This window comes from Sporosarcina luteola, assembly GCF_007991495.1.
GTDB classification, from domain to species: Bacteria; Bacillota; Bacilli; order Bacillales_A; family Planococcaceae; genus Sporosarcina; species Sporosarcina luteola.
This window is the reverse complement of the sequence record NZ_BJYL01000023.1, coordinates 1-100,526: the sequence shown is the minus strand read 5'-3', so window position 1 is coordinate 100,526 and position 100,526 is coordinate 1. Positions and strand designations below refer to the sequence as shown.

The 100,526-nt window shown below is 45.6% G+C and carries 115 protein-coding genes, 1 tRNA gene, 2 riboswitches and 2 other annotated features; of the genes, 97 read left to right on the top strand and 19 right to left on the bottom strand.

Features of this window, described 5'->3' with window-relative positions; translation table 11 throughout:
- Window positions 1-329: 329 nt before the first annotated feature.
- The 4 genes from SLU01_RS18460 to SLU01_RS09385 all read left to right on the top strand — a co-directional run bounded on the left by SLU01_RS18460 (window position 330) and on the right by SLU01_RS09385 (window position 2,392).
- Window positions 330-422 carry a putative holin-like toxin gene (locus SLU01_RS18460; protein ID WP_373866405.1) on the top strand — a complete coding sequence of 31 codons (93 nt, stop codon included), beginning with the start codon at window positions 330-332 and terminating at the stop codon, window positions 420-422.
- A 270-nt stretch (window positions 423-692) separates the two neighbouring features.
- Entirely contained in the window at window positions 693-1,454 is a 762-nt protein-coding gene (locus SLU01_RS09390; protein ID WP_147057609.1) for a glucose 1-dehydrogenase, read from the top strand.
- Window positions 1,455-1,678: 224 nt separating this feature from the next.
- Window positions 1,679-1,762, top strand: coding sequence for a putative holin-like toxin (locus SLU01_RS18455; RefSeq protein WP_373866407.1), 84 nt, complete (start codon window positions 1,679-1,681; stop codon window positions 1,760-1,762).
- 333 nt (window positions 1,763-2,095) lie between these two features.
- Window positions 2,096-2,392, top strand: a complete 297-nt coding sequence (locus tag SLU01_RS09385) for a HesB/YadR/YfhF family protein (RefSeq protein WP_147057607.1) — start codon at window positions 2,096-2,098, stop codon at window positions 2,390-2,392.
- A 54-nt stretch (window positions 2,393-2,446) separates the two neighbouring features.
- On the opposite strand, the gene dapA is transcribed toward SLU01_RS09385, so the two are convergent.
- The 3 genes from dapA to SLU01_RS09370 form a co-directional block, all read right to left on the bottom strand.
- Window positions 2,447-3,331, bottom strand: a complete 885-nt coding sequence (gene dapA, locus SLU01_RS09380; RefSeq protein WP_147057606.1) for a 4-hydroxy-tetrahydrodipicolinate synthase — start codon at window positions 3,329-3,331, stop codon at window positions 2,447-2,449.
- 124 nt (window positions 3,332-3,455) lie between these two features.
- Window positions 3,456-3,633, bottom strand: a riboswitch (Lysine riboswitch).
- A 100-nt stretch (window positions 3,634-3,733) separates the two neighbouring features.
- Window positions 3,734-4,171, bottom strand: a complete 438-nt coding sequence (locus tag SLU01_RS09375; protein ID WP_147057604.1) for a DUF3888 domain-containing protein — start codon at window positions 4,169-4,171, stop codon at window positions 3,734-3,736.
- A 95-nt stretch (window positions 4,172-4,266) separates the two neighbouring features.
- On the bottom strand, window positions 4,267-4,989 hold the full coding sequence (locus SLU01_RS09370) for a toast rack family protein (RefSeq protein WP_147057602.1): 723 nt from the start codon (window positions 4,987-4,989) through the stop codon (window positions 4,267-4,269).
- A gap of 471 nt (window positions 4,990-5,460) precedes the next feature.
- Here SLU01_RS09370 and SLU01_RS09365 point away from each other — a divergent pair, with 471 nt between their 5' ends.
- The gene (locus SLU01_RS09365) at window positions 5,461-6,921 is read left to right on the top strand and encodes a protein adenylyltransferase SelO (protein WP_147057600.1); all 1,461 of its coding nucleotides are present in this window, start codon (window positions 5,461-5,463) and stop codon (window positions 6,919-6,921) included.
- Between the two features lie 40 nt (window positions 6,922-6,961).
- Here the strand turns inward: SLU01_RS09365 and SLU01_RS09360 are convergent, their stop codons facing one another.
- Entirely contained in the window at window positions 6,962-7,201 is a 240-nt protein-coding gene (locus SLU01_RS09360; RefSeq protein WP_147057598.1) for a YkuS family protein, read from the bottom strand.
- A 267-nt stretch (window positions 7,202-7,468) separates the two neighbouring features.
- On the opposite strand from SLU01_RS09360, the gene SLU01_RS09355 reads away from it, so the two are divergent.
- The 3 genes from SLU01_RS09355 (at window position 7,469) to SLU01_RS09345 (ending at window position 10,291) form a co-directional block, all read left to right on the top strand.
- Window positions 7,469-7,987: a sigma-70 family RNA polymerase sigma factor gene (locus tag SLU01_RS09355; RefSeq protein ID WP_147057596.1), complete on the top strand. Its 519-nt coding sequence runs from the start codon at window positions 7,469-7,471 to the stop codon at window positions 7,985-7,987.
- Window positions 7,980-9,293 carry a DUF4179 domain-containing protein gene (locus SLU01_RS09350; RefSeq protein WP_147057595.1) on the top strand — a complete coding sequence of 438 codons (1,314 nt, stop codon included), beginning with the start codon at window positions 7,980-7,982 and terminating at the stop codon, window positions 9,291-9,293. The genes SLU01_RS09355 and SLU01_RS09350 overlap by 8 nt, the downstream gene beginning before the upstream one ends.
- 197 nt (window positions 9,294-9,490) lie before the next feature.
- Window positions 9,491-10,291, top strand: coding sequence for an N-acetylmuramoyl-L-alanine amidase (locus SLU01_RS09345; RefSeq protein ID WP_147057592.1), 801 nt, complete (start codon window positions 9,491-9,493; stop codon window positions 10,289-10,291).
- A 49-nt stretch (window positions 10,292-10,340) separates the two neighbouring features.
- On the opposite strand, the gene SLU01_RS09340 is transcribed toward SLU01_RS09345, so the two are convergent.
- Entirely contained in the window at window positions 10,341-11,243 is a 903-nt protein-coding gene (locus SLU01_RS09340) for an NAD(P)/FAD-dependent oxidoreductase (RefSeq protein WP_147057590.1), read from the bottom strand.
- A gap of 130 nt (window positions 11,244-11,373) precedes the next feature.
- Here SLU01_RS09340 and SLU01_RS17955 point away from each other — a divergent pair, with 130 nt between their 5' ends.
- The 3 genes from SLU01_RS17955 to SLU01_RS17950 all read left to right on the top strand — a co-directional run bounded on the left by SLU01_RS17955 (window position 11,374) and on the right by SLU01_RS17950 (window position 12,671).
- Window positions 11,374-11,523, top strand: a complete 150-nt coding sequence (locus SLU01_RS17955; RefSeq protein WP_170232645.1) for a hypothetical protein — start codon at window positions 11,374-11,376, stop codon at window positions 11,521-11,523.
- Window positions 11,524-11,558: 35 nt separating this feature from the next.
- On the top strand, window positions 11,559-12,386 hold the full coding sequence (locus SLU01_RS09335) for an alpha/beta fold hydrolase (RefSeq protein ID WP_147057588.1): 828 nt from the start codon (window positions 11,559-11,561) through the stop codon (window positions 12,384-12,386).
- Window positions 12,387-12,515: 129 nt separating this feature from the next.
- Entirely contained in the window at window positions 12,516-12,671 is a 156-nt protein-coding gene (locus SLU01_RS17950; RefSeq protein WP_170232648.1) for a hypothetical protein, read from the top strand.
- A 48-nt stretch (window positions 12,672-12,719) separates the two neighbouring features.
- Here SLU01_RS17950 and pgeF read toward each other — a convergent pair whose 3' ends face one another.
- Window positions 12,720-13,481 (bottom strand): peptidoglycan editing factor PgeF, encoded by a 762-nt coding sequence (gene pgeF / locus SLU01_RS09330; protein WP_147057586.1) that lies wholly within the window; start codon window positions 13,479-13,481, stop codon window positions 12,720-12,722.
- A gap of 163 nt (window positions 13,482-13,644) precedes the next feature.
- Here pgeF and SLU01_RS09325 point away from each other — a divergent pair.
- The 4 genes from SLU01_RS09325 (at window position 13,645) to SLU01_RS09310 (ending at window position 17,374) form a co-directional block, all read left to right on the top strand.
- Window positions 13,645-13,716 (top strand) — tRNA-Asn (locus SLU01_RS09325).
- Between the two features lie 58 nt (window positions 13,717-13,774).
- Window positions 13,775-15,454 (top strand): ribonuclease J, encoded by a 1,680-nt coding sequence (locus tag SLU01_RS09320; protein ID WP_147057584.1) that lies wholly within the window; start codon window positions 13,775-13,777, stop codon window positions 15,452-15,454.
- Between the two features lie 177 nt (window positions 15,455-15,631).
- Window positions 15,632-15,781, top strand: a complete 150-nt coding sequence (locus SLU01_RS09315; RefSeq protein WP_147057582.1) for a YfhE family protein — start codon at window positions 15,632-15,634, stop codon at window positions 15,779-15,781.
- A 174-nt stretch (window positions 15,782-15,955) separates the two neighbouring features.
- Window positions 15,956-17,374: a vWA domain-containing protein gene (locus tag SLU01_RS09310; protein WP_170232647.1), complete on the top strand. Its 1,419-nt coding sequence runs from the start codon at window positions 15,956-15,958 to the stop codon at window positions 17,372-17,374.
- Window positions 17,375-17,438: 64 nt separating this feature from the next.
- On the opposite strand, the gene SLU01_RS09305 is transcribed toward SLU01_RS09310, so the two are convergent.
- Entirely contained in the window at window positions 17,439-18,020 is a 582-nt protein-coding gene (locus SLU01_RS09305) for a DUF421 domain-containing protein (protein WP_246110941.1), read from the bottom strand.
- A 160-nt stretch (window positions 18,021-18,180) separates the two neighbouring features.
- Here SLU01_RS09305 and SLU01_RS09300 point away from each other — a divergent pair, with 160 nt between their 5' ends.
- Window positions 18,181-19,173: an alpha/beta hydrolase gene (locus tag SLU01_RS09300; protein ID WP_246110940.1), complete on the top strand. Its 993-nt coding sequence runs from the start codon at window positions 18,181-18,183 to the stop codon at window positions 19,171-19,173.
- A 177-nt stretch (window positions 19,174-19,350) separates the two neighbouring features.
- Here SLU01_RS09300 and SLU01_RS09295 read toward each other — a convergent pair whose 3' ends face one another.
- A complete protein-coding gene (locus tag SLU01_RS09295; RefSeq protein WP_147057574.1) occupies window positions 19,351-19,542 on the bottom strand; it encodes a gamma-type small acid-soluble spore protein in 192 nt (63 codons plus the stop codon).
- 122 nt (window positions 19,543-19,664) lie between these two features.
- Here SLU01_RS09295 and SLU01_RS09290 point away from each other — a divergent pair, with 122 nt between their 5' ends.
- The 5 genes from SLU01_RS09290 (at window position 19,665) to SLU01_RS09270 (ending at window position 24,475) form a co-directional block, all read left to right on the top strand.
- A complete protein-coding gene (locus SLU01_RS09290; RefSeq protein ID WP_147057572.1) occupies window positions 19,665-20,225 on the top strand; it encodes a histidine phosphatase family protein in 561 nt (186 codons plus the stop codon).
- A gap of 1 nt (window position 20,226) precedes the next feature.
- Complete coding sequence (locus SLU01_RS09285) at window positions 20,227-20,451, top strand: hypothetical protein (protein WP_147057570.1); 225 nt, start codon at window positions 20,227-20,229, stop codon at window positions 20,449-20,451.
- Window positions 20,452-20,716: 265 nt separating this feature from the next.
- Window positions 20,717-22,375, top strand: coding sequence for a ribosomal protection-like ABC-F family protein (abc-f, locus tag SLU01_RS09280; RefSeq protein WP_147057568.1), 1,659 nt, complete (start codon window positions 20,717-20,719; stop codon window positions 22,373-22,375).
- A gap of 148 nt (window positions 22,376-22,523) precedes the next feature.
- Complete coding sequence (locus SLU01_RS09275) at window positions 22,524-23,753, top strand: DUF3238 domain-containing protein (RefSeq protein WP_147057566.1); 1,230 nt, start codon at window positions 22,524-22,526, stop codon at window positions 23,751-23,753.
- 110 nt (window positions 23,754-23,863) lie between these two features.
- On the top strand, window positions 23,864-24,475 hold the full coding sequence (locus SLU01_RS09270; RefSeq protein WP_147057564.1) for an alpha/beta hydrolase: 612 nt from the start codon (window positions 23,864-23,866) through the stop codon (window positions 24,473-24,475).
- A gap of 197 nt (window positions 24,476-24,672) precedes the next feature.
- Here SLU01_RS09270 and SLU01_RS09265 read toward each other — a convergent pair whose 3' ends face one another.
- The 4 genes from SLU01_RS09265 to SLU01_RS09250 form a co-directional block, all read right to left on the bottom strand.
- A complete protein-coding gene (locus SLU01_RS09265; RefSeq protein WP_147057562.1) occupies window positions 24,673-25,215 on the bottom strand; it encodes a hypothetical protein in 543 nt (180 codons plus the stop codon).
- A gap of 114 nt (window positions 25,216-25,329) precedes the next feature.
- Complete coding sequence (locus tag SLU01_RS09260; RefSeq protein ID WP_147057560.1) at window positions 25,330-26,739, bottom strand: sensor histidine kinase; 1,410 nt, start codon at window positions 26,737-26,739, stop codon at window positions 25,330-25,332.
- The gene (locus SLU01_RS09255) at window positions 26,736-27,437 is read right to left on the bottom strand and encodes a response regulator transcription factor (RefSeq protein ID WP_147057558.1); all 702 of its coding nucleotides are present in this window, start codon (window positions 27,435-27,437) and stop codon (window positions 26,736-26,738) included. Before SLU01_RS09255 ends, SLU01_RS09260 begins: the two co-directional genes overlap by 4 nt.
- 113 nt (window positions 27,438-27,550) lie before the next feature.
- Window positions 27,551-28,477, bottom strand: coding sequence for a dipeptidase (locus SLU01_RS09250; RefSeq protein WP_147057556.1), 927 nt, complete (start codon window positions 28,475-28,477; stop codon window positions 27,551-27,553).
- Window positions 28,478-28,655: 178 nt separating this feature from the next.
- Here SLU01_RS09250 and SLU01_RS09245 point away from each other — a divergent pair, with 178 nt between their 5' ends.
- A complete protein-coding gene (locus SLU01_RS09245) occupies window positions 28,656-29,672 on the top strand; it encodes an asparaginase (RefSeq protein WP_147057554.1) in 1,017 nt (338 codons plus the stop codon).
- 42 nt (window positions 29,673-29,714) lie between these two features.
- Here SLU01_RS09245 and SLU01_RS09240 read toward each other — a convergent pair whose 3' ends face one another.
- A complete protein-coding gene (locus tag SLU01_RS09240) occupies window positions 29,715-30,878 on the bottom strand; it encodes a S1C family serine protease (RefSeq protein ID WP_147057552.1) in 1,164 nt (387 codons plus the stop codon).
- A 283-nt stretch (window positions 30,879-31,161) separates the two neighbouring features.
- Between SLU01_RS09240 and adh the strand changes: the two genes are divergently transcribed.
- Window positions 31,162-32,703 (top strand): aldehyde dehydrogenase, encoded by a 1,542-nt coding sequence (adh, locus tag SLU01_RS09235; RefSeq protein ID WP_147057550.1) that lies wholly within the window; start codon window positions 31,162-31,164, stop codon window positions 32,701-32,703.
- Window positions 32,704-32,753: 50 nt separating this feature from the next.
- Window positions 32,754-33,116, top strand: a complete 363-nt coding sequence (locus tag SLU01_RS09230; RefSeq protein ID WP_147057548.1) for a DUF779 domain-containing protein — start codon at window positions 32,754-32,756, stop codon at window positions 33,114-33,116.
- A gap of 202 nt (window positions 33,117-33,318) precedes the next feature.
- Here SLU01_RS09230 and SLU01_RS09225 read toward each other — a convergent pair whose 3' ends face one another.
- On the bottom strand, window positions 33,319-34,968 hold the full coding sequence (locus tag SLU01_RS09225) for an S-layer homology domain-containing protein (RefSeq protein ID WP_147057546.1): 1,650 nt from the start codon (window positions 34,966-34,968) through the stop codon (window positions 33,319-33,321).
- A gap of 191 nt (window positions 34,969-35,159) precedes the next feature.
- Window positions 35,160-35,552 (bottom strand): thiol-disulfide oxidoreductase DCC family protein, encoded by a 393-nt coding sequence (locus tag SLU01_RS09220; protein WP_147057544.1) that lies wholly within the window; start codon window positions 35,550-35,552, stop codon window positions 35,160-35,162.
- Window positions 35,553-35,745: 193 nt separating this feature from the next.
- On the opposite strand from SLU01_RS09220, the gene SLU01_RS09215 reads away from it, so the two are divergent.
- Together SLU01_RS09215 and SLU01_RS09210 are read left to right on the top strand one after the other, a co-directional pair.
- On the top strand, window positions 35,746-35,925 hold the full coding sequence (locus SLU01_RS09215; protein ID WP_147057542.1) for a hypothetical protein: 180 nt from the start codon (window positions 35,746-35,748) through the stop codon (window positions 35,923-35,925).
- Between the two features lie 217 nt (window positions 35,926-36,142).
- A complete protein-coding gene (locus tag SLU01_RS09210; protein ID WP_174842638.1) occupies window positions 36,143-36,418 on the top strand; it encodes a hypothetical protein in 276 nt (91 codons plus the stop codon).
- Between the two features lie 60 nt (window positions 36,419-36,478).
- Here the strand turns inward: SLU01_RS09210 and metH are convergent, their stop codons facing one another.
- Both metH and SLU01_RS09200 read right to left on the bottom strand, forming a co-directional pair.
- On the bottom strand, window positions 36,479-39,916 hold the full coding sequence (gene metH, locus SLU01_RS09205; protein ID WP_147057540.1) for a methionine synthase: 3,438 nt from the start codon (window positions 39,914-39,916) through the stop codon (window positions 36,479-36,481).
- Window positions 39,909-41,756 (bottom strand): bifunctional homocysteine S-methyltransferase/methylenetetrahydrofolate reductase, encoded by a 1,848-nt coding sequence (locus SLU01_RS09200; RefSeq protein WP_147057538.1) that lies wholly within the window; start codon window positions 41,754-41,756, stop codon window positions 39,909-39,911. Before SLU01_RS09200 ends, metH begins: the two co-directional genes overlap by 8 nt.
- A gap of 82 nt (window positions 41,757-41,838) precedes the next feature.
- Window positions 41,839-41,948, bottom strand: a riboswitch (SAM riboswitch).
- A gap of 113 nt (window positions 41,949-42,061) precedes the next feature.
- On the opposite strand from SLU01_RS09200, the gene SLU01_RS09195 reads away from it, so the two are divergent.
- The 3 genes from SLU01_RS09195 (at window position 42,062) to bioB (ending at window position 44,044) form a co-directional block, all read left to right on the top strand.
- Complete coding sequence (locus SLU01_RS09195; protein ID WP_147057536.1) at window positions 42,062-42,247, top strand: hypothetical protein; 186 nt, start codon at window positions 42,062-42,064, stop codon at window positions 42,245-42,247.
- Between the two features lie 199 nt (window positions 42,248-42,446).
- On the top strand, window positions 42,447-43,043 hold the full coding sequence (locus SLU01_RS09190) for a biotin transporter BioY (RefSeq protein ID WP_147057533.1): 597 nt from the start codon (window positions 42,447-42,449) through the stop codon (window positions 43,041-43,043).
- Window positions 43,040-44,044, top strand: a complete 1,005-nt coding sequence (gene bioB / locus SLU01_RS09185) for a biotin synthase BioB (RefSeq protein WP_147057531.1) — start codon at window positions 43,040-43,042, stop codon at window positions 44,042-44,044. Before SLU01_RS09190 ends, bioB begins: the two co-directional genes overlap by 4 nt.
- Window positions 44,045-44,084: 40 nt before the next feature.
- Here bioB and SLU01_RS09180 read toward each other — a convergent pair whose 3' ends face one another.
- Complete coding sequence (locus SLU01_RS09180; RefSeq protein ID WP_147057528.1) at window positions 44,085-44,789, bottom strand: hypothetical protein; 705 nt, start codon at window positions 44,787-44,789, stop codon at window positions 44,085-44,087.
- Window positions 44,790-44,922: 133 nt separating this feature from the next.
- Between SLU01_RS09180 and SLU01_RS09175 the strand changes: the two genes are divergently transcribed.
- Window positions 44,923-46,602, top strand: coding sequence for a hypothetical protein (locus SLU01_RS09175; RefSeq protein ID WP_147057526.1), 1,680 nt, complete (start codon window positions 44,923-44,925; stop codon window positions 46,600-46,602).
- 59 nt (window positions 46,603-46,661) lie between these two features.
- On the opposite strand, the gene SLU01_RS09170 is transcribed toward SLU01_RS09175, so the two are convergent.
- Window positions 46,662-48,188 (bottom strand): AbgT family transporter, encoded by a 1,527-nt coding sequence (locus SLU01_RS09170; protein WP_147057524.1) that lies wholly within the window; start codon window positions 48,186-48,188, stop codon window positions 46,662-46,664.
- A 514-nt stretch (window positions 48,189-48,702) separates the two neighbouring features.
- Between SLU01_RS09170 and SLU01_RS09165 the strand changes: the two genes are divergently transcribed.
- From SLU01_RS09165 to rpsI, 67 genes are all read left to right on the top strand, one after another.
- The gene (locus tag SLU01_RS09165; protein WP_147057522.1) at window positions 48,703-49,173 is read left to right on the top strand and encodes a CtsR family transcriptional regulator; all 471 of its coding nucleotides are present in this window, start codon (window positions 48,703-48,705) and stop codon (window positions 49,171-49,173) included.
- A gap of 26 nt (window positions 49,174-49,199) precedes the next feature.
- The gene (locus SLU01_RS09160; RefSeq protein ID WP_147057520.1) at window positions 49,200-49,763 is read left to right on the top strand and encodes a UvrB/UvrC motif-containing protein; all 564 of its coding nucleotides are present in this window, start codon (window positions 49,200-49,202) and stop codon (window positions 49,761-49,763) included.
- Entirely contained in the window at window positions 49,753-50,835 is a 1,083-nt protein-coding gene (gene mcsB, locus SLU01_RS09155; protein ID WP_147057518.1) for a protein-arginine kinase McsB, read from the top strand. Before SLU01_RS09160 ends, mcsB begins: the two co-directional genes overlap by 11 nt.
- A 174-nt stretch (window positions 50,836-51,009) precedes the next feature.
- Window positions 51,010-53,454, top strand: coding sequence for an ATP-dependent protease ATP-binding subunit ClpC (gene clpC / locus SLU01_RS09150; protein ID WP_147057516.1), 2,445 nt, complete (start codon window positions 51,010-51,012; stop codon window positions 53,452-53,454).
- Between the two features lie 72 nt (window positions 53,455-53,526).
- Window positions 53,527-54,897, top strand: a complete 1,371-nt coding sequence (gene radA, locus SLU01_RS09145; protein ID WP_147057513.1) for a DNA repair protein RadA — start codon at window positions 53,527-53,529, stop codon at window positions 54,895-54,897.
- Window positions 54,898-55,079: 182 nt separating this feature from the next.
- The gene (locus tag SLU01_RS09140) at window positions 55,080-56,183 is read left to right on the top strand and encodes a PIN/TRAM domain-containing protein (protein ID WP_147057511.1); all 1,104 of its coding nucleotides are present in this window, start codon (window positions 55,080-55,082) and stop codon (window positions 56,181-56,183) included.
- A 19-nt stretch (window positions 56,184-56,202) separates the two neighbouring features.
- A complete protein-coding gene (ispD, locus tag SLU01_RS09135; RefSeq protein ID WP_147057509.1) occupies window positions 56,203-56,886 on the top strand; it encodes a 2-C-methyl-D-erythritol 4-phosphate cytidylyltransferase in 684 nt (227 codons plus the stop codon).
- A gap of 11 nt (window positions 56,887-56,897) precedes the next feature.
- Window positions 56,898-57,374 carry a 2-C-methyl-D-erythritol 2,4-cyclodiphosphate synthase gene (gene ispF / locus SLU01_RS09130; protein ID WP_147057508.1) on the top strand — a complete coding sequence of 159 codons (477 nt, stop codon included), beginning with the start codon at window positions 56,898-56,900 and terminating at the stop codon, window positions 57,372-57,374.
- Window positions 57,375-57,443: 69 nt separating this feature from the next.
- Window positions 57,444-58,907: a glutamate--tRNA ligase gene (gene gltX / locus SLU01_RS09125; RefSeq protein WP_147057506.1), complete on the top strand. Its 1,464-nt coding sequence runs from the start codon at window positions 57,444-57,446 to the stop codon at window positions 58,905-58,907.
- Between the two features lie 139 nt (window positions 58,908-59,046).
- Window positions 59,047-59,270: a binding site (T-box leader), on the top strand.
- 63 nt (window positions 59,271-59,333) lie between these two features.
- Window positions 59,334-60,002, top strand: a complete 669-nt coding sequence (gene cysE, locus SLU01_RS09120; protein ID WP_147057504.1) for a serine O-acetyltransferase — start codon at window positions 59,334-59,336, stop codon at window positions 60,000-60,002.
- On the top strand, window positions 59,983-61,380 hold the full coding sequence (gene cysS / locus SLU01_RS09115; protein WP_147057502.1) for a cysteine--tRNA ligase: 1,398 nt from the start codon (window positions 59,983-59,985) through the stop codon (window positions 61,378-61,380). Before cysE ends, cysS begins: the two co-directional genes overlap by 20 nt.
- Complete coding sequence (locus SLU01_RS09110) at window positions 61,377-61,808, top strand: Mini-ribonuclease 3 (RefSeq protein ID WP_147057500.1); 432 nt, start codon at window positions 61,377-61,379, stop codon at window positions 61,806-61,808. The genes cysS and SLU01_RS09110 overlap by 4 nt, the downstream gene beginning before the upstream one ends.
- Entirely contained in the window at window positions 61,805-62,563 is a 759-nt protein-coding gene (gene rlmB / locus SLU01_RS09105) for a 23S rRNA (guanosine(2251)-2'-O)-methyltransferase RlmB (RefSeq protein WP_147057498.1), read from the top strand. Before SLU01_RS09110 ends, rlmB begins: the two co-directional genes overlap by 4 nt.
- The gene (locus SLU01_RS09100) at window positions 62,560-63,075 is read left to right on the top strand and encodes an NYN domain-containing protein (RefSeq protein ID WP_147057495.1); all 516 of its coding nucleotides are present in this window, start codon (window positions 62,560-62,562) and stop codon (window positions 63,073-63,075) included. Before rlmB ends, SLU01_RS09100 begins: the two co-directional genes overlap by 4 nt.
- Before the next feature lie 71 nt (window positions 63,076-63,146).
- Entirely contained in the window at window positions 63,147-63,794 is a 648-nt protein-coding gene (sigH, locus tag SLU01_RS09095) for an RNA polymerase sporulation sigma factor SigH (protein ID WP_373866406.1), read from the top strand.
- A 152-nt stretch (window positions 63,795-63,946) separates the two neighbouring features.
- A complete protein-coding gene (gene rpmG, locus SLU01_RS09090; protein ID WP_308507722.1) occupies window positions 63,947-64,084 on the top strand; it encodes a 50S ribosomal protein L33 in 138 nt (45 codons plus the stop codon).
- Window positions 64,085-64,128: 44 nt separating this feature from the next.
- Window positions 64,129-64,314, top strand: coding sequence for a preprotein translocase subunit SecE (gene secE, locus SLU01_RS09085; protein WP_147057488.1), 186 nt, complete (start codon window positions 64,129-64,131; stop codon window positions 64,312-64,314).
- Window positions 64,315-64,500: 186 nt separating this feature from the next.
- Window positions 64,501-65,034, top strand: coding sequence for a transcription termination/antitermination protein NusG (gene nusG / locus SLU01_RS09080; protein WP_147057615.1), 534 nt, complete (start codon window positions 64,501-64,503; stop codon window positions 65,032-65,034).
- Between the two features lie 170 nt (window positions 65,035-65,204).
- Complete coding sequence (gene rplK, locus SLU01_RS09075; protein ID WP_060203386.1) at window positions 65,205-65,630, top strand: 50S ribosomal protein L11; 426 nt, start codon at window positions 65,205-65,207, stop codon at window positions 65,628-65,630.
- A gap of 117 nt (window positions 65,631-65,747) precedes the next feature.
- Window positions 65,748-66,446 carry a 50S ribosomal protein L1 gene (gene rplA, locus SLU01_RS09070; protein ID WP_147057486.1) on the top strand — a complete coding sequence of 233 codons (699 nt, stop codon included), beginning with the start codon at window positions 65,748-65,750 and terminating at the stop codon, window positions 66,444-66,446.
- Between the two features lie 45 nt (window positions 66,447-66,491).
- Window positions 66,492-66,635 (top strand) — a sequence feature (ribosomal protein L10 leader region).
- A gap of 28 nt (window positions 66,636-66,663) precedes the next feature.
- The gene (rplJ, locus tag SLU01_RS09065; protein WP_147057484.1) at window positions 66,664-67,164 is read left to right on the top strand and encodes a 50S ribosomal protein L10; all 501 of its coding nucleotides are present in this window, start codon (window positions 66,664-66,666) and stop codon (window positions 67,162-67,164) included.
- 69 nt (window positions 67,165-67,233) lie between these two features.
- Entirely contained in the window at window positions 67,234-67,599 is a 366-nt protein-coding gene (rplL, locus tag SLU01_RS09060) for a 50S ribosomal protein L7/L12 (protein WP_147057482.1), read from the top strand.
- 104 nt (window positions 67,600-67,703) lie between these two features.
- Window positions 67,704-68,312 carry a class I SAM-dependent methyltransferase gene (locus SLU01_RS09055; protein ID WP_147057480.1) on the top strand — a complete coding sequence of 203 codons (609 nt, stop codon included), beginning with the start codon at window positions 67,704-67,706 and terminating at the stop codon, window positions 68,310-68,312.
- 213 nt (window positions 68,313-68,525) lie between these two features.
- Entirely contained in the window at window positions 68,526-72,068 is a 3,543-nt protein-coding gene (gene rpoB / locus SLU01_RS09050) for a DNA-directed RNA polymerase subunit beta (protein WP_174842637.1), read from the top strand.
- A 104-nt stretch (window positions 72,069-72,172) separates the two neighbouring features.
- Window positions 72,173-75,766 (top strand): DNA-directed RNA polymerase subunit beta', encoded by a 3,594-nt coding sequence (rpoC, locus tag SLU01_RS09045; RefSeq protein WP_147057476.1) that lies wholly within the window; start codon window positions 72,173-72,175, stop codon window positions 75,764-75,766.
- 127 nt (window positions 75,767-75,893) lie between these two features.
- Window positions 75,894-76,142, top strand: coding sequence for a 50S ribosomal protein L7ae-like protein (locus tag SLU01_RS09040; RefSeq protein ID WP_147057474.1), 249 nt, complete (start codon window positions 75,894-75,896; stop codon window positions 76,140-76,142).
- Between the two features lie 104 nt (window positions 76,143-76,246).
- Window positions 76,247-76,669 carry a 30S ribosomal protein S12 gene (gene rpsL, locus SLU01_RS09035; protein ID WP_147057471.1) on the top strand — a complete coding sequence of 141 codons (423 nt, stop codon included), beginning with the start codon at window positions 76,247-76,249 and terminating at the stop codon, window positions 76,667-76,669.
- 35 nt (window positions 76,670-76,704) lie between these two features.
- Window positions 76,705-77,175, top strand: coding sequence for a 30S ribosomal protein S7 (gene rpsG / locus SLU01_RS09030; RefSeq protein ID WP_147057469.1), 471 nt, complete (start codon window positions 76,705-76,707; stop codon window positions 77,173-77,175).
- 51 nt (window positions 77,176-77,226) lie between these two features.
- The gene (gene fusA / locus SLU01_RS09025; protein ID WP_147057467.1) at window positions 77,227-79,305 is read left to right on the top strand and encodes an elongation factor G; all 2,079 of its coding nucleotides are present in this window, start codon (window positions 77,227-77,229) and stop codon (window positions 79,303-79,305) included.
- Window positions 79,306-79,431: 126 nt separating this feature from the next.
- Window positions 79,432-80,619, top strand: a complete 1,188-nt coding sequence (gene tuf, locus SLU01_RS09020; RefSeq protein ID WP_147057465.1) for an elongation factor Tu — start codon at window positions 79,432-79,434, stop codon at window positions 80,617-80,619.
- Between the two features lie 158 nt (window positions 80,620-80,777).
- Window positions 80,778-81,005, top strand: a complete 228-nt coding sequence (locus SLU01_RS09015) for a hypothetical protein (RefSeq protein ID WP_147057464.1) — start codon at window positions 80,778-80,780, stop codon at window positions 81,003-81,005.
- Between the two features lie 537 nt (window positions 81,006-81,542).
- Entirely contained in the window at window positions 81,543-81,851 is a 309-nt protein-coding gene (gene rpsJ / locus SLU01_RS09010; protein ID WP_060203412.1) for a 30S ribosomal protein S10, read from the top strand.
- Window positions 81,852-81,892: 41 nt separating this feature from the next.
- The gene (rplC, locus tag SLU01_RS09005; protein ID WP_147057462.1) at window positions 81,893-82,522 is read left to right on the top strand and encodes a 50S ribosomal protein L3; all 630 of its coding nucleotides are present in this window, start codon (window positions 81,893-81,895) and stop codon (window positions 82,520-82,522) included.
- 24 nt (window positions 82,523-82,546) lie between these two features.
- Window positions 82,547-83,170 carry a 50S ribosomal protein L4 gene (gene rplD, locus SLU01_RS09000; RefSeq protein WP_147057460.1) on the top strand — a complete coding sequence of 208 codons (624 nt, stop codon included), beginning with the start codon at window positions 82,547-82,549 and terminating at the stop codon, window positions 83,168-83,170.
- Entirely contained in the window at window positions 83,170-83,454 is a 285-nt protein-coding gene (rplW, locus tag SLU01_RS08995; protein WP_147057458.1) for a 50S ribosomal protein L23, read from the top strand. Before rplD ends, rplW begins: the two co-directional genes overlap by 1 nt.
- A 33-nt stretch (window positions 83,455-83,487) precedes the next feature.
- On the top strand, window positions 83,488-84,318 hold the full coding sequence (gene rplB, locus SLU01_RS08990; protein ID WP_147057456.1) for a 50S ribosomal protein L2: 831 nt from the start codon (window positions 83,488-83,490) through the stop codon (window positions 84,316-84,318).
- Window positions 84,319-84,381: 63 nt separating this feature from the next.
- On the top strand, window positions 84,382-84,660 hold the full coding sequence (gene rpsS / locus SLU01_RS08985) for a 30S ribosomal protein S19 (RefSeq protein ID WP_147057454.1): 279 nt from the start codon (window positions 84,382-84,384) through the stop codon (window positions 84,658-84,660).
- 19 nt (window positions 84,661-84,679) lie between these two features.
- Entirely contained in the window at window positions 84,680-85,024 is a 345-nt protein-coding gene (gene rplV, locus SLU01_RS08980; protein WP_147057452.1) for a 50S ribosomal protein L22, read from the top strand.
- Between the two features lie 3 nt (window positions 85,025-85,027).
- The gene (gene rpsC / locus SLU01_RS08975) at window positions 85,028-85,684 is read left to right on the top strand and encodes a 30S ribosomal protein S3 (protein ID WP_147057450.1); all 657 of its coding nucleotides are present in this window, start codon (window positions 85,028-85,030) and stop codon (window positions 85,682-85,684) included.
- Window positions 85,685-85,686: 2 nt separating this feature from the next.
- Window positions 85,687-86,121 (top strand): 50S ribosomal protein L16, encoded by a 435-nt coding sequence (rplP, locus tag SLU01_RS08970; protein WP_147057448.1) that lies wholly within the window; start codon window positions 85,687-85,689, stop codon window positions 86,119-86,121.
- Complete coding sequence (gene rpmC, locus SLU01_RS08965) at window positions 86,111-86,311, top strand: 50S ribosomal protein L29 (RefSeq protein WP_009499049.1); 201 nt, start codon at window positions 86,111-86,113, stop codon at window positions 86,309-86,311. The genes rplP and rpmC overlap by 11 nt, the downstream gene beginning before the upstream one ends.
- 17 nt (window positions 86,312-86,328) lie before the next feature.
- Entirely contained in the window at window positions 86,329-86,592 is a 264-nt protein-coding gene (rpsQ, locus tag SLU01_RS08960; RefSeq protein WP_147057446.1) for a 30S ribosomal protein S17, read from the top strand.
- A 39-nt stretch (window positions 86,593-86,631) separates the two neighbouring features.
- The gene (gene rplN, locus SLU01_RS08955) at window positions 86,632-87,000 is read left to right on the top strand and encodes a 50S ribosomal protein L14 (protein ID WP_060203431.1); all 369 of its coding nucleotides are present in this window, start codon (window positions 86,632-86,634) and stop codon (window positions 86,998-87,000) included.
- 35 nt (window positions 87,001-87,035) lie between these two features.
- Window positions 87,036-87,347 carry a 50S ribosomal protein L24 gene (gene rplX / locus SLU01_RS08950; RefSeq protein ID WP_147057444.1) on the top strand — a complete coding sequence of 104 codons (312 nt, stop codon included), beginning with the start codon at window positions 87,036-87,038 and terminating at the stop codon, window positions 87,345-87,347.
- Between the two features lie 26 nt (window positions 87,348-87,373).
- Entirely contained in the window at window positions 87,374-87,913 is a 540-nt protein-coding gene (rplE, locus tag SLU01_RS08945; RefSeq protein WP_147057442.1) for a 50S ribosomal protein L5, read from the top strand.
- A gap of 19 nt (window positions 87,914-87,932) precedes the next feature.
- Window positions 87,933-88,118, top strand: a complete 186-nt coding sequence (rpsN, locus tag SLU01_RS08940) for a 30S ribosomal protein S14 (RefSeq protein WP_066366377.1) — start codon at window positions 87,933-87,935, stop codon at window positions 88,116-88,118.
- Window positions 88,119-88,147: 29 nt separating this feature from the next.
- The gene (gene rpsH / locus SLU01_RS08935) at window positions 88,148-88,546 is read left to right on the top strand and encodes a 30S ribosomal protein S8 (RefSeq protein WP_147057440.1); all 399 of its coding nucleotides are present in this window, start codon (window positions 88,148-88,150) and stop codon (window positions 88,544-88,546) included.
- Window positions 88,547-88,576: 30 nt separating this feature from the next.
- Entirely contained in the window at window positions 88,577-89,116 is a 540-nt protein-coding gene (gene rplF, locus SLU01_RS08930; protein ID WP_147057438.1) for a 50S ribosomal protein L6, read from the top strand.
- Window positions 89,117-89,149: 33 nt separating this feature from the next.
- On the top strand, window positions 89,150-89,512 hold the full coding sequence (rplR, locus tag SLU01_RS08925) for a 50S ribosomal protein L18 (RefSeq protein ID WP_147057436.1): 363 nt from the start codon (window positions 89,150-89,152) through the stop codon (window positions 89,510-89,512).
- A 22-nt stretch (window positions 89,513-89,534) separates the two neighbouring features.
- A complete protein-coding gene (gene rpsE / locus SLU01_RS08920; protein ID WP_147057434.1) occupies window positions 89,535-90,035 on the top strand; it encodes a 30S ribosomal protein S5 in 501 nt (166 codons plus the stop codon).
- A gap of 13 nt (window positions 90,036-90,048) precedes the next feature.
- Complete coding sequence (gene rpmD, locus SLU01_RS08915) at window positions 90,049-90,231, top strand: 50S ribosomal protein L30 (RefSeq protein WP_147057432.1); 183 nt, start codon at window positions 90,049-90,051, stop codon at window positions 90,229-90,231.
- 33 nt (window positions 90,232-90,264) lie between these two features.
- Entirely contained in the window at window positions 90,265-90,705 is a 441-nt protein-coding gene (rplO, locus tag SLU01_RS08910) for a 50S ribosomal protein L15 (protein ID WP_147057430.1), read from the top strand.
- On the top strand, window positions 90,705-91,997 hold the full coding sequence (secY, locus tag SLU01_RS08905) for a preprotein translocase subunit SecY (RefSeq protein WP_147057428.1): 1,293 nt from the start codon (window positions 90,705-90,707) through the stop codon (window positions 91,995-91,997). Before rplO ends, secY begins: the two co-directional genes overlap by 1 nt.
- 50 nt (window positions 91,998-92,047) lie before the next feature.
- Window positions 92,048-92,701 (top strand): adenylate kinase, encoded by a 654-nt coding sequence (locus tag SLU01_RS08900; protein WP_147057426.1) that lies wholly within the window; start codon window positions 92,048-92,050, stop codon window positions 92,699-92,701.
- Window positions 92,698-93,129, top strand: coding sequence for a hypothetical protein (locus SLU01_RS08895; RefSeq protein WP_170232646.1), 432 nt, complete (start codon window positions 92,698-92,700; stop codon window positions 93,127-93,129). Before SLU01_RS08900 ends, SLU01_RS08895 begins: the two co-directional genes overlap by 4 nt.
- Window positions 93,129-93,347 carry a translation initiation factor IF-1 gene (gene infA / locus SLU01_RS08890; protein WP_060203457.1) on the top strand — a complete coding sequence of 73 codons (219 nt, stop codon included), beginning with the start codon at window positions 93,129-93,131 and terminating at the stop codon, window positions 93,345-93,347. The genes SLU01_RS08895 and infA overlap by 1 nt, the downstream gene beginning before the upstream one ends.
- A 39-nt stretch (window positions 93,348-93,386) precedes the next feature.
- Complete coding sequence (gene rpmJ, locus SLU01_RS08885; RefSeq protein ID WP_076758849.1) at window positions 93,387-93,500, top strand: 50S ribosomal protein L36; 114 nt, start codon at window positions 93,387-93,389, stop codon at window positions 93,498-93,500.
- 24 nt (window positions 93,501-93,524) lie between these two features.
- Window positions 93,525-93,890, top strand: a complete 366-nt coding sequence (rpsM, locus tag SLU01_RS08880) for a 30S ribosomal protein S13 (protein WP_147057422.1) — start codon at window positions 93,525-93,527, stop codon at window positions 93,888-93,890.
- Window positions 93,891-93,912: 22 nt separating this feature from the next.
- Window positions 93,913-94,302 carry a 30S ribosomal protein S11 gene (rpsK, locus tag SLU01_RS08875; RefSeq protein WP_009499031.1) on the top strand — a complete coding sequence of 130 codons (390 nt, stop codon included), beginning with the start codon at window positions 93,913-93,915 and terminating at the stop codon, window positions 94,300-94,302.
- 135 nt (window positions 94,303-94,437) lie between these two features.
- The gene (locus SLU01_RS08870) at window positions 94,438-95,382 is read left to right on the top strand and encodes a DNA-directed RNA polymerase subunit alpha (protein WP_147057420.1); all 945 of its coding nucleotides are present in this window, start codon (window positions 94,438-94,440) and stop codon (window positions 95,380-95,382) included.
- A 30-nt stretch (window positions 95,383-95,412) separates the two neighbouring features.
- A complete protein-coding gene (gene rplQ, locus SLU01_RS08865; protein ID WP_147057418.1) occupies window positions 95,413-95,793 on the top strand; it encodes a 50S ribosomal protein L17 in 381 nt (126 codons plus the stop codon).
- 278 nt (window positions 95,794-96,071) lie between these two features.
- Window positions 96,072-96,917: an energy-coupling factor ABC transporter ATP-binding protein gene (locus SLU01_RS08860; protein WP_147057613.1), complete on the top strand. Its 846-nt coding sequence runs from the start codon at window positions 96,072-96,074 to the stop codon at window positions 96,915-96,917.
- Complete coding sequence (locus tag SLU01_RS08855; RefSeq protein WP_147057416.1) at window positions 96,893-97,762, top strand: energy-coupling factor ABC transporter ATP-binding protein; 870 nt, start codon at window positions 96,893-96,895, stop codon at window positions 97,760-97,762. The genes SLU01_RS08860 and SLU01_RS08855 overlap by 25 nt, the downstream gene beginning before the upstream one ends.
- A complete protein-coding gene (locus tag SLU01_RS08850; RefSeq protein WP_147057414.1) occupies window positions 97,762-98,565 on the top strand; it encodes an energy-coupling factor transporter transmembrane component T family protein in 804 nt (267 codons plus the stop codon). Before SLU01_RS08855 ends, SLU01_RS08850 begins: the two co-directional genes overlap by 1 nt.
- A gap of 1 nt (window position 98,566) precedes the next feature.
- Complete coding sequence (gene truA / locus SLU01_RS08845) at window positions 98,567-99,313, top strand: tRNA pseudouridine(38-40) synthase TruA (RefSeq protein WP_147057412.1); 747 nt, start codon at window positions 98,567-98,569, stop codon at window positions 99,311-99,313.
- A 169-nt stretch (window positions 99,314-99,482) separates the two neighbouring features.
- Window positions 99,483-99,920, top strand: a complete 438-nt coding sequence (gene rplM, locus SLU01_RS08840) for a 50S ribosomal protein L13 (RefSeq protein ID WP_147057410.1) — start codon at window positions 99,483-99,485, stop codon at window positions 99,918-99,920.
- Window positions 99,921-99,939: 19 nt separating this feature from the next.
- The gene (gene rpsI / locus SLU01_RS08835; RefSeq protein WP_147057408.1) at window positions 99,940-100,332 is read left to right on the top strand and encodes a 30S ribosomal protein S9; all 393 of its coding nucleotides are present in this window, start codon (window positions 99,940-99,942) and stop codon (window positions 100,330-100,332) included.
- The last annotated feature ends 194 nt before the right edge of the window (window positions 100,333-100,526 follow it).

The window sequence follows — 100,526 nt, the reverse complement described above, 5'->3', positions numbered from 1 at the left end:
TCAGCGCTGATGAAGTGGCGGATGTGTATTGGATGACGCCTGAAGAGGTGTATGGGAATCCTGATGCTGCGGATTATTTGAAGGATTATATCCGAAAAGCGGAAGACGTTCGTTTGAGTGGTATTTCGGTGTATCTATCGATTGAGTCATTTGGACGGCTGTCCTAATTGTTCGGGAATAAAGCTGGGAACACGAACGTGTGTGTGATAAAATGAAAGAGTAATAGAATAGGTGACTCAAGGATGATCGGCCATTTTCCCGTGAAGGGCAATCTAAGTGCGCGACGTCCTGTCGCAACGATTGCATGACCTACCTCCTGTAGGCCAGAGGTGGTCGATGTGACAGTATTTGAAACACTAATGCTCGTATTTACTTTCGCAGCACTAGTCGTAGCCATATTGTCATCAAACGACAAAAAATAATCCATCCTTGAGTTGATCGCTCGTGTAGGATGGATTTTTCATCTCTGTGCCGATCCCCTTTGGGAACCTACGCTATTATATTGACCGTTCAAGGTGCAACTTGGGCGGTCTTTTTTATTTTATTCAGTTTCTACCTTTATTATACGTATCCTATTCGATTTGTTCAAGTCGTTGGGAACAATGGAGGCTCAAAATGAGTAAAAGAATGAGAAGAGGATTTTCATACATTATGTCGAATGTAGAAGTATTCAAGAAAAGGGGGGAATTGGAATGGGAGAATTAATGAAAGACAAAGTGGGGATCATAACTGCGGCAGGAAATGGCATTGGAAGAGCTAGCGCAATAGCCTTTGCGGAAGAGGGAGCAAAGGTTGTTGTTTCTGATGTGAGTGAAGAGGCAGGGCAGGAAACTGTGCGGATGATTAAGGAAAAGGGTGGGGACGCAATATTCATTTACTGTAATGTCGCTGAAGAGCAGCAGATCATTGATTTGGTGAAGCGAACTGTTGAACATTATGGCCGTCTTGATTGGGCCCATAATAATGCAGGCATTGGGGCTCCGTCTAAGCCGATTGCAGAAACGGAGACGGCTGATTGGGACCGTTGTATTCAGGTTACGCAAACAGGTTTGTATTTATCGTTGAAGCATCAAATCCCAGCGATGCTGGAATCGGGTGGGGGAGCGATTGTCAACACGGCTTCGACGTCGGGATTGCTTGGTTCGGAGAATTTGGCTACTTATAGTGCGGCGAAATGGGCAGTGAATGGTCTGACGAAATCGGTGGCGCTTGAATACGCTAAAAAGGGAATCCGCGTCAACTCAATTTGTCCTGGTATGACGCTGACAGCTGCTGTGGAGTCTTGGGCGAAAGAAGTGCCTGAACAGGCGAAATACGTTGAAAATGATATTCCGCTAGGTCGTATGGGGCGTCCTGAAGAACAGGCGCAAGCTGCGGTTTGGCTTTGTTCGGATAAAGCTTCCTATATCACTGGAGTGAATCTTGCTGTTGACGGTGGGCAAACTGCGAAATAGATTGGATTATAAGGAAGTCAATCGAATTTACATTTGATTGGCTTTTGTTCTTGTTGCTGTACTTTCTGTCCGATGTATCAATAGACACAGGTACTACTAACTGTTTCAGTGAATGTTCGGTTATAAAACTAGGAATACGAACATATGTGTGGTAAAATGAATGTGTAATAGAATAGGTGACTCAAGGATGATCGGCTATTTTCCCGTGAAGGGAGGTGGTCGCTATGACAATATTCGAAGCACTAATGCTTGTATTCACTTTCGCAGCGCTAGTCGTAACACTCTTGTCATTTCACCATAAAAAATAACCCATCCTTGAGTTAGAGGCTCATTTAGGATGGATTATTTTATCTGCTCGCCGATCCCCAAAGGGACCCTACTATTACATTGACCGTTCAATGCGCAATCATTGGGCGGTCGCCTTTTTACTATATTCACTGTCTACATTAAGTATACATGTTTACATCCCTTCATTCAACCAAATGACAACCGCAGGACATGTGTTTATAAGGTATGTAATCAAGTTGGTTTCAACAGGAGTCGTTCACGTATATAATATGTATGTGTAAGGTAAGTCGTGTCAATGACGATCAATACCGAATGAGCAGCGGGGAATATAGGGTGAAAGGGAGATGTTTATGATGAAAATAGAAGTGAGCGACCAGGCAATACATTGGTTTAAAGAGGAAGTAGGACTGGAAGAAGGAAATAAAGTCCGATTCTTTTCAAAGATTTATGGATCAAGCCCGGTTCAAGAAGGATTTTCACTCGCCTTTACGATAGACAATGATTCGAAAAATGCTGCCGTGCAAACAGAGTCGGATGGCATCACTTTTTTCGTGGAGGAGCCGGATTTATGGTTTTTTAACGGCCACGATTTGTTTGTAGGTTATAACGAAGCCCTTGATGAAGTGGAATACAAATATAGTAAATCCTAATATGAAAAACAATCCATCCATTGGGCTGAAAGGATGGATTGTTTTTAAATAGAATTAAATCGTCACTTCTTCATTCAAAGCTAGAGCTTGTTGCAACGAACTCAACTGCTCTCCATTCAACGGAATCATCGGCAATCGCACGCCACCTACTGGAATTCCTTTTAAGTTCAGTGCCGCTTTTACGGGTGAAGGGTTCGGAGCGGCAAAGAGTGCTTTCATCATCGGCAGCAACCTGCGATGATTCGCCGCCGCTTCCAGGATATTGCCTGTCTTGAAGTTTCGAATCATCGTTTGCATTTCGTTCCCCAATACATGGGATGAAACCGAAACGACTCCCGTCCCGCCAATCGATAAGATTGGAATCGTTAACCCGTCATCTCCGCTATATAATGAAAAACCTGGTGGGGTGCGTTCGATAATTTCAGCGATTTTCTCCAAATCGCCGCCCGCCTCTTTGATGGCAACGATATTTGGTATTGCTGAAAGACGTACGACTGTATCAACATCGATTGTCACGGCAGTGCGCCCTGGCACATTGTAGAGCATGACCGGTAAAGAGGTGGCCGCCGCGATTGTCTTGAAGTGCAGGTACATTCCTTCTTGGCAAGGTTTGTTATAATACGGAGCGACGAGCATGACGCCGTCAACACCTACATCCTCTGCCAGCATTGTCAGTTCAACCGATTCCCTAGTACTGTTCGAACCTGTTCCAGCAATGACCGGAACCCTTCCATTTACAACTTCCACAGTGAATTTAAATAACTCGACTTTTTCCATGTTCGTCAACGTTGGGGATTCTCCCGTCGTACCTGAAACAACTAAGCTATCCGATCCATTGGCGATTAAGTGATTGATCAAATTCCTTGTAGCCTCAAAGTCAATTTCCCCGTGCGTGTCGAAAGGAGTTACCATTGCTGTTGCAATTTGTCCGAAATTCATTGATTCTCCACATCCTGTCTTTTATTTTGGTAAATAAATTAGAGGGAGAAGGGCAGTTGATAAATGAACGCAAAAAGCAGCAACGAGGGATCGTTGCTGCACTGAAATAAAAGGAATTATTTCTTTGCAAGATAGCCCTCCATATAGTTACCTATATGACAGTTCTGGACTTATTCAACCCAGAACCAGCTTCGAGAAGATGAGATTCTCTCCACTTCGGCAAATTCCCCTTTCCACAGTCTTCATAGGATCTCATTATCCTCTGACTGTGTACTGATGGTCTTTGCGCCTCTATCCTTACTTCAAAACTTGCGAAATAAGATAATTTTAAATTACTGTAACTTTACATGGTATCCGTTGCAATTGCAAGTGAAACAAGAAAATAAAATGAATTCCAGCGCATTAATACTTTTTCTTAACGATGTCTTGCCAATTTGGAGGTAATTCGTACGTTTTAATGTGCTGAAACTTCTCCAGTTTGACGTTACCCGGTGTGATGGTGAAAGTTAGATGATCCATTCCAACTGGATTATGCGGGCCGACAACAGGAGTGACTTCAACGGTCACTGAAAAAATGTATCCCCGGTAATGGTTCGTCCTCTCCATGTTTAAAATCTTAATTTGATAAGGGTATACTAATGGGTTTACTGTAAGATACTCTGCATAGTAGTGGTTAACCGCATTTTGAATATCCGGCAAAAGCAACGATAGGAATAAGTCCATCACAAGTTCTTCTTTTGACCTTTCAGGTGGCTGATAATAATCTTCTTCTGCATATGTTGGGAACGGAAACAGAAGGAACAGCGACATAAAGCCAGAGAGGAACCAATGACATTTCAATTTAAGCGCCTCCTTTTACTACTATTTTGCGTAGAAAAGGATGATTCATGACGACCAAGTATTTCAAGTAGACGTGCTTTGACTTACTGCAACGTTCATTCAGCTTGCTTGACTGTGACTTTCCCAACACCGATATCGATTTTAATATCAATGATAACATCCGCATCTGCATAGGCTTCATTCACATAGACCTCATTCCCTTGGCTGATGAAGCCTTTTGCATCCAGCCCTCCAATTCCTTTGGAGACTTTCAATTTGGCGCCCGTCTCTTTTGGCAGAATGAGGGTTACGTCTCCAACGCCCAAATCGAGATCGGCGGTAAAGCCTTTGCTCCAATTGCCACTCAGGTCGATAGTGGATTCTCCTACACCGCCGTCGATTGAAAGGCTGCTTAGCTGGATGCCATCCAATTCAAGTGTAGAATTAGACACGCCCATTTCGACGTCCAAATCGACTGGGATATCGTTTGTCAATTGAAGATCCCATTCATTCTTCAAATTACGTTCTTTAAAGCCTAGTATTCTCTTTGATCCCTGTTTAATATCGACAAAGCCAACATCTCTTCGTTGCTTATATTTCACTTTCGGTTCTAGTCTCTTATGATTATAGTTCGCGTTTCCGCTCATCCATTCGGTAGAACCTCCGGTAATGAGCAAGTCGCCAATACCGAACTCAACTGCCACATTCAACGCCTCGACATTGTCTCTTTCTACCAAAATCTCACTTCCGCTCGTCTTCGCCAACCATTTGTTATAACCGTAAATACCGATAATGACGACAAAACCTGATAGTAGCGCGGCCCCTAATAATTTATTCATAGTCAATCCCCTTCTGCCTGATTTCTTTCTATCATACCGTATTCCCGTTCATAATCTACCAGTCCTGTGTTTGATTTTTCAGTAAGCCTTAAGACTGAGAGGCAGAAATACGAACCGTGGATAGTTCACATGTTTTCGCCTGTCCTTTAATACATTGGATAAAAGACGTGGCGGGAGGATGAGCGATTGAAACGGGTAATCTTATTCACAGTCGTGTTCGTAGTCGGCATTGTGTTAGGGATTATGATGACAGTTCTGATGGAGTCGTTATGATCCGCATAGGGTTCATGTAAAGGTGGCTCCGCGCAGGGCCATCTTTTTTGAATCGCGTCATTAGGAGTCTGTTCATTTTAAGATTCCCGCATCCTCTATTACTTTATTCGAATAAACATTCTTTGATTCGGCGGAATAAGGGTATACTTAAAGAGATGAATTTGGTGAACGTCATACTGAAAGAAAGAAGTGAAAACGATGACAAAGACCGATACTATCGGATGGAATATTGAAAATAGCTACGCGCGTCTGCCGGAAGCTTTTTACGCGGAAACGTTGCCGGAGTCTTCGCCCTCGCCGGAATTGGTCGTGTTGAACTATCCGCTTGCGGAGCAGCTCGGGCTGGATGCGAATATGCTGGAAGGCAAAGAAGGTATTGAGCTGTTTGCCGGGAATCGTACTCCTAAAGGTGCAAAGCCGATTTCTCAAGCCTACGCGGGACATCAGTTCGGACACTTTACGATGCTTGGGGATGGACGGGCTGTGTTGCTTGGGGAGCAGATTACACCGGATGGCAAGCGGGTCGATATCCAGTTGAAAGGATCGGGTAGGACACCTTTTTCCCGTGGTGGCGATGGTCGCGCAGGTCTAGGTCCGATGTTGCGCGAATTTATCATCAGTGAAGCAATGCATGCCCTCAGAATTCCAACTACGCGGAGTCTGGCGGTTGTTGTGACAGGGGAACCGGTCTACCGGGAAGATACACTGGAAGGCGCAATTTTGACGCGTGTCGCTGCGAGCCATCTACGGGTCGGCACGTTCCAGTACGCTGCTGCTCGGCAAGTCGTTCCGGATTTGCAAATTTTGGCGGATTACGCGATAGAACGGCATTATCCGGAAGTAACGGGGGACCCAAATCCTTACGAGTCGTTGCTTCAAAAAGTAATTGAACGGCAAGCTTCGTTAATTGCCAAATGGCAGCTCGTCGGTTTCATTCACGGGGTTATGAATACAGATAATATGACAATCAGCGGTGAGACGATCGATTATGGACCGTGCGCATTCATGGAAACTTATGACCCTGCGACCGTGTTCAGTTCGATTGATCGGGATGCACGCTACGCTTATGGCAATCAGCCCGGGATAGCCGAATGGAATCTTGCCAGGTTTGCGGAAACGCTTTTACCTTTATTGCATGACGAGCAGGAACAGGCGATTGCTATTGCGGAGCAGGAGCTGTCGAAGTTTGCAAAGCTCTATCATACACATTGGATGGCAGGGATGCGTGCAAAACTAGGCATTTTCAATGAAGAGCAAGAGGATGTTCGCTTGGTGAAGGATTTGTTACAGTTGATGAAAAACAGCGGAGCGGATTATACGAATACATTCCGCGCGTTGACGCTGGATCAGTGGGAAGGGCTCCCGATGTGCAAGGCGTCTGGGTTTGACGAATGGCTCGATCGCTGGGTAAAAAGACTTTCACGACAACCGCAATCAGATGAAGAAGCTAAACAATTAATGCAACAAACAAATCCAGCGGTGATCCCGCGCAACCACCGTGTGGAAGAGGCATTGAAGGCTGCGGTAGATGGAGACTTCAGCGTCATGGAAAAACTATTGGAAGTGTTAGCGGATCCATTCGCATATAGCAAAGAACAAGCTGAATACACAGAGCCATCCACTTCGACAACGCCATATCAGACATTTTGCGGCACATAAGAAGAAGGATCCGCAGCATTGCGCTGCGGATTCCTTCATCTTATTGCATGAGATTCGCTTTATGTTCGACTGCGTCCACCGCTTCTTCGATGGTCATCCCTCGCATGGAAACCACGGGAAAGTCGAACTCCTGCGTATTCCCCTCATTGATTGCACGGACGACTCCGATATCATACCCTTTTACATCTTCATCCGAGTTGAACATCTTCGTTTCATACCCTCTTGCTTGAAGCGCCGTCGCGACGTCCTCATATGGTTGCTCAATAGCGATACGTTTCAAATTTTTCCCCTCCTTATTTGAAAAATGCTTTCAACATACTGTGCCCGTTGCCCGCGGATTTATGAGTTACGGGTTATCGATTGAATCCGGAGGTTTATCGATTGAATATTGAACTATATCGATTGGATACAAGGTTTTATCTACCAAATCTGCAAATATATCACCAAAACAGGACCTTTTGCTCATTTGAGTGAGTAAGGTTTTTCAATTTGAACTTTTTCGAGTTTACGCAGTCTAATGTGTAGGAAGGGCGAGTGAGGTGGGGAAATGGACGAGAAAGAAATGAGTGAAGCAGCGATTGGCGGTGACGACGACGCCTTTCTTGCGCTTATGCAATATCATAAAGAAGCGCTCCTTCGAACGGCAATCGCCTTTTTGAAAAATGAGCAAGATGCATTGGAGGCGCTTCAAGAAGTGACCTATCGAGCATATAAAAAGATTCATACTGTCAGAGAAGCAGCTTATGTGAAGACTTGGCTCATCCGCATTATGATGAACTATTGCCAAGACCAGTTAAAAAGAGGAAAACGATATATCACGACTGGGGAAGTGGACGAAACAATCGGAAAGGAAGATGACTACCGATTGGAATTGGCTGAAGCATTGGCCAAACTGAAACCAGACGAACAGCAATTGATATATTTAAAATACTTTCAGGACGTAAAAATAAAGGAAATTGCAGAACTATCGAGCATACCGGAAGGAACCGTTAAATCTAGGCTGCATAAGATTTTGAGGTCGCTTCGGAGCCACTTCGAGGATAAAGGAGGAAGGGATCATGTATGAGAAGGAAGAAGAAAAATTGTTGGCAATGAAAGACCAGCTAGATAAGATCCACCTTCCTTTAGACGAAGCGGATGAAGCGATTCGTCAAGGGTTTGACCGGGCAAAGCGTGAAAAGGCGAGGTCGCGGAAAAAGCGCAACCGGATTTGGTCGTTGGTTGCAGCGGCACTCCTATTTGCCACATTCGTAACGTCCATTCGCGTGTCTCCGGCATTTGCGAATGCAATTGCAGCGATACCGGGAATGGAAAGATTTGTTGATTTGATTCAATACGATAAAGGACTGGACGCCATACTCAAAAATGACTATTACCAGAAAGTCGATGCGGCTCAAACGAAAGATGGGCTGACGCTGACGATAGATGGTGTTATTTTAGACGAAACGGGGATGTATATTTATTACACAATGAAGTCGCCGGAAGCAGTGAAAGGACTTAGCATTCAGAAAGTCGACTTGCAAAATGAACAGGAAGTTCCGCCAAGTGGAATTTCATATGGTGGTTCCATCCCCGATGAAAAAGCCAACGAATGGGCCAGTGAAATTGAGTACAATTTTGGCGAACCAACCCTATTTGAAAACTTATCTTTCACTCTGGAAATGGATGTTTCATTCCAAGGGAAAGAGATCTCGTTTTCACTGCCATTTGAACTGCAAGAGAATGTGAAGCCGGGTAAAACATTTGTGTTAAATGAAGAAGTCGAGATTGATGCCCAGAAATTCACGATTCGAGAAATCACCATCTACCCGCTTCGTGTCGCCGTGAAAATTGCATTTGACGAAACCAATACGAAGAAGATCCTTGGGTTCGAAGATATGCGGTTGGAGGATGAGCGCGGCGAGGTGTGGGGGTCTATAAGGAATGGCTTGTCTGGAAGGGGCGATGATACCTACTTCCTCCAAAGCAATTACTTTGAGGAGCCGAAGAAACTTTATTTACGTATCAATAAGTTGCAGGCGTTGGACAAAGACGAGGCTACTTTGATCATAGATACGGAAAAAGGTGAAATCATCAACGGCCCGAAAGATGGTAGGTTGCAAGTCATGGAAGCGTCAAAGTCTGGAGTTCACATTATCATGCATGACAGCGGAGGGGACCCTATGCATACCTATGACATATTTACGACGGGTGAGGATGTAATTGGAAAGGTCGTCCGTATTTCATCCACAGGTATGTATGTAGACGAAAACGGAACTAGACATTGGGATTTAACATTTGAAAATACGAATTATACGAACCCGCTTCGCTTTGAACTGACGAATTACCCGAATTATATCACTGGAGATGTGACAGTGGAAGTGAAGGAGTAAGAAGAAGCGCTTGCCGAGGAAGTTGGCAGCGCTTTTTTCGAGGGAATTAATCAAGTCAGAAGTCCCTAAATGAGCAAAATCCCACCGATTTATCATAAAAAGATGACAAATGCTCGTTTTTTGGTTGAATGACGGTCCCCGGCGCTGATTTCTAACATTAACTATACTAACAAAACATAATTGGAGGTTGAATCAGTATGGTTAAAATTTTTATCGACCCAGGTCATGGTGGGACAGACTCCGGAGCGACCGGGAATGGTTTATTGGAAAAAGATGTGACGCTGGCGATTGCGAAACGTGTCCAAAATCTATTGGAGAATGAGTATTCCAATGCGACTGTTCGGATGAGCCGGACGGGGGATCAGACGGTCAGTTTGGGGAAACGAACGCAAGATGCGAATGCATGGGGTGCTGATTATTATTTGAGCATCCATATCAATGCGGGCGGAGGGACGGGGTATGAGGATTATATTTTCGATAAACTATCCGATACTTCGAAAACTGCTCAACTGAGAAATACGATTCATGCGGAAATTGTGAAGACAAATGATTTAAAGAACCGCGGGAAAAAGAAGGCGAATTTCCATGTCCTCAGAGAAACGAAGATGTCATCAATGCTGACTGAAAATGGGTTCATCGATAATGCTGCCGATGCCGCGAAAATGAAAGTTTCAGCATGGATCGACAATGTGGCAAGGGGACATGTCAACGGATTGGCCGTGGCTCTTGGATTGAAAAAGAAAAGTTCACCGCCTCCGTCTGGCGTATTATATCGTGTGGTGACGGGTTCGTTTACGGTAAGGACCAATGCCGATGAGCAAATTGCTATGTTAAAAGCACACGGTTTCGATAGTTTCATTGATACCTTCACGATGAATGGAGTTACGTATTTCCGGGTAATCACCGGTTCATTCAAGGACAAGTCAAACGCGGACAAACAAGTCGGTGATTTGAAAAAGGTTGGAGTTGACTCGTTTCTTATCGTCATCAATGAATAAAAGGAAAATGCCAGTGCAAAAGTATCTGCACAGGCATTTACATATTCGGTCATCCTTTAAAATACTCATTCGTTAAATCGCCATTGACTCCGATAGCAGCTGCACTGCCGGAACCTGCTGCTATGATCAGTTGAGAGGGTACAATGTTTGCCGCATCTCCCGCGGCATAGACGTTCCAGACGTTTGTTCTGCCGTATTCATCAGTTTGGATACCGCCGTATTCATTCAGCCCGCAGCCAAGGTCCTCGGCGAAGGTGTTCGGGTGGCTCCATAAGGGGGTGACGAATCCGCCGAATCTGTCAATAAGTGTTCCGTCCTCCAGGCGGACGCTTCGGAGTTGTCCGTTATCTCCTTCAAGTCCAGCAACGATGTCTTCATACACTTGAATGCCTTTGGCGAGCAATTGATCGCGCTCTTCCAACTCGAGCCGTCCCTCTCCATTAGTGAAAACTGCCAAATCCCGGCTCCATGTATACACTTCTTTCGCGAGCTTGAACACATTTTTATCCGCAATGACGGCGAGCGGACGATCACGTAGCTCCCAACCGTCACAATATGGGCAGCTGAAGATACTTGTTCCATAGAATTTCTCGATGTTAGGAATGTTCGGTTGCTCGTCTCGTAAGCCTGTCGCCAATATGATTTTGATGCTATGAAAGATTTCTTTATCCGTTTTCAATTCAAAATGCGTTTGATCGAGCCTCTTGATGGAAATGATTGTTTCGCTTTTTATTTCGACAGAAGGGTAATTGGCGAGCTCCACATGCGCCAGGCGTCTCAGTTCGGCGGGAGGTATGCCGTCGCGTGTGATAAACCCATGGGCCATCCGTGTCACCCGGTTCCTTGGTTCATCATTATCGAAAAGCAGCACCTTTCGTCTCGCCCTACCAAGTACAAGCGCCGCGTTCAAACCAGCTGGTCCCCCGCCTATAATCGCACATTCATAATTCATAAACCGGTTCATCCTTTTTAGTTCCAGTTTACCCTCCTCCCATCGTTGTAAGCTTCGTCGTCAAATTAATTAACAAGGCTGAAATATGAAACGGCTCATGATACTATATTGGAGTATGGGGGGATGAAGAGTGGAGAAAAAGATGGTGGAACGCGGTATTGGACTGGGTTCTTGTTTGGCCGTTGTCATTTCCTGGAGCGTCAATAAATCGATTCTATGGGCCATTTTCCATGGAATACTTGGATGGCTCTATGTTCTTTATTACGCAGTGATGAGATGATAGGGTGGATACTTATGTAAGAGGGGGAAGAGGATATGTGGACAGAGCGTTTGATTGAAACGAATCGAGGGGTTTTTGAACTTTTTGAAAAGGGGCAAGGTGAGCCATTGGCGGTCACCCATCTGTATAGTGCCTATGACGATCGTGGTAATACTTTTGCGGATCCGTTTACGAAAAGCCATCATGTATATTTGATAAACTTGCGTGGATGTGGAAATTCCGTGAAGGCTGAGGATGAAAACCAGTACAGCATGGAAGAAACAGTAAAGGATCTTGAAGCAATCCGTGAAGCTTTAAGTCATGAAAAGTGGGGATTTGCAGGGCATTCAACCGGTGGAATGTTGGCGTTGCAATATGCTGTCCTGCGCCCTGATTCGCTCACGAAAATCATCGCAGGTGGAGCAGCAGCAAGTATGGAATACAGCGCGGATCCAGGAAGCATCTATTGCCGTGAAAATCCGAACTTCAAGCGGATTATCGATATTATGAATCAGCTCAATGATCCAGCAACACCTCTGGAGCTTAGAAAGCAGCTCGGCTACGAATGGGCAAAAATGTCTTATGTGTCTGAAGAGAAACTGATTGAAGCATTAAAAGTCCCGAACAGTGGAAAGACCGTTGGAGACCGGTTGGATTACTTCCGGAAATTCGAGCGTTATGACGTTCGAGAAGATTTGCCGCAAGTGGAAGTCCCAAGTTACATATATGCAGGTAGACATGACGCACAGTGCCCGCACAAATTCGGGGTCGAAATTGCTGACCTTATTCCAAACGCAATCCTTATGACGTTTGAGGAAAGCAATCATAATCCATACATGGAAGAGCCTGAAAAGTTTAATGCGTTTGTGGCATCGACGCATTGATCATAAAAATGAAGGAAGTCAATCGGTGTTCTGTAGATTGGCTTCCTTTTAGTTTTAGGTAACCGGCAACAGTTTTGGATGGAACCTTTTTGGGGAATACTGTATGTATCAACTTAAGGAGTGATCATCATGAAAAGCTATGCTGGCGACAAAGACGAGAAACCGAATGGCCAAGCGAAAGAATCTGCTTCCGTAGCGAACGATGCTGCTAAAAAGGCAGAAGAGAAAATGGAGTCAATCAAGGAAGAAGCGCGGAGTGAAATGAAAAGACAGCAAAAACCTTAATAAAAGGCAAAGGCCCGGTTCATTCGAAATGGACCGGGCTTTTCACATTTACTTTTTCATCATAATAAAACTCAAATGCCTTCCCGCTTTCTTATCTTGGCGATACGAGAAGCCGTCCGGGTTTAAGAAAGTGCATGTCCGGTCGATTGTAATCTGGTCTTCTGGAATACCTGCCAATTTCAATTGCTTCTTAACGGTTTTCTGGTTATCGATATGATATTTTCCGGTTTCGCTGTTGAAATACATAAATTCATGCGCATAGCCGAGCGCATTGAATTTCAAGTAGACATCCTCATCTACCTCAAATTTCTCCTGACTTAACGCCATCCCAAGTTGTACGCGGAAATCGGTCGGTATGCACCCTTCCGCAGATTTCAAATGCTCGAACACCTTCAACGTAATTTCTTTGACAGTTCCTTGCCAACCCGAATGGATAACGCCGATGAGGCCATTTACTTCATTCCAAAAAATTACGGGCACGCAATCAGCAGTGAAGCTGGACAGTACAATTTGGGGTTCAAGTGTATAAAGTGCATCCGTGTCCGGAATCGCAGTAGCTCCAATTTCAGCTCCGCGCCCTTTGTCCGCGAGTGTGACTTTCTGGAAGTTCGCGCTGTGTGTTTGGCTGGCGCAGACGAAATCTTGAGGTCTGCAACCGAGGGAAATTGCTAATTGGGCACGATTTTCCAGTACGGACTCTGGCTGCTCACAAGCGTGAAATGCCATATTATTATGCTCCGCTGCTGTTTCATCTCTCAATGTTGTGCCTGCAATGAACTGATCATTGTCCATATAAAGTTTCATTTTCATATCATCACCTTCTCTTACTATACTCGAAATTGTTGCGGACAACCATGACAGCCGTACATAACAAACTCAAAAGTTGATGACAGCGACTGAAACAATTCCGAAAATAAGTTTGTGTGAATAGTTTTTATCTGTTCAGGACATTATAAGTTCGTAATCAATTTATTCCGAAATAGCTCAGTGGTAGAGCAATCGGCTGTTAACCGATCGGTCGTAGGTTCGAGTCCTACTTTCGGAGTTTCAAAAGCCTCTTCCTTGAAGGGGCTTTTCTGCAATGGAGAGGAGAGTGAGGGATTATGTTGAATGCATCAAAAACGTTATCGGTTTTCGCTTTAGGCGGAATCAATGAAATCGGGAAAAACATGTACGTTCTTCAGTACGGTGAGGACATCCTCATCATCGACTGTGGTTCGAAGTTTCCTGATGAAAGTTTGCTCGGTGTGGATTTGATCATACAGGATATTTCGTATTTGCAGGAGAATAAAGACAAGATCCGTGCATTGCTTGTGACACATGGCCATGAAGACCATATCGGTGGGATTCCTTATTTATTGAAACAACTGAATATGCCCGTCTATGCGACAAGGTTGACACTCGGTTTGATTGACTTGAAATTGAGGGAGCATGGGTTGTTGAGGGATACGGAGCGAGTGTTGGTGGATAATAACTCCACATTTAAATTTGGTGAAATCGATGTTTCATTCTTCAAAACCAGTCATAGTATCCCTGACTGTTTAGGGATCGTCTTTCAAACTCCGGAAGGGACTGTTGTGCATACGGGCGATTTCAAGTTCGACTTGACGCCTGTCGGTGGAGATTATGCCGATCTTCATAAAATGGCTGAAATCGGGAAAAATGGCGTTCTATTGCTTTTATCCGAAAGCACGAACGCTGAGCGCCCGGGCTTTTCGTTGTCTGAACGTAATGTCGGGGAGCATATTCTGGAAGCATTCCGTCAGGCGGATCAAAAGATCTTCATTTCGACCTTCGCTTCAAACGTCCACCGGCTCCAGCAAATCATCGATGCAGCCATTAAGACTGGACGGAAAATCGGATTGCTCGGGAGGAGCATGGTGAATGTCGTCTCGGTCGCCGAGGAATTAGGATACTTGACGATACCTGAAGGCATGTTGATTGAAGCAAATCAAATCAATGGTATGGATCCCGAAAAAGTCGTCGTCATTTGTACGGGAAGTCAAGGTGAACCGATGGCGGCGCTCTCCCGATTATCATCAGGGACATATCGGCAAGTTTCCGTATTGCCGGGGGATACAGTTATTTTTGCCTCGAGCCCAATTCCCGGAAATGAAAAAAGCGTGTCGCGCATCGTTGATAATTTATACCTGCTCGGGGCGAAAGTGATCTATGGATCTGGCAGTGCTTCAGGCATGCACGTATCCGGACACGGTTTCCAAGAAGAATTGAAATTGATGTTGACGTTGATGAAGCCGAAGTATTTCATTCCCATACATGGGGAATATCGCATGTTGCAGCAGCATAAAGCACTTGCGATGTCTGTCGGTGTCGAAGGAGAGAATATTTTCATTATCAACAATGGCGATGTAGTTGATATCCAACAATCCGAAGTGCTCAAGACAAGAAGCGTGCAAGCCGGACAAGTCTTCGTCGATGGACTCGGCATCGGGGAAGTCGGCAAAATCATTTTACGCGATCGGAAGTTGCTGGCGGAAGAAGGGATGCTTCTAATTATCATTACGATGAGCAAGTCCGACGGCAAGTTGATTATGAAGCCTGACACGATTTCACGCGGATTTATTTATGAACGCGAAGCGGAAGAACTGTTTAAGGAATTAAACGAGTTAGTCGTTACGATTGTCGAAAACACTGAGACGGAGCGATTAAGCAGAGGAAGAAAGAATGACCTGAAACATAATATTAGGAAATCCGTCGAAAAACTATTATTTGCCCGCACGAAAAAGCGACCGATGATATTGCCGTTTATTATTGAAATCTAAAATCAAGGTGCCTGCCACCAACACGCTAATGGATGCTGCCTTCATTGCGAATCGATCAGTCCATAAAGCAAGGAGAGTTCTCGTTAAAGTTTCCGAAGTTCTCATTCAACTATTTACGTTTAAACACCTCCTGTCCGGGGAAGCTACGCATAGATGAATGGAAAGGAGAATGGATCAATGAGTCAGAAAAAAGAACCCCATGAAAGGCTGACTGAAAGGAACAACGGCTTGAGTTCGACACAGGAAGTGCTTTATGCAAAAGAATTCAAGAGTGCCGACAAAGCAGCTAAAGAAACGGAGAATAAAAAGCAGGAAAAAAGAACATAATGACAGAGCCACGACCGGTTGCGCCCCCCTGCAATCGGTCGTGGATTTTTTTGTGGTGCCTGTCACCATAATGGGATCCTTTTGACCTACTTGGGGAAATTGGGTGATTCCGCATAGGAACCGATGCGGTTGCGTCTTCGTATAGAAGGCAGTTCTGTCAGAGGAGTGTGTGGAATGATACAGATAAAGTGGAAACATCGTTTGGCGCTCATCGGCTGTTGCTTGATGCTAACTGCGTGTTCTGAAAAGCCGGAGCCTGAGGTGAAGACGGAGGCAGCAGTTGCGAAGGAGGATACGAAGCCGACTGTGGTAGAGGAAGTAGCTATACCTAGAGCCGCACGCACCATTGAGGATACGGTCTCCCAGCCTGCCGGAAAATTGGTGGAAGCGCATATGGAGCCTGACATAGAGGCGGCGCGGACAGTTGATTGGGTTTATTATCATCGGTTTTATGAAGACACGTTTCAAGGGATCATGGAGAAAGAGTTACCTACATACTTTGAGGAGAATCCCGATTTGAGTGTGGATGAAATATATGACTATCTTGTTTACCAATTGGGTTCCGGTCAATATTCGACTTTCTATGATCAGCTCGATGCGTATGAGCATGGGTACGTCATGCCGGATTTGCCGGAGGGCGAGGATGAAATCAAGATTGCAAAAAAGCAAAAAACAAATGTCGTCATTTTAATGGACGCGAGTGGGAGCATGAAAGCGGAAATCGGAGGCGAATCGCGAATGGCGTTGGCTAAGCAGGCGATCGAAGATTTCACAAGCCAACTATCCGATGACGTAAACGTTGCACTTTTCGCCTATGGCCATAAAGGTGCCGGGACGGAGGCGGATAAAAAGCTCTCATGCAGTTCCATCGATGAGCTATACCCGCTCGCAGCTTATGACCAGGGTTCATTCCATGAAGCGATGGAATCTTTTCAGGCAAGCGGCTGGACGCCATTAGCAGGCGCGATGGAAAAAGCCCATGAATATCTTTCGGCTTATGACAAAGAGAACTTCAGAAACATTGTTTACATCGTGAGTGATGGTGTGGAGACATGCGACGGTGATCCGGTCGCCGCCGCGAAAAAGCTGCACGACAGTGATATGGAAGCAAAAGTGAATATTATTGGCTTTGATGTTGACGATGAAGGGCAAAACGAGTTGAAAACAGTGGCGGAGGCAGGCGGCGGTGAATACGCGACGGTTCGCAATCCATCCGAATTCGAAGGCGTCCTCATCAAAAAATGGAAGCCAAGCACGATGCAAGTGCTCAGCCAGCAAGGCGTGAAGCTGCATGAATTGGTGCACCAAAAGGAAGCCCTCATTGCGATTCATGACCCACTTACCAATATTTCGGCTCGGGAAAAAGTTCGGATTTCCGATGCAATCCGCCACCTCAGAAATAAAAAGCTCATTGACGATGAACAGGTAGAGGCAGTCATGGAACTTGCAAGTGAAATGGAAGAGCTAAGGACTAATCATTTCACTGAACTGAAAGAGCGGAAGGGCGAAGAGGCGGAGCAGGCACGAGATGAGATTGACGCGAAGGTGGAAGCTTGGAAGGAGAAGTGGTATACGGAATTGGAGGAGGAGTAATTGAAAAGGCCCATCACGATTGTTGAGACTGGTGATGGGTCTTTTTTTAATTCAATCTAGTTGATTACTGCAAATACTTTGGCCCGTCATCCTGTTTGTCCATCAATGTTTCTGTGAAGATGTTGTTGGTTGTCGGCTGGTTAGTCGCCAATTCCCCGTTTTGAATCAATGAAATCAGCCGCTGAATGTCCTCTTTAGTGGCGGGCTGCTTGCTTTCTTTCAACATATATCCGAGTTGGCCGCTTGCTTCCAAAGTGGCGTATTGTACGTCTTTCATTGAGCTGATTCCGGCTTGCCGAAACCGCGCCTCCAATTTGTCGACGGTGAGTCTGAGCTTTTTCAGATTCGCTGTATCGATAGCACCGTTCACAATGACAGGCACGGCTTTTCCGGAAATGACCGTTTCAGACTTGTCGGATTTCAGTTGAAGCATTTCCGTCACGATCAGACAAAGAATGAGAAGGGCGGCAAGTCCTAATGTAGTCCAAAGACCGTGCCCTGAGACCGGCTGGATTAATAAAGTGCCGATTGCAATCATAATAATCGTCTGAGGGATTGTCATTTGTGAAATGGATTTCCTGCCGCCGAACCGCAAAAGGATTGTGCCGACAATGAAGATTAGAATTGTTTCCCAAATGTAGATCAAAGTGTTTTCCTCCTTCATGTTGAAGTTAGTGTTTGTAGACATCCGTAGACTATACGAAATTTGGTAGCAATTTTAATTAATCCTTGTATAATTCATGAACTTTCATTTTTCACCTGTTCCACCCTTTTGTTTTACTATATAATTATAAAAGGCATATTAAATGCTGATAGATATAAATGAAAAGGGAATGAGAAAAATAAAAATAAATTGGAAGAAGTTATTGGTTCTTTTTGCAACCGTCTTCCTGGTGATACAAGTAGCCGGCAGCTTCTTTTTCTATGAATTGGCCATTAAGCGGGGACCGAAAGAGTTCTTGCAAGGGAATGCCGATTTAGAAGTGTCGGAACAGTCGATGGATCTTTATTTGAACGGAGATTGGTTACAATGGGTACGTTCACAAAAATTTGAACCACTCCAGTTGACTTCGCGGGATGGATTACAGTTGTCGGGTTACTATCTGCCGGCATCCAAACCGACGAATAAGCTCGTCATTTTGACGCATGGCTATTTAGGCCACGCGAAGCAGATGGGGCTCTTCGGTCAGTTTTATCATAATGAGTTGAACTATAATATTTTCATGCCGGATGCTCGAGGGCATGGCAAAAGCGAAGGAGATTACTACGGTTTCGGATGGCCGGACCGTCTGGATTTAATGGATTGGACGAATTTGTTGGTGCAGAAGCTTGGTCCACAAACAGAAGTTGCGTATCACGGGCTATCGATGGGTGCAGCGACAGTGTTGATGGCGAGCGGGGAGGAGGAGCTTCCCCGTCAGGTAAAAGCGATTGTTGCCGACAGTCCGTATCAGTCGGTTTATCAATTATTCACGTACCAAATGCACCGGATGTTCCATCTTCCGGCATTCCCGCTGTTGGATGGCACAAGTGCATTGACGAAAGTCAGAGCGGGCTACTCATTCAGAGAGGCAAGCGCGCTGAAAGAAGTGAAGAAGGCGGCCGTTCCGATTTTTTATATCCACGGGATGGGCGATACGTTTGTTCCGGCCGAAATGGCGGAGGAATTATATGAACAGACATCAAGCGATGCGGATATTTTTCTTGTGCCAAACGCCAATCACGGCGAAGCTTATGCGCTAGCAGGAGATACGTATAAAGCGAAGGTCAATCTATTCCTCGACCGTTATTTGAAATGAAATACAGGTTCCCCTCAACAATAAGTTGGCCGGGAACCTGTTTTTTTCGTTTTATCTCCTAGCACGAAACGGCATTGGAAATTTATCGATCATTTCTCGCCATATATCGATCATTTCCCGAGTTATATTGTCATTTTATGACCTTTGACCCACCCGGATACTCCGCTACAACATCCTTTATTCGCCGGTCGGATGAATGCTCTTCTTCACTTGTTCAGGATCCGTGTCGCTAAATTGGGCAGTCCCTTTTCCACCTGAACGTGCAATGATTTCTTTTACTTCGTTATAGCTTAACCCGGAATTGGCGTTCTGACGTTTCACTTCTTCAATATCGGTGCCTGCTTCGGTAAGTTTTTTCGGTTCATTCATGTTCTCCACCTCCTGATTGAATTAGGTTTCCACTGAATGGAGTTATTATGCTACTATTGCAATAACTATCAAAATGTTTCCTTTAATCTAGCAAGGGAAAAATAGAATTGGAGGTGTTTAGAATGGAAAAGACGATTTACGTTGTGCGGCATTGTTCAGCCGAAGGACAGGATCCGAATGCAGATTTGACTGCTGAAGGGGTTATGCAGGCCGAAAAGTTGGCGTCTTTTTTCAAGGACGTCGAAGTGGATCGTATTGTGACAAGCCCTTTCGTTCGAGCGAGGATGACTGCTGAGCCGATTGCTGATTTGAAAGGGTTTTATTATGAAGAAGATAGCAGACTTGCAGAGCGCACGTTGAGCTCGCATAATTTTGACGACTGGCTGCTTAAATTGGAGGATTCATTTTTGGATGTCCATCTGAAATATGAAGGCGGGGAGTCGACGCACGAGGCGATGGAACGCGTGCGGAAGGTGGTAGATGAACTGCCGGATGGATCGAAGGCTGTTTTAGTGACGCATGGCAATTTGATGTCGTTGCTGTTAAGGTCTTACGACGAACGAATCGGATTTGAGGAATGGCAGGCATTGACGAATCCGGATGTTTATCGCGTTCATGTAAGGGATGCTAAAACGTCAGTGGAACGGGTTTGGAAGGATGATGTGGAAATAGGGGGAGCATAAAGTGAGCGCGGTTAAAAGGGTGTATGGGTTATCGATCATTTTTTCGGTTTTAGCATTCTGGGTTTATTTCAAAGCATTTCAATGGATTTCTAATCAGTTTTTATCTTCGACTTCAGTAAAGGATATCATCTCTATTATCGTTGTTCTTATCGTTATCGTCCCTGTTTCATTAATGACGGGACGAAAAATATCGGCAGTTTTTGTGGCAAAGACGAAGGCGGAATAGTATACTTACTTTACTTGAGAGGAAAGGACTGACGTGTGGGCGATGATTAATTAATCTTGAATTTCCGCGAAATGAATGTTTGATTCAAACGGAAAACAGGATTAGTCTGTCCATTTTTACGTCAATTCCTCAAATGAACGTATTTTTGCAACCCCAATTGCAGGGGGCTTTTTGAGGTATGTTGAAATTGGATAGTTCTTACTGATCCTTCCGTTATGATGCGGAGGGGTTTTTTTATGCCCTCCAGAATAAGGGAGGAATGACTATGTTAGTAGGTAAAATTCGCAATTTGTCATATTCGATCGGAGAAACGGTCATTTTGGATAAGATTTCAGCAGAGCTTCCTGAAGGTGCGTGTGTTGCGATAGTAGGCGCGAATGGAGCGGGGAAGTCGACGTTGCTGTCGTTACTTGCAGGCGAGTTGACGCCAACTGCGGGTGGGGTTGATTGGATAGGGAAAAGACCTGCCATCACCTATTTTAAGCAGGAGCAGGTGCATGAAGGAGATGTCGATTGGGAGCTGACGGAAACGGCTTTATACCGCTCGAAGTGGAATGTGCCGAAACGAGCGACCTATGCATCAGCCAGTGGAGGCGAGCGGATGAAAATGCGTCTTTCGGCGGCATTGACTTCGAAGAGCGATGTCATTTTATTGGACGAACCGACGAATCATTTGGACTCGGAAAGTTTGGATGAATTGGTGAGAGCCATCAATGAAGGGGAAGCGACCTATTTGATCGTCTCGCATGATCGGCATTTCATTGATCGAACGGCAGATTTTGTTTATGAAATTGAGCATCGAAAACTGACGGTATATGAGGGCAATTATTCGGCGTATCGCGAGCAGAAAGAAATGCAGCGGGAAATCCAGGAAAAGCATTTTATTCAACAACAACGGAAAATAGAAATGGTGGAAGGGCAGATCGCACAGCTTGGAGAGTGGTCGGAGAAGGCGCATAGGGAGTCTACGAAAAAGGGTGGAGCGAAAGAATATTGGCGGATGAAGGCAAAGAAAAAGGATGTGCAAATCCGTTCGAAGCGCACTCGGCTTGAGGCAGAGCTTGAAAAAGATCGGATCGAGAGGCCGGAAGATGAGCTCGTTGTCGAATTCGATGTGAAGGGCAAACGGAAAAAAGGGCATCGTGTGTTAGAACTAAAGGAAGTAGGCAAAGCGTTTAATGGGCGAAAACTATTCTCCAATGTGTCTTTCACTGTCCAGGCGGGCGAAAGGATTGCGCTGGTCGGTGCGAACGGCAGTGGGAAATCGACGTTGTTCCGAATGATGATGGGACAGGAAGATTTTGACGGGGAGCTTTGGTTGACGAAAGGCATGTCGATTGGGTATATGAGCCAGGCGGTGTTGGATTTGCCGGAAGACGTAACACTGGCCGATTATTTTGATGCCGAAACGTTTGAGGAACAGGGATTGATCCGAATCCAGTTGACGAACCTCGGTTTTAACGAGAAACATTGGCAGTTGCCGCTTGGAGAATTGAGCCAAGGTGAGCGTGTGAAGGTGAAGTTGATGCAATTCATACGGGAGGGGACGGATGTACTGCTGCTCGATGAACCGACGAATCATTTGGATTTGCCTTCAAGGGAACAGTTGGAGAAGACATTGTCGACTTTTCCCGGAACGCTGCTGTTCGCTTCGCATGATCGCTATTTTACTGAAAGAATGGCGGATGGAATCCTCATTTTTGACAAAGAAAGTGTTCAGAAGTTGCCTTTGACGCTGAAAGAATGGGAAGAGCGGAAAGACGAGCCGCAGGAAGCGACCACTGGAGAAGAACGAATGCGTGTAGAAACCGAATTGCAGGCGGTATTGGGGAAGTTGAGTATGGTTAGGCCGGGGACTAAGGAATACGCTGAACTGGATAGGACCTTCAACGAGCTGAATAGGAAATTGAGAGAGTTGAGGTAGGAAAAACTCGCTTCGGACTAATACATCCGAAGCGGGCTTTTTTAGTTAGTTGGATTTTGCTCGAGTTATCCTTGCCCTCAAGGTTTCGCTCTTTCATCACAAGGGCATTGTCTTATAAAAAGACGTGCGATGTTTAGGGGGAGTGAAAATGCTCCAAAATAGAAGAGAGGAGGCGTTCCAAATGCTTTTTGAAATTAAAACAGTGACACATCAGCCCGATCAGATTTCATTCACATGGAATGATGTTGGGGGTTTTTACAATGTATATAAAGATGGCAAGCATTTATATGAAGGGTCGGTTCCGGAATTCCAAGACGATGAATTCAAGAGTGGCAAGCTTTATCATTATTTCATTGAGCGGGTCGAAAACAATCAAGTCGTTGACGTGATTGCCTTGCAAACCTCGGCTTTCGCGGAGGAAAAGAATATCGAAAATCCATTGCAATCGCTCGTTATGACGACAATTGTCGCAAAGACCCAAATTGCACTGTCTTGGGAGAAAATTAAGGACGTTGAAGCATACGACATTTATCGGGATGGGGAATTTATTGAAACAGTCGATACGAATCGGTACATCGACCGAAATATTGACGTGGACAAGCCGTATGTCTATTTGATCCGATCTAGACGCTCGTTGCGCAAATCAGGTGAACGAATGGCATCAATGAAGTCGGTACTTTCCAATGTTTTTGGAGCTTTGAACCCCGCCACTTCGCAATCCGAAACTGCTATCGAGACCTTCACTACGGTCAAGTTGGTCGGTACGTTAAGCAAGATTCTTCAGCCAATGAATGAGCGTATTCAGGAACCGGAAACCGTCGACCAATGGAAACTTCGTTATACAACATTCCTTGCTGACGAATGGGTAAGAAACCCGAATCCGCTGTCGCTGAATCATTTCTTTAAAGGGGATAACCGGGATTTTGATCCGAATGGGGAAGGATTCCGGACACGCGTCAATATCGTGCTTGCTTATGATGAGAAAGGGGAACCGTTGACATTCACGAAGGAGGTCGGACCTTCCATCGCCTATGACCATCTGAAGCGTTTCAGGGAACAGGCGAAAGCATCCGCAGATGGCATCTCGTTGAAAAGGACGGATCATAAAAAAGGTGAAAGCGGCTTTTATCTTACACATTCCGTCGGCAATCCTTTGGCTGCGGCTCCATCGATTGATTACGAGGTGACTGCTGTCTTTAAAAGGCAAGGAACTTTCGATATGGCGGGCTATTTTGATCCGGCACCCCACCATGAAATTTATTTGGTAAAAGGTAGGGGGGATAGATGGCGGCCGATTCTGCAAGTAGAAAGCAGAGGGCTCGCTTTCATGTCCGATGCAATTGCTTATCATTATTGGCGTTGTTCGAACTTTGAGTGATCTGTTCTTAAAACCATCTCTTTTGACAGTGGAGATTTGCTTTGTTATAATTATCTCGAATTCAAGATAAATTCGTGTTGAAGATACGGGAAATGAAGGGGGAAATTAGGATGAAGCATATTTTTAAGGAAGGGGTCGACAAGACAAAGCCGACCTTTTTATTATTACATGGGACGGGTGGAACGGAGCAAGACTTGGTGCCACTTGCAAGTATGATCGATTCGGAAGCTTCCATATTGAGTGTTCGCGGAAATGTGTTGGAAAACGGGATGCCTCGATTTTTCAGGCGGCTAGCGGAAGGTGTATTCGATGAAGAGGATTTGATCTTCCGAACGAAAGAATTGCATGCATTTTTGGATGAAGCTGCGGTAGAGCATGGGTTTGATAGGTCGAATATCGTTGCGGTCGGTTATTCGAACGGCGCGAATATCGCAGCGAGCTTGTTGTTCCATTATGCAGATTCGTTGAAAGGTGCGATTTTGCATCATCCGATGGTGCCGAGACGTGGAATTGAATTGCCGCAGTTAAGCGAGGTTCCAGTGTTCATCACTGCCGGGAAAAATGATCCGATTTGTCCTGCGCAGGAGACGATCGATTTGGAGGAATTGCTTTCGGGTGCGGGTGCGAAAACGGAAGTCCACTGGGAAATGAACGGACATTCGTTGACACAGACGGAAGTTACAGCTGCCGCAAATTGGTATGCGAAAACATTTACAGCGTAAGCAGTTTGAAGATATGCATAAAAAGCGCCAGACACGCATAAAGCCAAAACTTTACGCATAAATCGTACTAAAAACGCATAAATCCCACTTTATGCGTCATTTCAGGAATTTATGCGTTTTTCGCGAACTTTATGCGCCGTTCCAATGAATAATGCGTATAAAAAGCCGATCGTCGATGATCGGCTATTTGTGTTCATTCATTTTGTTTTTTCCGGCCGCGGCCAAATGAAATACGAAACGGACATGACGAAGTCGATCCCTAGGATGAGTGCCCAAAGTTTGAACATATCCGATAAGGCTTCCGTTTTGGAAGGATCATCGATCAGGTAAATCATGATAATGAGGAACGCGCCGCCGATGATGAAAGCGAGCACATGCTGAAAGGAGCCTTTCATGGAATGTTTTGCATAGGCCATTCCTGTTCTTCGTACCGGTTTCGTTCCTTGTTTTTTGACATAATACACAAAGCGTTCATCAGCCCAGCGGATCATACTTTTACCAAATGCGATCGAAACGCCAAGGTAAATGGCGGCAAGCGCATGAACTTGAGTGGCCGTCGCGCCATTGTATAAGTCATTCGCCGTAACAACGAGCAACACCAAGTCAATGACAGGAGTGAGGGCAAGAAAAAACAGACCAAGTCGTTTTTGATTGAAAATATATCGTGTGATCAGCCCTGCCGCAATGACGACCCAAAATCCGATCTCACATGCTACTATTATCCAAGCGATAAAATTCATAGATACACCTCTAAATTAAGATTGTTGCATAGCATCGTATCATAGTCTATTTCCAAACTACAATCGGTATCACTATAGGTAAGAGTTGAGGAGGCTGCGGCATTGGGACCTTTCCTATTTTTCATTCGGCAACTCAATACGGAATTTCGTCCCTTCCCCTTTCATGCTATCGACGGTAATCGTCCCGCCGTGCATGGCGACAAGTTGCTTTACAATCGACAACCCTAATCCGAATTCTCCATATGGATTCGTTGTCCGTGAGTCAATCGCCTTGTAGAATCGACTCCAAATCTTCTCAATCTCGCTGGGATCCATTCCGATGCCTGTATCCTCAATCACAATAATCGTGCTTTCATTCCGTGAAGATCCACTCAGGCGGATTGTTCCGTTTTCCGTGAATTGAATGCTGTTTTTCGCGATATTGATGAGCACTTGGGTGAGACGATCGTAATCTGCAAAGACGGCTACATCCTCCTCTACTTCCACGATGATCTTGTCGCCGCGTTCAGACGCGGTGTCTTCCAATTGCTCTTGAATGATTTCAAGTAATTCCTTTAGTTGAATCTTTTGCTTCTCAAGCGTCACTTGGTTGGAACGGATCTTTTCATAATCGAGGTTTTCATTCACAAGACGGATGAGTCGCATCGTTTCACTGCTCGCGAGCTGAAGGCCACGCTCTTTCTCCGATTCCGAAATCATGTCATTCCGTAAGCCTTCAATGACGCCGCGGATTGTTGTGAGCGGTGTTCGCAGTTCATGGGATACATCCGCCATAAATTGTCGGCGTCGATTTTCAAGATTTTCGATTTCCTCGGCAGATGTCGCAAGTCTTTCAACCATTCCGTTGAAATCCCCTGCAAGCTCTCCGATCTCATCGATGCCAGCAGTCGGAATCCTTACAGAATAATCCCCCTGCGCCACATTCGCAGTTGCAGCGCGCAGCCGCTTAATGCGTCGGCCGTGAAATGTCGACAGTATTCCGCTTAGCAATAGGGCAATGGCTAGCGCAATGAACGTCGTGTAAATCAAATAACTGTTCATTTGCGAAATGATTTCCCTTGAACCTTTAATAGGGGACGTCAATAAAACACCGCCGACGAACTGATTCCGATGAAAATAGGGAAGCAGGACGTAGGTAACGGCCTGTTCGAATCGTTTGTATTCCTGCTTCACAGTAATCGCTTTCCCATTTTGCAATGCCCGCCATTCTTCCGCATTGAGTTCGATCAAAGGAGATTTCAACCCTGTCGAATAAATGATGGTCGATTTTTCATCGAACAAACTATACTGGATATCTCTTCCTTCCAGCACATGCCCATATGATTCCAATGTGCTTCTTGAACTGCCGTGTACTTGCTCGATATCACGTAAAATCGATTTTCCGTAGGAGGCGAGCTCTTCGGTTTTATTGTCATAGACGAACTGCTCGACAAAATGCGAAAACAACAAGCTGAGGATTAAAAATGCAATGATGATGACGCTGAAATGACTTGCCAACTGCTGGTAGAAATATTTAATTTTCATTCGGAGTCACCGGCCGTTTCGTCAAATCGGTAGCCGACGCCCCAAACGGTATGGAAAAAAGGCTGCTGCGCCTTCGACACTTTCGACCGCAATCGTTTAATATGCACATCCACCGTCCGGTCATCGCCGTAAAAATCATAGCCCCACACCCGGTCAAGCAATTGTTCGCGAGAAAACACTTGCTTTGGATGCTGGATGAAAAACTGGAGCAGATCGAACTCTTTTGGGGTCAGATTCGGTATCGGCTTACCGTCCAACAGCACTTCACGGGTCGCTGTGTTAATGGTGAAATGGTTCGTTTTCAACACAGTTGCATCCGGCTCCCGCCCCTTTACGGCAGAATAGCGTCTCGTAACTGCTTTGATGCGCGCCATAAGCGCAAGCGGGCTGAACGGCTTCGTCACATAATCATCCGCCCCCATCTCAAGGCCCAGCACCTGATCGGATTCACTGTCCTTTGCTGTTAGCATGATGATTGGGACCGCAACATCCGCTTGCCGCAACTTTCTGCAGATTGCCACCCCATCCATTCCAGGCAGCATCCAGTCGATGATCAAGCAATCCCAAACTTCCGAAATTGCTCGCTCGTACCCCTCAAGTCCATTCTTTTCAAATACCCCTTCAATCCCTTCCTTTTCAAAAAACATTTCGATCATGGAAGAGACACTTTCATTATCTTCGATGACAAGGATTTTCATTGGAATGGCCTCCTTTTCCTGACCTCTTCTTATATAAAATTATACAGGAAAAAGGAAGGAGGACAATTATTCATGCAGAAAGGGGCAGTCTGGGATGGACTGCCCCTTCTGTCTTACCGAGGACGAAGGTCAAGAAAGTTTTGGTACGCAAACCCTTTCACTTCATCCTCACTATACTTTTTCAAAAGCTCGTTGATTAATGCTGGGTGCATGGAAGCATCTTCAAGATTGACGACTTTATCAGAAATACCGTCGAAATCTGAACCCAAGCCAATATGTTTCACACCACCAATTGAACAGAAGTGGTCAATATGTGTAATAAGATCTGAAATGGATGCAGGCCCTTGTTCGGTAATGAAAGGAGGACAGTAGACAACATGAACTAACCCGTTCTTTTTGAATAAATGTGTAGCCTGCTCATCCGTTAAATTCCTTCTATGATTGCAAATCGCCTGTGAATTGGAGTGGCTAGCAATCGGGTGATTGGCCAATTCCATAACGTCCCAGAAGGAACGCTCACATAAATGGGAAACATCGGATAGGATTTTGTTTTCATTGCAAAATTGAATGATTTCTTTGCCGAACACGGTAAGACCGGCTCCCCGTTCTTCTCCAGCTCCGTCTGCAGCTAAATTTGAATTATTCCAGGTCAGCCCTATCGAACGTACTCCTAATTCGTAAAGAATCGACAGTTTTTGCAAGTCATTCCCAATGCAATCGACTCCCTCAAGCGTTAGAAAAGCCCCGATTTCTCCGTCGGCAAGTTGGTCAAAATCCTTCCAGTTTTTAAGCACTTTCAAATTGGGGTTTTTCGCTATAACTTCGGTATAAAAATAATGAATCTGATCTAAGGCAACTTGAAATTTCTGGTCCGACTTGATGGATGGAGGAACGAAAATCGCGAAGGCCTGTATTTTAACCCCGCCTTGCTTCAGCTTGTCGTAGTTCACATCAAGCTCTGTTGCATGTTGAAATGACAAATCCCCTTTTGCTGCATACAATTTCAATAAAACGTCGCAATGCAAATCAATGATATTCAAATCCAGCCCTCCCTTTGGGTAGTCGACTAAATAATCCGACTTCACTTTCAACAGTAACAAACTGGCAAGCTGCTTTCAAGATGCCGTAACAGTTAAACTAATTGGATTGTTCTATTGTAATAGATTACTGTTGCCTTTATACTAATTTTGAATAGAAAGAGAATGGGGAGTGTGGCAAATGTCAAAGGTGCTGGTGAATGTTGAACGGGGTCAATTGGTTGAAAGTATACATAGAGGAAATATAGCAGTCGTCAACGCGAAGGGGGAAGTCCTTGCTTCATTGGGAGAGATTGAGAAGGTTATTTACGCACGATCTTCCATGAAGCCATTGCAAGCGATTCCGATTATCGAAACGGGTGCTGCCGATCATTATCGGCTCGATGATGGGGACATATCATTGGCTTGCGCTTCCCATAACGGCGAGCTGCAGCATACTGATAGGGCCGCCGCAATCCTGGATAGATTAGGTTTGGGAGTGGAAGATTTGAAATGCGGCACACACCCGCCGAGATGGCAGGCGGCATATGAAAATGTCGTCAAAGAAGGGAAAGAGATTACACCGATTTACAATAACTGTTCCGGAAAGCATAGCGGGATGTTGGCGACGGCTAAGCATATGAATGAAACAGTGGAGGATTATTATAAGATTGACCATCCCGTCCAACAACGAATCCTTTCAGTCATAAGCGAGTTGACCGATGTTCCCAAAGAAAATATAGAGATTGGTATTGATGGCTGCGGTGTGCCGGTTCATGGTGTCCCGTTGCAAAACTTAGCCCTAAGTTTTGCGAGAATGGCGGATCCGAGTGAATTTGAAGAAACCCGGAGACAATCAATCCGTCGCGTTACTTCCGCCATGATGAATGCCCCGGAAATGGTGGGCGGCACATCGCGTTTCTGTACGGATTTCATGAAGGTGATGAATGGGAAAATGTTTGGCAAGGTAGGGGCGGAAGGAGTCTATTGTGTAGGGATTCCAAGCGCAGGGATCGGTATTGCAGTGAAAATCGAAGACGGAAATAGCCGTGCAACTTCTGCTGTCGTTATGGAGGTCCTTAGTCAGATGGGGTTAATTGAGGAAGAGGAATTGAGGAATTTGGAAAGCTATCATTATCCGGTTTTATTGAATGCTAGGAAAGAAGAAATAGGAATGCTGCGTCCTGCATTTTCTATCTATAATAAGGCAATCGTCTAACATAAACACCTCTGCCACAAGAAATGGCAGAGGTGTATTCATTTATTCTACAAGCGAATTGCTCGTCAACGTCAATTCAACTGTGCGTTTTTCTTTGCCGCTATAGACGGTGAATGTTGCTTTGTCTCCAATCGAAAGCTCGGAATAAAGAAGTTTGCGGAGCTCCATGCCGTTGTTGACTTCACTGCCGTTGATAGCTGTGATGACGTCCTGTTCCTTCAATCCGGCTTTGCCTGCTGCAGATGTCGGATCGACGCTTGTAACCATGACGCCGCCATTCACTTCTTGTGGAAGATGCTGCACATACATATACGGAACGTCGGCCAAGTCTGCGAGGCCGATACCGATATATGGCCGTTCGATTTTGCCGTTTTTCGTAATTTCTTCAACTAACGGAACGACATCGTTGCTTGGAATTGCGAAGCCAATGCCTTCCACGCCGCTTTCCGCGATTTTCAAACTGTTGATGCCGATAACTTTGCCTTCCGTGTTAATGAGTGCGCCCCCACTGTTGCCGGGGTTGATGGCTGCGTCAGTTTGGATGACGTCCGCTTCCCAGTTGCCCGCAGTCGTTTTTACGTCGATGGAACGTGTTGGAGCACTGATGATGCCTTGCGTAACGGTGCCGGAGAAGTCTAAGCTGAGTGGATTGCCGATTGCGACGACTGAATCACCCGCACGCAACTGGTCCGAATCCCCGAATTCCAGAGCGGTGTCGACATGTTTGCCACTGATTTTCAATACGGCCAAGTCGGTCAATGCATCACTTCCGATCAGCTCAGCGACTTCCTTTTCACCTCCATGCAACGTCACTTCAATTTTTCCCGCCCCTTCAATGACGTGATTATTCGTCACGATATAGGCATCGTTGCCATCGATTTTATAGATGACGCCTGATCCTGTGCCGTATTCCGACAGCTCCGAGCTGCCAGCGAACCGGTTGCCAGTCGTTTGGAAGTTCGATACACCGACGATTCCTTTTGATGCATACTCGACCATATCGGATAAAGAGTTACTGGCGTTCGCAGAAGTTTGCATGAAATTCGGTGTCTTTGAAGATGAACTATCCGTAACAGCAGCTGTCTTTTCCTGTTGTGCAGTCGGCTGCAATACATCCGTGTTGACGACAACCCCGATTGTAAGTGCCGACCCGAGAACCCCAGCACCTACCGTGGAAATGAAACGTTTTAAAAAAGTACTTTCCATAAATAATACCCCTCTCTTGTACTCGTTGATTTCATTGTAAGGAGGAAATATGAACAAATTATTACGGTGAAATGAACAAAAGGTAAACAAAGTGGTAACAAGCTATTAGACTTGCAATTACCAATATAATCAGATAGAATGAATTCGCAGACTGTTCACTTAATTAAGTTAAAATGTAAACGCATACATTTGGAATGGCGTTGCATGCCTCAGCATACCCTGGCTTTGTGTGCAAAATTTGCACTTACCATAGCAATCTATAAAGAATAGGGAGGAATGGAACATGGTACAAGCTGTAGAGAGTCACGTTTATGCATTTCCGAACACTGAAGGGGCAAAAGTGAATTTCAAGGAACGCTATGATAATTTCATCGGCGGAAAATGGACAGCCCCGGTGAATGGACAATACTTTGATAATCCAACGCCGGTGACAGGTAAAGTGTTTACGCAAGTGGCGCGGTCGACTGCGGAAGATATTGAGCTTGCGCTTGACGCGGCTCATGCTGCGAAGGATGCTTGGGGGCAGACTTCGGTTACGGAACGTGCGAATATCTTGTTGAAGATCGCTGATCGTATGGAACAGAATCTTGAGATGCTTGCTGTTGCTGAAACGTGGGAAAATGGTAAAGCGGTGCGTGAAACATTGAATGCCGATTTACCGCTTGCCATTGATCACTTCAGATACTTCGCTTCTGCTATCCGCGCGCAAGAAGGCGGCGTCAGCCAGATCGATAACAATACAGTAGCTTACCATTTCCATGAGCCGATTGGGGTAGTCGGCCAAATCATTCCTTGGAACTTCCCGATACTGATGGCAGTTTGGAAGCTTGCTCCTGCACTAGCCGCAGGGAACTGTGTTGTGCTGAAACCGGCGGAGCAAACTCCGTCATCCATTCTTGTATTGATGGAATTAATTGAGGATTTATTGCCGGCAGGAGTCGTCAATATCGTCAACGGGTTTGGTCTAGAAGCAGGGAAGCCGCTTGCATCAAATCCGCGGATTGGGAAAATAGCATTTACAGGCGAGACGACAACAGGCCGCCTTATCATGCAATATGCGTCTCAGAATTTGATCCCTATGACGCTGGAGCTTGGCGGGAAATCGCCAAATATTTTCTTTGAGGACGTCATGGCAGAAGACGATGCGTTCTTGGATAAAGCGATTGAAGGCTTCGTCATGTTTGCCTTGAATCAAGGTGAAGTATGCACATGTCCTTCGCGTGCATTGATTCAGGAATCCATTTACGACAAGTTCATGGAACGGGCACTCGAGCGCGTGAAGGCCATCAAGATCGGCAACCCGCTTGATCCAACCGTGATGATGGGTGCGCAAGCCTCGACAGAGCAAATGGAGAAGATTGTATCATACCTTGATATTGGGAAGCAGGAAGGAGCCGAGTGCCTGACTGGCGGCGAGCGGAATAAACTCGACGGCGATTTTGAAGAGGGCTACTACATCCAACCGACAGTATTCAAAGGGCATAATAAAATGCGGATCTTCCAAGAAGAGATCTTCGGACCGGTCGTTTCCGTCACGACGTTCAAAACGAAGGAAGAAGCGTTGGAAATTGCAAATGACACGCTATATGGACTGGGATCAGGTGTCTGGACGCGCGATATGAACACGGCATATCGATTCGGTCGAGGCATTGAAGCAGGACGTGTCTGGACGAACTGCTACCATGCGTATCCTGCACATGCGGCATTCGGAGGCTATAAGGCATCCGGTATTGGACGTGAAAACCACCTGCAAATGCTGTCGCATTACCAACAGACGAAAAACATGCTCGTCAGCTATAGCGAAGACAAACAAGGATTCTTTTGATCACCCCTCGTCCAAACGTGACGGGATGAATGAGGAAAGGAGTCATGTCGATGCCTGAACGCGTTCTTGCAACGGACGCCGCATTGGAATTGATCGATATATTGAAAGGAAAGCACGGCCCCTTGATGTTTCACCAATCAGGAGGCTGTTGCGATGGCTCCTCCCCGATGTGCTACCCGGAAGGCGATCTGATCATCGGCGATCAAGACGTCCTACTTGGACATATTGGCGGCGCACCTTTCTATATGCATAAAAACCAGTTCGAGTACTGGAAACATACACAGCTAATTATCGATGTTGTGGATGGGAGGGGAGGCATGTTTTCCTTGGAAGGGGTGGAAGGGAAGCGATTTCTTACACGGTCGCGGGCTTTCACGTCGGAAGAAAATGAAAGGCTCAAACAACAAACATAAAGGGACTGTCCGGAAAGTTAGTTTTTACTGACTTTCTGGACAGTCCTGTTTCATTAGTGCGATTGCTCATAAACCCGCAACCCGCGCTCATAAAGCCGGAGAAGCGCTCATAAACCTATAACCTGCGCTCATAAAACCTCACAACAAAAAAGAGACTGCCAGAAATCTGATTCATCAAATTTCCGGACAGTCTCTTTTCCTCTTATTGATTCGTTAAACTTAACAACTTCGTTAATAGACTCGCCGCAAATGCACGTGTCGCAGGTTTAGTCGGATGGAAAGCTCCATCCTCCAATGAGATGACGCCAAGTTCGCTCATCACGGAAATTGCCTGGACTGACTCTGCATCATAGTCGCCCATATCAGTTGGTGGTGTAAATGAATTGGATACAGGAATGTCGCCACCAAGTTCATTCGCTGCTACGCGCCACACCATTAGAGCCAACTGCGCACGTGTCACATTTTCCGTCGGTTTGAAATGGCCGTTATCCCCTTTGATAAGTCCATTTGCAAATGCAATTTGGATATCGGATTGTGTTTCCGCCGCATAATCCCCGATATCATCGAAAGGTGCCACAACGTCAGTCGTCGGCAAGTTCAATGCCCGTACAAAAACTGAAGCGGCTTGTGCACGTGTCAGTGCGTCCTCCGGCTTGAATGTCCCGTCATGATGTCCTTTAAAAACACCAAGCATCGCAGCTTGTTCTATTGCATCCTCCGCCCAGTGCCCTTTGATATCGGAGAATAAAGGAACAACAGCCTCAGTCGTCACTGTCAACGAAGGATTTTTTTCGCTTTCATTCCCATCTACATCAACAGCGACAATCGAGAACGTGTAAGCCTGTCCTTCATCTAACCCATCAACTGTGAACGTGAACACATCGCCTTCCACTGAACCGATCTTTTCGTCGCCGTTATAAATGTTATACATCGTGACTTGATCTTTCGGAGTCGCCGGTTTCCATTGAAGCGTAACTGAATCGGTTGTCACTTCTTCAGATACCATAGCGTCAGCTGGAATCCAAGAATACTCAGCTTGTACTTTATCCAAAAACTGCTTTGCAACAACTTTATAACCTTCAGAGGTTAAATGGATATCCTTCCCGGTTGGCAAATAGCCTTCTATATCTGCCGCAATAACATTGGCCGTCTCGACCCATTCAACGTTTGGCAGCTTCGCGACTGTTGCGATAGCCGTATTAATGCCAACGAGCAACTGCTCAAGCATCGGTTGAATTTCCTCAGGCATATGAGGGAACGGATTGTAATAACCCATCAAATAGATTTGCGCATCTGGATTAATTTTATGGATGGCAGTGACAACATTCATGAGATTCAACCCTACTTGCTGGATCTCCTGCTTGATCGCTTCAGCGTCAAATTTAATCTCCCCAGTTTCCTTGTCAAGACTGATATGACCAAGCACATCATTCGCTCCAGCACTAATCGTAATCAAATTTGCTTGCGCAATCGCGTCATGGAGTTTTATGGACTGGCCATCAGCTAATTCCCGCGTTACATTTCCTTCGATGTCTTTTAATACATCAGCTGCCGTATAGCCATTTTCGGCAAATGCTTTACTGAAAGACAGTAGAAGTTCGCTTTCAGACAATGAATTTGCCAAGTAATCGGCATAACCGTCACCCATAGCGCCAAGGTGAATCATTCCTGCTGCAAGTGAATCCCCTAAAGCAAGATAATTGGCTCCGGCAATCCACGATGGAGCGGTGGTGGCTTGCTCAGTATTTTCTTCCACGGGAGTGTCAGCGCTTACAATTTGAAGTGGAGCAAGTCCAAAATACAATACTAACGACAACACAGCAAACAGATTAAAAATGATTTTTTTTCTCATGTTTCCTCCCTTTACAACTGTTTTCTAAATTTTACCTGGCAATTACGAAACTTTCAACCTATTTACATAATCCCTAGTCGGATATATAGAAAGTTCCCTTGCAGGTTGTTTTGAAGTTTATGTCTATGGAGACAAACATATGAGAAATGCAACTAAAAAAACGCTCCTCCTCATAGGGAGAAGCGAAGTCGTCAAATAAAGCGTTTCCTAATTTCCGGGGAGGGGAGCATGCATGCCTCTTCATTTTTCCCGAACCAGCGATACCGATTCCGCGCAAAATAATCATAGGCGCCGTCACGGATACGACGAGGGACGAGTATAAATAGGAAAAGGAGATGCCACAGACCATCCAGCTTTTTCGCAATATGCAACGCGGCGGATGACTTCGTATACGCCTTGCCATTCGCTATTAACACAAGACTATCCACATCACTTGGAATGTGATACTGCTTCACATACTTTTCGCCTGTTTCGCTTTGTAATGAGGAAAAAAGAAAATGGGCAGCGGGATCTCGTTTAATAATAAACTGTACACTGGAATTGCAGAAATTACATTCCCCGTCAAATAACACAATACGTTTCATGAGCGCTCCTCCTTCCGACGTTCTTACCATCATTATATCCTTTTTGGCCGTATCGAAACGGAAATCAACAATCTTTACATCTGACAGAAAATTTAGTATAGTAATAGAAAATAGCTGGACGTTATTCATTCATTAGACTTTCGTGCATTTCTCGTCACAAGCCTCGTGTATTATGAGTTGGAGGGTGATTTGAATGGAACGCCAATTCATTGATCCGGTCGAAATGGAACGCAGACAGGACCCCGATTTCATCGCATCGCTTGAAATGATTGATGAAGGTTCACCTGTCCATTATCCGATGGACGACCGTAAGATGAAATTGAAAGAAGCTTCCGGTTTTGACGCTAGTGAACTGCCAAAGACATATCAATAGCCAAACGGTAATGGGCACTTCCCACATCATGGGGAAGTGCCTTTTTTATGTTAGTCAGATGAAACAGGAATTTCTTGCGTCTATGGTCGCTCGCCCGTCTATCCGGTACTTTTGAACATGTAATAGAAGGAGGGGGTGAGTGAAGATGATGATGCAACATGGACACTGTGGAGGACAATGTGGGGGACGCTGCGGAGGACAATGTGGAGGAAACCACATGATGCCGATGAACCAAATGCCACAAAACACTCAAATGCAACCAATCGTATGCCCGACACAATGTCGTTACCATGACCAATTCTTCCCAGTTGAACAACCGTTTATCCATCCGATTGTTAACGTAAATAGACAACATCCTGTTGTCACGCCAAGGCATTACTACACGGAAACAACGGAAAACGTAATGGGCGCGCCAGTTTTCCCAGGGCAGGGGCCTGGTTTCGGAAGAGGAGGCAGAGGCGGCGGCTTCGGTTTCGGAAGAAGACCATTCTAAAATAACAAAAGCTGTCCCGCCGACTATTCGGCGGAACAGCTTTTTTGGGTGACAGGCACCTCAGTCGACGTTGAAATATCTTGCATCGGGGTGTGCGAAGACGATTGCTGATACGGATGCTTCGGGCTCCATCATGAATTCTTCTGTTAAATAGACGCCGATATCTTCCGGCTTCAACAAACCGAACAGCTTTGCTTGATCGTCCAAATTTGGACAAGCCGGATAGCCGAACGAAAAGCGTTGCCCCTGGTATTTTGCGGCGAATCGGTCGCGCATCGTGAAATCCGTTGCATCCGGAAAGCCCCATTGGTCACGGATTTCTTGGTGGACACGCTCCGCGAATCCTTCCGCCAATTCAAGTGCCGTCGCTTGGAACGCATGGCTCTCAAGAAACTTCCCTTCCGCCTTTAACTGATTCGCATAATTCCGCACGCCATGCCCTGCTGTCACTTGCATGAACGCAACATAGTCCATCTCGCCGCTGTCGACAGTCTTCAAAAAGTCGGCAAGGCAGAGGAACGGCTCCTTGCTTTGACGGGGGAACGTGAAGCGCTCGATTTCTGTCTGCGCATCAATCGGATCATAAATGATCACATCATCACCGTCCGCCTGTGCAGGGAAGAATTGATACATGCCGGAAGCCGAAAGATTGCCCGACTCCAAAAATCCGGTCACCATTTCGCTTAGCTGCACAGCGCGCTCTTCTTTATCCGAAAGCATCTTGTCGACATTGCCACGCAAACCTAGATGATGCCCGATCAGCGTCCGCATATTGACGTACGGATACAAATGGGAAACCGAATAATCCTTCATGACACGTCGCCGTAAATCGGAAGGGACAAACACCGGTGCGTCCTCCCGCACCGTCTTCACTGGCCTCGGTAAAACGGCAACTGCCGTATCCCGTGTCGCGCGGATCGCCTCCGACTCGAGCCGCTTCTCCTGCTTCTCGACAAGCTCGCTCAGCAAAGTCTCTTTCTCGCCGCTCTGCAATCGATTCGCGAGCTCAAGCCCTTGCATCGCATCCTTCGCATAAATGACGGGACCATCATATTCTGCAGCAATTTTCGTCTCCGTAAATCTGCGCGTCAATGCTGCTCCTCCGACCATGACAGGAGTATTAATACCCGCCGCCTTGAAATCCTGCGCAGTAATCACCATCTGTTGCGCCGATTTTACAAGCAAACCGGACAAACCGATAATATCCGGCTTCTCTTTTCGAATGACGTCGATGAGCGTTGCCGGCGTCACTTTAATGCCGATATCAATGACCCGGAATCCGTTATTGCTTAAAATGATATCGACTAAGTTCTTCCCGATGTCATGTACATCCCCTTTGACCGTCGCCAACACAATTTTCCCTTTCCCGGAATCGTCCTCTTTCTTCTCCATGAACTGCTCAAGGAATGAGACCGAAGCCTTCATCACTTCCGCACTTTGCAACACTTCCGCTACAATCAGCTGGTTATCATTGAACAGACGGCCGACCTCTGACATCCCTTCCATCAACGGTCCGTTAATAACCTCAAGGGGCGTATCATACATCTGTAGCGCCGCCTCCAAGTCGGGAATCAACCCTTCCTTCGTACCCTCTACAACGTAATAAGCCAATCGTTCGGGAACCGTCTTCGGAATATCATCCTCGGTCTTCTCCTTTTTCTTATCTCGGTAAAAGTCCGTGAAATCCGCAAGCGTCTGATCAGTCGTCGTGAACAACAGATCATTCGCAAGTTTTATTTCATTCTCTGGAATCGAAGCGTAGCGTTCCAATTTCTCTGTATTGACAATCGCGTAATCGAGACCTGCCTGGGTGCAATGATACAAATACACCGCGTTCAGTACTTCCCGGCCAACAGGGGGGAGTCCGAAAGACACGTTGCTCACACCAAGCGTCGTCAAGCAACGGGGCATTTTCTCTTTAATCAACCTGATGCCTTCAATCGTTTCGACTGCAGAACCGATGTACTGCTCATCACCCGTTCCGACAGGGAATACGAGCGGATCGAAAATGATATCTTCAGGCGCCAATCCCCATTTATTCACAAGCAGGTCATAGGATCGTTCCGCTACTTCGAGCTTTCGTTCCCGCGTCACTGCCATACCGGTTTCATCGATCGTCCCGACGACAACCGCTGCACCAAACTTTTTCACAAGGGGAAGGACAGCGTCGAACCGTTCTTCGCCATCCTCCAAGTTGATGGAGTTGATGATCGCTTTCCCTTGTGAATATTTCAATGCTTCTTCGATGACATTTTCATCTGTCGAATCAATGACGAGAGGAACTTTCACCTTTTTGACGACTTCCTGCATGAAGTTCTTCATGTCTTCCAGTTCGTCTCGATCGGGGTTTGCGAGACAGATGTCAAGGACATGGGCGCCTCCGCGCACTTGGGCGCGTGCAATCTCGGAAGCCTCCTCGAATTTCTCATCGACAATCAAGCGTTTAAATTTTCTTGAACCGATGACGTTCGTTCGCTCGCCGATTAACAACGGGCGCATCGATGGATCGTACAATAACGGTTCAATTCCTGAAACCGCATGCTCATGCCCGCTTTCCGGCTTTTGGCGCGGAGCAAGACCGGCAACCGCTTCTCGTATTGCACGGATATGGTCAGGAGTCGTTCCGCAACAACCGCCGACCATATTCAGCCACCCTTTTTCCGCAAATCCTTTCAACTTCATGGATAATGATTCCGGCGATTCATGGTAGTGGCCTTCCTCGTCTGGGAGACCCGCGTTCGGATAGCAAGTGACGAAGCCTGTCGACAATTCGGAAAGCGAGCGCAAATGATCGGTCATGAATTCCGGTCCTGTTGCACAGTTCAATCCGACGGAAAGCGGCTTAATATGCTCAATGGAAATATAGAACGCTTCGATGCTTTGCCCGGCTAATGTCGTACCCATCGGCTCAATCGTCCCTGAAATCATGACCGGCAGCTCGATGCCCGTTTCATCGAATGCCCGTTTGATCCCGATTGTACCCGCTTTTACGTTAAGCATATCTTGGCTCGTTTCCATCAATAAAAGATCGGCACCGCCTTCGATCAATGCCTTCGCCTGAACGTAAAATTCCTCTGAAAGCTTATCGAAAGTAATGCCTCCCGTGACGGAAAGTGTCTTCGTTGTCGGCCCGATTGCACCGGCGACGAAACGCGGCCACTCTGAAGTCGAATAGTCGGCTGCGCACTGTTTCGCGATTTCCACAGCCTTTTTGTTGATTTCCGAAGCACGGTGGCCGAGGCTGAATTCGTCGAGTACGAGGGGAGTGCCTCCGAAAGTGTTCGTGCAGATGATATCCGCGCCTGCCTCCAAATAGGAACGATGAATGTTATCAAGAATATCAGGTCGAAGAATGTTCAAGTATTCGTTGCAGCCTTCGTATTCCTCTCCGCCGAAATCGTCTGCAGAGAGATCCTCCGCCTGCAGCATCGTGCCCATCGCTCCGTCTATGATGAGGATTCTGTTTTTCAGTTGTTGTTCGATTGGATGTTTAGGCATGGACAATCTTCCTCTCCTTTTCCTCGTCAAGTTCTTTAATATGGGTGATCAGTTCCAAAGACATGTCATATCGGAGGAATGGGGTAATGATATAGATGCCGTTGAATAGTTCTGCGGCTGTGTCGATCAGTTCCTTTGCGATATCGATGCCTTCCTGTGTCGCTTTTTCACGGTCATCTCCGCAAGCGGCCATCCTTCCGAGAACCTCTTCGGATAGTTTGATGCCAGGTACTTCATGATGCATGAATTCCGCGTTTCTTATATTCGTTAGCGGCATGATGCCGATGAAGATCGGTGTATCGAGATGCTTCGTTGCTTCGTAAATGTCGATGATTTTCTCTTTCGTGTAGACCGGTTGTGTGATGAAGTAATCCGCACCGCATTCAATCTTCTTTTCAAGGCGTTGAACAGCTCGGTCGAGAACCCGGACATTCGGATTAAATGCAGCGGCGACAGAGAACTTTGCTTTTTTGCGCAGTGACTTGCCTGTGAAGGAAATTCCTTCGTTTAATTGTTTAATGAGCTGCAATAATTCCATGCTGGAGACGTCATAGACGCTTGTCGCCCCAGGGAAATCGCCAACTTTCGTCGGGTCTCCCGTGACAGCGAGAATATCGTGGACGCCGAGCGCATCTAGCCCCATCAAGTGTGATTGCAAGCCGATCAAGTTATGATCACGACACGTCAAGTGGACGAGCGGACGAACATTATGTTCATGCTTCAACATCGACCCCATGGCCATATTGCTGATGCGGGGGGAGGCTAGGGAATTATCCGCCATTGTGATTGCATCCACGCCTGCTTCATATAGCAGGTTTGCTCCTTCAAAATAGTTATCGGTCTCCAAATGCCGGGGTGTGTCTAACTCCACGATGACCGTCCGCTCCGTTTTGGCTTTAATGTGCAAGGGTTCGTGTTTTGCAGGCTCCGCTTCCCGTATGACGATCGGCTTTTGTGGAGTGACCGTTTTTTTCGTAATCGGTGCCAACCCTTTCAAATGCTTTTTCGCAGCAGCGATATGCATCGGAGTTGTGCCGCAGCATCCGCCGATGAGACGGACGCCTTCCTCACGAAGAAACGTTGCGGCACGACCGAAATAATCGGCTTCGGACGAATAGACAATCCTGCCGTCCTCGACATCGAGCAAGCTTGCATTAGGGGCGGCGGATAAGAAAGCGTGATTCGGCAGCGTCACATTCTCGAATGCCTGGATTGTATGGTAAGGGCCCAATCGGCAGTTAACGCCGACGATATCCGCTCCAAGAGTTTCGAGCTGATGTAGTGCGTCATTGAGCTGCATCCCATTTTGCAAGATGCCGGGTTCATCCATTGAAACTTGCGCAATGATCGGCATATCGGTTAATGTTCGCAGTTCTTTGACGACCGTCGATAATTCTTCGAAATCATAGTATGTTTCGAGTAATAGTCCATCAGGATCGCCTGAAAGCAAGGCGTCTGCCTGTTCACGTACCATCGTTACCACTTCGTCAAGCGATGCGTCACTTTTTCGAATGCCGCGCAATCCTCCAATCGTGCCAAGGACGTACTGATTGCCGGGGGCTGCTGCGCGCTTTGCAATCCTGATCGCTGCTTCGTTGAACTCCTTCACCCTTTTTTCCATGCCATAACGGGCGAGTTTAAGGGCGTTCGCACCGTACGTATTTGTCTGAATGACATCCGCGCCGGCAGCAATATAATCTTGGTGGATTTTTTCAATCACTTCAGGCTTTTCAACATTCAATTCTTCATAACAAAAGTCAATGCCGTATGAATAAAGCAAGGTCCCCATCGCCCCGTCTGCAACGAGTATTTCCTTTTGCAATCTCTTAAGTAAGTTCATGCCCCATCATCCTCCCGTGTTATATAAAAATAAAAAAGCCTTCTCGAAAAGAAGGCTTTTAAAATGCGATAGTTCGCTCTTCTTCTCATCTGCCAGGCCGCTAGCGACCTGCTGGAATTAGCACCTTACCGGCAATAACGGTTGGTTGCTGAAGCTTCGACGGGCCAGTCCCTCGGCTTCTCTTGATAAGAATCAATATATAGTTGTTTGAATAATTTAACACATCATATCGTTAAATGTACAATACGTCAATACCCGAATTGTGATAGAATGGGCGTATGAACAAAAAGTAGAAGGTGAAAACGTTGAGGATTTTTAAATTTTCCATTCCGATTGCACTCCTTGTCGCAGGAATTTCATGGTATATGCTCCATAAGAACTTTCAGGAAGTGCCAGGGACATCCAGAGTATGGATAACGATTGGGGCAGCAATCTTAAGCGGTATACTCGCCCATTTTTTATTCCCAAAAAGTGAAGATAAAGATCATTGATGAAAAGTCGGTAGCGGAATATGCTATCGATTTTTTTAAACGGAAAATCCGTATATACACGTATAAATACTTTCAAAAGTTCTTAAATATTCTTAATCACGCATGAAAATAAATATGTTAACTAATATTAAAAATAGGTTGACACAAGTTGAGTTAACTTTTATTCTGTTAAAGATAACTCAAATGATGGGGTGTATTTATGACAACAGCTACAGTGAAATCAAAAAGTGGGATGAGTGCGCTCAGTCTCGTCTATTGTGGGATGTTTGCCGCATTGATGATGATCGGGGCGAATATTACTTCGTTTGTTCCGTTCCTAGTGATCGGTGGGGTACCGATAACATTACAAACATTTTTCGCCGTCTTGGCGGGTCTTCTCCTTGGTAGCCGTCTCGGAGCCATTTCGATGACGGTTTATATGGTGGTTGGCTTAGCGGGGGCACCGATTTTTTCGAAATTTCAAGGCGGATTCGGCTTCATTTTAGTACCTACTTTTGGCTTCGTCGTGTCGTTCATACTAGTTGCGTATGTCGCGGGGAAGATTGTTGAAAAGAACGGAAGCTTGAGAAGCTATGTCATCGCAGCTTTGGTTGGTATGAGTGTAAATTATTTGTTTGGGACGAATTGGTTGTATTTCGCTTATAAATTATGGTCAGCAGCGCCTGATGCATTCACATATAAAGTTGCTTGGATCTGGATGGTGCCGCCGCTGCCGAAAGACATTCTCTTGTCGATCCTTGCGGGGATTTTTGGCCATCGGATGTATAAGGTTCTGAAAGTGAGGCGTGCACATTGACGATTTATCGGGAACTGGCAGACCGTGTGTTGGCTGGCGGAGAATTGTCGGATCGGGAAGCGCATTTCATTTTGGATTGCGCGGACGATGATCTCCTTCCACTGCTGCAAGCATCCTATGAAATTCGAAAACATTATTTTGGAAATAAAGTGAAGCTGAACATGATCATCAATACTAAGTCCGGATTATGCCCGGAAAACTGCGGCTATTGTGCGCAATCTATTGTTTCAAAAGCTCCGATTGAAAAATATGCAATGATGAAACAGGAAGAGATCGTAGCGGGTGCTGATCGTGCGGCATCGGTAAATGCGGGCACGTATTGCATTGTTGCAAGTGGGCGGGGTCCTGTAAACCGGGAACTTGAAATCGTCATTGATTCCGTTAAAGAAATTAAAGCAAAACATCGCAGTATGACTGTCTGCGCATGCCTTGGCATCTTGAAACCTGAACAGGCAAAACGTCTGAAAGAAGCGGGGGTCGACCGGTACAACCATAATATCAATACATCCGCTGCACATCATGATAGCATCACGACATCCCATACGTATGATGACCGCGTGAGTACGGTGGAAATGGCGAAGGAAGCAGGAATTTCACCTTGTTCGGGTGTGATTATCGGTATGCGGGAGACGAAAAGAGATGTCATCGCAATGGCACGCAGCCTGCATGAGATGGACGCCGATTCAATTCCAGTAAACTTTTTGCACGCGGTGGATGGGACACCGCTTGAAGGAACGGATGAGTTGACACCGCGCTATTGCTTGAAGGTGCTATGTCTCTTCCGTTTTATGAATCCGACAAAAGAAATCCGGATTTCGGGTGGGCGCGAATTGAATTTACGATCGCTTCAGCCGCTCGGACTTTATCCGGCAAATTCAATCTTCATAGGCGATTATTTGACGACAGCGGGACAAGAGGGTGACCGGGACAGGCAGATGTTAGAAGACTTAGGTTTTGAGGTCGATTTGGAGCCGTTGGCAAAACGCCCGATGACAATCTGATTAAATAAAGATAAAGGGCAATCCAACCAGATGATGAACGTCAACTGGAAGGATTGCTTTTTTTCAATGAAGGAGGTTGCCATAGTGAGAAGTCCTCTTGTTGCATAAAATAGTCCTTCACCGAGATTGAACCGTCAAATGGAATGGCTTCGATTCTATCAAGCATTTCATCAAATTGCATTTCTTTCACTGCCGAGATATTCAGGTTCGTTATGCGGGATGGGATTTGATTTTTTCGAATTACTTCAACCCATTCTGCTAAAGAGGATTCACTAATGATGGTTGTATCCACGTATTTCATTTTTCCGTTCGTATCCTTATACCGATAAAGAAGCCGTGCGCCGACGTAATCATTTTTCCTTCCTTTGAATCCCAGATTGGTCCAGATGCCGATGATCAAGTCTGTTATTTGAGCGTAATGAAAGATGACGGACTCCGTTTCACCGGTCCACTCGTTTGTAGAATAGATTGTGTAGCCCCCTGGTTCCTCCACTTTTGTGACTGCTGTTGGCCCTTTTTGCCGGGGCAGCATTAGAAGTTTAATGACTATCCATCCGATGAACAGGGAAATCCCGCCGAGTAGGGCTGCAACTAGCCAATCCCCGTCTGAGAGTGTATCGAAGGCCAAGTATAATAGTGCAACGCCGAACGCCCCGAAGAAGGAAAGAGCAAGGTAATAATAAATTCTTTTTCCAACTGGCATTTTGGAGGGTACCTTGTCAGTAGGGAAAACATTTTTCTGCATAGTGGTTCAACTCCTCTCGTCTCTGTACTTGTACGGTACTAAATGGGGAAAGTTTCATAAAAAACATGAATCGTTTTGCGTGTTCATTCGTATAGTTGAAGAGGGTTACTATTCTATAGAAGAGAGTGTTGATATGATAAATTTATTACTATTTTCATTAGTCGCCGGGATAGTTGCCGCGATTATTATCGTTCCATTTACATCTGTGTCGAAAGAAACCGGGGAGGCTGCTTTCAACCGGATTGGGGCGTTATCGGCAACGGTCGTACTTATAGGTTTGATTACTTTCGGATTTTATTATGTAACAAATATGGACAGGAACTGGACGTCGCTTTGGGCGTTGCTTCTGATTGCAACGATTCTTGGTGTCGTTTTTGCAACGGGGAAAGAGCGGAGCGCCAAAGTGGTTTTGCTTTTGGCATCTTTGGCGGTGAGCGCGTTCATCCTCAGTGCGCCGCTTTTCAATGCTAATCAAAAGTATGAAGCGATGGAAATGGATCAGCAAGAGGAAATTAAAGCTTTTGACGAAACAAAGACACCCGCAAGTGTACCGCCGAAATTTGCGCGGAATAAGATGAAAAAGTCGTTCAATCAAGTACCGAACACGAGTTATTACGAACTGGGCCACTTGCAAATCCAAAAGGTTAACGGCGACTTCGTCTATATTGCGCCAGTCGAGTTTTCGGGCTTTTTCAAATGGTGGAATGGAAAGACGACACCTGGTTATTTTACAATGAGCGCGACCGATTCGGCTGACAATCCGAAATTTGTTAAAACAGAAATGGCTTACACGCCATCTTCATTCTTTCATAAGCAAGTGGAACGTCATATGCGGATGGCAAAGCCGGATCTTATTTTCTACGGCGATGTCCAACTCGAAATTGATGATGACGGGAAGCCACATTATATCCGATCGTACGGTAATTTTATCACGGCAAGGAATGGGTTTGATGTACAAGGGATTGTCATGGTTGACCCTGACACCGGAGAAGTGAACCAATATCCACTATCCCAAGTGCCTGAATTTATCGATGGTGCGGTTTCACCGGAAGCCGTCAGCCTGCAAAATAGCTACTTCGGAAAATACGTGCATGGTTTCTGGAATTCCGTTTTCGGGAAGAAGGATGTGAAACTGCCTTCGGACGAAGGAGTCGAAGCAAATGTCAGCCCTGTATTTGATGAAAACGGGCATATGTTTTATTTCACGGATTTCACAAGTCCGAAAGAAGAAGTCGATTCAATGCTGGGGTACGCGTTGACGGATGGACGGACCGGCCAGGGAATTTATTATACGGGGAATTTGGAAGAATCCTATATGGATTCGCAAGGCGCGTTGCAAATCATCGAGAAGAAGTTCATCGAGAAGAAATGGACCGGAGAAATGCCTGTTCTCTACAACTTCTACGGAGAAGCGAGCTGGCTGACGCCAGTACTTGACTCCAATGGCTTCTTGCAAAACTACTTCATCGTATCGGCCGCAAATCCGGAAGTGTCCGTTTACGCCAATTCTCCGAATGAAGCGTTAAGGCTTTATAAAACTGCGTTGCAACGCGGCGGAAACACAGTCGATGGCAGTTCGGACGCAGAGGAAGGTAAAGCTTCGGTTACTGTCGTGCGTGTCTACAAGGAACGAGCCGGCGACTTTACAATCGTTTCCATTTTTGCAGACGACGGCCGCAACTATATCGTATCAACGGAATCCGTTCCATTGGCGATCTATACTGAGGAAGGCGATCACCTGACATTCACTTATTACGAAACAGGCGAACTATTCCTACCCGTCAAGGAAATGAACAATAAAACAATCGAATAAGTATGGGTGCCTGCCACCATCGAAAAAGGGTTGCTCCGATTTACGGAGCAACCCTTCTTTTATTTGTTCAAAAACAGTTCGCCTTGAGGTCCTAATGGAATGCCGAGTAAGTACCAGGCAGCGAATAGGATGATCCACATGATGGCGAATGCGATTGAGTATGGCAAAAGTGATGTCATGAATGTGCCGATTCCGATTTTTGGATCGTACTTTTTTGCGAATGTCAGAACGATTGCGAAGTATGCAAGCATTGGTGTAATCGGGTTCGTGATGGAATCACCGATGCGGTAGGCGGCTTGGGTCAAGGCTGGGCTATATCCCATGATCATGAACATTGGCACGAAAACTGGTGCGAGAATTGCCCATTTTGCAGATGCACTGGCAACTAGGAAGTTGATAAGGGCAGCGACGATGATGAAACCGATGAATAGTGGCAAACCTTGCAAGCTCAGAGTTTCAAGCAACTCGGCGCCTTTAATGGCTACAATTGGGCCTAGATTGCTCCAATTGAAATATGCGATCATCTGCGCTGCGGCGAATGAGATGACGATATACATGCCCATACTGGACATCGCTTTCGCCAAGTGATCAGCGAAATCCTTCGAGTTATTTAAGGACTTGACGATTTTTCCGTAAATGATCGACGGAACAAGGAATAGAATCATCATTAACGGAACAAGGCTATCCATCAATGGCGAAGTCGTTAAGCTGCCGGTTTCGGGATGGCGCAATAGCCCATTAGCCGGAAGTGAAAGGGCCAATACGATTCCGATAATAACAACGACTGATAGTACGGCCCACCGAAGGCCTTTCTTCTCGATAGCTGAAACTTCTTCTAACTCTTCAACCACTCCATCATATTTACCAAGTCGTGGCTCGACAATTTTTGTTGTGACTAAAACTGCAACTGGAACTAAGACTAAGGCGGATACTGCTAAAAAGTAATAGTTCATCCCGGGATTCCCTGAATAAGTCGGGTCATAGATATGGGCGCCAATTTCAGTAAACCCATACACGAGGGGATCCAATACATTTATGATAAGATTCGCAGAAAATCCACCTGCAACGGACGCGTAGGCAGCAGCCAGCCCGGCGATCGGGTGTCTGCCGAGCGCAATGAAAATCATCGCAACGATAGGCGGCAAAACGACCATAGCCGCGTCAGCTGCGGCATTCCCCATGATTGCGACGAAGACGATTGTTGGCAGTATGATTTTCTTAGGCGCATTCAAAATCGTCGTCTTCATAATCGTGGAAATTAAGCCGGTCGATTCTGCCAATCCTACCCCGAACATAACGACAAGGACGAGGCCAAGGGGCGGAAAGCTCGTAAAATTTTTCACTAAATTAGTCAAAATCATGATGAGACCTTCCCCATTCAGCAAATTGACGACTTTGACCTCTTCGCCTGTGCCGGGGTTGATGGCTGATGTGCCGAGAGCGCCAAAAATTGCTGAACAAACTAAAATAAGTGCGGCAATATAAACGAACAACATGACGGGGTCAGGCAATTTGTTTCCGTATTTCTCAATGAAGTCCAAAAACCTGTTGAACAAGCCTTTATTGCGTAGTTTAGCTGAATTCACTCTCCCATTCCTCCTCCATATAACTCTTCTTCTATGTAACGTATTAAAGAGTAATGGACAATATGACTTACGAAAAACGAAAAAAAGCAGCCCCGAAATAAAGGGCTGCTCCTATATTCAAGTGGTGCCTGTCACTCTGTTATGAGAGTTTGTTCAAAAGGGCAGACTGCACATGTGCGATGGGTAGCAGCTGTTTGCCTCAACTGCTACGGACCACCCTTTCGAACAGAACTCCGTGAAGAGGAAGAAGAGGTCATAAAAAAATCCTCAACTAGTTAATTACCCAAAAAACCACGTTTTAAACCTAATTTATATATTGAATTAAAATGTTTCAGGCTTACTTTAGGATTGGACCGGAAAGCGTCCGCCTTAAGTGGAAATCCGGAGTTAGCTACTTTAATACCACATATTTTAACTGTGCATTTCAATTGCCATCAAGATGTTTAATCATGTACAATTAAGTCAAAGATAGTCAAAGTCAATGGCTTATCACCAGGAAGAAAGAGGTGAGATCATGCGAAACATTTCCGACATTATTGAAGGGTATTTAAAGGCCATTATCGAAAGTGAAGATAATGGAACTATTGAAATCAAAAGAAGTGAGGTTGCGGAGAAGTTTCAATGCGTCCCTTCACAGATCAATTACGTCATTAACACCCGATTTACCGTCGAACGAGGATATGCAGTCGAATCAAAGCGAGGAGGCGGGGGGTATATCCGGATTTACCGCGTCCAGACGAATTCGCATAAGGAACTGATCGAACATATTTTAGAGGGAATCCAACAAGGTGCAACGTACACGATGGCAGAAGACGTCGTCTACCGGCTCCTTGAGGAAGAAGTTATTTCTGAACGGGAATCCAGACTCATCCTTGCCGCAGTAGACAGAACTACACTGCATTATCCATTGCCGGAGCGTGACTTGATCCGGGCAAGAATCTTGCAGGCGATGCTTATGACGCTTATTTATAAACAGATGCAATAGAACTTGACGAAAACGAGGTGCAAACAATGAATTGCGATAATTGCAAGGAACGACCGGCTTCCGTCATTTTCACTCAAGAAAGCATGAGTGGCACTACGGAGCGACATCTATGCGAGAAATGTGCATTCCAATCACAAATGTTTCATTTCGATCCGAATCAAGAACCGTTGTCCATCCAACAATTCCTGTCGCATTGGTTCGGAGTAAACGATTCAGCGCAACCTTTTCAACAGTCCAGGGATAGTATGCCTGAAGGACCGACTTGCCCTGATTGCCAGTTGTCATTTAGAAAGTTCTTGGATATTGGCAAGTTTGGCTGTCCGACATGTTATGACACTTTTAGGGAGAGGCTGCCGCGCATTTTCAGCAAGCTTCATAACGGCCATACGACACATGTCGGGAAAATACCGGTGTCATTCAATGAATTGTTTGCCGTGAAAAAGAAAATTGATGAAATCCGATTGAAGATGCAAGAAGCAATAGATGAGGAGCGCTTTGAAGATGCCGCCGCCTTGAGGGATGAAGCGAAAGCGTTGAAGCATCGTTTGGCGGAATGCAGCGATGGAGGTGAAGAGCACGATGTCAATTAATAAATTCATGAAAGGCGCTGTTACGGGATGGATGGCGTCACATGGGGAGCACTCCGATATCGTCATGTCGACGAGGATCCGGTTGGCCCGGAATTTAAGGGGGTACCGTTTCCCGATCGCATTCACGCCTGAGGAGGCACAGAAAGTCGACGCTTCCATTGCCGCTGCCTTGCTTAACTCCGATGAAAACGGGTATGCCTATATGAAGATGTCTGAGTTGCCGTCTCTCGAACGGCAAGTGCTCGTAGAAAAGCACCTCATCAGTCCGCAATTGATAGACACGAAACGCCATGGAGCGGTTCTTCTCTCAAAAGACGAAACGCTAAGCATCATGGTGAATGAAGAAGATCATATTCGCATCCAATGTATCTACCCTGGATTCCAGTTGGAAAATGCATACGATCATGCGGACACGGTCGATAATTATCTTGAGAATGAATTGCCGTATGCCTTTGACGAGGATTTCGGCTACTTGACTAGTTGCCCATCAAATACGGGAACAGGCATGCGGGCGTCGGTCATGATGCATTTGCCGGCATTGACAATTACAAAGCAAATCGACCGGATCATTCCTGCTATATCAAGACTCGGAATGGTCGTCAGAGGGAGTTACGGAGAAGGCAGTGAAGCACCGGGCAATATTTATCAGGTTTCGAACCAGACGACATTGGGCAAACCTGAAAAGGAAATCCTTTCCGACTTGAAAAATGTGGCGTTGCGTCTCATTGCCCATGAAAGGCGCTCGCGTGAAATCCTTCTTTCGAAATCCCGCGTTGCCTTGGAAAACAAATTGTTCCGATCACTTGGCATCATCACATTTGCGAGACTGCTGCCTTCCGGGGAAGCGGCCCGTTGCCTATCGGATGTCCGCCTTGGCATCGACCTTGGGATCATTGAGGATGTGGATATGTCCATCTTGAACGAATTGATGATCTTTATGCAGCCGGGATTCCTTCAACAATATGCCGGCTCGGAATTGACGGCGGAGGAAAGGGATATATTCCGCGCTACTTTATTTCGTGAACGTTTGAGTGCTGAGCAGCATGAGGAAGAGAATGATAAAGAAAACTGAGCAAACATTTTGCAACAGACTTTTCTTTTTATTATACTTAAGTCAAAGATAGTCAAAGTCAATTTCGTGGAATTGGATTGCACTGCGGTCCTTGAGAATAAAGTAAGTAGGGAACCTATCTACACTTTCTTGTAGGAAAAATACTAGATGTTAAATAGAAGGAGTGGGAAGAATATGATGTTCAATCGTTTTACACAGCGAGCGCAAAAAGTTTTGCAACTTGCACAAGAAGAAGCGATCAGACTGAAACATGAATCCATCGGTACTGAGCATATTTTATTAGGTTTGATACGAGAAGGCGGCGGCATCGCAGCGAAAGCATTGGAAGCGATCGACGTCAGTTTCGAAACAATTGAAAAAGGGGTGGAAAGCCTTGTTGGTTCCGGTTCAAAAGAAGTTGGTCCGATAGTCCATTACACGCCAAGAGCGAAAAAGGTAATCGAGCTTTCCGTCGATGAATCGCGAAAACTGGGCCACTCCTATATTGGAACAGAGCATATTCTATTGGCGCTCATCCGTGAAGGAGAAGGAGTCGCAGCACGTGTACTGAATAATGCAGGCGTCAGTTTGAACCGCGCAAGACAGCAAGTTCTTCAACTGTTGGGAAGCACCGACAGCTCGGTTGGCAATCAAGGCACGACTTCATCCGCCTCGACGCCTACTCTTGATAGCCTCGCTCGTGATTTAACAGAAGTGGCGCGGGAAGGTTCTCTCGACCCAGTTATCGGGCGCAGCAAGGAAATTACTCGAGTTATAGAAGTTCTGGCCAGACGTACGAAGAATAATCCAGTTCTGATCGGGGAGCCCGGTGTCGGAAAGACCGCGATTGCGGAAGGTCTGGCATTGCAGATTGTCAATAATGAAGTACCTGAAATCCTTCGTGATAAACGCGTCATGACGCTCGACATGGGGACTGTCGTTGCGGGTACGAAATACCGTGGCGAATTTGAGGATCGTATGAAGAAAGTGATGGAGGAAATTCGGCAGGCGGGCAATATTATTCTGTTCATCGATGAATTGCATACGCTTATCGGAGCAGGTGGGGCGGAAGGTGCAATCGATGCATCGAACATCTTGAAACCCTCTCTTGCGCGTGGTGAATTGCAATGTATCGGAGCGACAACGCTTGACGAATACCGTAAGTATATCGAAAAGGACGCAGCGCTTGAACGACGTTTCCAACCGATACAAGTGGATGAGCCAACTGTCGAAGAAACGATTTTGATCATCAAAGGGTTGCGCGATCGTTATGAAGCACATCACCGTGTAAAAATCACGGATGAAGCGATTGATGCTGCGGCGAAGATGTCGGACCGGTATATTTCAGATCGTTTCTTGCCGGATAAGGCAATCGACTTGATCGATGAAGCAGGCTCGAAGGTGCGCCTCCGTTCGTACACGACGCCTCCGAACTTGAAGGAACTGGAAGCGAAACTGGAAGCGATTCGACATGAAAAGAATGCCGCGGTGCAAAGCCAGGAATTCGAAAAGGCGGCATCATTCCGCGATAAGGAACAAAAAATGAAAGAAGAGCTGGAAACGACGAAGACCGCTTGGAAAGAGAAGCAGGGCAAGAAGGAATCCGAAGTGACGGTCAATGACATTGCCGAGGTCGTCGCGATGTGGACAGGAGTTCCGGTGGCGAAAATCGCTGAGACGGAAACTGCCAAGTTATTGAACATGGAAGAGCTTCTCCACGAACGTGTCATCGGGCAAAAAGAGGCGGTTACAGCCATTTCAAGGGCGATCCGCAGAGCGCGTGCCGGGTTAAAGGATCCGAAACGCCCGATTGGTTCTTTCATTTTCCTTGGACCTACCGGCGTTGGTAAAACGGAGCTTGCGAGGGCGCTTGCAGAAGCGATGTTCGGCGATGAAGATGCGATGATCCGCATTGACATGTCCGAGTATATGGAAAAGCATGCGACATCACGACTTGTCGGTTCGCCTCCTGGCTATGTCGGTTATGACGAAGGCGGACAGTTGACGGAAAAAGTACGCAGGAAGCCTTATTCGGTCGTCCTACTGGATGAGATTGAAAAAGCGCACCCGGATGTTTTCAATATCCTCCTGCAAGTTCTTGAGGATGGTAGATTGACGGATTCAAAAGGGCGAACAGTCGATTTCCGTAATACAGTGGTCATCATGACGTCGAACGTCGGGGCGGAAACGTTGAAGAAAAACCGTTATGTCGGTTTCAACTTAAACGATGGAGATCAGGATTACGAGGGCATGAAATCGAATATGCTTGACGCCTTGAAAAAAGCATTCCGTCCAGAGTTCCTCAACCGTGTGGATGAAATGATCGTCTTCCACTCGCTTGAGAAGGAACATTTGCGTGAAATCGTCTCTCTCATGTCTAATGAGTTGACGAAGCGTCTTGCAGAACAGGACATCACATTGGAGCTGACGGATGCGACGAAAACTAAAATCTCTGAAGAGGGCTATGACCCTGAATACGGGGCAAGACCGCTTCGACGTGCATTGCAAAAGCATATTGAAGATCGCCTGTCGGAGGAGCTTTTGAGCGGAACGGTTCTAACCGGCGGGAAAGTGATCGTCGATGTGGAAGATGATAAGTTCGTCGTCAAGACGGACCGTGTAGCAGTAACAGAAAATTAATAACAGGATGGCCCTCCCGTAGAGCTCGCTGTCTACGTGGGTGGGCTATCCTTTTCGTATATGGAGGTATATATGGCAAAACGGAAAACAAAGTTTATGTGTAAGGATTGCGGGTACGAGTCGCCGAAATGGATGGGCAGATGCCCGGGATGCGGCGAATGGAACACGATGGATGAAGAAGTTGAGATTGTCAGCAAAGGCCCACGGGGCGCTTTTCAGCATACGGAAACGATCCAGCAAAAAGCGATGCCGATCAGCGCTATACAGACTGCCGAGGAACCGCGGGTAAAAACGGAGCTTGGCGAACTGAATCGCGTGCTTGGCGGCGGAATTGTACCGGGCTCGCTTATGCTGATTGGCGGGGATCCCGGTATCGGAAAATCGACATTGCTGCTGCAAGTATCCTCCCTTCTTGCCAATCAAAATCAGCGCGTTCTTTACATATCAGGTGAAGAATCGATCAGGCAGACGAAGCTTCGTGCAGAACGGCTCGGTGTCGCCTCGGATGAGCTTTATATTTATGCGGAAACGGATTTGGCTAAAATCCATGAGACGATAAATGACGTTCAGCCTAAATTTGTCATTGCCGACTCCATCCAAACGATCCATCATCCCGAAGTGACTTCCGCTCCCGGCAGTGTATCGCAAGTACGTGAATGTACGGCGGAGCTGATGCGTATCGCAAAGACACAAAATATCGCTATTTTCATTGTTGGTCATGTGACGAAGGATGGACAGATTGCAGGTCCGCGCCTCCTTGAGCATATGGTGGATACTGTCCTTTATTTCGAAGGGGAGCGGCATCATACGTACCGGATTTTACGTAGTGTGAAAAACCGCTTCGGTTCTACGAATGAGATTGCTATCTTCGAAATGTTGCAGTCGGGATTGAAAGAAGTACTGAATCCTTCCGAGTTATTCTTGAGGGAAAGATCACAAGGGGGCGCTGGATCTACCGTGGTCGCGTCAATGGAAGGAACCCGACCGATCCTTGTCGAAATCCAGGCGCTCGTCACGCCATCAAGCTTCAATTATCCGAAGCGGATGGCGACTGGAATTGATCAGAATCGCGTCTCGTTGCTGATGGCTGTCCTTGAAAAAAGAATGGGAATGCTGTTGCAAACACAGGATGCCTATATAAAGGTCGCGGGTGGCGTGAAGCTTGATGAGCCCGCTATCGATCTTGCAGTACTTGTGAGCATTGTCTCAAGTTTCCGGGATGCGGCTGCGGGCGGGATGGATTGTTTTATCGGTGAAGTCGGACTGACCGGTGAAGTACGCCGTGTATCCCGCATTGAACAGCGCGTTACGGAAGCCGCGAAACTCGGATTCGAGCGCATCTTCATTCCCTCTTCAAACATCGGAGGCTGGGATTTTCCGGAAGGAATTCAAGTTGTCGGCGTCGAAACGGTAAGAGAAGCATTGAATATCGTTTTTTCTTGAAAAAAAACAGTTGAGGGCCTGGAGCGGTTGAAAGTTCCAGCCTTCAATGATGGCATGTATGGAACTTTTGCATGTAAGGGAAAGTCCTACTTTTGTTGTGAAAATACCATTTTGGATGGTCGAGAACGGCGTAGGGTATGGAAAACATGTATAGTTATAATAACGAAATGGAGGTGTTGTGCATGTTGAAAAGAGTAGTTCAAATTGGATTGCTGCTCATAGGGGGAACGCTCGGCGTTTTATTTTTACCGTATTTATTCACATTATCTTCTTTTACTTCCAAGCCGATGATTGACAATCCCTATGTAGCAGCGGTCTTAGGGGCGGTATTATTATATTTGCTTAGCCTCTTTATCGCGGAGCCGATCGTGAATTTCATCAAATGGATGGAAGATCGTTTGTTGAAGGCTCCTATTTTCGATTTATTGTTCGGTACAATCGGTTTGATGGTCGGGTTGAGTGTCGCCTTTCTTGTCAGTTTTGGTTTAAGCAGTCTTGAAATCCCGTTCATTACTTCAGTTTTGCCAGTAGTGCTTTCCATCCTTCTTGGGTATCTTGGTTTTCAGGTCGGCTTTAAGAAACGGGAAGAATTTTCGCACGCGATTTTTGCAGCGAGAAACAGCAACCCGAAGAAAAAGGAAGGCTTGGAAGTTGCAGGCAAATCTGAATCCAGGTTGAATAAGATTCTGGATACTAGCGTCATTATCGATGGAAGGATTGCAGATATTGCAGCGACCGGCTTTCTTGAAGGGGTGCTTGTCGTACCTCAATTCGTCTTGACGGAACTCCAGCATATTGCGGATTCTTCAGATTCATTGAAACGTACAAAAGGAAGGCGCGGCCTTGATGTCCTGAAACGTCTTCAAACCGACGACGGTCCAAACATTTCGATTACGGATGAGGATTTCAGCGACGTGGCAGAGGTGGATCTTAAGCTTGTACGTCTGGCGAAAAGCATGAATGGTCTTGTCGTCACGAATGATTTCAATCTGAATAAAGTGGCGGATTTGCATGGTGTTGTCGTATTGAACATCAATGACCTGGCGAATGCTGTGAAACCTGTTGTCATTCCTGGTGAAGAGATGCACGTCGTCGTTATTAAGGATGGCAAAGAGCATAATCAAGGAATCGCTTATTTGGATGATGGCACGATGATTGTCATCGAAGAAGGAAGGTCGCATATTGGGAATGCAATCGATGTTGTTGTGACAAGTGTGTTGCAGACATCTGCAGGACGCATGATTTTTGCAAAGCCGAAGAATGGCAAGACTTCAAAGTCTTATTGAGGAAAGATAGGGACGGTTAATGAAAATGTATACAGTGATGCTCCCTGCAGCGGGGAGCGGACGGCGTATGGGTGCCGGGTTCAATAAGCTGTTTTTAGAAATGGCGGGGAAGCCGATATTAATACACACATTGGAAGTGTTTGAACGGGATCCGGGCTGTTCCGGAATGATCCTTTCAGTGAAGTTGGAAGAGAAAGTTGAAATTGAAAAGATACTTGAACAGTTTGGCATTACAAAAGTGAAGGCTCTTGTCGAGGGGGGAGCGGAGCGGCAACAAAGTGTTGCCGCCTGCATTAGGGCCCATCAAGCAGAAGGGATTGTGCTTGTGCATGACGCGGCGAGACCTTTCATTCACCAGGAAGTCATTGATAAGCTTGTCGAGGAGGCGTCCGAACATGGCGCAGCCATCGCGGGCGTCCAAGTGAAGGATACGATAAAATACGCGCCTATAGGCATCGTCGAAGAGACAGTGGATCGGTCAAAGCTTTGGGCGATTCAGACGCCTCAAGCATTCCGTTATGAGCTGTTGAAAGAGGCTTCCGATAAGGCGGAGGCTGATGGGTTCTTAGGAACAGATGAGTCGATGATCGTCGAGCGCCTTGGTTATCCCGTAAGAATTGTGGAAAGTACGTATGACAATGTTAAAATGACAACTAAAGAGGACCTGCTGTTCGGCGAGGTCCTGTTGAAACGTAGACAGTAGGAGGATGACAGATGATTCGGATTGGACAAGGGTTTGATGTACATCAGTTTGAGGAAGGTCGGCCTTTAATTATCGGGGGGATTACAATTCCTCATGAAAAAGGGTTGACAGGGCATTCCGATGCGGATGTACTTTTGCATACTGTGACTGACGCGGCGCTCGGCGCAATTGGAGAGGGAGATATCGGAAGGCATTTTCCGGACACGGATGAGGCTTTTAAAGATGCTGATTCTGCCATACTCCTTCAAAAGGTATGGGAGATCGTGGAGTCGAAAGGCTATCGTCTGGGCAATGTCGATTGTACAATCATGGCGCAACGCCCGAAAATGGCTCCTCATATCGAAACGATCCGCGCGCGCATTGCAGAATTGCTGAAAGCTGATGTGTCCCAAGTGAACGTCAAAGCGACGACAACTGAGAAACTGGGCTTCGTAGGAAGAGAAGAAGGGATCGCCTCGATGGCGACGATTCTGCTATTAAAAGATTGAGTCCTTTTAAAAACGTATTGGCAATGTTAAAATAACACAGGAATTTACTATGAACGGAGATGCACTCAAATGACAACAGAAGTACGTGTACGTTATGCGCCAAGTCCGACTGGCCATTTACATATCGGCGGAGCCCGGACGGCACTGTTCAACTATCTATTCGCCCGTCATCACGGCGGAAAATTCATCGTTCGAATTGAGGATACCGATACGGGAAGAAATATTGAAGCAGGTGAATTGTCCCAGCTCGATAATTTGAAATGGCTAGGGATCCACCATGACGAATCTGTCGATATCGGCGGGGAGTACGGTCCATATCGTCAAATGGAACGTCTTGATCTTTATACGAAATATGCACAGGACATGCTGGATGGAGGGCATGCCTACAAATGTTTCTGTACTTCTGAAGAATTGGAAGCAGAACGTGAAAAACAAAAAGCTTCTGGTATCGCAGCACCGATGTACGCCGGAACTTGCCGTCATTTGACAGCTGAGGAAGTCGCTGAAAAAGAAGCGGCTGGCATGCCGTTTACAATTCGCATGCGAGTGCCTGAGAACGTGACCTACACAGTCGACGACCTAGTGCGCGGGGAAGTAGCTTTCGAATCGAAGGATGTCGGTGACTGGGTGCTTGTCAAAGCGAATGGCATTCCGACGTACAACTTCGCGGTTGTTGTCGACGACCATTTGATGAAAATATCGCATGTCTTCCGCGGTGAAGAACATCTGACGAACACACCTAAACAATTAATGATCTATGATGTATTTGGCTGGGATTATCCACGTTTCGGCCATATGACGTTAATTGTCAATGAAGATCGGAAAAAGCTTTCAAAACGTGACGAGTCGATCATTCAATTCATTTCCCAATACAAGGATCTTGGCTATTTGCCGGAAGCGATGTTCAATTTCTTTGCTTTGCTTGGCTGGTCGCCGGGTGGAGAAGAAGAAATCTTTACACATGATGAGCTTGTAAAACTGTTCGACGAAAGCCGCCTGTCGAAGTCACCATCCATGTTCGATAAGCAGAAATTAACTTGGATGAACAACCAATACGTGAAGAAGCTCAGCTTGGATGAAGTGATCGAATTGGCATTGCCGCATCTTGTAGCAGCTGGACGTGTAAGTGAGAGTATGACAGAAGAGGAACGTCAGTGGGTGCATGACTTGATCGCGCTTTACCAAGCCCAATTAAGCTATGGCGCTGAAATCGTCGAATTGACCGCCCAATTCTTCAATGACGACATTGAATATGATGAACAATCAACAGAAATCCTTGCTGGCGAACAAGTGCCGGAAGTGATGGCATCCTTTAAGCGCCAGTTGAGCGAGCTTGAGTCATTCGATCCAGCTTCAATCAAAGCCGCCATCAAAGCGGTGCAGAAAGAAACTGGCCATAAAGGGAAAAACCTGTTCATGCCAATCCGTGTAGTCACAACCGGTCAAGCACATGGACCGGAATTACCGGATTCCATCGCCTTGATCGGCAAGGAAAAAACAATCGACCGCGTTTCGAAATTTGCGGAAGCTTGATTACAGCAACGATCATCTAGCTCCAGGCGGCAGAGGCTCGGGTCATAAGTCAGCTCCGCCCTCTGTTTTTGATCTAGATAGTTGACTTCAAGTATAATCATTGTACAATTGACGTAAGATTAATAAAAACGACTAGCATAAAAAAGCATTGATAAGGAAAAGTACACATTGCATGCTCTACAGAGAGGATCATCACCGGCTGTAAGTGATCCGTGCCCCTGTAATGTGGAAATGCCCCTTTGAGCGCCGTGCCGAACAATGCAGTAGGCCGGACGCACCGCCAGCGTTACAGGCGTCAAGCGGGAAGTGGCGTTTTGGCTGCTTTCAAGCGGAGTGGAACCGCGCATCTAATGCGTCTCTGTCTAAATATGGACAGAGGCGCTTTTTTGCATTTGTGCAAAATATAAAATTAAAGGAGGTCCAAAAGTGTTTCGTAGGATGAAAGAAGACATTCAGTGCATATTCGAACAGGATCCTGCAGCACGGAGTACGTTGGAAGTAGTACTCACGTATTCCGGCCTCCATGCAGTTTGGTCGCATCGGATTGCCCATAAGTTCTATAAAAAAAATATGCTCTTCATCGCGAGGGTCATTTCACAAGTCAGCAGATTCTTTACGGGTATTGAAATCCATCCCGGGGCAACGATTGGAAGGCGTCTATTTATCGATCACGGGTCAGGAATCGTCATTGGTGAAACTTGTGAAATTGGCGATGATGTCACATTGTATCAAGGCGTGACACTAGGCGGAACGGGCAAGGAGAAGGGGAAGCGGCACCCGACACTGGGGGACAATGTCCTTGTAGCATCAGGCGCAAAGGTACTGGGCTCCATAACGATTGGTGAGAATAGTAAAGTAGGCGCAGGGTCTGTTGTTTTGAAAGACGTACCGTCTGATTCGACGGTTGTCGGCATTCCGGGCAAAGTCGTCATTTCGAATGGGGTTCGTGTGAAAGATAAACATGATCACCTAAGCTTGCCGGACCCTGTTTCGGATACATGCAATCGTCTTGAAGGGGAAATTGCTGAATTGAAAAGGCGGATTAACGAACTTGAAAAGAAGGAAGTGGAAACCGATGGGTATTCAAATTTATAATACGTTGACGCGGAAGAAGGAGCCTTTCATTCCGATGGAGGAAGGGAAAGTAAAAATGTATGTGTGCGGACCGACCGTCTACAACTACATTCATATCGGCAACGCAAGACCGGTGATTGTTTTCGATACAGTCCGCCGGTATTTGGAGTATCGTGGATTCGATGTGAATTACGTGTCGAACTTCACAGATGTCGATGATAAGATCATTAAAACGGCCAATGAGCTTGGCGAAGAGGTCGGCGAGCTTACCGACCGGTTCATCAATGCCTATTTCGAAGATGTTGGGGCACTTGGTTGCGCGAAGGCGGATGCCCATCCGCGAGTGACTGAGCATATCGAAGACATTATCGCATTCATCCAAGTGCTTATCGAGAAAGGGTTTGCCTATGAAGCACAAGGAGATGTCTATTATCGGACGCGCAAGTTTGATGGATACGGGAAACTGTCCCATCAGTCGATCGATGAGTTGAAAGTCGGCGCGCGCATCGAGGAAAGCGGCATTAAAGAGAACTCGCTCGACTTTGCGTTATGGAAATCGGCAAAAGAAGGGGAAATTGCTTGGGAGAGTCCTTGGGGCCTCGGTCGACCCGGTTGGCATATCGAATGCTCCGTTATGGCGCGGGAGCATTTGGGCGATACAATCGATATTCATGCAGGAGGGCAGGATTTGACGTTCCCTCATCATGAGAATGAAATTGCGCAATCAGAAGCGATGACGGGTCAACAATTTGCGCGTTACTGGATGCATAATGGCTATATTAATATCGATAATGAAAAAATGTCGAAGTCACTTGGGAACTTCATTCTTGTAAATGACATCCGTAAGCAGATCGACCCTAGGGTGCTACGTTTCTTCATGCTTTCTGTTCACTATCGTCATCCTGTCAACTTTGCGCAGGAACTTGTGGAAAGTGCGGCAAACGGATTAGACCGTATTCAGACGGCTTACAATAATTTGAAGCACCGCTTACAATCATCCGCAGACTTAGGTGACCAACAAGATATTTGGAAGCACAAAGTGGATGAAGCGGTACGCTTATTCGAAGTGGCGATGGACGATGATTTCAATACGGCGAATGCCATCGCAGTCATTTTTGAACTTGTGAAAGTTGCCAATTTGTATCTGCTTGAAAAAAATACGCAGACAGAAGTCCTTGAGTACTTCCTGTCCACATTTGAACGCATGATGGAAGTGCTTGGTTTGCCATTCACTGGAGAAGACCTGTTGGCTGGGGAAATTGAAGCGCTTATCGAGGAGCGGTTAACGGCGCGCCGTGAACGGAATTTCAGTCGTTCTGATGAAATTAGAGATCTGTTGAAGGAACAAGGCATCATCCTTGAAGACACTGCACAAGGTACGCGGTGGAAGAGGGGATGAGCAAATTGTATACATTGCGCGATATTGATGTAAAGCAACTGAACGCGCTTGCGCTTGCCTATATGGGGGATGCGGTTTATGAACAGGCGATCCGGGAGCATTTACTGCGCTCGGGCCGCGTGAAACCGAATGTTCTTCATAAAGAAGCGACTCGGTATGTTTCGGCGAAAGCCCAAGCGGCGGCCGTCAAAATGATGCATGAAACCGGCTTCCTTTCCGAAGAGGAGGAAGCGGTCCTGCGTCGCGGACGAAATGCAAAATCAGGTTCGGTCCCTAAAAATACAGATGTGTTGACGTATAACTATAGCTCAGGGTTCGAAGCGGTCCTTGGCTATTTATATTTACTTGGAAGAAATGATCGAGTAGGAGAAATTATCGGGGAAACGATGCGGTTCATTGAAAATCCGGAAGAGGAGGGGACGACATGACAAATCAGGAATCGGAATTGATAGGCGGGAAGAACCCAGTCGTAGAAGCATTGCGCTCCGGCAGAGAGTTGAATAAGATCTGGATTGCTGAAGGGTTGAATAAAAAGAGCATAGGTGAAATCCTATCTCTTGCGAAACAATCGGGCATCATCGTACAAGCCGTGCCAAAACAGAAGTTGGACGGAATGCTCGACGTCAATCATCAGGGCATCATTGCTTCCGTTGCCGCTTATGCATATGCCGAACTGGATGATCTGTTTGCGATTGCCAGAAACAGAAGTGAGGACCCGTTCTTTCTTATTTTGGATGAACTTGAAGATCCGCACAACTTAGGCTCGATTTTAAGGACAGCTGACGCCGCAGGAGTGCACGGCATTATTATTCCGAAGCGTCGTTCAGTCGGTCTGACGGGCGTTGTGGCGAAAGCCTCAACTGGTGCGATTGAGCATATTCCTGTCGTTCGCGTAAACAATCTTTCTCAAACGGTTGAAGAATTGAAGAAGGCAGGAGTATGGATTGCGGGTACGGATGCGAAAGGCTCGCAAGATTATCGCACGATGGATGCGACATTGCCGCTAGCGATCATAATTGGCAGTGAAGGCAAGGGAATGTCTCGGATTTTGAAAGAGAAATGCGATTTCCTTTATCATTTGCCGATGGTGGGACAAGTCACTTCCTTGAATGCCTCTGTCGCTGCATCCTTGCTCATGTACGAAGTGTTACGTAAACGCAAGCCCTTAAACTCTGGGTCATGAAGAAAGATATATTGCTCGTCGATGGCTATAACATAATTGGGGCTTGGCCAGAACTAAGGAAGCTGAAGCTCCAAAGTTTGGCTGATTCTCGTGACCGGCTCATCGAAAGGATGGCAGAATACAAGGCGCATACGGGCTGGCGGGTTATTGTCATTTTCGATGCGCACCTTGTTCCGGGGATTGAGAAGAAAAACCAAAAACATCAAGTTGAAATTGTTTTTACCCGCGAAAACGAAACTGCTGATGAACGAATCGAAAAAATGGTGTCCGAGCTAAGTGGGCGGCGCGTGCAAATTCATGTAGCTACATCGGATTTGACGGAGCAATGGGTCATCTTCGCTCAGGGCGCCCTTCGGAAATCGGCCCGTGAACTGGAAATTGAAATGGATGAAATCGATAAATTGATTACGAATAAAGTCAAGGTAATCCAAGAGCAGCGGCCATTTTCAAAGATTCAACTATCGGACGAGGTGGCAGAAATATTTGAAAAATGGCGGCGCGGAATGAAATGAACGGTTGACGCAAAAATTTTCCATACGGTATACTGGTTGAAACGTAATAACGAATCGGGGTGTGGCGATTGGTGGGAAAGACATACGTTCAGGGGGAAATCACGGACTTCACAGAGCTTTCCGATGAAGAGCTTATAGTCCGTATTCAAGAAGGCGGCGCGGATGCACTTGATTTTCTAATTACTAAATATCAATCTTTTGTAAAAATGAAAGCGCGTTCTTATTTCATGATGGGCGGAGATCGGGAAGACATTATTCAAGAAGGAATGATTGGACTTTATAAAGCAATCCGCGATTTTCGGATAGACCGGCTAAGTTCTTTCAAAGCTTTTGCTGAGCTATGCATCACGAGACAAATCATTACGGCGATCAAAACGGCGACTAGGCAGAAGCATATCCCGCTCAATACCTCAGTGTCGTTGGACAAGCCTGTTTTCGATGAGGAATCCGATCGCACATTGTTGGACGTCATTGCGGGATCCGTGCTCGATGACCCGGAAGATTTGATGATTCATAAGGAAGATTTCATCCAAATGGAAGGGGAAATCAATAAAGTTTTGAGTGGACTTGAAAAACAGGTGCTTACACTTTATTTGGAAGGGCAATCCTATCAGGAAATCTCAGATGAATTGAACCGGCAAGTAAAGTCTGTGGATAATGCATTACAGCGGATCAAGCGTAAGCTAGAGCGGCATATGCAGGTGGATGTTGTATTTTGATCAGCTTCTCTATGTATTGCCAACCATTTTCCATCGTATTGACATCATACATGTTAGATGGTACTCTTTAGCAAGACAATGACAAATTACTTAGACTGTTTACAAACATTTGGTATCGATGGAAGTTTAGGGTGAGAGAAGTGTCTAAAAAGATGATTTTATGCTGCGATCGTTGCGGATCTAGAAACTATGTTGTCCCAACGGGGAATAAACAATCGACAATCCGGTTCACAGTGAAAAAATTTTGCAACCAATGCAATGAACATACAGAACATAAACAGACAATTTAATTGCAAATGCAGCAATATATTAGTATTCGGAGGTTTACGATCGAATGGGTAAAATAACCGGATTTTTAAAAGCTGTCGTTTCGGAAATGAGAAAGGTCAGCTGGCCGAAAAGAAAAGAATTGACAAGGTATACGATTGTTGTTATCTTTACAGTCGTTTTCATGGCAGTTTACTTCGGTCTTGTGGATTTAGGCATTTCAGAAGTAATGGAATGGTATCTTGCGTTATAATAAGGCAGTATGAATATCCTTTTTGAAAATATCCCGTCTTGTCAAATGAACGGGTTTTTTCATTTCTTGAAAAAATGCATTTCCTATTGATTGAAGCGGAAGGCATCCGTCTGTAGCGGAAATCTGGAGTATTCTATAACGTATGAAAAAAGGAGGGACGGACACACAGTCCTTGTTATTATGGAAATGGAGAAAAATTGGTACGTTGTCCACACGTATTCAGGATACGAAAACAAGGTGAAAGCCAACCTGGAAAAACGTGTTGAGACAATGGGGATGCAAGATAAGATATTTCGTGTAGTCATTCCTGAAGAGCAGGAAACGGATTTTAAGGATGGCAAAAAGCGGACAGTTATGAAAAAGACGTTCCCGGGCTATGTCCTTGTCGAAATCATCATGACAGACGACTCATGGTATGTCGTTCGTAATACGCCAGGCGTGACAGGTTTCATCGGTTCTTCTGGCGGAGGTGCCAAACCGACTCCGCTGTTGCCGGAAGAAGTTGATTTCATCCTTAAGCAAATGGGAATGAAAGAACGGAAAGCTGAAGCAGATTTCGAGATCGGCGAAATGATCGAAGTACTTGAAGGACCGTTTGCGCACTTCCAAGGAAAAGTGGAAGAAATCGATCAGGACAAAGGAAAAGTCCGAGTTTCTGTTGATATGTTCGGTAGAGAAACGATCATGGAACTTGACTTTAACCAAGTTCAAAAATTATAAGAGATTCCTACTTGCAAGTCGAGCATAAAAATGGTATCATTTCAAAGGTCAGACTGTCGTAAAACAGTCTGGACGGATTAACCAAATTCTACCGGGTGAAACCGGCAGGCACATATTGAGTGGGAGGGGCAACCCAATTACCACATCACGGACTTAAGGAGGTGTGTCTCGTGGCTAAAAAAGTAACCAAAATTGTGAAATTGCAAATCCCTGCAGGTAAAGCTAACCCAGCACCACCAGTTGGACCGGCATTAGGTCAAGCAGGTGTCAACATCATGGGATTCTGTAAAGATTTCAATGCACGCACAGCAGATCAAGCAGGCTTAATCATTCCTGTTGAAATAACTGTATTTGAGGACCGTTCATTCACTTTTATTACAAAAACTCCACCAGCAGCAGTTTTGCTGAAAGTTGCAGCTAATCTTCAAAAAGGTTCAGGCGAACCGAATAAAAAGAAGGTAGCTACTGTAAAACGTGATAAAGTTCGCGAAATTGCAGAACAAAAGATGCAGGATCTAAACGCAGCATCGGTTGAAGCGGCGATGGCAATGGTTGAAGGTACTGCGCGCAGTATGGGAATCACGATCGAAGACTGATCGTATTTCTGGAACGCGGTTCTTTGTAGTGGGGGTTGCGCTTGTTCCTTGGAACACGCAACCCTTATTCGTGGGAGGTTCAATCCGTTAAAACCACAAACGAGGAGGAAATTTTAAATGGCTAAAAGAGGTAAAAAATTCACTGAGGCGGCAAAGCTTGTAGATCGCACGCAAGTGTATGATTTGAAAGAAGCGATTGAGCTTGCAAAGAAAACAAGCACAGTCAACTTTGACGCAACTGTTGAAGTCGCATTCCGTCTTGGAATCGACACTCGTAAAAACGACCAACAAATCCGTGGAGCTGTCGTGCTTCCAAACGGTACTGGTAAAACTCAACGCGTTCTCGTTTTCGCTAAAGGCGAAAAGGTGAAAGAAGCGGAAGCTGCTGGTGCAGACTACGTAGGCGATGCTGAGTACATCACTAAAATCCAACAAGGCTGGTTCGATTTCGACGTTATCGTTGCAACTCCGGACATGATGGGCGAAGTTGGTAAAATCGGTCGCGTTTTAGGACCAAAAGGCTTAATGCCAAACCCTAAAACTGGCACAGTAACATTTGATGTTACTAAAGCTATTGCGGAAATCAAAGCAGGTAAAGTTGAATACCGTGCGGACAAAGCGGGTATCATCCACGCTCCAATCGGAAAAGCTTCTTTCGACAACGAAAAGCTTGAAGAAAACTTCAAAACTGTATTTGAAACAATCCAAAAAGCTAAACCAGCTGCAGCTAAAGGAACTTACATGAAGTCTGTAAACGTTACGACTACAATGGGTCCTGCGGTGAAAATTGATCCGTCTTCTGTAGTTATTAAATAAAATTATTGACAAACATGAAATCACATGATAAGATTTCGTTTGTTGTGAACTAAATCATTTGTACCGTAGACAGCAGGGGCGCTTCGCTTAATTATCCTGCCGAGGACAAGACGCTCTTTACTTAAAGATGACGACTTTTCTGCCCTCGTAGTCTACATTGTGGACTGCGGGGGCTTTTCATATCGGTATAAATGACATTCTTATAGGAGGTGTCAAGATGAGCAAAGTATTAGAAGCTAAACAAGCAGTAGTTGATGAGATTTCTGGCAAGTTGAAATCAGCAGTTTCTGTTGTCGTAGTAGACTATCGTGGTCTTAACGTCAGCCAAGTTACGGAACTTCGTAAACAGCTTCGTGAAGCAGGTATCGACTTCAAAGTTTACAAAAACTCGATGTCACGCCGTGCTGCTGAAACAGCAGGTCTTGAAGGGTTGAATGAACATTTGACAGGACCGAACGCGATCGCGTTCTCAACTGAAGATGTTGTAGCTCCGGCTAAAATCCTTAACGATTTCGCTAAGAAGAACGACAAACTTGAGATCAAAGCAGGTGTGATCGAAGGACAAATCGCTTCTGTTGAAGAAGTTAAAGCGTTGGCTGAACTTCCATCACGCGAAGGTCTTCTATCCATGCTACTCAGCGTACTACAAGCTCCAATGCGCAACTTCGCGCTTGCAACAAAAGCTGTTGCAGAGCAAAAAGAGGAACAAGGCGCTTAATTTGGCGGCCTGAACAAAAATCTGCGGGTTAATACCCGACAACCAAAACCTATTTAGGAGGAAAATATAATGACTAAAGAACAAATCCTTGACGCGATTAAAGAAATGACAGTTCTTGAATTGAACGACCTTGTAAAAGCAATCGAAGAAGAATTCGGCGTAACTGCTGCAGCTCCAGTAGCTATGATGGGCGGAGCAGGTGCTGGTGAAGCAGCTGCTGAGCAAACTGAATTCGACGTAATTCTTGCTTCTGCAGGAGACCAAAAAATCAAAGTTATCAAAGTCGTACGCGAACTTACTGGCCTAGGCTTGAAAGAAGCGAAAGAAGTAGTTGATAACGCTCCAAAAGCAATCAAAGAAGGCGTATCTAAAGAAGACGCTGAAGAAATGAAAGCTAAACTTGAAGAAGTTGGCGCTGGCGTAGAAGTTAAGTAATTCTTGAATACTGAAGAAAGGCTCGTCAAATTGGACGGGCTTTTCTTCGTTTTTTTAACTCGGAAGAAAAATGGGCAACCTTTCGAATGGAAAGGAGGATTTATATGTCTGAACATTATTATTCTAAAAACCCCACGGTGAAAAGCGATCCTAAGGAATGGCAGGCTGTGATACGCGACAAGCGTCTGCGTTTTAAAACGGATGCCGGTGTATTCAGTAAGGGTGAAGTGGATTTTGGTTCACGCTTGCTCGCTGAAGCATTTACAATTCCGGAAATCGAGGGGGATCTATTGGATGTCGGTTGTGGGTATGGCCCGATCGGCTTGTCGATTGCCGCATCTTTTCCGGATCGGAATATCCATATGGTCGATGTGAATGAACGGGCAATGTCGCTAGCAAATGAGAATGCTCAATTGAACAGCATTAGTAACGTAAAGATTTACCCAAGTGATGCATTGTCAGATGTGGAGGCGGAAGGCTTCGCCGCAATCTTGACGAACCCGCCTATCCGGGCAGGAAAAGAGACGGTATTCAATATTTATGATGGAGCTTTTGCTAAATTGGCGGTTGGAGGGGAACTGTGGGTTGTCATCCAGAAGAAACAAGGAGCCCCTTCGACAATGACGCATTTGACGGAGCTATTCGGTAGTGTGGAAACGGTGGAAAAGAAAAAAGGATATTTTATACTGAAAGCCCAAAAACTCTTGACGTAAGGGTTTTCTTGTGCTAGCATTGTAAAATGCATAAATAATATAATGCGGTCGTGTGCCCTTTTGCATAAGTTTTGGAAATCTAAGGCATACTGGCAATGGATAAAAGATTGTTAAACCGAAAATGAGCTCTTGCCGGAACTCGTTTTCTTTTTGTTTTTTCGATATCATACACCATTTTTATGATTTCGCAAAGGACTAATATTGTTTTGAGGGGTGAAAGAGTTGACAGGTCATTTAGTTCAGTATGGTCAACACCGTCAGCGCCGGAGTTTCGCGCGGATCAATGAAGTTCTCGAGCTGCCGAATTTGATTGAAATCCAGACGGCATCTTATGAGTGGTTCTTGGAAGAAGGATTGCGGGAAATGTTTCGCGATATTTCACCGATCCAGGATTTCACGGGTAATCTTTCGTTGGAATTCATTGATTATCAACTTGGTGAACCGAAATACCCTGTTGATGAATCAAAAGAGCGGGACGTAACATACGCAGCACCACTACGCGTAAAAGTTCGCTTGCATAACAAGGAAACAGAAGAAGTGAAGGAACAAGACGTTTTCATGGGTGATTTCCCGCTAATGACTGAAAACGGAACATTTATCATCAACGGTGCGGAAAGGGTTATCGTTTCCCAGTTAGTTCGATCCCCGAGTGTCTATTTCAATGACAAGACGGATAAGAACGGAAAACGTGGATTTGCGGCGACTGTTATTCCGAACCGCGGTGCTTGGCTTGAATATGAAACGGATGCGAAAGATGTCGTGCATGTCCGTATCGACCGTACACGTAAATTACCGATTACTGTGCTTCTTCGCGCACTCGGTTTTTCAACTGACCAAGAGATTATCGATTTGATCGGGGATAACGAGTATTTACGGAATACGCTAGAAAAGGACAACACGGAAACGTCCGAAAAGGCGTTGCTTGAAATTTATGAGCGTCTTCGTCCTGGCGAGCCTCCGACATTGGACAGCGCGAAAAGCCTGTTGTACTCTCGCTTCTTCGACCCAAAAAGATATGACTTGGCGAATGTTGGTCGCTACAAAATGAACAAAAAGCTTCATTTGCAAAACCGTCTTTTCAACCAGACTGTTGCGGAGACGCTTGCAGATCCTGAAACTGGTGAAATCCTAGTTGAGAAGGATCAATTAATCGATCGAAGAACGTTAGATCGTCTATTGCCACATCTGGAAAAAGGTGTTGGAATTCAAGAGATCTCCCATGTTGGCGGAGTTCTTGAAGAGGATATAACAATTCAGACGATCAAGATCTATGCTCCGAAAAGTGAAGAAAAGCAAGTGATTAATGTTATCTCGAATGCGAGTATCGATGAAGTGGTGAAACATGTGACGCCAGCAGACATCGTGGCATCGATCAGCTATTTCTTCAACTTGCTGCACGGAGTAGGAAATACGGATGATATCGATCATCTTGGAAACCGTCGTCTTCGTTCAGTCGGCGAGTTGTTGCAAAACCAATTCCGAATTGGTTTGTCCCGTATGGAACGTGTTGTTAAAGAGCGTATGTCCATCAATGACACGCAATCAATCGTACCTCAGCAATTAATCAACATCAGACCGGTTATTGCTTCAATTAAAGAGTTCTTCGGTAGCTCGCAGTTATCCCAATTCATGGATCAGACTAACCCGCTTGCCGAGTTGACTCATAAGCGTAGGTTGTCTGCACTCGGACCTGGTGGATTGACAAGGGAACGTGCGGGCATGGAAGTCCGGGACGTTCACTATTCTCACTATGGCCGTATGTGTCCGATTGAAACGCCGGAGGGTCCGAACATCGGGTTGATCAACTCCCTATCAACATTTGCGAGAGTGAATAAATTCGGTTTCATTGAAACTCCTTATCGGAAGGTTGACCCTGAAACTGGACGCGTCACTAAACAAATCGACTACTTGACTGCAGACATCGAGGATAACTATGTCGTTGCGCAGGCAAATGCGCCGCTCAACGAAGATGGCTCCTATGTGAATGAAGAAGTGGTTGGCCGTTTCCAAGGGGATAATACGGTGTTCAAACGTGAACAGATCGACTATATGGACGTTTCTCCTAAACAGGTCGTGTCTGCTGCAACGGCTTGTATCCCGTTCCTTGAAAACGATGACTCGAACCGTGCACTTATGGGCGCGAACATGCAACGTCAAGCTGTACCTTTATTGAACCCTGAAGCTCCATTTGTCGGTACAGGAATGGAACACGTGTCAGCGCGTGACTCCGGAGCCGCAGTGCTTGCGAAATTCCATGGAATTGTCGAGCATGTCGAAGCGAAGGAAATCCGTATCCGCCGCATTGAAACAGTGGACGATAAAGAAGTTAAGGGCGACTTGACGATTTACAGACTTGATAACTTTATCCGTTCCAACCAAGGGACTTGCTATAACCAGCGTCCGATCGTCAGTGTCGGGGATCGCGTAAAACCACGCGATATTCTGGCGGATGGCCCTTCGATGGATAGCGGGGAGCTTGCACTTGGACGTAACGTCCTTACTGCCTTTATGACATGGGACGGTTATAACTATGAAGATGCCATCATCATGAGCGAACGTCTTGTGAAAGATGACGTCTTTACATCGATCCATATTGAAGAATATGAATCGGAAGCGCGTGACACGAAGCTTGGACCAGAAGAGATTACGAGAGATATTCCTAACGTCGGTGAAGAAGCTCTTCGTAACCTGGACGATCGTGGTATCATCCGTGTCGGTGCAGAAGTGCGCGACGGCGATATCCTTGTTGGGAAAGTAACACCTAAAGGGGTTACTGAATTGACAGCGGAAGAACGTCTCCTTCATGCCATCTTCGGTGAAAAAGCACGTGAAGTGCGGGATACATCATTGCGCGTTCCTCACGGTGCGGGCGGAATTGTCCTCGACGTGAAAGTGTTCAATCGTGAAGATGGGGATGAATTGCCACCGGGCGTCAATCAGCTCGTTCGTGCGTATATCGTCCAAAAACGTAAAATCTCTGTCGGGGATAAAATGGCTGGACGTCACGGTAATAAAGGGGTAATTTCCCGTATCTTACCTGAATCGGATATGCCTTATCTTCCTGACGGCACACCGATCGACGTCATGTTGAACCCTCAAGGTGTTCCATCACGTATGAACATCGGACAGGTACTTGAATTGCACTTAGGAATGGCTGCGCGGAACTTGGGCGTCCATATGGCTTCGCCGGTATTTGACGGAGCAAACGAAGAGGATGTCTGGTCGACGATGGAAGAAGCAGGCATGAACCGTGATGGTAAGACGATCCTTTACGATGGCCGATCCGGTGAACCATTCGATAGCCGTGTATCCGTAGGTGTCATGTATTTGATCAAGCTTGCACATATGGTCGACGATAAGCTCCATGCACGTTCAACAGGACCTTACTCACTCGTTACGCAACAGCCGCTTGGAGGAAAAGCTCAATTTGGTGGACAGCGTTTCGGGGAGATGGAAGTGTGGGCGCTTGAAGCATATGGCGCTGCCTATACGTTGCAGGAAATCCTTACAGTCAAGTCGGATGACGTTGTAGGTCGTGTGAAAACATACGAGGCAATCGTCAAAGGTCAAAGCGTACCTCAGCCAGGTGTACCTGAATCGTTCAAAGTATTGATCAAAGAACTTCAGAGCCTTGGACTGGACGTCAAGATGCTGACAGAGGAATTCGAAGAAATTGAAATGCGCGATCTTGATGACGATGATGATATGCAACCAACAGATGCATTGAATCTAATGGCAGAAGATCAAACAGTTTAAGACGAATGTACAAATTAATAGGGAAGCTCTATGAACGCTTCCCTATTTTTAACGATATTGATGAGAATCCATCGTGGAGATAAGATAAGAGGGAGGTAGGCTCCTTGATAGATGTAAACAATTTTGAGTATATGAAAATCGGCCTTGCTTCACCGGATAAAATTCGTTCTTGGTCTTATGGTGAAGTGAAAAAACCCGAAACGATCAACTACCGTACATTGAAGCCGGAGAAAGATGGTTTGTTCTGTGAACGGATTTTCGGACCTACAAAGGACTGGGAATGTCATTGTGGGAAGTATAAACGTGTACGCTACAAAGGTGTCGTCTGTGATCGATGCGGCGTTGAAGTAACTCGCCAAAAAGTGCGCCGTGAACGTATGGGGCATATCGAGCTCGCTGCACCAGTTACGCATATTTGGTATTTCAAAGGAATTCCGAGCAGAATGGGTCTTATTTTAGATATGACTCCGCGTGCGTTGGAAGAAATCATTTATTTCGCATCATATGTTGTTATCGATCCTGCAGATACGCCACTTGAACGGAAACAACTTCTTTCCGAGAAGGAATTCAGATTGTATCGTGAAAAATACGGTTCTAAATTCCAAGCGGCAATGGGTGCCGAAGCGATTGAGCAACTTTTAATGGCGATCGATTTAGATAAAGAAACAGAAATGCTGAAGGAAGAATTGAAGACGGTTCAAGGTCAACGACGCACTCGTGCGATCAGACGCTTGGAAGTCGTCGAATCCTTCCGTAATTCAGGCAACCGTCCTGAATGGATGGTACTTGAAGTATTGCCGGTTATTCCACCCGAACTACGCCCGATGGTGCAGTTGGACGGCGGCCGCTTCGCTACATCCGATTTGAACGATCTTTACCGTAGGGTCATCAACCGTAACAACCGGTTGAAACGTCTACTTGACCTTGGAGCTCCTGGCATCATTGTACAAAACGAAAAACGTATGTTGCAGGAAGCTGTCGATGCGCTAGTCGATAATGGAAGACGTGGACGTCCGGTAACAGGACCGGGAAATCGTCCGTTGAAATCCCTCTCCCATATGTTGAAAGGGAAGCAAGGGCGCTTCCGTCAAAACCTATTGGGTAAACGGGTCGATTATTCAGGCCGTTCAGTTATCGTTGTCGGTCCTAACTTGAAAATGTATCAATGTGGTCTTCCAAAAGAAATGGCCATTGAATTATTCAAACCTTTCGTTATGAAGGAATTGGTCGAACGCGGCCTTGCTCATAACATCAAGAGTGCAAAACGGAAAATTGAACGTTTGCATTCCGAAGTATGGGACGTCCTTGAAGATGTTATTAAAGAACATCCGGTTTTACTAAACCGCGCCCCTACCCTTCATAGACTTGGAATCCAGGCATTCGAGCCAATGTTGGTGGAAGGCCGTGCCATCCAGCTTCACCCGCTCGTCTGTACAGCCTATAATGCCGACTTTGATGGTGACCAAATGGCTGTTCACGTTCCGCTTTCCGCAGAAGCCCAAGCTGAAGCGCGCCTGCTCATGCTTGCCGCACAAAACATCTTGAACCCGAAAGACGGAAAACCGGTCGTTACACCATCACAAGATATGGTATTAGGTAACTATTACCTCACGTTGGAAAGGGAAGGCTCCATTGGTGAAGGGAAGATTTTCAGCAGCATGAACGAAGCACTGATTGCATATCAGACCGGCCATGTTCATCTTCATACGAGAATCGCTATCCAAGCCAGTTCGCTAAACAATCCGACGTTCACTGAGGAACAGAACCAAAAACTCTTAATGACTACGGTAGGAAAGCTTATCTTTAATGAAATCCTGCCGGAATCGTTCCCGTATATTAATGAACCGACGGATCATAACTTACAAATTGAGACGCCGGATAAATATTTCATTGACGGTACAGTGAATGTGAGAGAGCATATCCAAAATGCTGAGCTTGTACTTCCATTCCGGAAGAAAATTCTTGGAAATATCATCGCGGAAATCTTTAAGAAGTTCCATATTACGGAAACTTCAAGAATGCTTGACCGGATGAAAAACCTAGGTTTCAAATATTCCACTCGAGCAGGCATTACGGTCGGTATTTCTGACATTGTCGTATTGCCGAATAAAGATCAAATCTTGCAAGAAGCACAAGATAAAGTGGATAAGGTTATGCAGCAATTCCGCCGTGGTTTGATTACGGAAGAAGAGCGCTACGATCGAGTTATCTCTTACTGGAGTAATGCGAAAGACATCATCCAGGATAAGCTGATGGACTCGCTCGATAACACAAATCCGATTTACATCATGAGTGACTCTGGTGCCCGTGGTAACGCGTCCAACTTCACTCAACTCGCAGGTATGCGGGGACTGATGGCGAACCCGGCCGGCCGTATTATCGAATTGCCGATCAAGTCATCGTTCCGTGAAGGACTAACCGTTCTCGAGTACTTCATTTCCACGCATGGTGCTCGTAAAGGTCTTGCGGATACGGCATTGAAAACTGCTGACTCCGGTTATTTGACTCGTCGACTTGTTGACGTAGCTCAAGACGTCATCGTCCGTGAAGATGATTGCGGCACAGACCGTGGACTTGAAATCAGTGCTCTTACTGAAGGTACGGAAGTCATTGAAACACTGGATGAGCGTATTGAAGGCCGCCATACGAAGAAAACGATCCGTCATCCGGAAACGGGTAAAGTGATCATTCCGAAAGATGGCCTGATTACAGCTGACCTTGCAACTGAAGTAATGAATGCAGGTATTACAACAGTTACAATTCGTTCGGCGTTCACATGCAATACGAAGCATGGCGTATGTAAAAAATGTTACGGCATCAACCTTGCGACTGGTGAAACGGTCGAAGTCGGTGAAGCGGTCGGAATTATCGCTGCGCAATCGATCGGGGAACCCGGAACACAGCTTACGATGCGTACCTTCCATACAGGTGGAGTTGCCGGAGATGATATCACATCAGGTCTTCCGCGTATCCAGGAAATCTTCGAAGCACGTAATCCTAAAGGTCAAGCGGTCATCTCTGAAATCAAAGGTGAAGTCACTGAGGTTGATGAAATCCGTGAAGGCCAGAAAGAAATCACGATTCAAGGGGATGTTGAAACGCGCAAGTATCTTGCTCCGTACAATGCCCGCCTGAAAGTGCAAGTTGGCGATTCAATCGATCGTGGAGATACTCTTACAGAAGGATCCATCGACCCGAAAGAATTGATTATCGTCAAAGACGTTGCCACAGTACAAGAGTACCTTCTTAAGGAAGTTCAAAAAGTATACCGTATGCAAGGTGTTGAAATCGGTGATAAGCACGTTGAAGTAATGGTTCGCCAAATGCTTCGCAAAGTGCGTGTCATTGAAGCGGGAGACACGGATCTACTTCCAGGCTCCTTGCTCGACATCCACCAGTTCTCTGATGCGAATGCGGTTGTCTTGAAAGAAGGGAAAGTACCAGCAACATCACGTCCAGTCATTCTCGGGATCACAAAAGCATCACTCGAGACGGAATCATTCCTTTCAGCAGCTTCATTCCAAGAGACGACTCGTGTCTTGACTGATGCGGCGATTAAAGGAAAAACGGATGAATTACTCGGTTTGAAAGAGAATGTCATCATTGGTAAACTTGTTCCAGCTGGTACTGGGATGCAACGTTATCGTCAAATCCAGATGGAAAAAGACAGCGAAGCAACAGTAGCGACTGTAGAATAATTAAAGATTGAAACGGGGAGAGAAAAATCCTCTCTCCGTTTTTCTATTAATTGTTGACATGTCCTGCCGTAAGTGATAATATACAAAAGGTTGATAGTTGAATGTCTGTACTTTGGAGGATGTACGTATGTCTTATGAAAAAGTCGAACAGGCAAAGAAGACAATCATCGGTACAAAGCAAACAGTGAAAGCGTTAAGGTCAGGCACAGTGAAGGAAGTCGTCATTGCAAAAGATGCAGATGAGAAGCTAGTTGCTCCAGTTATCGGAGAAGCGGAACTTCATGGCATCCAAGTAAGTTATGTCGATTCGAGGGAACACCTCGGTCAAGCATGCGGCATTCAAGTAAGTGCGGCTGTCGTCGCCATTACTGTATAATGGTTTTTGTGTTTATTGAAAACACAAAGACTTTGTTTTTACCCCAAAAATGAACCACCTGGATGTGTGGTCTTACAAAAAGCACAGTGAAAGGAGGAAATCCGATGCCTACAATTAACCAATTGGTCCGTAAACCTCGTCAATCGAAATCGGACAATTCCAAGGCACCAGCACTCGGAAAAAGCTATAACAGCTTCAAAAAGTCGATGACAAATGTCAACTCGCCACAAAAAAGAGGTGTTTGTACTCGTGTGGGTACAATGACTCCGAAGAAACCGAACTCGGCTCTTCGTAAATATGCGCGTGTACGTTTGACAAACACTTTGGAAGTTAACGCATATATCCCTGGTGAAGGCCACAACCTTCAAGAGCACAGCGTTGTTCTTATCCGCGGAGGACGTGTAAAAGACTTACCGGGTGTTCGTTACCACATCGTTCGTGGTGCACTTGATACTGCTGGAGTTACTGGCCGTATGCAAAGCCGTTCACAATACGGTGCGAAAAAACCTAAAGAAAAGAAAAACTAATAACGAAATGATCATTTCGAAAGGAGGAAAACAATATGCCTCGTAAAGGTCCTGTTGCAAAACGTGACGTATTACCGGATCCGATTTACAATTCGAAGCTTGTAACACGTCTCATCAATAAAATGATGGTAGATGGAAAAAAAGGTACATCACAAAAAATCCTCTATGGTGCGTTTGAACTTGTTAAAGAACGTTCTGGTAAAGACCCTCTAGAAGTATTCGAAGCAGCATTGAATAATGTAATGCCAGTTCTTGAAGTTCGCGCTCGCCGTGTCGGTGGTGCAAACTACCAAGTTCCGGTCGAAGTTCGTCCTGAACGCCGTACAACTCTCGGATTGCGTTACCTTGTGAACTACTCTCGCACACGTGGTGAGAAAACAATGGAAGAGCGTCTTGCGAATGAAATCCTTGATGCTTCTAACAACACAGGTGCATCCGTGAAACGTCGTGAAGAAATGCATAAAATGGCTGAAGCCAACAAAGCATTCGCTCACTATCGTTGGTAAGATCGGACGGTTTATTGACACCTTAATCCGAAACGGAAGGAGATATACAAAATGGCTAGAGAGTTCTCCTTAGAGAATACTCGTAACATTGGTATCATGGCTCACATCGACGCCGGTAAGACGACGACAACTGAGCGGATCCTTTTTTACACAGGTAAAATCCATAAGATTGGTGAAACGCACGAAGGGGCTTCGCAAATGGACTGGATGGAGCAGGAGCAAGAGCGTGGAATCACGATCACTTCTGCTGCAACTACAGCTGCTTGGAAAGGCCACCGTGTAAACATTATCGATACTCCGGGACACGTTGACTTCACTGTTGAAGTTGAACGTTCCCTACGTGTATTGGATGGTGCTGTAACGGTGCTTGACGCTCAATCAGGCGTTGAGCCACAAACAGAAACAGTTTGGCGCCAAGCTACTACTTATGGCGTACCACGTATTGTATTCGTTAACAAGATGGACAAAACAGGTGCAGACTTCCTTTACTCTGTAGGCACTCTTCATGATCGTCTACAAGCAAATGCACATCCGATCCAACTACCGATCGGTGCGGAAGACACATTCAGCGGTATCATTGATCTCGTTGAAATGAAAGCCACAATGTACGGTAATGACCTCGGAACAGATACGACAGTTGAAGAAATTCCGGAAGAATACCGTGCGAAAGCTGAAGAATACCATGAGAAATTGATTGAAGCGATTGTCGATTTCGATGAAGATCTTATGGAGAAATACCTTGGCGGCGAAGAGCTGACAGTAGACGAAATCAAAACTGCAATCCGTAAAGCGACACTTGCGGTAGAGTTCTACCCAGTTGTTTGTGGTACGGCTTTCAAAAACAAAGGTGTTCAATTAGTCCTCGACGCAGTTGTTGACTACTTGCCATCTCCTATCGATATCCCACCAATGATGGGTGTCAACCCGGAAACAGAAGTGGAAGAAGAGCGTCATTCTAGCGACGAAGAGCCGTTCTCGGCTTTAGCGTTCAAAGTAATGACAGACCCTTATGTTGGTAAGCTTACATTCTTCCGTGTTTATTCTGGAGTCCTTCAATCAGGTTCATATGTACAGAACTCTACAAAAGGCAAGCGTGAGCGCGTAGGACGTATCCTTCAAATGCACGCTAACAGCCGTGAAGAGATTTCTGAAGTGCATTCAGGCGAAATCGCAGCTGCGGTCGGTTTGAAAGATACAGGAACAGGTGATACGCTTTGTGACGACAAAGCACCAATCATCCTTGAGTCCATGGAATTCCCAGAACCGGTTATCTCAGTTGCAATTGAACCGAAAACTAAAGGCGACCAAGACAAGATGGGTACTGCTCTTGCGAAACTACAAGAAGAAGATCCAACTTTCCGTGCGCATACTGACCAAGAAACAGGCGAAGTCATCATCGCTGGTATGGGTGAACTTCACCTTGATATCATCGTTGACCGTCTACGTCGTGAGTTCAAAGTCGAAGCGAATGTTGGTGCGCCACAAGTATCTTATCGTGAAACATTCCGTACTGCTGCGGAGGTTGAAGGTAAGTTCGTCCGCCAATCCGGTGGTCGTGGTCAATACGGTCACGTTTGGATCGAGTTCTCGCCAAACGAAGAAGGAAAAGGTTTCGAATTCGAAAACGCTGTCGTCGGTGGAGTTGTTCCTCGTGAATATATTGGATCCGTTGAAGCGGGTGTTCGTGACTCCCTGAATAATGGTGTTCTTGCAGGTTATCCGTTGATTGACGTAAAAGCTCGTCTTTTCGATGGTTCATACCATGACGTCGACTCCAATGAGATGGCGTTCAAGATCGCTGCTTCCATGGCACTTAAAAATGCCGCTGCAAAATGTAACCCAGTTCTTCTTGAGCCGATGATGAAAGTTGAAGTTATCATCCCTGAAGAGTACATGGGCGACATCATGGGTGATATTACATCACGTCGTGGTCGCGTGGAAGGTATGGACGCTCGCGGTAACGCGCAAATCGTCCGTGCAATGGTTCCACTTGCAGAAATGTTCGGTTACGCAACTTCACTTCGTTCGAATACACAAGGACGCGGAGTATTCTCCATGTCATTCGATCACTATGAAGACGTTCCGAAATCAGTTGCAGAAGAAGTCATCAAGAAAAATAAAGGCGAATAATTAAAATTCAGCCTTGTTTCCAGCAATGAATACTTGTAAGATATGGATAGTTGGAGGGGAAATATCTCTTCAGCTTCCATACCTATAAATATTAAAACATTCATATTTTTAAGGAGGAATTCCACAATGGGTAAAGAGAAATTCGATCGCTCCAAGGAGCATGCTAACGTTGGAACAATCGGTCACGTTGACCATGGTAAAACAACTTTGACTGCTGCAATCGCAACAGTTCTTTCAAAAAAAATGGGTGGAGAAGCGAAATCTTACGCTGACGTAGATAACGCACCAGAAGAAAAAGAGCGTGGAATCACGATCAATACTTCACACATCGAGTATGAAACAGACAAGCGTCACTACGCGCACGTTGACTGCCCAGGTCACGCTGACTACGTTAAAAACATGATCACTGGTGCTGCTCAAATGGACGGCGGAATCCTAGTTGTTTCTGCAGCTGACGGCCCAATGCCACAAACTCGTGAGCACATCCTTCTTTCTCGTCAAGTAGGTGTTCCTTACCTAGTTGTATTCATGAACAAATGTGACATGGTAGACGACGAAGAACTTCTTGAACTAGTTGAAATGGAAATTCGCGACCTTCTTTCTGAGTACGAATTCCCTGGCGACGACATTCCTGTCATCAAAGGTTCTGCTCTTAAAGCACTTGAAGGTGAAGCTGATTGGGAAGAAAAAATCGTTGAACTAATGAACGCAGTTGACGAGTACATCCCAACACCACCACGTGACACTGAAAAGCCATTCATGATGCCAGTTGAGGACGTATTCTCAATCACAGGCCGTGGTACAGTTGCTACTGGACGTGTTGAGCGTGGAGTAGTTAAAGTCGGAGATGTTGTTGACATCATCGGTTTGACTGAAGAACCAAAATCTACAACTGTTACAGGTGTAGAAATGTTCCGTAAGCTTCTTGACTATGCAGAAGCTGGCGACAACATCGGTGCACTTCTTCGTGGGGTAGCTCGTGAAGACATCGAACGTGGTCAAGTACTTGCTAAACCAGGTACAATCACACCACACACTAAATTTAAATCAGAAGTTTATGTTCTTTCAAAAGAAGAGGGTGGACGTCACACTCCATTCTTCTCTAACTACCGCCCACAGTTCTACTTCCGTACAACTGACGTTACTGGAATCATCTCTCTTCCAGAAGGCGTAGAAATGGTTATGCCTGGCGACAACGTTGAAATGACTGTAGAATTGATCGCTCCAATCGCGATTGAAGAAGGTACTAAATTCTCAATCCGTGAAGGCGGCCGTACAGTAGGCGCTGGCGTTGTAGCAACAATCGAAAAGTAATAACTTTTGAGACCCCGCACTTGTGCGGGGTTTTTTTATTGGAAAGCCATTTTGCTAGTCAATGACAGTAAGCGCAAGTGGATGTGAGGTCGATCATAGAGCGAAGCCGCGCAAAAAGTCCGAGCAGTTAAATGCTACATTAAATGTGTGGGAGCTGCATGCTCGAAGAAGACTGCTCCGCGCTCAAAGAAATCACTCCCGCGCTCAAAGCAAGCTGCTCCGCGCTCAAGAAAGGGCCATCCGCGCTCAAAGAAGCCTGCTCCGCGCTCAAGAAAGGCTCTTCCACGCTCAAAGCAAGCTGCTCCGCGCTCAAGAAAGGGCCATCCGCGCTCAAAGAAGCCTGCAACGCGCTCAAGAAAGGCCCTTCTGCGCTCAAGGCAAGCTGATCTGCGCTCAAGAAAGGACTTTCCGCGCTCAAAGAAGCCTGCAACGCGCTCAAGAAAGGGCCATCCGCGCTGAAGGCAAGCTGCTCCGCGCTCAAGAAAGGGCCATCCGCGCTCAAGGCAAGCTGCTCCGCGCTCAAATAAGGCCCGCCCGCGCTCAAAGCAAGCAACACTACAATAGCATCCTTTATTACGACTTAATTTTCATAGCATTTTAGATAAGCGAGGAATATGTTGAAATCCACAAGCCGCGTTATGACAAATAGCTGTACACTTCGCAAAAAAACTCGCTAGTTTTCACGTAAAATCCTACAAAACAGTTGTATTATGTGCAACATCCCCTTATAATTAAAAAGCCGACAAAAAGAATTTCGCGAAAAGGGTTGCGGGATTCTTTTTCATTGTGTATAATGTTGAATGTTGGTCTTTGACTGCGATGAAGCGGGAGGTTGCCGACACACCCGGCCGCTTTGCCATGGCATGTGTGTGGGAAATTTCCGTGGAGAATGTCTAGAAAATAGGCGAGAAGGAGGGAAAGTAATGGCAAAACAGAAGATTCGTATCCGTTTAAAAGCATATGATCACAGAATTCTTGATCAGTCAGCTGAAAAGATTGTAGAAACAGCAAAACGTTCAGGTGCAAGCGTATCAGGTCCGATACCTCTTCCAACTGAGAGATCTGTTTATACAGTTCTTCGTGCGGTACATAAGTACAAAGATTCGCGCGAGCAGTTCGAAATGCGTACGCATAAACGTCTTATCGATATCGTCAATCCGACACCACAAACTGTCGATGCATTGATGAAACTCGATTTACCATCTGGCGTTGACATTGAAATCAAACTTTAATCGTTCTAAAAATAAAACTATTAATTCAGGAGGTGTGACAAATGACCAAAGGAATCTTAGGGAGAAAAGTCGGCATGACGCAAATTTTTGCTGAAAACGGCGATCTCATTCCAGTAACTGTGATTGAAGCTGCTCCAAACGTTGTTCTTCAAAAGAAGACAGTTGAAACAGACGGCTACGAAGCAATCCAGCTTGGATTCGACGACAAACGTGAAAAGCTAGCAAACAAACCTGAAAAAGGACACGTTGCTAAAGCTGAAACGGCACCTAAGCGCTTCATCCGTGAATTCCGCGGGGTAGACGTAGCTGGGTATGAAGTTGGTCAGGAAGTCAAAGTCGATACATTCGCTGAAGGCGATATCGTCGACATTACAGGAGTATCAAAAGGTAAAGGGTTCCAAGGTGTTATTAAACGCCACGGATTCTCACGCGGACCAATGAGTCACGGTTCCCGTTTCCACCGCGCACCGGGTTCACTAGGTTCGGTTGACGGACAACGTGTATTCAAAGGTAAAAAATTGCCAGGACGTACTGGTGGAGACACTATTACGATCCAAAACCTTGAAATCGTACGAGTTGACGCTGAGCGTAACTTGCTGCTAGTTAAAGGTAACGTTCCAGGAGCACGCAAATCACTAATCACAGTGAAAAGCGCAATCAAAGGGAACTAATTCTTAAAGGAAGGAGGAAACAAAATGCCTAAAGTATCCGTACTAAGTCAAACAGGTTCTTCAGTTGGCGAAATCGAATTGAACGAAGCGATTTTCGGTATCGAACCAAATGAAGCTGTTCTATTCGAAGCTTTGGTTCAACAACGTGCGTCGTTGCGCCAAGGTAATCATAAAGTAAAAACTCGCGCGGAAGTTGCTGGCGGTGGCCGTAAACCATGGCGCCAAAAAGGAACAGGACGTGCGCGTCAAGGTTCAATTCGTTCACCACAATGGCGTGGAGGCGGTATCGTATTCGGACCATCTCAAAGAAGCTACAGCTACAAGCTTCCAAAGAAAGTCCGTCGTTTGGCACTTCTATCTGCTCTTTCTACGAAAGTGCGCGATGAAGAAATCATCGTATTGGAAGGCCTAGCATTCGATGCACCAAAAACAAAAGAATTCACAAAGGTTCTTAAAGACCTTTCAATCAATAAAAAAGCATTGTTCGTAACAGCTGACCTTGATGAAGCAGTGGCATTGTCCGCTCGTAACATCCCTGGCATCAGCGTAGTTACAGCAAACGGCGTTAACGTTCTTGACCTTGTCGGACATGACAAGCTTGTCATCACTAAAGACGCAGTTCAAAAAATTGAGGAGGTGCTTGGTTAATGGAAGCACGTGATGTACTAAAACGTCCGGTCATTACCGAGCGTTCTTCAGAACAAATGGAATACAAAAAGTACACTTTCGAAGTTGACACTCGCGCTAACAAAACTCATGTGAAGCAAGCTGTCGAAGAAATCTTCGGAGTGAAAGTTGAAAAAGTCAACGTACAGAACTATAAAGGCAAGTTCAAACGTATGGGCAAACATGCTGGTTACACAAACAAGCGCCGTAAAGCGATCGTAACTTTGACTGCTGATTCAAAAGACATCGAACTATTCGAAATGTAATTGACTCGTAAATAAACGAAGGAGGGAACAAAAATGGCGATTAAGAAATATAAACCTACCTCCAACGGACGTCGTAATATGACTACTTCAGACTTCTCTGCTATTACAACAGATAAGCCGGAAAAATCATTGCTTGAACCACTTAAGCGTAAAGGCGGACGTAACAACCAAGGTAGGATGACTGTTCGTCACCAAGGTGGAGGCCATAAGCGCCAATACCGTGTCATCGACTTCCAACGTCGGAAAGATGGCATTCCAGGACGCGTTGCCACGATCGAATACGATCCAAACCGTTCTGCTAACATTGCCCTAATCAACTATGCTGATGGGGAAAAACGCTATATCCTAGCTCCAAAAGGATTGGAAGTAGGAATGACAGTAATGTCAGGTCCAGAAGCGGATATCAGAGTCGGAAACACACTTCCACTTGAAAACATCCCAATGGGTTCTACTATCCACAATATCGAATTGAAACCTGGTAAAGGCGGCCAATTAGTACGTTCTGCAGGTACATCTGCACAACTACTTGGACGTGAAGGCAAATATGTCATCATCCGTCTACAATCCGGTGAAGTTCGTATGATCCTATCAACTTGCCGTGCTACAATCGGTCAAGTAGGTAACGAGCAACATGAATTGATCAACATCGGTAAAGCAGGTCGTTCACGTTGGATGGGCAAACGTCCGACAGTTCGTGGATCTGTTATGAACCCTAACGATCACCCACATGGTGGTGGTGAAGGACGTACGCCAATCGGCCGTCCGAGCCCAGTTACACCTTGGGGTAAACCAGCTCTTGGTTACAAAACTCGTAAGAAAAACAACAAATCCGACAAACTTATCGTTCGTCGCCGTAAAAAATAATGTGATGACCCTGCGGTTCAATGAATGGACCGTAGAACAGTCATCACGGAAGGAGGATCCAACATGGGCCGCAGCTTGAAAAAAGGACCTTTCGCAGATGATCATCTTTTGAAAAAGGTCGACGCTCAAAAAGATGCACAGAAAAAGCAGGTCATTAAAACTTGGTCACGCCGTTCTACAATCTTCCCGTCATTCATCGGTTTGACGATTGCTGTATACGACGGACGCAAACACGTACCAGTTTACGTGACTGAAGATATGGTTGGTCACAAACTAGGTGAATTCGTACCTACGCGCACATACAAAGGTCATGGCGCTGACGATAAGAAAACAAGACGCTAATTGAGAGGAGGTTAATCTGATGCAACAAGCAAAAGCTACTGCCCGCACAGTCCGTATTGCTCCTCGCAAAGTCCGTTTGGTCGTTGATCTTATCCGGGGCAAGAAAATCGGTGAAGCTGTCGCGATTCTACGCCTGACGCCTAAAGCGGCATCTCCGGTTGTAGAAAAAGTATTACAATCAGCAATCGCTAATGCTGAACACAACTATGAAATGGATGTTGAGAATCTTGTAGTCAGCGAAGTTTTCGTTGATGAAGGTCCGACAATGAAACGTTTCCGTCCACGTGCACAAGGTCGTGCAAGTGCGATTAACAAACGTACTAGCCACATCACTGTAGTGGTATCCGAAAAGAAGGAGGGGTAATTCGTGGGTCAAAAAGTACATCCTAATGGTTTGCGGGTTGGCATCATTCGTGATTGGGATTCGAAATGGTATGCAGAAAAAGACTATGCGAATCTTTTACACGAAGACTTGAAAATCCGTGGATTCATCGAAAAGCGCCTAGTAGACGCTGCTGTTTCCAAAGTGGAAATCGAACGTGCTGCAAAGCGTGTTAATATTACAATTCACACTGCGAAGCCGGGTATGGTAATCGGTAAAGGCGGTTCTGAAGTCGAAGCACTTCGTAAAGCCCTTAACGATATTACTGGCAAGCGCGTGCACATCAACATCGTGGAAATTAAACGTGCTGATCTAGACGCAAAATTGGTTGCAGAATCAATTGCACGTCAACTTGAAAGCCGTGTATCTTTCCGTCGTGCACAAAAACAAGCAATTCAACGTACTATTCGTTCTGGTGCAAAAGGAATCAAAACACAAGTATCCGGACGTCTTGGCGGTGCTGATATCGCTCGTGCGGAACACTATAGTGAAGGTACTGTTCCCCTTCATACATTGCGTGCAGACATTGATTATGCACACGCAGAAGCTGACACTACTTATGGTAAGCTCGGCGTAAAAGTATGGATTTACCGGGGAGAAGTCCTTCCAGTGAAGAAGAACTCTGAGGAAGGAGGCAACTAATTATGTTAATGCCTAAACGCGTTAAATATCGTCGTGTATTCCGTGGTAAAATGCGCGGAACTACAAAAGGCGGAGCATCTGTGCAATTTGGCCAATTTGGTTTACAATCAACTGAGTCTGGTTGGATCACAAACCGTCAAATCGAATCTGCACGTATCGCAATGACACGTTACATGAAACGTGGCGGTAAAGTATGGATTAATATATTCCCACATAAGCCATATACGAAAAAGCCTCTTGAAGTCCGGATGGGTTCCGGTAAAGGTGCTGTAGAAGGCTGGGTAGCAGTAGTAAAGCCAGGCCGTGTAATGTTTGAAATCGCAGGTGTGTCAGAAGAAGTTGCACGTGAAGCACTTCGCCTCGCATCTCACAAACTGCCTGTAAAGAGCAAGTTTGTAAAACGTGAAGAAATTGGTGGTGAATCTAATGAAAGCTAAAGAAATCCGTGACTTAACAACTGCAGAAATCGAGCAAAAAGTGAAATCACTGAAAGAAGAGCTTTTCAACCTTCGCTTCCAATTAGCGACAGGACAATTAGAAAACACTGCACGCATCCGTGAAGTTCGCAAATCGATTGCGCGCATGAAAACTGTAATACGTCAAAGAGAGATCAGTGCAAATAACTGATGAAGGAGGTTGCAGCCATGACTGAGCGTAACCAGCGCAAAGTGTACACAGGCCGTGTCGTATCCGACAAAATGGATAAAACGGTTACCGTAATGGTAGAAACACATAAAAAGCATTCTTTATACGGCAAACGTGTAAAGTACTCGAAGAAATTCAAGGCCCATGACGAACTAAATGAAGCGAAAATCGGCGATGTTGTTCGCATTATGGAAACTCGTCCACTTTCAGCAACAAAGCGTTTCCGCCTCATCGAAGTAGTCGAAAAAGCGGTCATCATCTAATATCGTTCGGAAAGTAAATTCCGAGAGGAGGTAGCCTCAATGATTCAACAAGAGAGCCGTATGAAAGTTGCCGATAACTCAGGTGCACGTGAAGTTCTAACAATTAAAGTACTTGGTGGAACAGGTCGTAAAACTGCAAATATCGGTGATATCGTTGTTGTAACAGTGAAAAAAGCAACACCTGGTGGCGTTGTCAAGAAAGGCGACGTTGTCAAGGCTGTAATCGTCCGCACGAAAAGCGGAGTACGTCGTAAAGATGGCTCCTACATTACGTTCGACGAAAACGCATGTGTTATCATCCGTGATGACAAGAGCCCACGTGGAACACGTATTTTCGGACCAGTTGCACGCGAATTGCGCGACAGCAATTTCATGAAAATCATTTCACTCGCTCCAGAAGTTCTTTAATTACATGACAGTGCCAATCAAGGAGGTGCGATAAAATGCACGTTAAAAAAGGCGATAAAGTTATGGTCATCACCGGAAAAGACAAAGGTAAGACCGGAGTAATCTTAGCTGCTTTCCCTAAGAAGGATCGCGTGCTTGTGGAAGGTGTCAACATCGTAAAGAAACATACGAAACCAAACCAAGCAAATCCTCAAGGCGGAATTATCAGCCAAGAGGCAGCTATCCATGTATCCAACGTCATGCCGATCGATCCTAAGACAGGCGAGCCGACTCGCGTAGGTTATAAAATCGAAAATGGCAAAAAGATTCGTATTGCTAAAAAATCCGGTGAAGCGCTGGATAAATGAGTAATGGATGAAAGGAGGTCCAACTGATGAGCCGTTTAAAAGAGAAATTTTCGAAAGAAATCACACCTGCTCTCATGAGCAAGTTTGAATATACTTCAGTAATGCAAGTACCAAAAGTAGAGAAAATCGTTATCAACATGGGTGTTGGTGATGCTGTTCAAAACTCTAAAGCGCTTGACGCGGCAGTAGAAGATTTAGCTACTATTTCCGGTCAAAAGCCAGTTGTTACTAAAGCGAAGAAATCAATCGCTGGATTCCGTCTACGTGAAGGAATGCCGATTGGCGCAAAAGTTACACTACGCGGCGAACGCATGTATGAGTTCCTGGACAAGCTGATCTCAATTTCACTTCCACGTGTTCGTGACTTCCGAGGTGTTTCTAAGAAAGCATTTGATGGTCGCGGTAACTACACACTTGGTGTGAAAGAACAGCTTATATTCCCTGAAATCGACTACGATAAAGTATCTAAAGTACGAGGAATGGATATCGTCATCGTTACGACTGCTAACTCCGATGAAGAAGCACGTGAGTTATTAACGCAGTTCGGCATGCCGTTCCAAAAGTAAAATAAAGGGAGGCGAAAACGTGGCTAAGAAATCAATGATCGTTAAACAGAAACGTACGCCAAAGTTCAAAGTTCAAGAATATACACGTTGCGAGCGCTGTGGTCGTCCGCATTCCGTATATCGCAAATTCAAACTTTGCCGTATTTGTTTCCGCGAACTCGCATATAAGGGACAAATTCCTGGCGTCAAAAAAGCAAGCTGGTAATCCCCTAACTTGGGAAGGAGGTTAATGTAATGACAATGAGTGATCCGATTGCAGACATGCTTACACGCATCCGTAATGCGAACATGGTTCGCCACGAGAAGCTTGAGGTACCTGCTTCAAACATGAAAAAAGAAATCGCTGAAATCTTGAAGCGTGAAGGTTTCGTCCGCGATGTTGAATATGTGGAAGATAGCAAACAAGGCATTATCCGCATTTTCCTTAAATATGGTCAAAACAATGAGCGTGTTATCACTGGTCTTAAACGTATCTCAAAACCTGGTCTTCGCGTTTATGCAAAAACGAATGAAGTTCCAAAAGTTTTGAATGGCCTAGGTATCGCCCTCGTATCCACGTCAAATGGTCTCCTTACTGATAAGGAAGCTCGTGCAAAACAAGTAGGCGGAGAAGTCGTAGCTTACGTTTGGTAATCTGTAACAATTGAATGGAGGTGCAACAGGATGTCCCGAATTGGTAAACGCCCGATCGAGGTTCCAGAAAACGTAACTGTTACTATCACTGATGATAACCACGTTACTGTTAAAGGTCCTAAAGGCGAACTTACAAATACATTTAATGCTGATATTAAAATCGAACAAGAAGGAAACGTCATTACATTGACTCGTCCGACTGATTCGAAAGAACACCGTTCCATCCACGGAACTACTCGTTCCCTACTGGACAACATGGTAACTGGAGTTTCTAAAGGATTTGAACGTACACTAGAACTAGTTGGGGTTGGGTATCGTGCTCAGCTTCAAGGTACAAAACTAGTATTGAACGTTGGTTACTCACACCCGGTTGAATTTACACCGGAAGAAGGAATTGAAGTTGAAGTTCCTGCCAACACGAAAATCATCGTTCGCGGTATCAATAAAGAACGCGTCGGTGCTCTAGCGTCGAACATTCGCAAAGTACGTCCACCAGAGCCGTATAAAGGTAAAGGTATCAAGTATGAAGGCGAACAAGTCCGTAGAAAAGAAGGAAAAACAGGTAAATAATGCCGCTTAAGGCATTCGGAAGGAGTGACCACGATGATCACGAAACAAGATAAGAACGCTGTCCGTAAAAAACGTCACGCACGCGTGCGTACGAAAATCAGCGGATCTCCAGCGCGTCCACGCTTGAATGTTTATCGTTCAAACAAACATATCTATGCACAATTAATCGATGATGTGAATGGCGTTACGATTGCTAGTGCTTCCACTATGGATAAAGGGTTCGAATTGGACTCTAAGGCGAATGCCGAAGCAGCAGCTAAAGTTGGCGAGTTGATCGCGAAGAAAGCCGTTGAAAAAGACGTTAAATCGGTTGTTTTCGACCGTGGCGGATACCTATTCCACGGCCGTGTGAAAGCTCTTGCGGACGCAGCACGCGAAAATGGACTGGAATTTTAATTAAGAAGGAGGGACATATTTCATGCGTCGTAATGATCAGAATAGAAGTGAATTCGAAGAACGCGTAGTAACGATCAACCGCGTAGCGAAAGTGGTAAAAGGTGGACGTCGTTTCCGCTTTACAGCACTTGTCGTTGTCGGTGATAAAAACGGCCGCGTCGGTTTCGGAACTGGTAAAGCACAAGAAGTTCCGGATGCAATCCGTAAAGCTATTGAAGATGCGAAGAAAAACTTGATCGAAGTGCCAATGGTTAAAGGAACAACTCCGCACGAAATTATTGGACGTTTTGGTGCAGGACAAATTCTCATCAAACCGGCAGCGCCTGGTACAGGAGTAATCGCCGGAGGACCAGTGCGTGCGGTACTTGAACTTGCAGGAATCACGGATATCCTTTCAAAATCCTTAGGATCAAGCACACCGATCAACATGGTTCGTGCAACAATTGAAGGGTTGAAGAATTTGAAACGCGCTGAGGACGTAGCTAAATTGCGCGGCAAATCCGTTGAAGAACTGTTAGGTTAAGGGGGGAAACACAATGGCAAACAAACTTGAAATCACCCTTACGAAAAGTGTAATCGGCTCAAAGCCAGCACAACGTAAAACAGTTGAAGCTCTCGGTCTGCGTAAATTAAATCAGACAGTTGAACATCAAGACAACGTAGCAATTCGTGGCATGATCAACAAAGTAAGCCACTTAGTCACTGTTAAGGAACAATAATGCACATTTTCGAAATAAGGAGGTGCCGATAAGATGAAATTACACGATATGAAGCCAGCTGAAGGCGCACGTAAAGCACGTAAACGCATTGGTCGTGGAATCGGTTCCGGTACAGGTAAAACTTCCGGTAAAGGTCACAAAGGACAAAACGCTCGTTCGGGCGGTGGCGTTCGTCTTGGATTTGAAGGTGGGCAAATCCCACTATTCCAAAGACTTCCGAAGCGTGGATTTACGAACATTAATCGTAAAGAATATGCAATCGTGAATTTGGATGTACTTAACCGTTTTGACGAAGGTACCGAAGTTACGCCTGAATTGCTAATTGAAACTGGAATCGTGAGCAATGAAAAATCAGGAATTAAGATTCTTGGAAATGGGATTCTCGAGAAAAAGATTACTGTCAAAGCTCATAAATTCTCTGCTTCTGCTAAAGAAGCCATCGAGAAAGCGGGCGGGCAAACCGAGGTGATTTAATGTTTCAGACAATCTCCAACTTTATGCGCGTTAGAGATATTAGGTCTAAAATCATTTTCACACTACTAGTGCTCATCGTATTCAGACTAGGAGCATTCATTCCTGTCCCGAACGTTGATGCAACAGCTTTGCAACAATCCAACAATCAATTCATTGGGTTTCTAAACACATTTGGCGGTGGAGCATTACAGCAATTCTCCATTTTTGCAATGGGTATCATGCCGTACATCACCGCCTCCATCATTGTGCAATTATTGCAGATGGATGTCGTTCCGAAATTCACTGAATGGTCGAAGCAAGGGGACGTCGGAAGACGGAAGCTTGCGCAATTCACAAGATATTTCACAGTTATTCTCGCTTTTATCCAAGCAATCGCCATGTCATTCGGTTTCAACCAAATGTTCGGCGGAACGCTAATAAAAGACGAAGGGATCGCCACTTACGTGGTAATCGCAATTGTGTTGACTGCGGGTACATCCTTCCTGCTTTGGCTTGGTGAGCAGATCACCGCAAAAGGAGTGGGTAATGGTATTTCCATTATCATCTTCGCGGGTATCGTTTCAGGTATTCCAAACGCAGTGAACCAGCTGTACGCAACACAAATTCAAGACGCGGGTGACGCTTTGTTCATTCGGATCGCTACAATGGTATTGTTATTAATTGTAATTATTGCAATTGTTGTCGGAGTTGTTTATGTACAAGAGGCTCTCCGTAAAATCCCTATTCAGTATGCGAAACGTATGACTGGTCGTCAGCAAACAACTGCTGGCCAACAAACGCACTTACCTTTGAAATTGAATGCTGCAGGGGTTATCCCAGTAATCTTTGCTGTGGCGTTTTTCATAACACCTCAGCAAATAGCAACATTTTTCGGTGAGAATAGTGTAACAAAGTTCATTACACGGACGTTTGATTACAATCAACCGGTCGGAATGATACTTTACGTAGCACTGATCCTTGCATTCACATATTTTTACGCATTCATTCAAGTGAATCCTGAAAATATGGCGGATAATCTGAAAAAACAAGGCGCGTATATCCCAGGCATTCGTCCGGGTCAAAATACGCAAAGCTATTTAACGAGCACTTTGTACAGACTGACATTCGTCGGCTCGATTTTCCTTGCTGTCGTGGCAGTCATGCCGATTTTCTTCATTAATTTGGCGAATCTTCCACAGTCGCTTCAAATTGGAGGAACAAGTTTGCTCATCGTTGTCGGGGTTGCCCTTGAAACGATGAAACAACTTGAATCACAACTTGTGAAAAGGCATTACAAAGGCTTTATGAAATAATATTCCTAACGGATAATTCCTGTTTGGAGTAATGATGGAGGGCAAGACGTATGAATATCGTATTAATGGGTCTGCCGGGTGCTGGAAAAGGTACACAAGCAGATAAAATTGTCGAAAAGTACGAAATCCCTCATATTTCTACAGGCGATATGTTCCGTGCTGCAATTCAGGAAGGCACGGAACTTGGAGTCAAAGCAAAGTCGTTTATGGATCAAGGCGCACTTGTTCCTGATGAAGTGACAATTGGCATTGTTCGTGAACGATTAAGCAAATCCGACTGTGATAACGGATTCCTACTCGATGGTTTTCCACGCACTGTCCCTCAAGCGGAAGCATTGGATGCATTGCTTGCGGATATGGGCAAGAAAATTGAACATGTTCTTAACATCAAAGTTGAAAAAGATGAACTTATCGCGAGATTGACCGGTCGAAGAATTTGTAAAGTATGCGGCACGTCTTATCATTTGCAGTTCAACCCGCCAAAGGTTGAAGGCATCTGTGATAAGGATGGCGGAGAACTTTATCAGCGAGCGGATGACAATCCGGAAACTGTCACGAACCGTCTGGAAGTAAATATGAATCAAACAGCACCACTATTGGCTTTCTACAATGCTAAAGGCGTGCTGACAGACATAGATGGACAAAAGGACATCAATGAAGTTTTCAAAGATCTGGACGCTATCCTAACAGAGAGTGGCCAGTGATCCTTTCCGGACGCAATTCATGCACGCCATATAGTGGGCAGGCTTCTTTTATTGCACGGAAAGAGCATATAAGTAACGAGCTGCAAAAGCATATGGTGCCCGGTATAGGAACTGGTGATAATCCATTAATGGCACCTTTTCAGACTGTCATAAATGCAAATATCCGCTATGGTGGGTATAATGTAGATGTTGACTGGAATTGTGTTGCCAAGATGGAATACACCAACGGCAATCCTGTCGTATGTGTCTTTTCCGATGCGATTTTCCACAACAAAAGTCGGGGACTGACTTACGGGAAACGAAGTGTGACAGACGTCTTTCGAACATCACTCATGCAATCCGGACATATGTTGAAGGAAGCTTTGAAGGCGACTTCTGCCGCTCGATGGTTAAGACCTTTATTGGATATAGAAGGGAGACAGGATTGATGGCGAAGGACGACGTAATTGAAGTTGAAGGTACTGTAGTCGAAACGTTGCCGAACGCGATGTTCAAGGTGGAGTTGGAAAATGGTCATACGATTCTTGCACATGTTTCAGGCAAGATCCGCATGCACTTTATCCGTATCCTGCCTGGTGACAAAGTGACGATGGAACTCTCACCTTATGACTTGACACGCGGTCGTATCACATACCGTTTCAAATAAACTTTTGCAACTCCGGAATATTGAAGGAGGTTGGGTAAGATGAAAGTAAGGCCATCTGTAAAACCGATCTGCGAAAAATGTAAAGTTATTCGCAGACGCGGCCGAGTAATGGTAATCTGTGAAAATCCAAAACATAAACAAAGACAAGGCTAATACAAAGGGAGGTGCACTATCTATATGGCACGTATTGCTGGTGTAGACGTACCGCGCGATAAGCGCGTAGTCATTTCATTGACATACATTTTTGGAATTGGAAAAACAACTGCACAAAAGGTCCTTGCTGGCGCTGGCGTTTCTGAAGAAACTCGCGTTCGCGATCTAACTGATGCAGAGCTTGATAAAATCCGTGAGCAAATCGACGGCTTGAAAGTTGAAGGGGACCTTCGTCGTGAAACTTCCCTCAACATCAAACGTTTGATGGAAATCGGAAGCTTCCGTGGAATCCGTCATCGTCGTGGATTGCCTGTTCGTGGACAAAACACGAAAAACAATGCACGTACACGTAAAGGTCCTAAGCGGACAGTAGCTAACAAGAAGAAATAATAGGTAAAGGAGGTTTTCGTACATGGCACGTAAACAACAAACTCGTAAACGTCGTGTGAAAAAGAATATTGAAACGGGTATTGCACATATCCGTTCGACGTTCAACAATACAATCGTAACAATCACTGATAGTCACGGTAATGCACTTTCATGGTCAAGTGCTGGTGCACTAGGATTCAGAGGTTCTCGTAAATCGACTCCGTTTGCTGCACAAATGGCTGCTGAAACAGCTGCTAAAACTGCTATGGAGCATGGCTTGAAGTCTTTGGAAGTTACTGTTAAAGGACCAGGTGCTGGACGTGAAGCTGCAATTCGTTCACTACAAGCTGCAGGTCTTGAAGTAACTGCAATCAGAGACGTAACTCCGGTTCCACATAACGGATGCCGCCCACCAAAACGCCGCCGTGTATAATGGTTTGTTCTCCAATTGATTGAAAAGCACAATTTATGGTAAAAATGAATTGTGTGATTGCATTTTGATTTGTTTTATAATCGATTTCAATATGGAACGGCCTATATACTAGACGTTTTGAAGGAGGGTAAATGAATGATCGAGATTGAGAAACCGAAGATTGAAACAGTTATGATCAGTGAAGATTCCAAATTTGGTAAGTTTATTATCGAACCGTTGGAGCGTGGTTATGGAAATACTTTAGGGAATTCCTTGCGCCGCATTCTTCTTTCCTCGTTGCCAGGGGCTGCCGTTACATCTATCCAGATCGACGGAGTTCTTCATGAATTCTCTACAATTGAAGGTGTCGTTGAAGACGTTGCAACAATTATTTTGAATGTGAAGAAACTTGCTCTCAAAATCTACTCAGATGATGAGAAAGTGATTGAAATAGATGTGAAGGGTGAAGGAACGGTTACTGCTGCAGATATTACTCATGATAGTGATGTCGAAGTATTGAATCCTGAACTTCAAATTGCCACATTAGGTAAGAACGGTCATTTGCGTATGCGTATGTATGCTGTCCGTGGTAGAGGTTATGCACCTTCCGATCAGAACAAACGTGAGGATCTTGCGATTGGTGTAATTCCGATCGACTCTATTTACACTCCAGTTTCACGCGTCAATTTCCAGGTCGAGAATACTCGTGTAGGTCAAAGCACAAACTTTGATAAGTTGACGTTTGATATTTGGACAGATGGCAGCATCGGTCCGAAAGAAGCTGTTTCGCTCGGAGCAAAAATCCTGACGGAGCATCTGAATATCTTCGTTGGCATGACTGACGAAGCACAAACTGCTGAAATCATGGTAGAAAAAGAAGAAGACCAGAAAGAGAAAGTGCTTGAGATGACTATCGAAGAGCTTGATCTATCTGTCAGATCTTATAACTGCCTAAAACGCGCAGGCATCAATACAGTTCTCGAACTTGCGAACAAGTCTGAGGATGAAATGATGAAAGTGCGCAACCTTGGCCGTAAATCACTTGAAGAAGTGAAGGCGAAATTGGACGAGTTGAACCTCGAGTTGCGCTCGGAAGATTAAGAACAACTAGATTGAAGGAGGGAAACTTCTATGGGTTACAGAAAACTTGGACGTACAAGTTCACAACGTAAAGCAATGCTTCGCGACTTAGCGACAGACCTTATCGTACATGAGCGCATCCAAACAACTGAGGCGCGTGCGAAAGAATTGCGTTCAGTCGTTGAAAAGATGATCACTCTTGGCAAACGCGGTGACTTGCACGCACGTCGTCAAGCTGCACAATTCATTCGCCGTGAGCTAGTTACTACTTCGGATGAAGAAGGCAATGAGAAGGAAATCTTTGCAATTCAAAAGCTATTCGATAACGTTGCACCACGGTACGCAGATCGCCAAGGCGGTTATACACGTATCATGAAAATGGGACCTCGTCGCGGAGACGGAGCACCAGTCGTTATCATCGAATTAGTATAATCACATATATAAAAATTAAGGGTGTGTCTGGCATACGCACAGCCGCACCCTTTTAATTTATACGACAATATTAAAAGCTGAGTGTTACGATCGACGGTTTAGCCGATCGGTCTAGCTCTACGCACCTCATCCGCTGATTCGGATTGAGCACCCGGCATCAGAATAGATTTGAGCGCATTTCTTCGGATGAGGTGCGCGCTTTTTTTATTTACATAGAGGAATTTTTGTACAAATCATCGTTATCATACATACTTAAAGAAGTGCCGGAGGTGAATGATGTGAAAGAGATTTTATCATTAGATCATGTTTCCTATACATATGAGTCAGAAGATGGCGAATCCCGCAAAGCAATTGACGATGTCAGTTTTACGGTTTGGGATGGGGAATGGATTGCGATCGTCGGGCATAACGGTTCGGGCAAATCGACGTTGGCGAAGATGATGATTGGTCTTTTGTTTCCTGAAGAGGGCAGCGTAAATGTTTTTTTGGAAAAACTGGACGCTGAAAACATTTGGGACATCCGCTCTCGAATCGGAATTGTCTTCCAAAACCCCGACAACCAGTTTGTCGGATCGACTGTCCAAGATGATGTGGCATTCGCTTTGGAGAATAACGGCGTTCCTTTTGAACAGATGGTACCACGTGTACACGAGTCTCTCGCCCAAGTGAACATGGCAGGGTTTCTGGATCATGAGCCCCATCACCTTTCCGGCGGACAAAAACAACGTGTGGCGATTGCCGGGGCACTTGCAATGCAGCCAAAACTGCTTATTTTGGATGAGGCCACGTCCATGCTTGACCCACAAGGCCGTGACGAAGTGATTAAGGTTGTCGATGACCTAAAGCGCACGACCGGCCTGACGGTTATTTCCATTACGCATGATCTTGAAGAAGTATTATTGGCAGATAAAGTTATTGTCATGAATGACGGAAAGTTGATGCTAACAGGAAAACCCGAAGAGATATTTGCACATGGTGAGGAACTTGAAGCAATCGGTTTGGACTTACCTTTTGCATCACGATTATCCCGCTATCTTCGACAAGCTGGCGTTGAGATACAAGGGGAACATACGACAGAAGAAGAGTTGGTGAATGAATTATGGACATCTCACTTCAACAAGTAGGCTATTCATACGCAAAAGGCACTCCGTTTGAAAAACGAGCGCTGTTTGAAGTAAATGCCTCAATTGAATCAGGATCCTATACGGCAGTCATCGGACATACAGGCTCAGGCAAATCAACATTGCTGCTGCACTTGAACGGTCTTCTGAAACCGACGGAAGGAGTCGTCCGCATCGGGAATGTAAGCATCACTGCAGACACAAAGGCGAAAGAGTTAAAAGAAATACGCCGGAATGTCGGCATCGTTTTTCAATTCCCTGAGCATCAGCTATTCGAAGAGACTGTTGAAAAAGATATTATGTTTGGTCCGATGAATTTCGGGGTGCCTGCTGAAGAAGCAAGGCAGCGTGCTCATGAATTGATTAAACTATTAGGATTACCGGAAGATGTAGCGCAAAAGTCTCCATTTGACCTATCGGGTGGACAAATGCGCCGGGTTGCGATTGCAGGAGTCCTTGCATTCAAGCCATCAATCCTCATTCTGGATGAACCGACAGCTGGGCTTGACCCTCGTGGGCGGAAAGAGATAATGGAGCTCTTCAATAAACTGCATAAAGAGGAAGGTTTGACGACCATTCTTGTGACCCACAGCATGGAGGATGCAGCAATGTACGCGGATCAGGTCCTAGTGATGCATGAAGGGCGCTCTGTCATCGTAGGAACGCCTGAAGAAGTATTTGCTGATGCTGAACGGTTAAAATCCTTTAGGCTCGGCTTGCCGCGCTCTGTGGCTTTCCAACGCGATTTTGAGAAGTTGATCGGCAGACCGCTCGGCAGACTAGCGCTAACCGAAGGGCAACTGGCATCTTCCATTGCTGCCGCCTTGAAGGAAGAAGGTGAGAGATAATGCTTGAAAAAATGATTTTCGGGCGATATGTGCCAGGAAATTCTTTTGTTCATCGTCTTGATCCACGGTCAAAGCTCTTGTTCATCTTTCTATTCATCATTGCGGTGTTTCTTGCAAACAATACAATGACGTATGGCTTATTGCTCGCTTTTACGTTGCTTGTCATCTTCATCTCACGCATCAGGCTGTATTTTTTATTCAACGGGTTAAAACCGATTCTTTTCCTCATTGTCTTCACTTTGCTTATGCATTTCCTCTTCACTAAAGAAGGTGCAGTGCTTCTCGATTTGAAGATCTTCAAAATCTATGAGGAGGGTGTGCGGCAAGGGATTTTCATTTCCATACGATTCCTTGTGCTTGTGCTCATGACGACAGTGTTGACGCTGACAACGTCTCCGATCTCAATCACAGATGGAATGGAAACGCTATTGAATCCATTGAAGCGGGTGAAATTGCCCGTACATGAACTTGCCTTAATGATGTCGATCGCTTTGCGCTTCATCCCGACTTTAATGGATGAAACGGATAAAATATTGAAGGCACAGCTAGCGCGCGGATCCGATTTGACGAGTGGGACCATTAAAGAAAGAATCAGGGCCGTTGTGCCGCTTCTAGTACCTCTATTCGTCAGTGCGTTTAAAAGGGCAGAGGATCTTGCCATCGCGATGGAAGTGAGAGGATACCGCGGCGGTGAAGGAAGGACAAGGTATCGTCAATTGAATTGGCAAGGACGCGATACGTTGGTCATCATCATTTTCATCGTCCTAGTCGCCGCCCTCTTTTGGTTGAGAGGAGGAAGCTGATATGAAACGGGTAAAAGCTAAGGTTTCTTACGACGGCACAGATTACGCGGGGTACCAATCCCAACCAAATATGCGGACTGTACAATCGGTTATTGACAAGGCACTTGTAAAATTGCACAAAGACAAAACAGTCTATTCAGTCGCAAGCGGCCGGACAGATGCTGGCGTCCATGCTTTTGGACAAGTAATCCATTTCGACACGCCATTGGATCTTCCGCCTGACCGGTGGAGAATGGCGCTGAATGTTTTATTGCCGAAGGATGTAAGAATTGTCGAGGTGGAGTTTGTGGATGAAGAATTTCATGCGCGTTATTCCGCAACAGGGAAGACGTATATGTACAAATGGTCGTCAAGTGAAATTCAAAGCCCATTTGAACGAAATTATGCAGTCCATTTAGGAAAGTGGAAACCGGATATCGAACGAATGCGCGAGGCGGCACAGTATTTCATCGGCACGCATGATTTCACAAGCTTCTGTTCATCCAAAACGGCGACAGCAAATAAAGTTCGGACCGTGCGGGAACTGACACTTGTTGAGCAAGGCGAAGAACTGATCATGACGATTGAAGGCGACGGATTCCTTTACAATATGGTGCGGACGATTGCAGGCATGCTTTTCGCAGTCGGTATCGGTTGGAACGAGCCATTGGACATGAAGGAAATGCTCGAAGCCAAAGACCGTAAAAAGGTCGGTAAAACAGCGCCAGCACACGGTTTGTACTTGATGAATGTGACATACAATCACTGAGTCAACTTTTCCTGGTGTTTTCTTAGAAAATGCTTGACTTATGAGTGCATTCGATATAAGATGATAAATGGTATTTCAATAACCCCACAATAAGCCCCGGAAAGTTTATTTGTGTTTAGGGATAGAGAAAACAACGGAACAGATTGATAATTTTAGGAGGAAACAATACATGCGTACAACATTCATGGCTAAAGGTCACGAAGTAGAGCGTAAATGGCTCGTTGTCGACGCTGAAGGACAGACGCTTGGTCGTCTAGCTTCTGAAGTTGCAGCAATTTTGCGCGGCAAAAACAAACCTACGTTCACACCACACGTTGACACTGGCGATCACGTCATCATCATCAACGCTGAGAAAATCCATTTGTCTGGGAATAAATTAAAAGATAAAATCTACTATCGTCACACTGGCTATACAGGTAATCTTAAACAACGTACTGCTCTTGAAATGCGTACAAACTATCCAACTAAAATGTTGGAACTTGCGATTAAAGGGATGCTTCCAAAAGGCCCTCTAGGTCGTCAAACTATCAAGAAACTTCATGTCTATGCTGGACCGGAACATCCACATACGGCACAAAAACCAGAAGCATACGAGCTTCGCGGATAATTAAGAGGAGGAAACACTTTTGGCACAAGTACAATATATCGGCACTGGCCGTCGTAAAAGTTCAGTAGCTCGTGTACGTCTCGTACCTGGCGAAGGCAAAATCGTCGTCAACAACCGTGACGTAGAAGACTACGTACCATTCGAAACACTTCGCGAAGTGATCAAACAACCACTTGTAGCGACTCAAACACTTGGCAGCTATGACATCCATGTAAACGTCCACGGCGGCGGTTACACAGGTCAAGCAGGCGCTATCCGCCACGGCGTAGCTCGTGCTCTACTTACTGTAGACCCTGACTTCCGCGGCACATTGAAAGCTGCAGGATTGTTAACACGTGACTCACGCATGAAAGAACGTAAAAAATACGGTCTTAAAGGCGCGCGTCGTGCACCTCAGTTCTCAAAACGTTAATTTTACAATACAACCCTTTCCCGATTATACTGGGAAAGGGTTTTTTGTGTGTTAAATCTGTTGAAATCGTACTTCGGGTCGAATAGAGTTGCTTTAAAGTCCCGTGAGTGCGGTGAAACGGTGCTAGCGGTACATTCAGCGTGCTTTAAAGTCCCGTGAGGCCGGTGAAACGGTGTTGGCAGTACATTCAGCGA

Excerpts from the sequence above, each read along its gene's own strand:
- SLU01_RS09390 (WP_147057609.1), top strand. The coding sequence starts at position 693 with ATGGGAGAATTAATGAAAGACAAAGTGGGGATCATAACTGCGGCAGGA.
- SLU01_RS18455 (WP_373866407.1), top strand. The coding sequence starts at position 1,679 with ATGACAATATTCGAAGCACTAATGCTTGTATTCACTTTCGCAGCGCTA.
- SLU01_RS09385 (WP_147057607.1), top strand. The coding sequence starts at position 2,096 with ATGAAAATAGAAGTGAGCGACCAGGCAATACATTGGTTTAAAGAGGAA.
- dapA (WP_147057606.1), bottom strand. The coding sequence starts at position 3,331 with ATGAATTTCGGACAAATTGCAACAGCAATGGTAACTCCTTTCGACACG.
- SLU01_RS09370 (WP_147057602.1), bottom strand. The coding sequence starts at position 4,989 with ATGAATAAATTATTAGGGGCCGCGCTACTATCAGGTTTTGTCGTCATT.
- SLU01_RS09365 (WP_147057600.1), top strand. The coding sequence starts at position 5,461 with ATGACAAAGACCGATACTATCGGATGGAATATTGAAAATAGCTACGCG.
- SLU01_RS09355 (WP_147057596.1), top strand. The coding sequence starts at position 7,469 with ATGGACGAGAAAGAAATGAGTGAAGCAGCGATTGGCGGTGACGACGAC.
- SLU01_RS09350 (WP_147057595.1), top strand. The coding sequence starts at position 7,980 with ATGTATGAGAAGGAAGAAGAAAAATTGTTGGCAATGAAAGACCAGCTA.
- SLU01_RS09345 (WP_147057592.1), top strand. The coding sequence starts at position 9,491 with ATGGTTAAAATTTTTATCGACCCAGGTCATGGTGGGACAGACTCCGGA.
- SLU01_RS09340 (WP_147057590.1), bottom strand. The coding sequence starts at position 11,243 with ATGAATTATGAATGTGCGATTATAGGCGGGGGACCAGCTGGTTTGAAC.
- SLU01_RS09335 (WP_147057588.1), top strand. The coding sequence starts at position 11,559 with ATGTGGACAGAGCGTTTGATTGAAACGAATCGAGGGGTTTTTGAACTT.
- SLU01_RS17950 (WP_170232648.1), top strand. The coding sequence starts at position 12,516 with ATGAAAAGCTATGCTGGCGACAAAGACGAGAAACCGAATGGCCAAGCG.
- pgeF (WP_147057586.1), bottom strand. The coding sequence starts at position 13,481 with ATGAAAATGAAACTTTATATGGACAATGATCAGTTCATTGCAGGCACA.
- SLU01_RS09320 (WP_147057584.1), top strand. The coding sequence starts at position 13,775 with ATGTTGAATGCATCAAAAACGTTATCGGTTTTCGCTTTAGGCGGAATC.
- SLU01_RS09315 (WP_147057582.1), top strand. The coding sequence starts at position 15,632 with ATGAGTCAGAAAAAAGAACCCCATGAAAGGCTGACTGAAAGGAACAAC.
- SLU01_RS09310 (WP_170232647.1), top strand. The coding sequence starts at position 15,956 with ATGATACAGATAAAGTGGAAACATCGTTTGGCGCTCATCGGCTGTTGC.
- SLU01_RS09300 (WP_246110940.1), top strand. The coding sequence starts at position 18,181 with ATGCTGATAGATATAAATGAAAAGGGAATGAGAAAAATAAAAATAAAT.
- SLU01_RS09295 (WP_147057574.1), bottom strand. The coding sequence starts at position 19,542 with ATGAATGAACCGAAAAAACTTACCGAAGCAGGCACCGATATTGAAGAA.
- SLU01_RS09290 (WP_147057572.1), top strand. The coding sequence starts at position 19,665 with ATGGAAAAGACGATTTACGTTGTGCGGCATTGTTCAGCCGAAGGACAG.
- abc-f (WP_147057568.1), top strand. The coding sequence starts at position 20,717 with ATGTTAGTAGGTAAAATTCGCAATTTGTCATATTCGATCGGAGAAACG.
- SLU01_RS09275 (WP_147057566.1), top strand. The coding sequence starts at position 22,524 with ATGCTCCAAAATAGAAGAGAGGAGGCGTTCCAAATGCTTTTTGAAATT.
- SLU01_RS09270 (WP_147057564.1), top strand. The coding sequence starts at position 23,864 with ATGAAGCATATTTTTAAGGAAGGGGTCGACAAGACAAAGCCGACCTTT.
- SLU01_RS09265 (WP_147057562.1), bottom strand. The coding sequence starts at position 25,215 with ATGAATTTTATCGCTTGGATAATAGTAGCATGTGAGATCGGATTTTGG.
- SLU01_RS09260 (WP_147057560.1), bottom strand. The coding sequence starts at position 26,739 with ATGAAAATTAAATATTTCTACCAGCAGTTGGCAAGTCATTTCAGCGTC.
- SLU01_RS09255 (WP_147057558.1), bottom strand. The coding sequence starts at position 27,437 with ATGAAAATCCTTGTCATCGAAGATAATGAAAGTGTCTCTTCCATGATC.
- SLU01_RS09245 (WP_147057554.1), top strand. The coding sequence starts at position 28,656 with ATGTCAAAGGTGCTGGTGAATGTTGAACGGGGTCAATTGGTTGAAAGT.
- SLU01_RS09240 (WP_147057552.1), bottom strand. The coding sequence starts at position 30,878 with ATGGAAAGTACTTTTTTAAAACGTTTCATTTCCACGGTAGGTGCTGGG.
- adh (WP_147057550.1), top strand. The coding sequence starts at position 31,162 with ATGGTACAAGCTGTAGAGAGTCACGTTTATGCATTTCCGAACACTGAA.
- SLU01_RS09230 (WP_147057548.1), top strand. The coding sequence starts at position 32,754 with ATGCCTGAACGCGTTCTTGCAACGGACGCCGCATTGGAATTGATCGAT.
- SLU01_RS09225 (WP_147057546.1), bottom strand. The coding sequence starts at position 34,968 with ATGAGAAAAAAAATCATTTTTAATCTGTTTGCTGTGTTGTCGTTAGTA.
- SLU01_RS09220 (WP_147057544.1), bottom strand. The coding sequence starts at position 35,552 with ATGAAACGTATTGTGTTATTTGACGGGGAATGTAATTTCTGCAATTCC.
- SLU01_RS09215 (WP_147057542.1), top strand. The coding sequence starts at position 35,746 with ATGGAACGCCAATTCATTGATCCGGTCGAAATGGAACGCAGACAGGAC.
- SLU01_RS09210 (WP_174842638.1), top strand. The coding sequence starts at position 36,143 with ATGATGCCGATGAACCAAATGCCACAAAACACTCAAATGCAACCAATC.
- metH (WP_147057540.1), bottom strand. The coding sequence starts at position 39,916 with ATGCCTAAACATCCAATCGAACAACAACTGAAAAACAGAATCCTCATC.
- SLU01_RS09200 (WP_147057538.1), bottom strand. The coding sequence starts at position 41,756 with ATGAACTTACTTAAGAGATTGCAAAAGGAAATACTCGTTGCAGACGGG.
- SLU01_RS09190 (WP_147057533.1), top strand. The coding sequence starts at position 42,447 with ATGACAACAGCTACAGTGAAATCAAAAAGTGGGATGAGTGCGCTCAGT.
- SLU01_RS09180 (WP_147057528.1), bottom strand. The coding sequence starts at position 44,789 with ATGCAGAAAAATGTTTTCCCTACTGACAAGGTACCCTCCAAAATGCCA.
- SLU01_RS09175 (WP_147057526.1), top strand. The coding sequence starts at position 44,923 with ATGATAAATTTATTACTATTTTCATTAGTCGCCGGGATAGTTGCCGCG.
- SLU01_RS09165 (WP_147057522.1), top strand. The coding sequence starts at position 48,703 with ATGCGAAACATTTCCGACATTATTGAAGGGTATTTAAAGGCCATTATC.
- SLU01_RS09160 (WP_147057520.1), top strand. The coding sequence starts at position 49,200 with ATGAATTGCGATAATTGCAAGGAACGACCGGCTTCCGTCATTTTCACT.
- mcsB (WP_147057518.1), top strand. The coding sequence starts at position 49,753 with ATGTCAATTAATAAATTCATGAAAGGCGCTGTTACGGGATGGATGGCG.
- clpC (WP_147057516.1), top strand. The coding sequence starts at position 51,010 with ATGATGTTCAATCGTTTTACACAGCGAGCGCAAAAAGTTTTGCAACTT.
- radA (WP_147057513.1), top strand. The coding sequence starts at position 53,527 with ATGGCAAAACGGAAAACAAAGTTTATGTGTAAGGATTGCGGGTACGAG.
- SLU01_RS09140 (WP_147057511.1), top strand. The coding sequence starts at position 55,080 with ATGTTGAAAAGAGTAGTTCAAATTGGATTGCTGCTCATAGGGGGAACG.
- ispD (WP_147057509.1), top strand. The coding sequence starts at position 56,203 with ATGAAAATGTATACAGTGATGCTCCCTGCAGCGGGGAGCGGACGGCGT.
- ispF (WP_147057508.1), top strand. The coding sequence starts at position 56,898 with ATGATTCGGATTGGACAAGGGTTTGATGTACATCAGTTTGAGGAAGGT.
- gltX (WP_147057506.1), top strand. The coding sequence starts at position 57,444 with ATGACAACAGAAGTACGTGTACGTTATGCGCCAAGTCCGACTGGCCAT.
- cysS (WP_147057502.1), top strand. The coding sequence starts at position 59,983 with ATGGGTATTCAAATTTATAATACGTTGACGCGGAAGAAGGAGCCTTTC.
- SLU01_RS09110 (WP_147057500.1), top strand. The coding sequence starts at position 61,377 with ATGAGCAAATTGTATACATTGCGCGATATTGATGTAAAGCAACTGAAC.
- rlmB (WP_147057498.1), top strand. The coding sequence starts at position 61,805 with ATGACAAATCAGGAATCGGAATTGATAGGCGGGAAGAACCCAGTCGTA.
- SLU01_RS09100 (WP_147057495.1), top strand. The coding sequence starts at position 62,560 with ATGAAGAAAGATATATTGCTCGTCGATGGCTATAACATAATTGGGGCT.
- rpmG (WP_308507722.1), top strand. The coding sequence starts at position 63,947 with ATGATTTTATGCTGCGATCGTTGCGGATCTAGAAACTATGTTGTCCCA.
- secE (WP_147057488.1), top strand. The coding sequence starts at position 64,129 with ATGGGTAAAATAACCGGATTTTTAAAAGCTGTCGTTTCGGAAATGAGA.
- nusG (WP_147057615.1), top strand. The coding sequence starts at position 64,501 with ATGGAGAAAAATTGGTACGTTGTCCACACGTATTCAGGATACGAAAAC.
- rplA (WP_147057486.1), top strand. The coding sequence starts at position 65,748 with ATGGCTAAAAGAGGTAAAAAATTCACTGAGGCGGCAAAGCTTGTAGAT.
- rplJ (WP_147057484.1), top strand. The coding sequence starts at position 66,664 with ATGAGCAAAGTATTAGAAGCTAAACAAGCAGTAGTTGATGAGATTTCT.
- rplL (WP_147057482.1), top strand. The coding sequence starts at position 67,234 with ATGACTAAAGAACAAATCCTTGACGCGATTAAAGAAATGACAGTTCTT.
- SLU01_RS09055 (WP_147057480.1), top strand. The coding sequence starts at position 67,704 with ATGTCTGAACATTATTATTCTAAAAACCCCACGGTGAAAAGCGATCCT.
- SLU01_RS09040 (WP_147057474.1), top strand. The coding sequence starts at position 75,894 with ATGTCTTATGAAAAAGTCGAACAGGCAAAGAAGACAATCATCGGTACA.
- rpsL (WP_147057471.1), top strand. The coding sequence starts at position 76,247 with ATGCCTACAATTAACCAATTGGTCCGTAAACCTCGTCAATCGAAATCG.
- rpsG (WP_147057469.1), top strand. The coding sequence starts at position 76,705 with ATGCCTCGTAAAGGTCCTGTTGCAAAACGTGACGTATTACCGGATCCG.
- fusA (WP_147057467.1), top strand. The coding sequence starts at position 77,227 with ATGGCTAGAGAGTTCTCCTTAGAGAATACTCGTAACATTGGTATCATG.
- tuf (WP_147057465.1), top strand. The coding sequence starts at position 79,432 with ATGGGTAAAGAGAAATTCGATCGCTCCAAGGAGCATGCTAACGTTGGA.
- SLU01_RS09015 (WP_147057464.1), top strand. The coding sequence starts at position 80,778 with ATGCTCGAAGAAGACTGCTCCGCGCTCAAAGAAATCACTCCCGCGCTC.
- rpsJ (WP_060203412.1), top strand. The coding sequence starts at position 81,543 with ATGGCAAAACAGAAGATTCGTATCCGTTTAAAAGCATATGATCACAGA.
- rplC (WP_147057462.1), top strand. The coding sequence starts at position 81,893 with ATGACCAAAGGAATCTTAGGGAGAAAAGTCGGCATGACGCAAATTTTT.
- rplD (WP_147057460.1), top strand. The coding sequence starts at position 82,547 with ATGCCTAAAGTATCCGTACTAAGTCAAACAGGTTCTTCAGTTGGCGAA.
- rplW (WP_147057458.1), top strand. The coding sequence starts at position 83,170 with ATGGAAGCACGTGATGTACTAAAACGTCCGGTCATTACCGAGCGTTCT.
- rplB (WP_147057456.1), top strand. The coding sequence starts at position 83,488 with ATGGCGATTAAGAAATATAAACCTACCTCCAACGGACGTCGTAATATG.
- rpsS (WP_147057454.1), top strand. The coding sequence starts at position 84,382 with ATGGGCCGCAGCTTGAAAAAAGGACCTTTCGCAGATGATCATCTTTTG.
- rplV (WP_147057452.1), top strand. The coding sequence starts at position 84,680 with ATGCAACAAGCAAAAGCTACTGCCCGCACAGTCCGTATTGCTCCTCGC.
- rplP (WP_147057448.1), top strand. The coding sequence starts at position 85,687 with ATGTTAATGCCTAAACGCGTTAAATATCGTCGTGTATTCCGTGGTAAA.
- rpmC (WP_009499049.1), top strand. The coding sequence starts at position 86,111 with ATGAAAGCTAAAGAAATCCGTGACTTAACAACTGCAGAAATCGAGCAA.
- rpsQ (WP_147057446.1), top strand. The coding sequence starts at position 86,329 with ATGACTGAGCGTAACCAGCGCAAAGTGTACACAGGCCGTGTCGTATCC.
- rplN (WP_060203431.1), top strand. The coding sequence starts at position 86,632 with ATGATTCAACAAGAGAGCCGTATGAAAGTTGCCGATAACTCAGGTGCA.
- rplX (WP_147057444.1), top strand. The coding sequence starts at position 87,036 with ATGCACGTTAAAAAAGGCGATAAAGTTATGGTCATCACCGGAAAAGAC.
- rplE (WP_147057442.1), top strand. The coding sequence starts at position 87,374 with ATGAGCCGTTTAAAAGAGAAATTTTCGAAAGAAATCACACCTGCTCTC.
- rpsH (WP_147057440.1), top strand. The coding sequence starts at position 88,148 with ATGACAATGAGTGATCCGATTGCAGACATGCTTACACGCATCCGTAAT.
- rplF (WP_147057438.1), top strand. The coding sequence starts at position 88,577 with ATGTCCCGAATTGGTAAACGCCCGATCGAGGTTCCAGAAAACGTAACT.
- rplR (WP_147057436.1), top strand. The coding sequence starts at position 89,150 with ATGATCACGAAACAAGATAAGAACGCTGTCCGTAAAAAACGTCACGCA.
- rpsE (WP_147057434.1), top strand. The coding sequence starts at position 89,535 with ATGCGTCGTAATGATCAGAATAGAAGTGAATTCGAAGAACGCGTAGTA.
- rpmD (WP_147057432.1), top strand. The coding sequence starts at position 90,049 with ATGGCAAACAAACTTGAAATCACCCTTACGAAAAGTGTAATCGGCTCA.
- rplO (WP_147057430.1), top strand. The coding sequence starts at position 90,265 with ATGAAATTACACGATATGAAGCCAGCTGAAGGCGCACGTAAAGCACGT.
- secY (WP_147057428.1), top strand. The coding sequence starts at position 90,705 with ATGTTTCAGACAATCTCCAACTTTATGCGCGTTAGAGATATTAGGTCT.
- SLU01_RS08900 (WP_147057426.1), top strand. The coding sequence starts at position 92,048 with ATGAATATCGTATTAATGGGTCTGCCGGGTGCTGGAAAAGGTACACAA.
- infA (WP_060203457.1), top strand. The coding sequence starts at position 93,129 with ATGGCGAAGGACGACGTAATTGAAGTTGAAGGTACTGTAGTCGAAACG.
- rpmJ (WP_076758849.1), top strand. The coding sequence starts at position 93,387 with ATGAAAGTAAGGCCATCTGTAAAACCGATCTGCGAAAAATGTAAAGTT.
- rpsM (WP_147057422.1), top strand. The coding sequence starts at position 93,525 with ATGGCACGTATTGCTGGTGTAGACGTACCGCGCGATAAGCGCGTAGTC.
- rpsK (WP_009499031.1), top strand. The coding sequence starts at position 93,913 with ATGGCACGTAAACAACAAACTCGTAAACGTCGTGTGAAAAAGAATATT.
- SLU01_RS08870 (WP_147057420.1), top strand. The coding sequence starts at position 94,438 with ATGATCGAGATTGAGAAACCGAAGATTGAAACAGTTATGATCAGTGAA.
- rplQ (WP_147057418.1), top strand. The coding sequence starts at position 95,413 with ATGGGTTACAGAAAACTTGGACGTACAAGTTCACAACGTAAAGCAATG.
- SLU01_RS08855 (WP_147057416.1), top strand. The coding sequence starts at position 96,893 with ATGGACATCTCACTTCAACAAGTAGGCTATTCATACGCAAAAGGCACT.
- SLU01_RS08850 (WP_147057414.1), top strand. The coding sequence starts at position 97,762 with ATGCTTGAAAAAATGATTTTCGGGCGATATGTGCCAGGAAATTCTTTT.
- truA (WP_147057412.1), top strand. The coding sequence starts at position 98,567 with ATGAAACGGGTAAAAGCTAAGGTTTCTTACGACGGCACAGATTACGCG.
- rplM (WP_147057410.1), top strand. The coding sequence starts at position 99,483 with ATGCGTACAACATTCATGGCTAAAGGTCACGAAGTAGAGCGTAAATGG.